Source organism: Oceanimonas aquatica (assembly GCF_030732065.1).
Taxonomy (GTDB): domain Bacteria; phylum Pseudomonadota; class Gammaproteobacteria; order Enterobacterales; family Aeromonadaceae; genus Oceanimonas.
Map to the genome: position 1 here is coordinate 1 of NZ_JAVBHX010000007.1, position 110,646 is coordinate 110,646.

115 protein-coding genes, 1 rRNA gene and 1 riboswitch are annotated in these 110,646 nt (G+C 60.9%); of the genes, 57 read left to right on the forward strand and 59 right to left on the reverse strand.

Features of this window, described 5'->3' with window-relative positions; translation table 11 throughout:
* Positions 1–304, reverse strand: a 16S ribosomal RNA gene (locus Q9290_RS10850); the annotation flags it as partial.
* Positions 305–871: 567 nt separating this feature from the next.
* On the opposite strand from Q9290_RS10850, the gene Q9290_RS10855 reads away from it, so the two are divergent.
* Entirely contained in the window at positions 872–1,336 is a 465-nt protein-coding gene (locus Q9290_RS10855) for an RNA recognition motif domain-containing protein (RefSeq protein ID WP_306079883.1), read from the forward strand.
* Positions 1,337–1,340: 4 nt separating this feature from the next.
* On the opposite strand, the gene murI is transcribed toward Q9290_RS10855, so the two are convergent.
* Positions 1,341–2,141 (reverse strand): glutamate racemase, encoded by an 801-nt coding sequence (gene murI, locus Q9290_RS10860; protein ID WP_306079672.1) that lies wholly within the window; start codon positions 2,139–2,141, stop codon positions 1,341–1,343.
* 98 nt (positions 2,142–2,239) lie between these two features.
* Positions 2,240–4,099: a TonB-dependent receptor domain-containing protein gene (locus Q9290_RS10865; protein WP_306079673.1), complete on the reverse strand. Its 1,860-nt coding sequence runs from the start codon at positions 4,097–4,099 to the stop codon at positions 2,240–2,242.
* 35 nt (positions 4,100–4,134) lie between these two features.
* A riboswitch (cobalamin riboswitch) is annotated at positions 4,135–4,332 on the reverse strand.
* Positions 4,333–4,512: 180 nt separating this feature from the next.
* Between Q9290_RS10865 and Q9290_RS10870 the strand changes: the two genes are divergently transcribed.
* From Q9290_RS10870 to Q9290_RS10880, 3 genes are all read left to right on the forward strand, one after another.
* Entirely contained in the window at positions 4,513–5,850 is a 1,338-nt protein-coding gene (locus tag Q9290_RS10870) for a sulfite oxidase (protein WP_306079674.1), read from the forward strand.
* A gap of 17 nt (positions 5,851–5,867) precedes the next feature.
* Positions 5,868–6,230, forward strand: coding sequence for a hypothetical protein (locus tag Q9290_RS10875; protein ID WP_306079675.1), 363 nt, complete (start codon positions 5,868–5,870; stop codon positions 6,228–6,230).
* Between the two features lie 194 nt (positions 6,231–6,424).
* Complete coding sequence (locus Q9290_RS10880) at positions 6,425–7,354, forward strand: hypothetical protein (protein ID WP_306079676.1); 930 nt, start codon at positions 6,425–6,427, stop codon at positions 7,352–7,354.
* A 1-nt stretch (position 7,355) separates the two neighbouring features.
* On the opposite strand, the gene Q9290_RS10885 is transcribed toward Q9290_RS10880, so the two are convergent.
* Positions 7,356–7,883 carry an ATP--cob(I)alamin adenosyltransferase gene (locus tag Q9290_RS10885; protein WP_306079677.1) on the reverse strand — a complete coding sequence of 176 codons (528 nt, stop codon included), beginning with the start codon at positions 7,881–7,883 and terminating at the stop codon, positions 7,356–7,358.
* A gap of 134 nt (positions 7,884–8,017) precedes the next feature.
* On the opposite strand from Q9290_RS10885, the gene trmA reads away from it, so the two are divergent.
* Positions 8,018–9,115 carry a tRNA (uridine(54)-C5)-methyltransferase TrmA gene (trmA, locus tag Q9290_RS10890; protein ID WP_306079678.1) on the forward strand — a complete coding sequence of 366 codons (1,098 nt, stop codon included), beginning with the start codon at positions 8,018–8,020 and terminating at the stop codon, positions 9,113–9,115.
* A 101-nt stretch (positions 9,116–9,216) separates the two neighbouring features.
* On the opposite strand, the gene Q9290_RS10895 is transcribed toward trmA, so the two are convergent.
* The 3 genes from Q9290_RS10895 to rpmE form a co-directional block, all read right to left on the reverse strand.
* Positions 9,217–10,461 (reverse strand): malic enzyme-like NAD(P)-binding protein, encoded by a 1,245-nt coding sequence (locus Q9290_RS10895; protein ID WP_306079679.1) that lies wholly within the window; start codon positions 10,459–10,461, stop codon positions 9,217–9,219.
* Positions 10,462–10,581: 120 nt separating this feature from the next.
* Positions 10,582–11,319: a thermonuclease family protein gene (locus Q9290_RS10900; RefSeq protein WP_306079680.1), complete on the reverse strand. Its 738-nt coding sequence runs from the start codon at positions 11,317–11,319 to the stop codon at positions 10,582–10,584.
* 116 nt (positions 11,320–11,435) lie between these two features.
* Positions 11,436–11,651: a 50S ribosomal protein L31 gene (gene rpmE / locus Q9290_RS10905; protein WP_306079681.1), complete on the reverse strand. Its 216-nt coding sequence runs from the start codon at positions 11,649–11,651 to the stop codon at positions 11,436–11,438.
* Positions 11,652–11,776: 125 nt separating this feature from the next.
* On the opposite strand from rpmE, the gene priA reads away from it, so the two are divergent.
* Complete coding sequence (priA, locus tag Q9290_RS10910; protein WP_306079682.1) at positions 11,777–13,987, forward strand: primosomal protein N'; 2,211 nt, start codon at positions 11,777–11,779, stop codon at positions 13,985–13,987.
* Between the two features lie 15 nt (positions 13,988–14,002).
* Here the strand turns inward: priA and Q9290_RS10915 are convergent, their stop codons facing one another.
* On the reverse strand, positions 14,003–14,593 hold the full coding sequence (locus tag Q9290_RS10915; RefSeq protein WP_306079683.1) for an LON peptidase substrate-binding domain-containing protein: 591 nt from the start codon (positions 14,591–14,593) through the stop codon (positions 14,003–14,005).
* Between the two features lie 240 nt (positions 14,594–14,833).
* Between Q9290_RS10915 and argS the strand changes: the two genes are divergently transcribed.
* The 5 genes from argS (at position 14,834) to rraA (ending at position 19,802) form a co-directional block, all read left to right on the forward strand.
* The gene (argS, locus tag Q9290_RS10920; RefSeq protein ID WP_306079684.1) at positions 14,834–16,588 is read left to right on the forward strand and encodes an arginine--tRNA ligase; all 1,755 of its coding nucleotides are present in this window, start codon (positions 14,834–14,836) and stop codon (positions 16,586–16,588) included.
* Positions 16,589–16,591: 3 nt separating this feature from the next.
* Positions 16,592–17,176 (forward strand): SPOR domain-containing protein, encoded by a 585-nt coding sequence (locus Q9290_RS10925; RefSeq protein ID WP_306079685.1) that lies wholly within the window; start codon positions 16,592–16,594, stop codon positions 17,174–17,176.
* 157 nt (positions 17,177–17,333) lie between these two features.
* A complete protein-coding gene (gene hslV, locus Q9290_RS10930; protein WP_306079686.1) occupies positions 17,334–17,864 on the forward strand; it encodes an ATP-dependent protease subunit HslV in 531 nt (176 codons plus the stop codon).
* 27 nt (positions 17,865–17,891) lie between these two features.
* Positions 17,892–19,220, forward strand: a complete 1,329-nt coding sequence (gene hslU / locus Q9290_RS10935; RefSeq protein WP_306079687.1) for an HslU--HslV peptidase ATPase subunit — start codon at positions 17,892–17,894, stop codon at positions 19,218–19,220.
* Between the two features lie 96 nt (positions 19,221–19,316).
* Positions 19,317–19,802, forward strand: coding sequence for a ribonuclease E activity regulator RraA (rraA, locus tag Q9290_RS10940; protein WP_306079688.1), 486 nt, complete (start codon positions 19,317–19,319; stop codon positions 19,800–19,802).
* 80 nt (positions 19,803–19,882) lie between these two features.
* Here rraA and Q9290_RS10945 read toward each other — a convergent pair whose 3' ends face one another.
* The 11 genes from Q9290_RS10945 to Q9290_RS10995 form a co-directional block, all read right to left on the reverse strand.
* Positions 19,883–20,092, reverse strand: a complete 210-nt coding sequence (locus tag Q9290_RS10945; RefSeq protein WP_306079689.1) for a cell division protein ZapB — start codon at positions 20,090–20,092, stop codon at positions 19,883–19,885.
* A 141-nt stretch (positions 20,093–20,233) separates the two neighbouring features.
* Positions 20,234–21,016 carry a serine O-acetyltransferase gene (cysE, locus tag Q9290_RS10950; protein WP_306079690.1) on the reverse strand — a complete coding sequence of 261 codons (783 nt, stop codon included), beginning with the start codon at positions 21,014–21,016 and terminating at the stop codon, positions 20,234–20,236.
* A gap of 16 nt (positions 21,017–21,032) precedes the next feature.
* On the reverse strand, positions 21,033–21,944 hold the full coding sequence (gene fieF / locus Q9290_RS10955; protein ID WP_306079691.1) for a cation efflux pump FieF: 912 nt from the start codon (positions 21,942–21,944) through the stop codon (positions 21,033–21,035).
* A gap of 86 nt (positions 21,945–22,030) precedes the next feature.
* A complete protein-coding gene (locus tag Q9290_RS10960) occupies positions 22,031–22,324 on the reverse strand; it encodes a hypothetical protein (RefSeq protein ID WP_306079692.1) in 294 nt (97 codons plus the stop codon).
* An 87-nt stretch (positions 22,325–22,411) separates the two neighbouring features.
* On the reverse strand, positions 22,412–22,882 hold the full coding sequence (locus Q9290_RS10965; RefSeq protein WP_306079693.1) for a tRNA (cytidine(34)-2'-O)-methyltransferase: 471 nt from the start codon (positions 22,880–22,882) through the stop codon (positions 22,412–22,414).
* A gap of 4 nt (positions 22,883–22,886) precedes the next feature.
* Positions 22,887–24,248 (reverse strand): MATE family efflux transporter DinF, encoded by a 1,362-nt coding sequence (gene dinF, locus Q9290_RS10970; RefSeq protein ID WP_306079694.1) that lies wholly within the window; start codon positions 24,246–24,248, stop codon positions 22,887–22,889.
* A gap of 31 nt (positions 24,249–24,279) precedes the next feature.
* On the reverse strand, positions 24,280–24,927 hold the full coding sequence (locus Q9290_RS10975; RefSeq protein WP_306079695.1) for an SCO family protein: 648 nt from the start codon (positions 24,925–24,927) through the stop codon (positions 24,280–24,282).
* Positions 24,920–25,816 carry a heme o synthase gene (gene cyoE, locus Q9290_RS10980; RefSeq protein WP_306079696.1) on the reverse strand — a complete coding sequence of 299 codons (897 nt, stop codon included), beginning with the start codon at positions 25,814–25,816 and terminating at the stop codon, positions 24,920–24,922. The genes Q9290_RS10975 and cyoE overlap by 8 nt, the downstream gene beginning before the upstream one ends.
* On the reverse strand, positions 25,753–26,784 hold the full coding sequence (locus Q9290_RS10985) for a COX15/CtaA family protein (RefSeq protein ID WP_306079697.1): 1,032 nt from the start codon (positions 26,782–26,784) through the stop codon (positions 25,753–25,755). Before Q9290_RS10985 ends, cyoE begins: the two co-directional genes overlap by 64 nt.
* A 10-nt stretch (positions 26,785–26,794) precedes the next feature.
* A complete protein-coding gene (locus tag Q9290_RS10990) occupies positions 26,795–27,226 on the reverse strand; it encodes a hypothetical protein (protein ID WP_306079698.1) in 432 nt (143 codons plus the stop codon).
* Positions 27,216–27,896, reverse strand: a complete 681-nt coding sequence (locus Q9290_RS10995) for an SURF1 family protein (protein ID WP_306079699.1) — start codon at positions 27,894–27,896, stop codon at positions 27,216–27,218. The genes Q9290_RS10990 and Q9290_RS10995 overlap by 11 nt, the downstream gene beginning before the upstream one ends.
* A 30-nt stretch (positions 27,897–27,926) precedes the next feature.
* Between Q9290_RS10995 and Q9290_RS11000 the strand changes: the two genes are divergently transcribed.
* Positions 27,927–28,133: a DUF2909 family protein gene (locus Q9290_RS11000; RefSeq protein ID WP_306079700.1), complete on the forward strand. Its 207-nt coding sequence runs from the start codon at positions 27,927–27,929 to the stop codon at positions 28,131–28,133.
* A gap of 15 nt (positions 28,134–28,148) precedes the next feature.
* Here the strand turns inward: Q9290_RS11000 and Q9290_RS11005 are convergent, their stop codons facing one another.
* The 7 genes from Q9290_RS11005 to Q9290_RS11035 form a co-directional block, all read right to left on the reverse strand.
* Positions 28,149–29,018, reverse strand: coding sequence for a cytochrome c oxidase subunit 3 (locus Q9290_RS11005; RefSeq protein WP_306079701.1), 870 nt, complete (start codon positions 29,016–29,018; stop codon positions 28,149–28,151).
* 13 nt (positions 29,019–29,031) lie between these two features.
* Positions 29,032–29,559 (reverse strand): cytochrome c oxidase assembly protein, encoded by a 528-nt coding sequence (locus Q9290_RS11010; protein ID WP_306079702.1) that lies wholly within the window; start codon positions 29,557–29,559, stop codon positions 29,032–29,034.
* Positions 29,559–31,154 carry a cytochrome c oxidase subunit I gene (gene ctaD / locus Q9290_RS11015; protein ID WP_306079884.1) on the reverse strand — a complete coding sequence of 532 codons (1,596 nt, stop codon included), beginning with the start codon at positions 31,152–31,154 and terminating at the stop codon, positions 29,559–29,561. The genes Q9290_RS11010 and ctaD overlap by 1 nt, the downstream gene beginning before the upstream one ends.
* 17 nt (positions 31,155–31,171) lie before the next feature.
* Positions 31,172–32,305, reverse strand: coding sequence for a cytochrome c oxidase subunit II (gene coxB / locus Q9290_RS11020; protein ID WP_306079703.1), 1,134 nt, complete (start codon positions 32,303–32,305; stop codon positions 31,172–31,174).
* A 248-nt stretch (positions 32,306–32,553) separates the two neighbouring features.
* Positions 32,554–33,168 carry a transcriptional repressor LexA gene (lexA, locus tag Q9290_RS11025; RefSeq protein ID WP_306079704.1) on the reverse strand — a complete coding sequence of 205 codons (615 nt, stop codon included), beginning with the start codon at positions 33,166–33,168 and terminating at the stop codon, positions 32,554–32,556.
* Positions 33,169–33,429: 261 nt separating this feature from the next.
* On the reverse strand, positions 33,430–34,302 hold the full coding sequence (gene ubiA / locus Q9290_RS11030) for a 4-hydroxybenzoate octaprenyltransferase (protein WP_306079705.1): 873 nt from the start codon (positions 34,300–34,302) through the stop codon (positions 33,430–33,432).
* Positions 34,302–34,850 carry a chorismate--pyruvate lyase family protein gene (locus Q9290_RS11035; protein ID WP_306079706.1) on the reverse strand — a complete coding sequence of 183 codons (549 nt, stop codon included), beginning with the start codon at positions 34,848–34,850 and terminating at the stop codon, positions 34,302–34,304. The genes ubiA and Q9290_RS11035 overlap by 1 nt, the downstream gene beginning before the upstream one ends.
* A gap of 165 nt (positions 34,851–35,015) precedes the next feature.
* On the opposite strand from Q9290_RS11035, the gene Q9290_RS11040 reads away from it, so the two are divergent.
* Positions 35,016–35,417, forward strand: coding sequence for a flagellar basal body-associated FliL family protein (locus Q9290_RS11040; RefSeq protein WP_306079707.1), 402 nt, complete (start codon positions 35,016–35,018; stop codon positions 35,415–35,417).
* Here Q9290_RS11040 and glpG read toward each other — a convergent pair.
* From glpG to Q9290_RS11090, 10 genes are all read right to left on the reverse strand, one after another.
* Entirely contained in the window at positions 35,395–36,246 is an 852-nt protein-coding gene (glpG, locus tag Q9290_RS11045; protein ID WP_306079708.1) for a rhomboid family intramembrane serine protease GlpG, read from the reverse strand. The genes Q9290_RS11040 and glpG overlap by 23 nt on opposite strands.
* The gene (gene glpE / locus Q9290_RS11050) at positions 36,243–36,563 is read right to left on the reverse strand and encodes a thiosulfate sulfurtransferase GlpE (protein WP_306079709.1); all 321 of its coding nucleotides are present in this window, start codon (positions 36,561–36,563) and stop codon (positions 36,243–36,245) included. Before glpE ends, glpG begins: the two co-directional genes overlap by 4 nt.
* A 44-nt stretch (positions 36,564–36,607) precedes the next feature.
* Positions 36,608–37,312 (reverse strand): ABC transporter ATP-binding protein, encoded by a 705-nt coding sequence (locus Q9290_RS11055; protein ID WP_306079710.1) that lies wholly within the window; start codon positions 37,310–37,312, stop codon positions 36,608–36,610.
* Complete coding sequence (gene livG / locus Q9290_RS11060) at positions 37,312–38,076, reverse strand: high-affinity branched-chain amino acid ABC transporter ATP-binding protein LivG (RefSeq protein WP_371930919.1); 765 nt, start codon at positions 38,074–38,076, stop codon at positions 37,312–37,314. Before livG ends, Q9290_RS11055 begins: the two co-directional genes overlap by 1 nt.
* Positions 38,073–39,314 carry a high-affinity branched-chain amino acid ABC transporter permease LivM gene (locus tag Q9290_RS11065; RefSeq protein WP_306079711.1) on the reverse strand — a complete coding sequence of 414 codons (1,242 nt, stop codon included), beginning with the start codon at positions 39,312–39,314 and terminating at the stop codon, positions 38,073–38,075. The genes livG and Q9290_RS11065 overlap by 4 nt, the downstream gene beginning before the upstream one ends.
* Entirely contained in the window at positions 39,311–40,234 is a 924-nt protein-coding gene (gene livH, locus Q9290_RS11070; protein WP_306079712.1) for a high-affinity branched-chain amino acid ABC transporter permease LivH, read from the reverse strand. The genes Q9290_RS11065 and livH overlap by 4 nt, the downstream gene beginning before the upstream one ends.
* An 84-nt stretch (positions 40,235–40,318) precedes the next feature.
* A complete protein-coding gene (locus tag Q9290_RS11075) occupies positions 40,319–41,434 on the reverse strand; it encodes a branched-chain amino acid ABC transporter substrate-binding protein (protein ID WP_306079713.1) in 1,116 nt (371 codons plus the stop codon).
* Between the two features lie 244 nt (positions 41,435–41,678).
* Positions 41,679–42,704, reverse strand: coding sequence for an L-threonine 3-dehydrogenase (gene tdh / locus Q9290_RS11080; protein WP_306079714.1), 1,026 nt, complete (start codon positions 42,702–42,704; stop codon positions 41,679–41,681).
* Positions 42,705–42,715: 11 nt separating this feature from the next.
* Positions 42,716–43,906, reverse strand: a complete 1,191-nt coding sequence (locus Q9290_RS11085) for a glycine C-acetyltransferase (protein WP_306079715.1) — start codon at positions 43,904–43,906, stop codon at positions 42,716–42,718.
* Between the two features lie 96 nt (positions 43,907–44,002).
* The gene (locus Q9290_RS11090) at positions 44,003–44,665 is read right to left on the reverse strand and encodes a TetR/AcrR family transcriptional regulator (RefSeq protein ID WP_306079716.1); all 663 of its coding nucleotides are present in this window, start codon (positions 44,663–44,665) and stop codon (positions 44,003–44,005) included.
* Positions 44,666–44,821: 156 nt separating this feature from the next.
* Between Q9290_RS11090 and rfaD the strand changes: the two genes are divergently transcribed.
* The 3 genes from rfaD to Q9290_RS11105 are packed head-to-tail and all read left to right on the forward strand — an operon-like array spanning position 44,822 to position 47,640.
* Positions 44,822–45,778 (forward strand): ADP-glyceromanno-heptose 6-epimerase, encoded by a 957-nt coding sequence (gene rfaD, locus Q9290_RS11095; RefSeq protein WP_306079717.1) that lies wholly within the window; start codon positions 44,822–44,824, stop codon positions 45,776–45,778.
* Positions 45,779–45,800: 22 nt separating this feature from the next.
* Entirely contained in the window at positions 45,801–46,544 is a 744-nt protein-coding gene (locus Q9290_RS11100) for a glycosyltransferase family 2 protein (RefSeq protein WP_306079718.1), read from the forward strand.
* The gene (locus Q9290_RS11105; RefSeq protein ID WP_306079719.1) at positions 46,534–47,640 is read left to right on the forward strand and encodes a glycosyltransferase family 4 protein; all 1,107 of its coding nucleotides are present in this window, start codon (positions 46,534–46,536) and stop codon (positions 47,638–47,640) included. The genes Q9290_RS11100 and Q9290_RS11105 overlap by 11 nt, the downstream gene beginning before the upstream one ends.
* A 14-nt stretch (positions 47,641–47,654) precedes the next feature.
* On the opposite strand, the gene Q9290_RS11110 is transcribed toward Q9290_RS11105, so the two are convergent.
* Together Q9290_RS11110 and Q9290_RS11115 are read right to left on the reverse strand one after the other, a co-directional pair.
* Positions 47,655–48,356: a lipopolysaccharide kinase InaA family protein gene (locus Q9290_RS11110; RefSeq protein WP_306079720.1), complete on the reverse strand. Its 702-nt coding sequence runs from the start codon at positions 48,354–48,356 to the stop codon at positions 47,655–47,657.
* Positions 48,357–48,366: 10 nt separating this feature from the next.
* Complete coding sequence (locus tag Q9290_RS11115; protein ID WP_306079721.1) at positions 48,367–49,437, reverse strand: glycosyltransferase; 1,071 nt, start codon at positions 49,435–49,437, stop codon at positions 48,367–48,369.
* Between the two features lie 306 nt (positions 49,438–49,743).
* On the opposite strand from Q9290_RS11115, the gene Q9290_RS11120 reads away from it, so the two are divergent.
* From Q9290_RS11120 to waaA, 6 genes are all read left to right on the forward strand, one after another.
* A complete protein-coding gene (locus Q9290_RS11120) occupies positions 49,744–50,307 on the forward strand; it encodes an LbetaH domain-containing protein (RefSeq protein WP_306079722.1) in 564 nt (187 codons plus the stop codon).
* 51 nt (positions 50,308–50,358) lie between these two features.
* Positions 50,359–51,450 carry a glycosyltransferase gene (locus Q9290_RS11125; protein ID WP_306079723.1) on the forward strand — a complete coding sequence of 364 codons (1,092 nt, stop codon included), beginning with the start codon at positions 50,359–50,361 and terminating at the stop codon, positions 51,448–51,450.
* Between the two features lie 65 nt (positions 51,451–51,515).
* Positions 51,516–52,868, forward strand: a complete 1,353-nt coding sequence (locus Q9290_RS11130) for a UDP-glucose dehydrogenase family protein (protein WP_306079724.1) — start codon at positions 51,516–51,518, stop codon at positions 52,866–52,868.
* 75 nt (positions 52,869–52,943) lie between these two features.
* Positions 52,944–53,966 carry an NAD-dependent epimerase gene (locus Q9290_RS11135; RefSeq protein WP_306079725.1) on the forward strand — a complete coding sequence of 341 codons (1,023 nt, stop codon included), beginning with the start codon at positions 52,944–52,946 and terminating at the stop codon, positions 53,964–53,966.
* 11 nt (positions 53,967–53,977) lie between these two features.
* Entirely contained in the window at positions 53,978–55,006 is a 1,029-nt protein-coding gene (waaF, locus tag Q9290_RS11140) for a lipopolysaccharide heptosyltransferase II (RefSeq protein WP_306079726.1), read from the forward strand.
* A gap of 5 nt (positions 55,007–55,011) precedes the next feature.
* Positions 55,012–56,277 carry a lipid IV(A) 3-deoxy-D-manno-octulosonic acid transferase gene (gene waaA / locus Q9290_RS11145; protein ID WP_306079727.1) on the forward strand — a complete coding sequence of 422 codons (1,266 nt, stop codon included), beginning with the start codon at positions 55,012–55,014 and terminating at the stop codon, positions 56,275–56,277.
* Here waaA and Q9290_RS11150 read toward each other — a convergent pair.
* Positions 56,262–56,972, reverse strand: a complete 711-nt coding sequence (locus Q9290_RS11150; protein ID WP_306079728.1) for a 3-deoxy-D-manno-octulosonic acid kinase — start codon at positions 56,970–56,972, stop codon at positions 56,262–56,264. The genes waaA and Q9290_RS11150 overlap by 16 nt on opposite strands.
* An 86-nt stretch (positions 56,973–57,058) precedes the next feature.
* On the opposite strand from Q9290_RS11150, the gene Q9290_RS11155 reads away from it, so the two are divergent.
* Entirely contained in the window at positions 57,059–58,129 is a 1,071-nt protein-coding gene (locus Q9290_RS11155) for a glycosyltransferase family 9 protein (RefSeq protein ID WP_306079729.1), read from the forward strand.
* Here the strand turns inward: Q9290_RS11155 and Q9290_RS11160 are convergent.
* Positions 58,084–59,136: a glycosyltransferase family 9 protein gene (locus Q9290_RS11160; RefSeq protein ID WP_306079730.1), complete on the reverse strand. Its 1,053-nt coding sequence runs from the start codon at positions 59,134–59,136 to the stop codon at positions 58,084–58,086. The two genes, Q9290_RS11155 and Q9290_RS11160, sit on opposite strands and share 46 nt — an antisense overlap.
* A 78-nt stretch (positions 59,137–59,214) precedes the next feature.
* Between Q9290_RS11160 and coaD the strand changes: the two genes are divergently transcribed.
* On the forward strand, positions 59,215–59,700 hold the full coding sequence (gene coaD / locus Q9290_RS11165; protein WP_306079731.1) for a pantetheine-phosphate adenylyltransferase: 486 nt from the start codon (positions 59,215–59,217) through the stop codon (positions 59,698–59,700).
* A 67-nt stretch (positions 59,701–59,767) separates the two neighbouring features.
* On the opposite strand, the gene mutM is transcribed toward coaD, so the two are convergent.
* The 4 genes from mutM to radC all read right to left on the reverse strand — a co-directional run bounded on the left by mutM (position 59,768) and on the right by radC (position 61,898).
* Entirely contained in the window at positions 59,768–60,580 is an 813-nt protein-coding gene (gene mutM / locus Q9290_RS11170) for a bifunctional DNA-formamidopyrimidine glycosylase/DNA-(apurinic or apyrimidinic site) lyase (protein WP_306079732.1), read from the reverse strand.
* Between the two features lie 95 nt (positions 60,581–60,675).
* Entirely contained in the window at positions 60,676–60,846 is a 171-nt protein-coding gene (gene rpmG, locus Q9290_RS11175; RefSeq protein ID WP_019934506.1) for a 50S ribosomal protein L33, read from the reverse strand.
* 11 nt (positions 60,847–60,857) lie between these two features.
* A complete protein-coding gene (gene rpmB, locus Q9290_RS11180) occupies positions 60,858–61,094 on the reverse strand; it encodes a 50S ribosomal protein L28 (RefSeq protein WP_014291125.1) in 237 nt (78 codons plus the stop codon).
* Between the two features lie 129 nt (positions 61,095–61,223).
* On the reverse strand, positions 61,224–61,898 hold the full coding sequence (radC, locus tag Q9290_RS11185) for a RadC family protein (protein WP_306079733.1): 675 nt from the start codon (positions 61,896–61,898) through the stop codon (positions 61,224–61,226).
* Positions 61,899–62,013: 115 nt separating this feature from the next.
* Between radC and coaBC the strand changes: the two genes are divergently transcribed.
* The 4 genes from coaBC to mscS are packed head-to-tail and all read left to right on the forward strand — an operon-like array spanning position 62,014 to position 65,180.
* Positions 62,014–63,222, forward strand: a complete 1,209-nt coding sequence (gene coaBC / locus Q9290_RS11190; RefSeq protein WP_306079734.1) for a bifunctional phosphopantothenoylcysteine decarboxylase/phosphopantothenate--cysteine ligase CoaBC — start codon at positions 62,014–62,016, stop codon at positions 63,220–63,222.
* Complete coding sequence (dut, locus tag Q9290_RS11195; protein WP_306079735.1) at positions 63,209–63,664, forward strand: dUTP diphosphatase; 456 nt, start codon at positions 63,209–63,211, stop codon at positions 63,662–63,664. The genes coaBC and dut overlap by 14 nt, the downstream gene beginning before the upstream one ends.
* A gap of 16 nt (positions 63,665–63,680) precedes the next feature.
* Positions 63,681–64,280 carry a nucleoid occlusion factor SlmA gene (slmA, locus tag Q9290_RS11200; protein ID WP_306079736.1) on the forward strand — a complete coding sequence of 200 codons (600 nt, stop codon included), beginning with the start codon at positions 63,681–63,683 and terminating at the stop codon, positions 64,278–64,280.
* A 45-nt stretch (positions 64,281–64,325) separates the two neighbouring features.
* Entirely contained in the window at positions 64,326–65,180 is an 855-nt protein-coding gene (gene mscS / locus Q9290_RS11205) for a small-conductance mechanosensitive channel MscS (protein ID WP_306079737.1), read from the forward strand.
* A 53-nt stretch (positions 65,181–65,233) separates the two neighbouring features.
* Here the strand turns inward: mscS and pyrE are convergent, their stop codons facing one another.
* Entirely contained in the window at positions 65,234–65,875 is a 642-nt protein-coding gene (gene pyrE / locus Q9290_RS11210; protein ID WP_306079738.1) for an orotate phosphoribosyltransferase, read from the reverse strand.
* Positions 65,876–65,926: 51 nt separating this feature from the next.
* Complete coding sequence (gene rph / locus Q9290_RS11215; protein WP_306079739.1) at positions 65,927–66,649, reverse strand: ribonuclease PH; 723 nt, start codon at positions 66,647–66,649, stop codon at positions 65,927–65,929.
* A 153-nt stretch (positions 66,650–66,802) separates the two neighbouring features.
* Between rph and Q9290_RS11220 the strand changes: the two genes are divergently transcribed.
* A complete protein-coding gene (locus Q9290_RS11220; RefSeq protein ID WP_306079740.1) occupies positions 66,803–67,666 on the forward strand; it encodes a YicC/YloC family endoribonuclease in 864 nt (287 codons plus the stop codon).
* A gap of 123 nt (positions 67,667–67,789) precedes the next feature.
* Positions 67,790–68,578 (forward strand): glycosyltransferase family 32 protein, encoded by a 789-nt coding sequence (locus tag Q9290_RS11225; RefSeq protein ID WP_306079741.1) that lies wholly within the window; start codon positions 67,790–67,792, stop codon positions 68,576–68,578.
* Positions 68,579–68,581: 3 nt separating this feature from the next.
* Here the strand turns inward: Q9290_RS11225 and Q9290_RS11230 are convergent, their stop codons facing one another.
* Positions 68,582–68,890: a DUF6482 family protein gene (locus Q9290_RS11230; RefSeq protein ID WP_306079742.1), complete on the reverse strand. Its 309-nt coding sequence runs from the start codon at positions 68,888–68,890 to the stop codon at positions 68,582–68,584.
* A 315-nt stretch (positions 68,891–69,205) separates the two neighbouring features.
* On the opposite strand from Q9290_RS11230, the gene gmk reads away from it, so the two are divergent.
* The 5 genes from gmk to Q9290_RS11255 all read left to right on the forward strand — a co-directional run bounded on the left by gmk (position 69,206) and on the right by Q9290_RS11255 (position 74,334).
* The gene (gene gmk, locus Q9290_RS11235; protein WP_306079743.1) at positions 69,206–69,835 is read left to right on the forward strand and encodes a guanylate kinase; all 630 of its coding nucleotides are present in this window, start codon (positions 69,206–69,208) and stop codon (positions 69,833–69,835) included.
* Between the two features lie 49 nt (positions 69,836–69,884).
* A complete protein-coding gene (gene rpoZ / locus Q9290_RS11240; protein ID WP_019934519.1) occupies positions 69,885–70,160 on the forward strand; it encodes a DNA-directed RNA polymerase subunit omega in 276 nt (91 codons plus the stop codon).
* Between the two features lie 94 nt (positions 70,161–70,254).
* Positions 70,255–72,363 carry a bifunctional GTP diphosphokinase/guanosine-3',5'-bis pyrophosphate 3'-pyrophosphohydrolase gene (gene spoT, locus Q9290_RS11245; RefSeq protein ID WP_306079744.1) on the forward strand — a complete coding sequence of 703 codons (2,109 nt, stop codon included), beginning with the start codon at positions 70,255–70,257 and terminating at the stop codon, positions 72,361–72,363.
* A gap of 120 nt (positions 72,364–72,483) precedes the next feature.
* Positions 72,484–73,524, forward strand: a complete 1,041-nt coding sequence (locus Q9290_RS11250) for an alpha/beta fold hydrolase (RefSeq protein WP_306079745.1) — start codon at positions 72,484–72,486, stop codon at positions 73,522–73,524.
* A 15-nt stretch (positions 73,525–73,539) separates the two neighbouring features.
* Positions 73,540–74,334: a Cof-type HAD-IIB family hydrolase gene (locus Q9290_RS11255; RefSeq protein WP_306079746.1), complete on the forward strand. Its 795-nt coding sequence runs from the start codon at positions 73,540–73,542 to the stop codon at positions 74,332–74,334.
* Here the strand turns inward: Q9290_RS11255 and Q9290_RS11260 are convergent.
* Positions 74,331–74,783: an EVE domain-containing protein gene (locus Q9290_RS11260; RefSeq protein ID WP_306079747.1), complete on the reverse strand. Its 453-nt coding sequence runs from the start codon at positions 74,781–74,783 to the stop codon at positions 74,331–74,333. The two genes, Q9290_RS11255 and Q9290_RS11260, sit on opposite strands and share 4 nt — an antisense overlap.
* Before the next feature lie 101 nt (positions 74,784–74,884).
* Here Q9290_RS11260 and Q9290_RS11265 point away from each other — a divergent pair, with 101 nt between their 5' ends.
* The 3 genes from Q9290_RS11265 to murQ are packed head-to-tail and all read left to right on the forward strand — an operon-like array spanning position 74,885 to position 77,083.
* On the forward strand, positions 74,885–75,067 hold the full coding sequence (locus Q9290_RS11265) for a hypothetical protein (RefSeq protein WP_306079748.1): 183 nt from the start codon (positions 74,885–74,887) through the stop codon (positions 75,065–75,067).
* Positions 75,061–76,158: an anhydro-N-acetylmuramic acid kinase gene (locus Q9290_RS11270; protein ID WP_306079749.1), complete on the forward strand. Its 1,098-nt coding sequence runs from the start codon at positions 75,061–75,063 to the stop codon at positions 76,156–76,158. Before Q9290_RS11265 ends, Q9290_RS11270 begins: the two co-directional genes overlap by 7 nt.
* A gap of 10 nt (positions 76,159–76,168) precedes the next feature.
* Positions 76,169–77,083 carry an N-acetylmuramic acid 6-phosphate etherase gene (gene murQ / locus Q9290_RS11275; RefSeq protein WP_306079750.1) on the forward strand — a complete coding sequence of 305 codons (915 nt, stop codon included), beginning with the start codon at positions 76,169–76,171 and terminating at the stop codon, positions 77,081–77,083.
* Here the strand turns inward: murQ and Q9290_RS11280 are convergent.
* The 3 genes from Q9290_RS11280 to Q9290_RS11290 all read right to left on the reverse strand — a co-directional run bounded on the left by Q9290_RS11280 (position 77,078) and on the right by Q9290_RS11290 (position 81,207).
* Positions 77,078–79,663 carry a sensor domain-containing diguanylate cyclase gene (locus Q9290_RS11280; RefSeq protein ID WP_306079886.1) on the reverse strand — a complete coding sequence of 862 codons (2,586 nt, stop codon included), beginning with the start codon at positions 79,661–79,663 and terminating at the stop codon, positions 77,078–77,080. The genes murQ and Q9290_RS11280 overlap by 6 nt on opposite strands.
* Positions 79,663–80,715, reverse strand: coding sequence for a TRAP transporter substrate-binding protein DctP (gene dctP, locus Q9290_RS11285; protein ID WP_306079751.1), 1,053 nt, complete (start codon positions 80,713–80,715; stop codon positions 79,663–79,665). Before dctP ends, Q9290_RS11280 begins: the two co-directional genes overlap by 1 nt.
* Before the next feature lie 165 nt (positions 80,716–80,880).
* A complete protein-coding gene (locus Q9290_RS11290; RefSeq protein WP_306079752.1) occupies positions 80,881–81,207 on the reverse strand; it encodes a hypothetical protein in 327 nt (108 codons plus the stop codon).
* Positions 81,208–81,347: 140 nt separating this feature from the next.
* Between Q9290_RS11290 and Q9290_RS11295 the strand changes: the two genes are divergently transcribed.
* Positions 81,348–82,226, forward strand: coding sequence for an aldo/keto reductase (locus tag Q9290_RS11295; protein ID WP_306079753.1), 879 nt, complete (start codon positions 81,348–81,350; stop codon positions 82,224–82,226).
* A gap of 121 nt (positions 82,227–82,347) precedes the next feature.
* Positions 82,348–83,544 (forward strand): tryptophan synthase subunit beta, encoded by a 1,197-nt coding sequence (gene trpB, locus Q9290_RS11300; RefSeq protein ID WP_306079754.1) that lies wholly within the window; start codon positions 82,348–82,350, stop codon positions 83,542–83,544.
* Between the two features lie 13 nt (positions 83,545–83,557).
* Here trpB and Q9290_RS11305 read toward each other — a convergent pair whose 3' ends face one another.
* Positions 83,558–84,730, reverse strand: a complete 1,173-nt coding sequence (locus Q9290_RS11305) for a BaiN/RdsA family NAD(P)/FAD-dependent oxidoreductase (RefSeq protein ID WP_306079755.1) — start codon at positions 84,728–84,730, stop codon at positions 83,558–83,560.
* Positions 84,731–84,823: 93 nt separating this feature from the next.
* Here Q9290_RS11305 and Q9290_RS11310 point away from each other — a divergent pair, with 93 nt between their 5' ends.
* The 3 genes from Q9290_RS11310 (at position 84,824) to Q9290_RS11320 (ending at position 87,368) form a co-directional block, all read left to right on the forward strand.
* Positions 84,824–85,996 carry a methyltransferase gene (locus Q9290_RS11310; protein WP_306079756.1) on the forward strand — a complete coding sequence of 391 codons (1,173 nt, stop codon included), beginning with the start codon at positions 84,824–84,826 and terminating at the stop codon, positions 85,994–85,996.
* A gap of 20 nt (positions 85,997–86,016) precedes the next feature.
* Entirely contained in the window at positions 86,017–86,805 is a 789-nt protein-coding gene (locus Q9290_RS11315; protein ID WP_306079757.1) for an ion transporter, read from the forward strand.
* Positions 86,806–86,927: 122 nt separating this feature from the next.
* A complete protein-coding gene (locus tag Q9290_RS11320; protein WP_306079758.1) occupies positions 86,928–87,368 on the forward strand; it encodes a universal stress protein in 441 nt (146 codons plus the stop codon).
* Between the two features lie 20 nt (positions 87,369–87,388).
* On the opposite strand, the gene Q9290_RS11325 is transcribed toward Q9290_RS11320, so the two are convergent.
* On the reverse strand, positions 87,389–88,297 hold the full coding sequence (locus Q9290_RS11325) for a LysR family transcriptional regulator (RefSeq protein ID WP_306079759.1): 909 nt from the start codon (positions 88,295–88,297) through the stop codon (positions 87,389–87,391).
* 463 nt (positions 88,298–88,760) lie between these two features.
* Between Q9290_RS11325 and Q9290_RS11330 the strand changes: the two genes are divergently transcribed.
* The 4 genes from Q9290_RS11330 to Q9290_RS11345 all read left to right on the forward strand — a co-directional run bounded on the left by Q9290_RS11330 (position 88,761) and on the right by Q9290_RS11345 (position 93,789).
* Positions 88,761–89,627, forward strand: coding sequence for a carboxylate/amino acid/amine transporter (locus tag Q9290_RS11330; RefSeq protein WP_306079760.1), 867 nt, complete (start codon positions 88,761–88,763; stop codon positions 89,625–89,627).
* A gap of 103 nt (positions 89,628–89,730) precedes the next feature.
* The gene (gene acuI, locus Q9290_RS11335; protein WP_306079761.1) at positions 89,731–90,705 is read left to right on the forward strand and encodes an acrylyl-CoA reductase (NADPH); all 975 of its coding nucleotides are present in this window, start codon (positions 89,731–89,733) and stop codon (positions 90,703–90,705) included.
* Positions 90,706–90,819: 114 nt separating this feature from the next.
* Positions 90,820–91,818, forward strand: coding sequence for a CobW family GTP-binding protein (locus Q9290_RS11340; RefSeq protein WP_306079762.1), 999 nt, complete (start codon positions 90,820–90,822; stop codon positions 91,816–91,818).
* Between the two features lie 57 nt (positions 91,819–91,875).
* Positions 91,876–93,789, forward strand: coding sequence for a methyl-accepting chemotaxis protein (locus tag Q9290_RS11345; RefSeq protein ID WP_306079763.1), 1,914 nt, complete (start codon positions 91,876–91,878; stop codon positions 93,787–93,789).
* Here Q9290_RS11345 and Q9290_RS11350 read toward each other — a convergent pair.
* The 4 genes from Q9290_RS11350 to prlC all read right to left on the reverse strand — a co-directional run bounded on the left by Q9290_RS11350 (position 93,786) and on the right by prlC (position 100,022).
* Positions 93,786–94,652, reverse strand: coding sequence for an MBL fold metallo-hydrolase (locus tag Q9290_RS11350; RefSeq protein ID WP_306079764.1), 867 nt, complete (start codon positions 94,650–94,652; stop codon positions 93,786–93,788). The two genes, Q9290_RS11345 and Q9290_RS11350, sit on opposite strands and share 4 nt — an antisense overlap.
* Before the next feature lie 81 nt (positions 94,653–94,733).
* A complete protein-coding gene (locus Q9290_RS11355) occupies positions 94,734–95,492 on the reverse strand; it encodes a class I SAM-dependent methyltransferase (protein WP_306079765.1) in 759 nt (252 codons plus the stop codon).
* On the reverse strand, positions 95,461–97,863 hold the full coding sequence (locus Q9290_RS11360; protein WP_306079766.1) for a putative bifunctional diguanylate cyclase/phosphodiesterase: 2,403 nt from the start codon (positions 97,861–97,863) through the stop codon (positions 95,461–95,463). Before Q9290_RS11360 ends, Q9290_RS11355 begins: the two co-directional genes overlap by 32 nt.
* A gap of 116 nt (positions 97,864–97,979) precedes the next feature.
* Positions 97,980–100,022: an oligopeptidase A gene (gene prlC, locus Q9290_RS11365; protein ID WP_306079767.1), complete on the reverse strand. Its 2,043-nt coding sequence runs from the start codon at positions 100,020–100,022 to the stop codon at positions 97,980–97,982.
* Between the two features lie 217 nt (positions 100,023–100,239).
* Here prlC and gorA point away from each other — a divergent pair, with 217 nt between their 5' ends.
* The 10 genes from gorA (at position 100,240) to phaR (ending at position 109,252) form a co-directional block, all read left to right on the forward strand.
* Positions 100,240–101,592, forward strand: coding sequence for a glutathione-disulfide reductase (gorA, locus tag Q9290_RS11370; protein WP_306079768.1), 1,353 nt, complete (start codon positions 100,240–100,242; stop codon positions 101,590–101,592).
* A 125-nt stretch (positions 101,593–101,717) separates the two neighbouring features.
* On the forward strand, positions 101,718–102,173 hold the full coding sequence (locus tag Q9290_RS11375) for an aminoacyl-tRNA deacylase (protein ID WP_306079769.1): 456 nt from the start codon (positions 101,718–101,720) through the stop codon (positions 102,171–102,173).
* A 235-nt stretch (positions 102,174–102,408) separates the two neighbouring features.
* Positions 102,409–103,053 carry a thermostable hemolysin gene (locus Q9290_RS11380; RefSeq protein WP_306079770.1) on the forward strand — a complete coding sequence of 215 codons (645 nt, stop codon included), beginning with the start codon at positions 102,409–102,411 and terminating at the stop codon, positions 103,051–103,053.
* 17 nt (positions 103,054–103,070) lie between these two features.
* On the forward strand, positions 103,071–104,510 hold the full coding sequence (locus Q9290_RS11385) for an AMP-binding protein (protein WP_306079887.1): 1,440 nt from the start codon (positions 103,071–103,073) through the stop codon (positions 104,508–104,510).
* On the forward strand, positions 104,507–105,169 hold the full coding sequence (locus Q9290_RS11390; protein WP_306079771.1) for a TenA family transcriptional regulator: 663 nt from the start codon (positions 104,507–104,509) through the stop codon (positions 105,167–105,169). The genes Q9290_RS11385 and Q9290_RS11390 overlap by 4 nt, the downstream gene beginning before the upstream one ends.
* Positions 105,156–105,965: an SDR family oxidoreductase gene (locus Q9290_RS11395; protein ID WP_306079772.1), complete on the forward strand. Its 810-nt coding sequence runs from the start codon at positions 105,156–105,158 to the stop codon at positions 105,963–105,965. Before Q9290_RS11390 ends, Q9290_RS11395 begins: the two co-directional genes overlap by 14 nt.
* Positions 105,962–106,573 (forward strand): tetratricopeptide repeat protein, encoded by a 612-nt coding sequence (locus Q9290_RS11400; protein ID WP_371930920.1) that lies wholly within the window; start codon positions 105,962–105,964, stop codon positions 106,571–106,573. The genes Q9290_RS11395 and Q9290_RS11400 overlap by 4 nt, the downstream gene beginning before the upstream one ends.
* A 33-nt stretch (positions 106,574–106,606) precedes the next feature.
* Entirely contained in the window at positions 106,607–107,272 is a 666-nt protein-coding gene (locus Q9290_RS11405; RefSeq protein ID WP_306079773.1) for a response regulator, read from the forward strand.
* A complete protein-coding gene (locus Q9290_RS11410) occupies positions 107,272–108,666 on the forward strand; it encodes an ATP-binding protein (protein WP_306079774.1) in 1,395 nt (464 codons plus the stop codon). The genes Q9290_RS11405 and Q9290_RS11410 overlap by 1 nt, the downstream gene beginning before the upstream one ends.
* Positions 108,667–108,727: 61 nt before the next feature.
* Positions 108,728–109,252 (forward strand): polyhydroxyalkanoate synthesis repressor PhaR, encoded by a 525-nt coding sequence (gene phaR / locus Q9290_RS11415; RefSeq protein WP_306079775.1) that lies wholly within the window; start codon positions 108,728–108,730, stop codon positions 109,250–109,252.
* Positions 109,253–109,377: 125 nt separating this feature from the next.
* Here the strand turns inward: phaR and Q9290_RS11420 are convergent, their stop codons facing one another.
* Both Q9290_RS11420 and Q9290_RS11425 read right to left on the reverse strand, forming a co-directional pair.
* Positions 109,378–109,860, reverse strand: coding sequence for an FKBP-type peptidyl-prolyl cis-trans isomerase (locus Q9290_RS11420; protein ID WP_306079776.1), 483 nt, complete (start codon positions 109,858–109,860; stop codon positions 109,378–109,380).
* Positions 109,861–109,994: 134 nt separating this feature from the next.
* Entirely contained in the window at positions 109,995–110,633 is a 639-nt protein-coding gene (locus tag Q9290_RS11425; RefSeq protein ID WP_306079777.1) for a phasin family protein, read from the reverse strand.
* Positions 110,634–110,646: the final 13 nt, after the last annotated feature.

Sequence of the window (110,646 nt, forward strand, 5' to 3'; positions counted from 1 at the left end):
ATCCTCTCAGACCAGCTAGAGATCGTCGCCTTGGTGAGCCGTTACCTCACCAACAAGCTAATCTCACTTGGGTTCATCCAATCGCGCAAGGCCCGAAGGTCCCCTGCTTTCCCCCGTAGGGCGTATGCGGTATTAGCCGTCGTTTCCAACGGTTATCCCCCTCGACCGGGCAGATCCCCAAGCATTACTCACCCGTCCGCCGCTCGTCAGCAAAGTAGCAAGCTACCTTCTGTTACCGCTCGACTTGCATGTGTTAGGCCTGCCGCCAGCGTTCAATCTGAGCCATGATCAAACTCTTCAATTAAAGATTTGATGCTCAATGAATATCTGAATTGCTGCTATTTCTAGTGCACTTCACAAATCATTGAAAAACAATATTTTTTGTTTCTCAATCGACTGCGAGTGCCCACACAGTTTGCTTGATAAATTGTTAAAGAGCGTTGACCGCTTTCGCTGGTCAGGGCTGCGTATTCTACGCAATCCTTGGTGTTCGTCAAGCGTTGATTTGAACTTTGTTTGGTTCGCTTTCAACCCTTGTGACCGTTGGCGTGTTGCCCCGTGTCAGTGGAAGCGCATTATAGGGAGCCGCGATTTTTGCGCAAGGGCTTTTTTGACAAAAAGACGGCCTTTAACACCGAATGCTTATTAACCCAGCAAAAGCACAACTTAGCCACAGGGTTATGCACAGCTGACTGTTATTCCTCACGATGGCCGCTCACTTTTCACCCTGCACACTGGCATGAGTTGCTCGGGATCACGTTTACGAGACGGATTACCATGCGGGAAGAAGTCATGAAGCCCGATTGAAGCTATGCTGTTTACGGCATGCATTATTCTTTTTTCCGTTCATCCACTCGAGACGCAATCATCGATGAAGTTATTTCAGCACTCTCCTTTTATACAGTCCCTACTGCTAGCTTTGTTACTGGCCCTGGCAGGCGGCGGCCTGATCGCCATTTCAACGGCTTCCCTGTCTTTTGCACTGATGTTTACGCTTGGTGCGCTGGTGAGTGGTGTTGTTGTGCCACGTCTGATGCAGGCACCGCCTTCTGGGACGTTGGTAACGACGACCTTGTATGTGGGCAACCTGCCTTACCGGGCCAACGAAGCAGTGGTAAGAACCCTGTTTGAGAAGTTTGGCCAGGTGCTGTCGGTAAGGCTGATGAAAGACAGAAACACCGGCAAGCGACGCGGGTTCGGTTTTGTGGAAATGCCCAGCGACGCGGCCGACAAGGCCAGAAATGCGCTGAACGACACCGAGTTTCAACAGCGCACGCTCAAAGTGCGCGAAGCCAACGAACGGAAGGATGACGAAGAGGGCGACAGCCCGGCCTGATCTCTCAGGAAGTGAACTCTTCCAGCCGGCAAAATCCTTCGGCGGCAAAAGCCTCGTCCTGAATCCTGGCTTTTGCCGTTAACCGGGTGCAATAAAGCCGCCCGGCCGGCCCACGCTCCCCTCCGGCGTCGCTGGCAGGCTGTAACAACAGGCTGGCCACACGCCGGGCAATGGCTTCGCCGGAGTCGACCAATTGCGCCTGAGGCAGGCACTGACTTAACTCCTCTGCCAATAATGGAAAGTGGGTGCAGCCCAGCACCAGAGCATCGGGCCCGTCTTCACCCCGCCAGGGCGCCAGAATGCGGGAAAGCCGGGTCATGTCGACGGCCTGACCGGCCAGTTTGCTTTCTGCCATTTTTACCAGCTCGGTGGTACCCAGCATGGACACTTGCATATCGGCGGCAAAGCGTTGCACCAGTTCGGCGGTATAACTGCGGGATACGGTACCGGGTGTCGCCAGCAGACCAATATGATTCAGCTCGTGCAAACGGCAATACTCCGCCGCCGGCTTGATGGCCGGCACCACCCCCACCACCGGAATGTGCAGACGCTCGCGCAGGGCGGGCAGCACGTGGGTGCTGGCGGTGTTACAGGCAATGATAACGATGTCGATGTCGTGGCGAGGTACAAAGGTGGTCAGCAACTCCAGCACACGCTCCACCAGGCGCGCTTCGCCCAGCTCGCCATAGGGAAAGCAGGCGTTGTCGAACAGATAGAAGTACTGGTGTGTCGGCAAAGCGCGATGCACTTCCCGGTAGACGGAAAGGCCACCCATGCCGGAGTCGAAGATAAGAATGTTTGCCACTGACTGCCCTCGCTATGCAAGGGCGCCATGATAACGCCAACGGCCAAAAAAGAAAAAAGCCGGCGCTAAGGCCGGCTTGAGCAGAGTTACCTGATGGATCAGAACCGATAGTCGGCACCGACGTAAAACTCCATATCAGGCGCATCATAATCGAGCACTACTTGGTAGTCTTTGTCGAACAGATTGTTAACCTTACCGTTCAGAGTCAGGTTGTCAGTCAACGGATAACGAGCTCCGATATTCCAGATGGTGTAGGAAGGCAGCACCACCTTTCCTGTTGGCCAGGTGCTGAAATCACTGTCATTGCGCTCACCCACATACAGTACTTGAGCAAACAGGTTGGCACCGGCCACATCGATATCACCGGTCCAGCTGGCCTTGCGCTTGGCACGACGGATCAGCTGGCGACCATCGTTATTCAGATCATCAATATCGGTATGTTCAACGCTGGCAGTATGGTGCAACGGCCCCGTGTTCATTTTGACGGTCAGTTCCAGGCCTTTGATCACCACGTCAGTATTGCCAAACTTTCTCTCGCCCTGACGGCTAATCAGGTTTTGAATGTCATTGCGGTATAGGTTCAACTGCCAATCCAGCAAGGAGTAATCGCCAGACAGCATGAATTCCCAGCTTTCCGATTCCTCCGGTTCCAGGCTGGGCTTTTCATATGAAGGCCAATAGAGCTGGGTAAAACTGGGCGCCTTGAAGGCAGTACCATAGCTAAGGGTAGCCTTGTGCTGTTCCGGTAAATCCACCGACACTGCGGTTTGCCAGGTATCATGGGTGCCGAACTGCTCGTTGTCGTCTACCCGACCGGTCAGCTCGATGGACACAGGCGCCCATGAGTGAAGCACGGAGGCATAAATGCCAGTGTTATCCCGGTTGGGTGCGGAAAAACTGATGAGCCCTGGTGGAAAGGTATTCCAGTCCTGCGCTCTAGAACGGGACAGCAACCGCTCCCGTTGCCAATCCACGCCCGCCAGTACATAGCCAGTGTCGGCATAGTTGTACTGGGTCAGCCCCGCAACCTGAGTAACAGCTGTGCTGAGGTTGGTCTGGTACTGGCTATCTTTGCCTTCATTCTCATTCCAGGAAAGCAGCTCGGTCTCGCCGTAGCTCACGCTAAACTGACTGTTCAGTTGCTCTCCCTTGTAACGAATGCCGGTATCGGCCTGATAAGCAGTGGTCTGCGAGTAATCGCCGTTCCAAGGATTGATGAAATCGCTGTTGACGTCATAGGCCACCTCATCCCTCCAGGTGTTCAGATTGGCATCAAAGGTCCAATGCTGATCCAGCTGGTGCTCCACGCCTAAAGTCAGGTTTTTGCTTTCAAAGCCATCGCGATCCGGTTCCTTATTATTGCTCACCACATCATAACCCCGGGTTTCTCGGTAACCGGTCGCCACTTGCAGGCGGGTAGCATCGGTCACCCACTGGTTAATGGAGACGTCGGCGGCATAGTAGTCATTGCTACCGGTGGTCACACTTACCTGGGCCGTATTAACCTGAGAAGTAGTAATAATGTTGACCACACCACCAATGGCCTTGGAGCCATAAATGGCGGCACGGGGGCCTCGAATATACTCGATGCGCTCCACGTTATTGACCGGCAACTGACTGAAGTTCGCATCTCCGGAAACGGATCTGGCCATGGGCTTGCCATTGAGCAGCACCAACACGTGATCGGAGTTGGTCCCCCGAATAAAGAGACTGGAGTTTTGACCGATACCACCATTTTGGGTACCAAACTGCATGCCCGGCAGGGTCTCCAGCAGATCCACCAGGGAGCGGGGCTGGCGGCGTTCAATTTCGGCCTTGGTGATCACTTCCACCGGGGCCAGGGCACTGGTAAGGGGCTGCTCTACCCGGTTGTAGATGGTGATGGAGGTAGGATCGGTTGAATTCTGGGCAAAGGCGGCCCATGGCAGCAGGGTAGCCACCAACAGCTTTCTGGTCATGTTCTTCCCTAGTTCGCGTAGTGAGGCCCGCAGGCCCTGTGATTTCCTCTTTGGCAGGTATTCGGGCTTAAAGGCTCGGGCAGTTGCCCACCTACGGCGACGGCTTCCCACCTTGCGGCAGTGCCTGGAGTTGCTCCGTGTCGCTTTCGTTCCTTCTTACCGCTGCGCGCCAGCTCCGGATTTGCACCGGATTCCCGTTTACGCCTGTCGGCACCAAAGCGCGGGCATTATAGATAAAGGGTGACTGGGTGTATATGCATGATTTTTGAGAATAAACGCATTATTACGCGTGTTTTAAAAACATGAGCCGGCTCGCAACCACAAAAAATTTACATATATTTAACCTAGTACCTTTTGATAGCCTGCAACCTGGGTTATCAATAAATTCAAATGAGTACCGAGGAGAGAACATCATGGCCAGCAATTCCAACAAGCAGCCGCCGGAGCAGCGAGGGCTGCACGAGCTTTACGGGGAAGATCCCATCAAGGCCGATGAGCAGCTCTGGGGCCGGGAAACCGACCCCAACAGCCGTCGTGGCTTTTTAAGACGCAGCGGCCTGCTGGCCATGGCCACGGCGCTGGGAGCCAGCATTCCCTTTGCCAAAAACATGCCCGCCGGGCTGATCCCGGCGGCCTTTGCCCAGTCCGACGAGCCCTTTTCCCTGCCGGGCAAGGAAGGCCTGGTGGTGCTCAACGACAGGCCCATTAACGCCGAGACCCCGCCCCACCTGCTGGATGATGAAATCACCCCGGCCAAGCACATGTTTGTGCGCAACAACGGCCTGGTGCCCAATATCGAAACCCTTAACCCGGACAACTGGACCCTGGAGATAGGTGGCGAGTCCTGTGAAACTCCCCGCATCTTTACCATTGCCGATCTCAAGGCACAGTTTGAACACCACAGCTATCAGCTGACGGTGGAATGTGGCGGCAATGGCCGCAGTGAATACGTGCCGGCGGCCAGCGGTAACCAGTGGACCACCGGCGCCGTGGCCAGTCCCAAATTCACCGGCGTGCGGCTGCGGGACGTACTGGAAGCCTGCGGCATCAAGAAAGACGCCGTCTATATCGGCTATTACGGTGCCGACCTGCACCCCAGCGGTGACCCGAGCCGGGAGTCCATCTCCCGGGGCGTGCCCATGTCCAAGGCGCTGGAAGATGAAACCCTGATCGCCTGGGCCATGAACGATGAGGATCTGCCGGTGCTTAACGGTCATCCGCTGCGGCTGGTGTGCGGCGGCTGGCCCGCCTCCACCTCGGGCAAGTGGCTGAAGAAAATCGTGATCCGTAACCAGGTTCATGACGGTAACAAGATGGCGGCACCATCCTACAGCGTACCCAAATATCCGGTCGCGCCGGGCACTCAGGTACCGAATGAAGACATGGAAATCATTCAGTCCATGCCGGTCAAGTCGCTGATCACCTTTCCCAAAACCGGTATCAGCCATCAGCTGGGTCAGCCGCTGGCGGTGCGCGGCCATGCCTGGGCCGGCGATCTGTCTGTGAGCGAGCTGCATCTGTCCATCGACTTTGGCGCCACCTGGCACAAGGCCGACCTGCGTAAACCCGCCAACCGGCTGGCCTGGCAGCACTGGCAAAGCGAGCTGAGCTTTCCGGAAAAAGGCTATTACGAGATCTGGGCCAAGGCGGTCGACAGCAACGGCAAGGCCCAGCCCATGGTCGTGCCGGGCTGGAACCCCAAGGGCTATCTCAACAACGCCTGCCATCGCATTGCGGTGCAAGTCATTTAAACGTCCAGGAGGCAAGCATGATAATACGCACTGCTGTACTGGGATTGTTGCTGGGACTGGCCACCGCACCGGCGCTGGCCGCCGAGCAGGATCCGCAAACCGGTTTTATTATCGCTCCCGGCTGGGAGACGGTGCGCAACAACTGCACCGCCTGCCATTCCTCCAAACTGGTGACGCAAAACAGCGGCAGCCGGCAGCACTGGCTGTCGCTGATCCGCTGGATGCAGGAAAAACAGGGACTGTGGACCTTTGATGCCCAGACCGAAGAAACCATACTCGGCTACCTGAGCACCGCCTATGGCCCCAAGACCGGCGCCCGCCGGCCTCCGCTCACGGCCGACCAGCTGCCGGACAACCCTTACCGCCAGCCCAGCAACTAAACCCCGCCGCCGCGCTGATGCGCGGCGGCGGCTTTTTCACCCTTTCTTTTTTACTCAAGGACCCCTCATGCCCGGCCGTTACATACAGGTTGGCAACGGCTGTCGCGTCCGGCTGCGCCAACACGAGAGCAGGGTTTCCCTGTGGTTGTTGCACCGCTCACCCGGTGTGTCTTGCTGTAAAAAAGGAAGTGAACTTGTCAGTACCTCGTCTCGCCTACGCGCCCCTCGCCGGCCTGCTGCTGGCCACCCTGACCGGTTGTGCCAATCATCTGCCGGAAGAAACCGTTAATGCCATGGACATCGACCGGGAAACCCTGCACCAGCAGCGGCTGGTTCAGCCCCTGTCCGGTGACCCGCGCTTTATTCAGCAACCGGGCCCGGCCTTCAGTGCCACCGAAGAGCAAAGCTTTCGCGTCAGTACCTACTCGGTGAACAAGACCCTGGAGGTCTATACCCCCTATCAGCCTTTGCGCGAGATTTACGAGCTGCCGCTGGGGGTGGTGATGAGCGCAGGCGGCGTGGTGTTTTCCATCGTTGATGTCATTCCCTTCTTTGGCATGCTGCCCGATGTGATGACCAAGGACCTGCTGGCCCACGGCGTGGCCGGCATCAATCCCCTGATGAACATCGAAAGCCAGGCCCGCAGTGAAAAGCGCGTACTGGGGACGCCCGAGCGGGAGCTGATCGATGAAAAAACCAAGCAAAGCCGGCTACCACTGCGCGGGGTGCCCGTTATCGCCCGCCTGAATGGTCAGGCCACTACCCTGACCACCGATGAGCGGGGCCGCCTGAACGTTGACCTGCTGGCCCTGACCACAGCCACCACCGCCCCGGACGAACTCACCCTGAGCACCACTGGTGAGGACGGCGAGCCCATCCGGGCTGCCTTTCCCCTGACCCGTCAGTTGTCGGTAAGGCTGCAACAGGCCCGGAAATTGCTCGACAAGTATCAGGCCGATAACACACTGACCGATCCGGCCGAAGCGGTAAAAGATCTCACCAAGCTGAGTGGCTGGGGCTTTGAAAACGAAGTGCGTGACCTTGAACAACGCATTCGTGCCGGCCTGAACGCCAGCCAGCTGGCCGAGTTCGACCGCCAGCTGGTACAGGCCCTGGCGGGCTGAATCAGTAATTAATGCTGATGTAGGGCACTTCTTTCACGTTTTGTCGGGCCTTGATGGCCACGGTCAGCACAAAGAAGAAATTAGCCAACACATTGGCAAACCGGGGCAGGGTTTCGTCGAAGCGCCTGCCCTCTTGTTCCAGCCGTACCAGCATGCGCACGATTTTTTTGGCCGTGCAGCGGCACAAATGCAGTTGCGGTACCGGTGCCGGCCCGCGCGGCAGCACAAAGCCCGTTACCCGGCCCTCGGTTTGCTGCTGATAGTGGCTGTAGCGTGCTTTCAGCCACTCGATATCCTGCTCAAAAATCCCGTTTTTGCCCCGCACAGAGCCATTGAGGTTGTAGATCAGCGGCTGCAGCCGTTCGAGATCGGCACGAATGTCATCACAGCCCTCGGGCAGGCCCGACAGCACCACGCCAATATGACAGCAGAGCTCGTCGGTAAGAATTTCATAGTCACAGGTGAGGCGGGTTTCATAAATAAAGGGATAACACCACTCCCGCAGATCGTCCGGCTTGGGTCGCCGCATGGGCTTGCTCCTGATATGAAAATACTGGCCGCAGTCTGGCAAAAAGCCGTCATCGCCACCAGCACCGGCCGGCCAACTGGACAAATTCACTACAACCCGTAGAATTTGCGCTCCGTTTTAAAGTGAGGCACGTCATGAGCACCCAGGTCACCCCGCACAGCTACCAGACCCAACTGGACGAAAAGGCCGCCCGGCTGGAGCAGACCTTTGCTCCCTTTACTCCGCCCCGGCTGGAGGTATTTGCCTCCGAGCCCGAGCATTACCGCATGCGGGCCGAGTTCCGGGTGTGGCATGAAGGCGACGACCTCTACTACATCATGTTTGACCAGGCCACGCGGGAAAAATACCGGGTGGAGCAGTTCCCTGCCGCCTCACGACTGATTAACACCGCCATGCCGCTGCTGCTGGAGGCGCTCAGGCCCAATCCGGTGCTGCGGCGCAAGCTGTTTCAGGTGGACTTTTTGTCGTCGCTCAGCAACGAGCTGGTGATAAGCCTGCTCTACCATCGCCAGCTGGGTGACGACTGGCAGGCCGAGGTAGCGCCCCTGCGCGCCTGGCTGAAAGAAAGGGGCATCAGCGCCCATATCATTGGCCGCGCCAAAAAACAGAAGCTGGTGCACGACTGCGATTACGTAGTGGAAAGGCTGAACGTTGCCGGCCGCGAGCTGGTTTACCAGCAGGTGGAAAACAGCTTTACCCAACCCAACGGCCGCATGAACGAACACATGCTGAGCTGGGCCCTGGACGTGACCCAGGGTGCCAGTGGCGATCTGCTGGAGCTGTACTGCGGCAACGGCAATTTCTCCCTGGCGCTGGCACCAAACTTTCGCCGGGTACTGGCCACGGAAATTTCCAGCTCCTCGGTCAAATCGGCCCAGTACAATATCGCCGCCAACGCCATCGACAACGTCACCATACTGCGCATGTCGGCGGAAGAGTTTACCCAGGCCATGCGGGGCGTTCGCGAGTTCCGCCGGCTGAAAGGGGTGGATCTCAAGAGCTATGACTGCAACACCATACTGGTGGATCCGCCTCGTGCCGGGCTGGACGAAGAAACGGTAAGACTGGTGCAGGAGTACGACAATATCGTCTATATCTCCTGCAATCCGGACACACTGCAGCAGAACCTTGAGACGCTGAGCGAGACGCACAACATCAGCCGCTTTGCGCTGTTTGATCAGTTCCCCTACACCCATCATATGGAAGCCGGCGTGTACCTGACTCGCAAATAATCAGAAGAATCACAATACGAAACATCAGTGCGGTTTCGCCTGCAAAAAGAAAACAAAAAAAGGGGAGCCGAAGCTCCCCTTTTTCATGCATGGGCTGATACTCAGTCCTGCATGTAGTTTTCCGGCAGATCGATGCGGGCAACACCGGATTCCACGGCGGCCACGGCCACGGCACGGGCTACGCGGGGCAGCAGGCGCGGGTCCATCGGCTTCGGAATCACGTAGTCCTTGCCGAATTCCAGAGCCTCGTAACCGGAAGCAGTCAGCACTTCCTGCGGTACCGGCTCCTTGGCCAGAGAGCGGATGGCGTCAACGGCAGCCACTTTCATTTCGTCGTTGATCTGGGTGGCACGCACGTCCAGAGCACCGCGGAAGATGAAGGGGAAGCACAGTACGTTGTTCACCTGGTTGGGGTAGTCGGAACGACCGGTACCCATGACCAGATCGTCACGAGTGGCGTGAGCCAGCTCGGGCTTGATTTCCGGATCCGGGTTGGAGCAGGCGAAGATCACCGGGTTCGGTGCCATCAGCTTGACGGCGTCGGCCGGCAGTACGTCGGGGCCGGATACGCCCACGAATACGTCGGCGTCGGTGATCACGTCTTCCAGAGTGCGCTTGTCGGTGTTGTTGGCAAACAGCGCCTTGTACTCGTTCAGGTCGTCACGACGAGTATGGATCACACCGTTACGGTCCAGCATGTAGATGTTTTCACGCTGGGCGCCACACTTGATCAGCAGCTCCATACAGGCAACGGCGGCAGCACCGGCACCCATACATACGATGTGCGCGTCGGCAATGTCCTTGCCCTGTACTTCCAGCGAGTTGATAAGACCCGCTGCGGTTACAATGGCAGTGCCGTGCTGGTCATCGTGGAATACGGGCACGTTGCAGCGCTCGATCAGTTCACGTTCAATTTCAAAGCACTCGGGCGCCTTGATGTCTTCCAGGTTGATACCGCCAAAGGTGTCGGCAATGGACTCAACGGTCTGGATGAATTCTTCGGTGGTGCGGTGCTTGACTTCGATATCCACGGAGTCGAGGCCGGCGAAACGCTTGAACAGCAGCGCCTTGCCTTCCATTACCGGCTTGGAAGCCAGCGGGCCCAGGTTGCCCAGACCCAGGATGGCGGTACCGTTGGAGATAACCGCAACCAGGTTGCCCTTGGCAGTGTACTTATAGGCATTTTCCGGATCGGCGGCGATTTCGCGCACCGGCTCGGCTACGCCCGGGCTGTAGGCCAGGGCCAGATCCTTGGCGGTTTCCGCCGGCTTGCTGATTTCAACGGAGATTTTGCCCGGCTTGGGGAAAGCATGATAGTCGAGCGCTTTTTGACGGAAGTCGGTCATTTTGCGAGTACCCTGATGCGATTGTAGACATTTATTCGATTACACTGTGAACAAGTTTATCACAATGTTTATACAATGTGATACTAATCAACTTTTTTCACCTTGCCCAGTCTGATCCCGTTATTTTTCACGGTAAAACTGCCAGGGCTGGTTAAGCCAAAGCAGCCACCCGGAATCGGTTTTGCGTGCCCGCCCGCGGACAAACAACCGCTCGCCGGCTTGCAGCCGACCCAGTTCCCGGCGTGAGCCGGCAGGCAGTTGCCGCCCGGTGCGAACCTCGAGGCCACCCTCGGCCAGCAGCCTGATCTGGCCGCGGTGTGAGCGCAGGTCGCGTACCCTGATCACCAGGCGTTGCCAGCCGGGCCGTTCGGGAACGGCGGGCAGGTCGCGTGACCAGATGCCCAATCTCCGACGGTAAGCCCGCTGCTCGGCCTGCAACAGGCACTGCCAGTGACCGTGGTTGGGCGGGATCAGCATCAACTCACCCAGGCCCGCCGCCAGCATGGATATGACCAGCAGGCGACCATCATCGGTCAATGGATGAGCCAAAAGGCGTCCGTAATCATCACGCCTTTTACGCGCAAAAACCAGTTTCATTTGACCCCCTACTGATAATTTATTGTGCAGCCACCGCCGGGCCGCCCGCGCACCCGGTTCGGGAGCGAACTGACCGTTTTTGTATAATTCCGGCGCATTGATACCAATAAGGCGTATACGTCTGCCATCCATAAGATGAACAGTATCTCCATCTATTACTTTTTTAACATTTACGGTTTCGTACTGATGGTATTGCGGACAGGCAGAAAGGGCTTCAGGCGGAAATAAAATAAACAGAAAAAGCCAGACGCGAACAAACATGAGGGCACACCGGGGTGAGGCAGGCCTGATTAACCATGGAACAGAGGGAGGAACAACGCAAATTGCAGGCAACAAAAAAGCGCCCGCAGGCGCTTTTTCGAGACAAGTGCAGCAACTTACTTCTTGCTGCCCAGCATGCCGAAACGCTTGTTGAAGCGATCAACACGGCCGCCGGTGTCAAGGATCTTCTGCTTGCCGGTGAAGAAGGGGTGGCAAGCGGAGCAAACGTCCAGGTTCAGATCATGGCCCAGGGTGGAGCGGGTCTTGATCTCGTTACCGCAAGAACATTTGGCAACAATTTCTTTGTATTCCGGATGGATACCTTGTTTCATGGACAACCTCTGTCAATAGGCCGTGTCGCTATCTGATCCTGAGCCAGACACCACACGAGTGATACACGTTTTGTGAAGGGTGCGAATAATATAGGATCGCCTTTTTTCAGGCAAGGAAAATGCGGATGAAAAAACCAGCAACAACCCCACCGGCGCAACAGGCCCTGCTGCGGGTGGTGCTGCCCGTTCCGCTGCGCCGGGAGTTCGACTACCTGTGCCCACTGCCCCTGCCTGCGCCCGGCTGCCGGGTACGAGTCCCGTTCGGTAACCGGGCTCTGGTCGGACTGGTGCTGGCCCACCCCGATCAAACCGACGTTGACCTTGCCCGCATCAAGCCCGTCACCACTATTATCGACACCATTCCCGTCCTTGGCGAGGCCGAGCTGAAACTGCTGGCCTGGGCGGCCCGGTATTATCTGCACCCGCCGGGGGAAGTGTATTTTCAGGCCCTGCCTACCCTGTTGCGCAAGGGTGAGGACGCCGGCTACAAACCGGTGGAGGTCTGGCACGGGCTGGACGGGGACACCAGCACCCTGAGCCGGGCGGTCAAACAAAAACAGGCCTTTGAGCTGCTGGCGCCGAGCCCCATGACACCAGGGGAGCTGGCAGCCCGGGGCGTGCCTTCGGCCATTCTGAATGCCCTGGCCAAAAAAGGACTGGCAGAGAAAAAGGAACAACTGCCCGCCCGCAGCGACTGGCGCGGTGACATACGTATTAATGAAGACGGCAAACCACGCCTGACCACGGAGCAGGCACTGGCAGTCAGCCTGTTGCAGCAGGCCGGCGACTTCAGTCCCTTTCTGCTGGAAGGCATTACCGGCTCGGGCAAGACCGAAGTCTACCTTCAGGCCATGGAGCCGGTACTGAAAGCCGGCAAACAGGTGCTGGTGATGGTGCCGGAGATCGGCCTCACGCCTCAGACCATCGCCCGTTTTCAGCGCCGCTTTCCGCTGCCGGTGTGCACCCTGCACTCGGCCATGAACGAGCGCGAGCGCCTCGACGCCTGGCTGGCCTGCAGGGACGGCAGTGCCGCCATCGTGATCGGCACCCGCTCGGCCCTGCTCACTCCCTTTGAAAAACTCGGGCTGATTATCATCGACGAGGAGCACGACAGTTCGTTCAAGCAGCAGGACGGCTTTCGCTACCACGCCCGGGATCTGGCACTGCTGCGCGCTCAGCAGCTCAACATTCCCATCGTGCTGGGCTCGGCCACCCCTAGCTTTGAAAGCCTGTACAACGCCGCCAGTGGCAAGTATCGGTTACTGACCCTGAGCCAGCGGCCGGGCAGCGCTACCATGGCCGAACACCTGCTGCTCGACAGCCGGCACGTGCAGCTGGAAGCCGGGCTGTCGCCCCAGCTGCAACAGCTGATGGCGGAAGAGCTGGAAAAAGGCAATCAGGTCATGCTGTTTCTCAACCGCCGGGGCTATGCCCCCGTGCTGCTGTGCCACGACTGCGGCTGGCTGGCGGACTGCGAGCGCTGCGATGCCCACTATACCTGGCACAAGAGCGGCAACCGGCTGCACTGCCATCACTGCGATCATCAGCGTGCCCGACCGCCTCAATGTCCCCAGTGTGGCAGCAGCCAGCTGGTGGGCACCGGTTTGGGCACCGAGCAGGTGGAGCAGGCGCTGGCGGCGATGTTCCCTCAGTACAACGCCATTCGCATCGACCGGGACAACACTCGGCGCAAGGGCAGCTTTGAGCAGCATCTGGAAGGTATTCGCGCCGGCAAGTACCAAATTTTGATCGGCACCCAAATGCTGGCCAAGGGTCATCACTTTCCCGATGTGACCCTGGTGGCCATGCTGGATGTGGACGGCGCCCTGTTTGCCGGCGACTTTCGCGCCGCCGAGCGTCTGGCCCAGCTTTACATTCAGGTGGCCGGGCGGGCCGGCCGGGCCAGCAAGCCGGGCCGGGTGGTGTTGCAGACCCACCATCCGGATCACGCTCTGCTGCAGGATCTGGCCAATCAGGGCTATCGCCATTTCGCCCACACCGCCCTGGAAGAACGCCGTCAGGCCGGGCTGCCACCCTACAGCTATCAGGCGCTGTTTCGCTGTCAGGCCACCCAGGGCGAAGCCTGCCGGGAGTTTCTGGTGCCGCTGGCTCAACAACTGGCCCCTGCCCTGCCCGCGTCCGTGCTGTGCCTGGGGCCCTTCAGTGCCCGCATGGAGCGCAAGGCCGGGCAGTTCCGTTACCAGATGCTGTTGCAGGCCTGCAGCCGCCGGGATCTGGCCAGCGCCTGCCGGCGGGCACTGGCCATTGCCGACACCTTACCCGCAGCACGCCGGGTGAGGTGGTCACTGGATATTGATCCGCAGGAGTTGTGGTGAGGCGGTGAAACCGGCTCAGTGCCGCTGTCCGGGCTGAGGGTCGGGGGTAATCATCGACAGCAGAAAGGTCAGGGCCCGGCGGCAACTGGGCTCGCTCATCAGCAGCTGGGTATAGTCGTTCTTGATAGGCAACACTTCCAGCCAGCGCTGGGTGATCCAGGCGGCGTCCTGCCAGCGGGGATCCGGATGCAGCTCCGCCAGCTCCGGATATTCGGTAAAGACTTCCTGCAATTTGTCGGAAAGAATTTGCTCCACCGGCGACAGAGAGCAGGAACGCCAGTTGTCGAGCAACTCCACCTCGGCCTGCAACAGGCCATCGGCTTCCCGCTCCAGCTCGCGAATGCGAAAGCGCTCGGTGGCTTCCACGGTAATGCCGAGCAGGCCCCCCTCCAGGGTATAAAAGTCGACGATTTTCACCCGGGAGCCCAGCATGTAAAGATCGCCCTTGCCGCTGTCGTCGGGTTCTTCCAGCATGCCGATGCCAAAACCGCGCTCATTCTGACCGGCCTCGGCCACCATGCGCACGTATTTGGGCTCAAAAATGCGCAGTGGTACCCGGCCTTCCGGCAGCAGGTGCAGGGTGAGCGGTAACAGTGCCAGTTTCATGGGCGGCTCCTTCGTTGCTTCTCTCAGCATGAACGACGGCGGCAGACTTCGCCACCAGGGGTCTGTTTTGAAGCCATTGGCCATTTATGCCATTACATTCACAAAGACCCGTTTTCAATGCCCCCACTTTCAGGGCGGTCAGCCGGCGGCCTTGAACGGTAGTTTTTGACGCCCGTTATGAGTAGAATTTGGGCCCCTCAGGTTTTCTTCGACCTTGTCTCAAACTTTGGTGAACTGATAATGAAAGAACATATTCAAGCGCTGCTTGAGCAGACGGTCTCTACTCTCAAGCAACAGGGCCAACTGCCTGCCGAGCTGGAGCCCCGCATCCAGGTAGACCGCACCAAAGACAAGGCTCACGGCGATCTGGCCACCAACCTGGCGCTGCTGCTGGCCAAGCCGGCCAAACAAAACCCCCGCGCCCTGGCACAGCTGCTGGTGGACAACCTGCCCGCGTCCGAGCTGGTAGCCAAAACCGAGCTGGCCGGCCCCGGCTTTATCAACTTCTTTCTAGACAGCGCCTGGCTGGCCCGCCAGATCGATGCCATGGTGGCCGACGAGCGTGCCAACGTACCGGCAACCGAGCAGCCGCAAACCGTGGTGGTAGATTACTCCGCTCCCAACGTGGCCAAGGAAATGCACGTGGGTCACCTGCGCTCTACCATTATCGGCGACGCCGTGGTGCGCACTCTGGAATTTCTCGGCCACAAGGTGATTCGCGCCAACCACATCGGCGACTGGGGTACCCAGTTTGGCATGCTGATCGCCTACCTGGAAAAGCTGGAGCAGGAAAATCCGGACGTGCTGTCTTCCGGCCTGTCGGATCTGGAGCAGTTCTACCGCGAGTCCAAGCAGCAGTACGATGCCGACCCCGACTTTGCCGAGCGCGCCCGTAACTATGTGGTGAAACTGCAGGGCGGTGACGCCTACTGCCTGAACATGTGGCAGAAACTGGTGGACGTGACCCTGAAACACAATCAGGAAGTGTACGACCGCCTGGGCGTATCCCTGACCCCTGACAATGTCATGGGTGAAAGCATGTACAACCCCATGCTGAACGACATCGTCGCCGATCTGCAGCAGCAAGGGCTGGCGGTAGAAGACGAAGGCGCGCTGGTGGTGTACCTCGACGAATACAAGAACAAGGATGGCGACCCCATGGGCGTTATCGTGCGCAAGAAGGACGGCGGTTTCCTCTATACCACCACCGACATCGCCTGCGCCAAGTATCGTTACGAGCAGCTGGGTGCCGACCGGGCGCTGTATTTTATCGACTCCCGCCAGCACCAGCACCTGATGCAGGCCTGGACCATCGTCCGCAAGGCCGGTTACGTGCCCGAGTCCATGAGCCTGGAGCACCACGCCTTTGGCATGATGCTGGGCAAGGACGGTCGCCCGTTCAAAACCCGCTCCGGCGGCACCATTAAGCTGGTGGACCTGCTCGACGAAGCCCAAGAGCGCGCCGCCGCCCTGCTGGAGCAGAAAAAGACCGATCTCGGCGCCGACGAAAAGGCCCAGGTCGCCAAGCGGGTGGCCATGGCGGCGGTGAAATACGCCGATCTGTCCAAGAGCCGCACCACCGACTACATCTTTGACTGGGACAACATGCTGTCGTTCGAGGGCAACACCGCCCCCTACCTGCAGTATGCCTACACCCGCGTACAGTCCATCTTCCGCAAGGCCGGCGTCAGCGCCGAGGCCCTGGAAGGGGCCGTGGTCATTGAGGCGCCGGCAGAAGAAGCCCTGGCGCAGAAGCTGGTGCAGTTCAACGACACCGTCAAGTCGGTGGCCGACAAGGGCATGCCGCACCTGCTGTGTCTGTACCTGTACGAATTGTCCGGTGCCTTTATGAGCTTTTACGAAGCCTGCCCCATCAACAAGGAGGGTGTACCCGCCGAGGCCCGGGCCAGCCGCCTGCGCCTGTGTGCCGCCACCGCCAAGGTTCTGCAGCAGGGTCTGTCTCTGCTGGGCATAGATACCCTGGAGCGCATGTAAGCCATGGCCAGGGATTACGTTCGCCGCAGCCCGCCCAAAAAAAAGGGCGGCAATAAAAAGCGTTCTGCCGGTCGCGGCCGGGCGCCGGAGCGGCGTGTTCCCTGGCTGGCCATTCTGTTTGCGCTGCTGCTGTTTGGCGGCCTGGGCTACCTTATCCATCTGATCAAGGGTTCGGCCGGCGACCCTCCGTCCGCCGAGCCTGCCCGGGTGCAACAGCAGGCGCCGGCAAAAAAGGTCAATCCCATCGATCAAAAGCCGGTGGAGAAGTGGCGTTATATCGAGCAGCTGGAAAACAAGGAAGTGGTGGTGAGCGTGCCCACGCCCGCCAACGAACGTAAAAAGCCCGAGGCCGCGCCGGCCAAAATCTACTATATGCAGTGCGGCTCGTTCCGCTCCGCTTCTCAGGCGGAGCAGCTCAAGGCCCGCATCGCCTTTCAGGGCCTGAGCTCCGAAGTGAAGCGCAGCGAGGGCAGCAACGGCATCTGGTATCGGGTGGTCATGGGCCCCTACAACAGCAAGCGCAAGGCCGACCAGGCCAAGCACAAAATGAGCAGCATCAACACCGGCTGCATTCTGCTGCAGGGCTGAGGCTCAGCCCGCCGCCCGGCGGGCAATCCGCACCGACTGTCAAACAACCGACACTGCGTCGCAACTGCAGGGTTGAAGTTTTTCTCACCCGCCCCCATCTTCGTGAACATGACATTCTCGCCGGTTCGGCCGGCAACACCGTCAAGTGAGGTTCACAGTGACAACAATCGTTTCAGTTCGCCGTAACGGCAAAGTGGTTATCGGTGGCGATGGCCAGGTTTCCCTGGGCAATACCGTGATGAAAGGCAACGCCCGCAAGGTACACCGCCTGCACAACGGCAAGGTACTGGCCGGGTTTGCCGGTGGCACCGCCGACGCCTTTACCCTGCTGGAACGCTTTGAGGCCAAGCTGCAGGCCCACCAGGGCAACCTGGAACGCGCCGCCGTGGCGCTGGCCAAGGACTGGCGAACCGATAGGGCCCTGCGCCGGCTTGAAGCCCTGCTGGCGGTGGCCGATGAGAAGCACTCCTTTATCATTACCGGCAACGGCGATGTGGTGCAGCCCGAACAGGACCTGATCGCCATCGGCTCCGGCGGCCCCTTTGCCCAGTCCGCCGCCCGCGCCCTGCTGGAAAACACCGACATGGACGCCCGCGACATCGTGGAAAAGGCCCTCGCCATCGCCGGCGACATCTGCGTCTACACCAACGGCAACCAGACCGTCGAAGAACTCGATTACGGCCGCTAAGGCGGGCCGCTGCAACAGGATTACATTATGTCTGAAATGACCCCGAGAGAAATCGTCCACGAGCTGGACCGTCACATTGTTGGCCAGAGTGAAGCCAAACGCGCCGTGGCCATCGCCCTGCGTAACCGCTGGCGCCGTATGCAGCTCGAGCCCGAGCTGCGTCAGGAAGTGACCCCCAAGAACATTCTGATGATTGGTCCCACCGGCGTAGGCAAGACCGAAATCGCCCGCCGCCTGGCGAAGCTGGCCAACGCGCCCTTTATCAAGGTGGAAGCGACCAAGTTCACCGAAGTAGGGTACGTGGGCAAGGAGGTAGACTCCATCATTCGCGATCTCACCGACATCGCCATGAAGATGACCCGTGAGCAGCAGGTAGATAAATACCGCCACCTGGCCGAGGAAGCCGCAGAGGAACGGGTCCTCGACGCCCTGCTGCCCAACCCCCGCAACAGCTGGGGTGAGGAAGAAAAAGCCGACAACACCGGCAGCCGGCAGATCTTTCGCAAGAAGCTGCGCGAAGGCAAGCTGGACGACAAGGAAATCGAAATCAATGTCGCCGCGCCGCAAATGGGCGTGGAGATCATGGCCCCGCCGGGCATGGAAGAAATGACCAACCAGCTGCAGGGCATGTTCCAGAACCTGGCCGGCAACACCAGCAAGCAGCGCAAGATGAAGATAAAAGAAGCCTTCAAGCTGCTGGTGGAAGAAGAAGCCGCCAAGCTAGTAAACCCGGAAGAGCTGAAAGAGCAGGCCATTCACGCGGTGGAAAACCACGGCATCGTGTTTATCGATGAATTCGACAAGATCTGCAAACGCGGCGACAGTTCCGGCCCCGACGTATCCCGCGAAGGCGTACAGCGGGATCTGCTGCCGCTGATTGAAGGCAGCACCGTCAACACCAAGCACGGCATGGTGCGTACCGATCACATGCTGTTTATCGCGTCCGGTGCATTCCAGGTGGCCAGACCGTCCGACCTGATTCCGGAGCTGCAGGGCCGTCTGCCCATTCGGGTCGAGCTGAGTTCACTCAATACCGAAGACTTCGAGCGCATTCTTACCGAGCCCAGCGCTTCGCTCACCGAGCAGTACAAGGCGCTGCTGGCCACCGAGAACGTCTGTGTGGAGTTCACTGACGAGGGCATTCGCCGTCTGGCCGAAGCCGCCTGGCGAGTCAACGAAACCACCGAGAACATCGGTGCCCGCCGTCTGCACACCGTGATGGAGCGACTGCTGGACGAACTCTCTTTCGAGGCGTCCGACAAGTCCGGCGACACCATTACCGTGGATGCCGACTACGTGGATCGCTATCTCAAGAACCTGGTGGAAGACGAGGATCTGAGCCGCTTTATCCTCTGATTCATATGATTCCGGGAGCGGTCACATCATTGTGATTGAAAACCGCTCCCGCCCCCTTATACTGGAAGTTACCTTGTCTCAGGCGCGGCTGACTCCATGGAATACAATACTTCTGAACTGTGCGATACCTACATTGACATGGTCGACGTTGTCGAACCCATGTTCTCCACTTTTGGCGGACGCAGCTCTTTTGGCGGCGTAGTCACCACCATTAAATGCTTTGAGTCCAACGGGCTGATCCTTGAGGCGGTAAAGCAAAGCGGCGTGGGCCGGGTATTGCTGATCGACGGTGGCGGCTCGTTGCGCCGGGCACTGATCGATGCCGAGATTGCCGAAACAGCGGCAGAAAACGGTTGGGAAGGTATTGTCTGCTATGGTTGCGTGCGCGAGGTCGACGCCCTGGAAGACACCGATATCGGCATTCAGGCGCTGGCCTCCATTCCGGTGAGTGCCGACGACAGCGACATCGGCGAGATGGACGTACCGGTAAATTTCGGCGGCGTCACCTTCCTGCCGGAAGATCATCTCTACGCCGACACCACCGGCATTATTCTTTCCCCGGAAGCTCTGGATATCGAATAAGTATTGAATAACTATCGAATAACAAAAACGCCGGCTTTTAGCCGGCGTTTTTTATGAAAGCTTGCGTCGCGTGAACGAAATCAGGCGCTCTCTTCTACCTGGTCAATCTTGCCCAGCAACGCCTGCAGGCGCTCCTGCCAGGCCTGGTGCTGCTGACGCAGCTGCTGGTTTTCGTCGCCCAGCTTGCCGTTCTGCTCTTTCAGCTCGTCCACTTCCATTTGCAGCAGAGAAATGGTGTCCACCGCGGTCTGGATTTTGGCTTCCAGCTTCTCCAGTACATCAAAAGACATGTGCTAACCCCTGTAATTCACGTTTCCGGCCATCCGGCCCCTCAGCCCCGAGCATACCTTGGGCCCGCGCGGACAACAAGATGCCACACAGGGCGGAAGGCCGTTTGCCGTAAAATTATGCCGGACGCGCCAACAGCCGTCTCAGATATTCTGACTCATATCGAGCGACGGCTTCTCGGAGCCCGGCCGGCCCACCACCCGGGCCGGTACGCCGGCCACGGTCGTGTGAGCCGGAACCGGCTCCAGCACCACGCTGCCGGCACCGATCTTGGCTCCGGTACCCACTTCGATGTTGCCGAGAATCTTGGCGCCGGCGCCAATCATCACACCCTCACGGATCTTGGGATGACGATCGCCGCATTCCTTGCCGGTGCCGCCCAGGGTCACGCCCTGCAAAATGGAGACATCATCCTCGATCACCGCGGTTTCCCCCACCACAATGCCGGTGGCGTGGTCAAACATGATGCCCTTGCCGATACGCGCCGCCGGGTGCACATCCACACCGAACACCACCGAAATCTGGTTTTGCAGATAGGTGGCCAGGGCGCGCCGGCCGTGACGCCACAACCAGTTGGCAATACGATAGCCCTGCAGGGCGTGAAATCCCTTGAGGTAAAGCAGGGGGGTGGAAAACAGCTCAACCGCCGGATCCCGCTCCTGCACGGCGCAGATATCGGTGGCGACCATGTCCAGAATGGCGGGCTCCTCATCCAGCGCCACCTCGATAATTTCACGCAGGGAAATGGCTGGCATCACCAGGCTTTCCAGCTTGTTGGAGAGAATAAAGCTCAGGGCGCACTTGAGGGTGTCGTGATTGAGAATGGTCGAGTAAAAAAAGCTGCCCAGCATGGGCTCTTCCGCAATCATTCGCTGGGCTTCTTCGCGAATACTCAGCCAGGTTCTGGATTGAATACCGTCTTCCATGGGTAAAACCTTGTTTTTAAAATGTATGTTCACTCGTTTTCGAGTCTATCTCGACAGGCACAGCCGACACAGGATCCATATGGATGATAATGTCCGCTTCGGGAAACAGCAGGCGCAGCTCCCGCTCGGCCTCCTCGGCGATGCCGTGGGCACGGACCAGGGGCTGATGATCATCAAGCTCCAGGTGAAGCTGAATAAATCGGGTCCGGCCCGACCGCCGGGTGCGCAGATCATGCAGCCCATGCACCCCTTTCACCGCCAGACAGCCTTCAATAATGCGCTTTTGCTCTTCATCGGGCAACCGTCTGTCGAGCAACATTTGGGCGGAGTCGTAGCCGATTTTAAGGGCCCCGTGCAGAATATGGCCGCCGATCAGCACCGCAAACAGGCCGTCGGCCCAGTGCCAGCCATACCAGGACAGCACAATGGCCAGCAATACGGCGAGGTTAAGCAAAATGTCACCCCGGTAGTGCAGCTGGTCGGCCTTGATGGCCAGCGACTGGGTACGGCGAATAACGTATTGCTGAAAGGCAATCAGGCCGCCGGTAAGCACCAGCGAAAACACCATGACCCAGATGCCGGCTTCGGGCCGGCTGACCTGCTCGGCATTGAGCAGCCGCGAAATGCCGTTGATCACCAGAAATACCGCCGAACCGCTGATAAAGGCCGACTGGGCCAGGCCGGCCAGGGATTCGGCCTTGCCGTGACCAAAGCGATGATCCTCATCGGGAGGCACCAGGGCATAGCGAATGGCCATCAGGTTGATCAGTGAGGCGCTGATATCAAGCAGGGAGTCGGTGAGCGAAGCCAGCATGCTGGCAGAGCCGGTATAAAACCAGGCAAACAGTTTGGCGATGATCAGCAGCCCGGCCACCACGGCGGCGGAGATGGCCGCCGTGGTCACCAGGCGCGAATAGTGTTGGGTCATGAAACGGCCGGTGGAAAAATTTGGGTCATTATAACCCCTCGTCACCGGTCGTCAGTGTTTGCAGCCAAAATTCAAGGCTGCAAGGATCAGAGATCACTCATCAGCTCTTCCAGCTCTTCACGGCGGTCTTCCATCAGATGGTAGAGTTCAAAGGCATCCTGGGCCAACAGCGACAGGCAAATGGGCACACCAGCCTGCTCTTCACAGACCAGTTCCATGCAGCATTCACCACGACGAAACAGCACCTCATCGAGCGGAACTGAAAAATGCTGCTGCCGCTCGGCAATCTCCACCTCCAGCTCACCATCCGGATGCAACACTATCTGTGCCCTGGGGTGTTCGGCATCCACCAAGGTACAGTTAAATCGTCTGTTCAGCATGGCACTTATCCTCCTGGTTGACGGCATTCCGACCCCAAGTGTAGGCCAGGCTGCTCAATAAACAACCAGAACGAAAAAGTGTCATGTCTAGGCCGGCCGGGCACCGGCAAAGCCCTGCTGACGCCAGGCTTCATAACTGATCACCGCCACCGCATTGGAGAGGTTGAGGCTGCGGCTGTCGGGCTGCATGGGAATGCGAATGCGGCAGCCGGGCTCGATGCTTGCCAGCACCTCATCGGGAAGGCCCCGGGTCTCGGGGCCGAACAGCAGAACGTCACCGGGCTGATAACTCGCCTCGTGATGATGGCGACTGCCCTTGGTGGTACAGGCAAAGATGCGTCGCCCGGCCATGGCCTTCACAAAGGCGGTGTAGCTGGCATGGACGGTGATGCGACCGTAATCGGCGTAATCCAGCCCGGCCCGGCGCAGGCGTTTTTCATCCAGGCTGAAGCCCAGCGGCTCGATCAGGTGCAGCCGGCAGCCATTGTTGCGCACCAGCCGCATGATGTTGCCGGTGTTGGGGGCGATTTCCGGCTCATAAAGCGCAATTTCAAACATTGAATTATTTCTCCGCAGGCAGGGCGTCGGGAACAAACAGACGGCGGCCATCAAGCTGCCACCAGGCCCAGCCCAACGTCAGGCCCCGGGCCGCCATAAAGCACAGCATGGCCAGCCAGAGGGCGTGGTTGCCAAGTCCCTGGGTCAGCCACCACACCGGAAAGAACACCCCAAGAGTGGACACCAGCATCATGTTGCGCATGGCTCTGCCCTGAGTGGCACCGATAAAAATACCGTCCAGCACAAAGCACCAGCACGACACCAGGGGCATGGCCACCAGCCAGGGCAAAAAGCGGTAGGCCTGTTCGCGAACTTCAGCCAGAGTGGTGATTTGGCGCACCAGCTCGTCGCCGGCCAGCGCAAATACCAGGGTAAAGCCCACCGCCACCAGTGCGCCCCAGAACAGATTAAGAGCACAGGCCAGCCGAAAGCGCGCCCGGCAGCCCCGGCCGATGGCCTTGCCCACCATGGCTTCAGCGGCGTAGGCAAAGCCGTCCATGCCATAGGAGATAAACATCAGAAAGTTCATCAGCACCGCATTGGCGGCCACTATGGTGTCTCCCAGCCGGGCGGCCTGGAAGGTCATGAACACAAAAGCGAGCTGAAGGCACAGCGCCCGAATGAAAATATCCCGGTTCAGCCCCAGCAGGCGGCGAAAGGCGCTGCCGCTGAGCGTGTTCTGCCAGAAGCCGGGGGCCGGACGCAGTCCACGTCGTTTAAGGGTGCGCCATACCAGCCAGGCACCGAGCGCTGTGGCGGCATAGTCGGCCAGCACCGATGCCGCTGCCGCGCCCTTTACCTGCCAGCCCAGCCCCACCACAAACCAGATATCGAGCACAATGTTGGCACCATTGCCGAGGATCAGCAGCGCCATGGGTGCTCTGGCATTCTGATTGCCCAGCAGCCAGCCCAGCAATACCAGATTGGTAAGCGCCGCCGGCGCGCTCCAGATGCGCACACTCACATACTGCCGGCCATATTGCTCCACCTCGGCACTGGCCCCGGCCAGGCTGAAGGCCAGCTCGATAATGGGGGTCTGCAGCAGCACCAACGCCAGTGCCAGCCCCCAGGCCAGCAGCAGTGCCCGGGCCAGTACGCTCAGCAGTCGTTGCTCGTCCCTTGCGCCAAAGGCCTGGGCGCTAAGCCCGGTGGTGGACATGCGCAGAAAGCCCAGCAAAAAGAACAGCAGGCTGATGATGGTAGCACCCACCGCCACCCCGCCCAGGTAATAGGCCTGCTCCAGGTGACCGATCACCATGGTGTCGACCAGTCCCAGCAGCGGCACGGTAATGTTGGACAGCACCATGGGCAGCGCCAGGGCAAACACCCGGCGATGCCGGTCGGCATTAAAAAAGGAAGTTTTCAAGAATGACTCGAACAGCTAAAGATGAGGGAAATCAGCCGCGCCAGCGGGCGATGATGCGTTCCAGATCCTGCAGCAGCAGCTGGCCGTCCACCAGAGGAATGCCGCTGCCCTCGTCAAATACCGGGCGGAATGAGGCATGCAGCTGAGCGTCGGGATTGATCAGCGCAATGGAGGCCGAATGGTCCACCAGATAGTCCTGCTCACCGCGCTCATGCACACCGTAAATCAGCCCCAGTTGCTGTACCGCCGGCATCAGCTGGGCATGCTCGGCGGTGGCGGCGATAAAGTCCGGATTGAAGTGTGCGGTGTAGGCCTTGAGCCGCTCGGGCGTATCCCGGCCGGGATCGGCGGAAACAAATACCACCTGCGTCTTGTCGCTCAGCCGGGTCAGCTCGGGATAAATCCGGGCCAGATCCGATAGTGTGGTGGGGCAGATGTCCGGGCAGTAGGTATAGCCCACAAACACCAGGCTCCAGTGATCCTGAAAGCGCTGCTCGGTAAAGGGCTGGCCTTCGGCGTCGGTCAGCGCCATGGCCTTCAGGGGCCTTGGCTCGGGGTAGACCACCACCGCTTTGGTCAGGGTATTGGCCCGATTGTTGTACCAGGCAATACCACTCAGGGTCCCCGCCACCAGCAGGGTCAGCGCCAGTAACCAAATCAGCTTGCTCGTGTTAGCCATAGTCTATCCAGTGATCCGCCAGAATAAGGACAAACAGCCACATCAGGTGACTGATTGAAAAGCGGAAACATTGTAATGCGGTTTGTGGCCCGGGTCTAAATTTGAGCCGCCAGGCCCACTGCACAAAGCGCAGGTTGAGCGCCAGCGAGCCCAGCAGATAGGCCGGCCCCGACATGCCCACTACCCAGGGCAGCAGACATACCAGAGTCAGCAGCAGGGTATAGAGCAACAAACAGGTCTTGGTGAATGCGATGCCATGGGTCACCGGCAGCATGGGGATCTCGGCCCTGGCGTAATCGTCCCGCCGGTGAATGGCCAGCGCCCAGAAGTGGGGCGGCGTCCAGGTAAAGATGATCATCACCAGCAGCAGGGCATGGCCGTGAAACTCGCCGCTGACCGCGGTCCACCCCAGCAGGGGGGGCATGGCCCCGGCCAGCCCGCCAATCACGATATTTTGCGGCGTGGCCCGCTTCAGCCAGACGGTATACACCACGGCGTAGCCCAGCAACGACGCCAGGGTCAGCCAGGCGGTGAGGGCGTTGACCAGCAGCAGCAACACCGCCAGCCCCGAGGCCGACAACGCCAGGGCAAAGGCCAGTGCCGGCGCGGTAGCCACACGCCCCTGGGCCACCGGCCTGTGATGGGTGCGCGCCATTTTGAGGTCGATGCGCCGGTCCAGTACATGATTGATGGCCGCCGCCCCCCCGGCCATCAGGCCAATGCCCAGGGTGGCCGCCACCACCGTCGCGGGTGACGGCAGTACCTCGGTCAGAAACATGCCGACCACGGCGGTGAGCAAAATCAGTGCCACCACCTTGGGCTTGGTCAGCGCAAAATAGTCCCGCCAGACTCGTGCTCCCGTCGCGGATATTGCCAGGCTCCGTGCCATATTGCCTCCCTGTGGCGCTCCAGGCGCTCTCCCGTTCCCGTTACTATCAGCAGCAACACAGCGGCGCCGCCGTTATGGGCCACCGCCACCCACAGCGGCAGGTGCAGTACCACATTGGCCACCCCCAGCGCCAGCTGCAGCAACACCATGGCCCCCATCGCCAGTCCCCACCCCCGCAGCCCGGGCCGGCGGGCCAGCCGCCAGGCCAGGGCCAGCAGCAACACCGCCGTCACCATGGCCCACAAGCGATGGGCCGCGTGTATGGTGGTCCGCTCCGCCTGGCTCAACACGCCATACTGATAGGTCTCCGCCGGCATGCCATGAGGGTGAAAGGCGCTCCATTGCCACTGGCCGGCCCAGTCATCCTGGCACACCGGCAGCTCGGTACAGGCCATGGCCGCATAGTTGGCGGCGGTCCAGCCACCCAGCGCAATTTGTAGTACCAGGGCCACCAGTGCCAGCCGAAACAGCCCGCTCAGGCCGCCTACGTCGGGCCGCGGGCCGGTGTTCGCCCTGCCCCGGCACAGCATCCAGAACAACAGCGACAATATGGTAAACCCGCCCAGCAGATGCCCCATGACCACAAAGGGCAGCAGGTTAAGGGTAACGGTGAGCATGCCCAGAGTGGCCTGGCCCATCACCAGTGCCAGCAGAACAAAGGCCGGCAACCGGTAGCGACGGTGCGCCGGCCTGAGCGAGCCCAGCGCCATCAGCAATATGGTCAGCCCGAGGGTGCCGGCGGCGTAGCGGTGGATCATTTCATTGCGTGCCTTGGTTACTTCCAGGGGCGCATCGGGAAAGCGCTCGGCGGCCAGGGCGTGCTCACCGGCGGTGGCGGGTACATAATGAAAACCGTAACAACCGGGCCAGTCCGGGCAGCCCAGGCCGGCATCGGTGAGCCGGGTATAGGCTCCCAGCACCACCACAACCAGGGTCAGTACAAAGGCGAATGCGCAGAGCTTTTGCATGGCCCCCTCCCTACCCGGCTCGGGAAAACTTGAGCAGGCGGCGCAGATCCTGCAATAACAGCCGGCCGGTGCCGAGGTCCTGCTGCTCGTTCCCCACCAGGGGGTAGCGCATGATCAGCATGCCCGGCGGATCGGCAATATACACAAAGCCGGCTTCCAGCATGTCACTGGCGGGCTGCTGTACCACTGTCACTCTTTCTGCGTCCCGGCCCAGCGCCAGATCCAGGTTGTTGAGCAGCTGGCCGGCGGATTCGCAGTAGTCACAGTCATTTGGGGTGGTCAGCACCAGCCGCCACTGTGTTGCCTCGTCGATGTGCCCCTGCACCCATTCACCCTGCCCCCGGGTGCCGGCGGTAAACCAGCCCTGCTCCAGCACCAGCCAGGCCAGTGCCAGCGGCAACAGAAAAACCCCCAATAATGCCAGTACCGGTTTATGCTTCATGTCGCCTCCCATTCCACCACCAGGCCGCCAGCCAGATGGCGATGGTCATGGCAAACCATTGCACCGCATAGCCCAGGTGCTTTTCCGGCCCCATCACCACCGGCTGCCAGCTGCCGGCATCAATATCGGTTTTCAGTACCATGGGCAGTACCGGCTGACCCCAGCGACTTGCCAGCGCCTCGGTATCCAGACTGGCGATGCGCCGGAACTGACTATCCCCACCGGTGCTGCCCAGCTCAAGGGGCGGCTGCCAGGGTCGCACCAACACCCCTTCTACCAGCACGACCGCATCATCAAAGGCGTCTACCTGCGGCAGCTGGCGGCGATCCGCATCGGCCGGCAGCCAGCCCCAGTCCACCGCCAGCAGTCCCTGGGGTGTCTGCAGCGGCCGGATCAGCCGGTAACCGGGACGGCCCTGCTCAATCTGGTTGTCGAGAAACAGCTCGCCCCCGGCCAGAAACACGCCACCGGCCCGCAGCCGGTAACCAAAGGGCTGTTGCATGGCCACTGCTTCCTTCAGCTCCAGCTCAACCTGGCTGCGCTGCTCCCACTCCTGCAGCAGCCGGCGTTTTTCATCGGCCCGGGACAGCTGCCACACGCCCATGAACACCATCAGCCCTGTCATGGCTGCCGTCAGTACCAGTAATCCACCGCGCTTTCCTATACTCAAGGCGTCCGTCCTTTGTCCTGAGTGTCATCCATGTTATTGAAACTGCTGGTTTTACTCTTGTTGCTGCTGATGATTGGCAATCTGATGCTGGGCTTGCGCGCCATGCTGCACCGGCGGGATCCGGCGCTGATGGCCCGCTATATCGGCCGCCGTCTCTGGCTGGCCGCCATCATTCTGGCCCTGCTGATCCTTGCCCTGGCGAGCGGCCTGCTGGTCCCCAACCCCACGCCTTACTGAGCACCAAACGAACCCTTACAAAATATAGACAAACACAAACAGGCACAGCCAGACCACGTCCACAAAATGCCAGTACCAGCTGCTGGCCTGAAAGCCAAAATGCTGGGCCGGGGTAAAGTGCCCCTTGCTGACCCGAAGCCACATGATGAACAGCATCAGGGTGCCGAGGGTGACGTGGGCGCCGTGAAAGCCGGTAAGCAGAAAAAAGGTGTTGCCGTAAATACCGGAGTCGAGGCGCAGTCCCAGATCCTGATAGGCATGCACGTATTCCCAGATCTGCAGCGACAGGAACAGGCCCCCCAGCAGTACGGTGGCCCCCAGCCATTGCTTCAGCCGGCTGCGCTGCTCCTGCAACAGGGCCAGGTGGGCGGCATGAACCGTGACCGACGAGGTCAGCAGTATGATGGTATTGACCAGCGGCAGCCCCAGCCACCCCATGGCGGAGGTCTCAGTGCCCCCCGGCGTGGTCAGCAGGGGCCAGACCGCATCGAACTCGGGCCACAGCACCTCGTGGGTCATGGCGTTGTTACCGGCGCCCCCCAGCCAGGGCACCGCCAGTATGCGGGCATAGAAGAGGGCCCCGAAAAAGGCACCAAAGAACATCACTTCCGAAAAAATGAACCAGGTCATGCCCTGACGAAAGGAGCGATCCATCTGATCGCTGTACAGGCCCTGATGAGACTCGCTGATGACGTTGGAAAACCAGCCAAACAGCATAATGGTCATCACCAGGGTGCCGGCGCAAAACACCACGGGTCCGGCGATGCCGGCGATGCCCGCGGCCCACATGCCCGCCCCCGAGGCCAGCAGAAACAGCCCCAGCGCCCCCACCACTGGCCAGGGGCTTTGCGCCGGCACATAATATTTTTCCGTTTTGACCGCCATGCTCGCCTCCTTGTCAGCCTTGCCCGGCCGCCTGCTCGCTGATGTCGTAAAGGGTGTAGGACAGGGTGAACACCTCAATATCGTCAGGCAGAGCCTCGTCCACATAGAAACTCATGGGCATCACCGCTTGCGCCCGGCCATCCAGAGGTTGCTCCTCAAAACAGAAACACTCGGTCTTGCGCAAATAGCCCGCCGCCCGCCCCGGCGATACCGAGGGAATGGCCCTCAATACCCGACTGTCCACCCTCGGGTTGGTCACGGTAAAGTCGACTCTGTGCATCTCCCCCGGGTGCACCTGCAGCCGCTGCACCGAGGGCGAAAACTCGCCGCTCAGGCCGGTGTGCTGGTAGGTGATGAACTCCACCGTCACCAGCCGCGCCGCGTCCACATGCCGGGCGGCCACCGCCGCCGTGTCGTCGGTTTTGCCGTTGAGCCCGGTAATGTCGCAGAAGACGTCATACAGGGGCACCAGCGCGAAGCCAAAGCCGAACATGGCGACGGCCACCAGTCCCAGGCGCCGGGCCTTTCTGACCGTATTCATCAGTCCACCTTCGGCGGGTTTTCAAAGGTGTGATAGGGAGCCGGCGACGGCACCGTCCATTCCAGCCCTTCGGCGCCGTCCCAGGGCCTGGCCTCGGCCTTGACGCCACCACGAATGCATTTAACCAGCACCACCACAAAAATCAGCTGAGACAGGCCAAAAGCGAAACCGCCAATGCTGACCAAGGCATTGATATCGGCAAACTGCAGTGAATAGTCGGGAATTCGCCGAGGCATGCCGCCCAGCCCCAGAAAGTGCATGGGGAAAAACAGAATGTTCACCGACACCACCGAGCACCAGAAATGCCATTTGGCCAGGCGCTCGTCAAACATGTGGCCGGTCCACTTGGGCAGCCAGTAGTAGGCCGCCGCCATGATGGAGAACACGGCCCCGGATACCAGCACATAGTGGAAGTGCGCCACCACAAAGTAGGTGTCGTGATACTGGAAGTCGGCCGGGGTAATGGCCAGCATCAGGCCGCTGAAGCCACCGATGGTAAACAGCACGATAAAGGCCAGGGCAAACAGCATGGGCACTTCAAAGCTGATGGAGCCCCGCCACATGGTGGCTACCCAGTTGAACACCTTGACCCCGGTGGGCACCGAGATCAGCATGGTGCAGTACATAAAGAACAGCTCCGCCGCCACCGGCATGCCCACGGTAAACATGTGGTGGGCCCACACCAGAAAGCTGAGCCCGGCAATGGAGGCGGTGGCATACACCATGGAGGCATAACCGAACAGCCGCTTGCGGCTGAACGCCGGCACGATGGCCGAGATAATGCCGAAGCTCGGCAATATCATGATGTACACCTCGGGGTGGCCAAAGAACCAAAAGATATGCTGAAACAGCACCGGGTCCCCGCCCCCTGCCGCCTCAAAGAAGCTGGTGCCGAAATACTTGTCGGTCAACACCATGGTCACGGCACCGGCCAACACCGGCATCACGGCGATCAGCAAAAAGGCAGTGATCAGCCAGGTCCAGCAGAACAGTGGCAGCTTCATCCAGGTCATGCCCGGCGCCCGCAAGTTCCATATGGTAACAATTACGTTGATCGCCCCCATGATCGAGCTGATGCCCATAATGTGAATGGCGAACACGAACAGGGCGGTGCTGTCGGGGCCATAGGTGGTGGACAGCGGCGCGTAGAAGGTCCAGCCAAAGTTGGGGCCGCCCCCGGGCACGAACAGCGAGCTCAGCATCAGCACAAAGGCAAAGGGCAGTATCCAGAAGCTCCAGTTGTTCATGCGCGGCAGCGCCATGTCGGGCGCGCCAATCATCATGGGAATCATCCAGTTGGCCAGCCCCACAAAGGCGGGCATGACGGCACCGAACACCATAATCAGGCCATGCATGGTGGTCATCTGGTTAAAGAAGTTGGGCTCCACCAGCTGCAGCCCGGGCTGAAACAACTCGGCCCGGATCACCATGGCCATGGCCCCGCCCACCAGAAACATGGTGAGACTGAACAACAGATAGAGAGAGCCGATGTCCTTGTGGTTAGTGGTAAACAGCCAGCGACCAATGCCTTTGGCAGGACCGTGATGGTGCTCTTCGTCCATCAGGTGAATGTCCGCGGTTTCCGTGCGATCCATCTGTGCCATGCTGCCCCCTATTGTTCCTGTCTGGCCTGGTGAATGTCTTTGGGCTGCACCAGATCGCCGGTATCGTTACCCCAGGCATTGCGTTCATAGGTGATCACCGCCGCCAGCTCCTTGAGCGCCAGCTGCTTGTCAAAGCTCTGCATGGCGGTGCCCGCCTTGCCGTACAGCACGATGTCGATGTGACCGGCTCTGTCATTCAGCACCAGCTCGCTGCCCTTGAGCGCCGGAAAGGCACCGGGAATGCCTTCACCACCGGCCTGGTGACAGGCGGCGCAGGCCTTTTGATACACCTGCTCACCCAGACTCATCAGCTCGTCCCGGCTCATGTCCATGGCCAGCAACTCCTGCTCGGCAGCCTTGGCGGCGGCCTGCTCCACCTTGATCTGCGCCAGCCAGCCGTCAAATTCTTCCGGCGTGCGGGCATCCACTACTATGGGCATAAAGCCGTGATCCTTGCCGCACAGTTCGGCGCACTGGCCCCGGTACAGGCCGGGCTGATCGATACGAGTCCAGGCTTCGTTGATAAAGCCGGGAATGGCGTCTTTCTTGACTGCAAAGGCCGGCATCCACCAGGAATGGATCACGTCGTCCGAGGTGATCAGAAAGCGCACCTTGCGGTCGGTGGGCAGCACCAGGGGGTTATCCACCTCCAGCAGGTAATTTTCGCCCTTGCCCACCTGGCCGCTGATCTGTTGCGGCAGGGTCGCCAGCAGGCTGTAAAACTCCACGTTTTCATCAAAGTAGCGGTAGTGCCATTTCCACTGGGAGCCGGTGATCTGCACGGTAAGATCCGGCCTGGAGGTGTCTTCCATCGCCACCAGGGTTCTGGTGGCGGGAATGGCCATGGCAATCAGAATAAGAAAGGGAATGATGGTCCAGAGGATTTCGACTTTAGTGCTTTCGTGAAACTGGGCCGCCCGGGCCCCTTTGGACTTGCGATGGTGAATAATGGCCCAGAACATGGCCCCGAATACCAGCAGACCGATCACCGCGCAGATGGTGAGAATGGTCATGTGCAGGCCATACACTTTCTGGCTGATTTCGGTGACCCCTTCGGTCATGTTGAGACGGGCTTGCGCCCTCACGGGCAGGGTTGTCAGCAAGGACAACAGCAGCAAAATCGGCTTCACGTGCACCCCCATCGTTTCGTCCTTTAAACCGAGGTACCTGAATTCGGAATCGGTCTGGGCCGAACGACAGCATCCCTTCCATTCGGCTGACTCTAAGTAAAGCAGCAGTTAAGGAAATGTAAAATATAAAGAAATGAGGGATTGGGGATTGGGGATTGGGGATTGGGGATTGGGGATTGGGGATTGGGGATTGGGGATTGGGGATTGGGGATTGGCAGGTCAGCCTTGAAGGCGCCGACCTGCCAAGGCAAGCGCCTTCTTTAAAAATCGCCGTTGCGTATTACCCCCACGGCCAGGCCCTCAATGGTGAGCTCCTGAGTGCGCAGATCCACCTCGATGGGCGACAGCTCTTCGTTTTCGGGCAGCAGGCTGACCTTGCTGCCTTTGCGCTGAAAGCGCTTGACGGTCACTTCATCGTCGAGGCGGGCCACCACCACCTGGCCGTTGCGGGCTTCCTGAGTCTTGTGCACCGCCAACAGGTCACCGTCCATGATACCGATGTTCTTCATGCTCATGCCCTGTACCCGCAGCAAAAAGTCTGCCGAGGGATGGAACAGGCCGGGATCGAGCCGGTAGTGACTTTCGATATGCTGCTGGGCCAGTATCGGCTCGCCGGCGGCTACCCGGCCCACCAGCGGCAGGCCCTGCTCTTCTTCCGCCTCTTCGCCAGCCAGGCGAATACCCCGGGAGGTACCGGGCATGATTTCAATCACGCCCTTTTTGGCCAGCGCCTTGAGATGTTCTTCCGCCGCGTTGGCAGACTTGAACCCCAGCACCTTGGCAATTTCCACCCGGGTGGGTGGCATGCCGGTTTGCTGAATATGATCCTTGATAATGTCCAGCACCTGCGACTGGCGGGGAGTAAGGGCTTTCATGGTGAAACCTGTCTGTTTATACAGTTACCTGTCAGTATATCCAGTAATGAGTCCAGAGCAAGCCCCGCAGTGCGAAGCGGCAGTGCGGTTGCACTTCACGACACGCTACAAGTACCTCTATGTAACGCTCGGAAATGCATCTGACCGCCATGGATGGCGGGAATGCCGAAAATGCAGGAGCAACTTTTCGGCCATGGCATTTTATGATCGGCTACAGCAAGCCCCACTGCCTCTTCGAGCAAGATCAAAGCACGGCTTTATTTACCACAGCGCCAGCACCAGGCCGGCGAAGATGGCCATGCCGGCGTGGTTGTTGTTGAGAAAGGCACGAAAACAGGGCATGCGCTCCCGATCGCGGATTAACCGCTGCTGATACACAAACAGGCCGGCGGCCACCAGCAGGCCCCAGTAAAAGGGCGCGGCCAGTTCAAACACCCGGCCCGCCGCCACCAGCAGCAACAGGGTGGCCAGCTGCAGCAGACCCACGATCAGCTTGTCGCGCCGGCCAAACAGAATGGCGGTGGACTTGACCCCTATCTTGAGGTCATCGTCCCGGTCCACCATGGCATACATGGTGTCGTAGGCCACGGTCCAGGTCAGGTTGGCGGCAAACAGCAGCCAGAGCCCGGCGGGCAGGCTGTTGCTCTGGGCGGCAAAGGCCATGGGAATGGCCCAGGAAAAGGCGATGCCAAGAAACAACTGGGGCAGATGGGTGAAGCGCTTCATAAAGGGATAAAGTGCCGCCCAGAACAGGCCGGCAAAGGCCAGGCCGATGGTGAGGGCATTGGTGGTGAGCACCAGCACAAAGGAAATGCCCACCAGCAGGGCGAAAAAGCCCAGCGCCTGACGCTCGGTGAGCTCACCCGACGGCAGCGGCCGGGCATGGGTGCGCTTGACGTGACCGTCGATATGGCGGTCGGCGTAGTCGTTGATCACGCAGCCGGCGGAACGCATGGAGAACACCCCGGCCACAAACACCACCAGCAGCCAGAGCGAGGGCAGACCATTGGCGGCAATCCACAGCGCCCACAGGGTGGGCCACAACAGCAGCAGAGTACCAATGGGCTTGTCGAGCCGGGCCAGGGCCATGTAGGCGCGCCAGCGCGGCCGCGAAGGAGAGGTCAGGGTGGTCATTACACAATATCCCGGTAAGGCGCCGAGGCCGGCAGAAAGAGTTCGGTGACCAGCACGCGGGCAGCACCGGTGCTGAGGGCGGAGCGCCGCGCCCAGGGCGGCATATCGGGCGCAGTGGCATGCAGCCCGGTGCGGGCCAGCAACCGGCGGAACTCCGCCGGCGTGAGCTCCGCCAGTTCAAAGGGGGTGCGTTTCAGGTCCGTCGCTTCAAACATCAGCTCCCCCAGCGCTTTAGTGCCCAGCCCGGACAGCGCCGGCAACGCCGCCTGGGTGGCGGGCGAATAAAGCGAGGTGGCATACACCCAGGGCTCGCCGTCGCACAGCAACAGCACTTCCCGGCAGTAGCCCTGGTCGGCCTGCAGCCAGGCCGCCTGGTCGGGTGTGAGTGGGCGCAGTACCGAGTCGGCCAACACATGCACGTCAAAGGTGCTGCAGTGGCGGCGCAGCCGCCGGGTCAGTGAGCCCGACTCATACAGCCAGTCACACAAAGCGGGCGATATTGGCGCTGAATGACCCCAACGCCAGTCACTGTCGAGGCTGGGGGTCATGGTTGTTTGGTGAAGAGACAAAGACATAAAAACGCATTGGGTCCTGCTTCGGCGGCAACATCACCACCGCTTTATTAGGGCCATGATACAGAAAACGGCGGATGGACTTGACCGCACCGGCAAATATTTAAACAATGCCCGCTCTCTTATTGGTCGGAGACTCATATGTTTCGGTTACTTGCCTTCTGCCTGATGCTGGCGGCCTCGGGCACGCTCAGCGCACAGGAAGAAACGGCGGAGCCCGCCGGGCCCATATACTACACCATGACGCCGGACATTATTACCAACTACCAGAACTCCGGTCAGAACCTGGGCTATGTGCGGGTGGCGGTGGATCTGATGCTGGAGCGACCGGAGCAACTGCCGCTGGTGGAAAGCAACATGCCGCTGCTGCGGGATGCGCTCAACGATCTGCTGGCGGAAAAAAGCCGGCAGGAAATTCGTTCCATGCCGGCCCGCGCCGCCCTGGCCGACGAAGGCCGGCAGCGACTCAACGATTTGCTGTTGCAGGAAACCGGGCAAACCCCGGTACGCCGCCTGCTGTTTACCAGCTTCCTTTATCAGTAACCCGCCGGCGGTTATCGAGCCAGGCCTGCAGCAGGCCGATCAGGGCCCCGCCCAGGTGGGCCATGTTGGCCACCGGGGTGCCCAGCAGATCGGCAAAGCCCAGCACCAGCCACACCACCATAAACACCGCCATGCCGTCAGGCAGGCCAATGCCCCGGGCCGGGTTGAGCCGGCCGCTGAACCAGACGTAGGCCAGCAGGGCGTAGACCACTCCCGACAGACCGCCAAAGCGCGGGCCGCTGGCCCAGAATTGCAGCAGGTTGGGCAGCACCGCCGCCACCAGCAGCAACACCAGCAGCTTGCTACTGCCCAGCCGGCGCTCCACCATGCTGCCCAGATACCACCACCAGAACAGGTTAAACACCAGGTGCATCAAGGAAAAGTGCATCAGCGCCGGGGTAAAGGCACGCCAGAATTCCGTCCCCAGCAGCTCACCCGCAGCCGGCGGAAAGGACAACACCCCGAACATCGGCAGCCCCAGCCAGCTCAGGCCGTAGACCAGCAGGCATGCCAGCAGCACCATCAGATTCACCGGACCGGTCTGGTGCAGCAGGTCGCTGATCCAGCCGCTGCGCTGCGGATTACCGGAAAACTGGGCATGGCTGTCGCCCCGCTTCCAGGAGGCTTCCTGATAACGGGGATGAAAGGGCTCCGCCAGAAAGCGTTTTACTTCCCGGTGGGCTTCCTCAAAGCGGGCTTCGTCCACCAGCCAGATATGCACATTGCCGGTGTCGTCCTGGGTCAGCTCGCAGTGCAGGCCAAGCTCACCCAGGTAGTCCACAAAGGCCTGGGCCCGGCGCGGATCGTCGAGCACCAGCAGCGCCTTCACGACTGGCCGACCACCGCCTGACTGCGACGCCAGGCCTCAAAGCCGCCGTCCAGGCTGTAGACTTCCTCAAAGCCCTGGTTTACCAGGTACTGGGCCGCACCCTGGCTGCTGATGCCGTGGTAGCACATCACGATCACCGGGGTGTCGTAATCCACCTCGTTGGTAAAGGTCACCAGGCTGTCGTTGGTCAGGTGAAAGGCACCCTCGGCGTGAGCCTGCGCAAAGGACTGGGGGTCGCGAATATCCACCAGCCGGGCCCGGCCCTCGCTCAGCATGATGTGGGCGTCGTCCACCGAAATATGGGCAAACTGATCCATAAATTCCTCCTCATTAATGTGGCGCCAGTGTACCCAATTCGGCCTCAGCCGCCCAGATAGGCGTTACGCACCCGCTCATTGACCAGCAGGGCGCCGCCGGTATCGGCCAGCACCACCCGGCCGTTTTCCAGCACATAACCCCGGTCGGCCAGCTTCAGCGCCTGATTGGCGTTCTGCTCCACCAGAAAGATGGTCATGCCCTTTTCTTCCCGTAACTGCGCAATGGTGTCAAAAATCTGATTAATGATAATGGGCGCCAGCCCCAGCGACGGCTCATCCAGCAGCAGCAGCCGGGGCTTGCTCATCAGCGCCCGGCCAATGGCCAGCATCTGCTGCTCGCCCCCGGACATGGTGCCGGCGCGCTGATGGCGGCGCTCCTTGAGCCGGGGAAACATGGCAAACACCTCGGCCATCAGCCCGGCGTGTTCGCGCTTGTCCACGAAAAAAGCGCCCATGTGAAGGTTTTCTTCCACCGTCAGCCGGGCAAAGATGCGCCGACCTTCCGGCACAATGGCGATGTCCCGGCGCATGATGGCGGCGGTATCCAGCCCGGACAGATCCTGACCTTCATAGACCACCCGCCCCTGAGACGGCCGGGGATCGCCGCAGATGGACATCATCAGGGTGGTCTTGCCGGCGCCGTTGGCACCGATAAGGGTGACAATCTCTCCCTGCTCAATGTGCACGGTGACGTCTTCCAGGGCTCGAATCTTGCCGTAGTGGGCGCAGATATTGTCGACATGCAGCATCAGGCTTCTCCCAGATAGGCGTTGATCACGTCGGGATGGCTGCGCACTTCCTCGGGGCTGCCGTCGGCCAGGGGCCGGCCCTGATTGACCACATAGATATGATCGGAAATGTCCATCACCAGCTTCATGTCGTGCTCGATCAGCAGCACGCTGACCCCTTCGTTGTCCCGCAGATCCTGGATCAGCCGGTTCAGCTCCTGGGTCTCGTTCGGATTGAGCCCCGCCGCCGGCTCGTCCAGCATCAGTAAAGACGGCCGTGCCGCCATGCAGCGGGCGATCTCCAGCCGGCGCTGCTGGCCATAGGCCAGGTTACCGGCGGCGCGGTTGGCAAACTCGGTGAGGTTGACCTTTTCCAGCCAGTAATGGGCCCGTTCCAGCCCTTCCCGCTCGGCCCGGCGAAACCCCGGAGTTTTCAGCAGGCCGGCGAGAAAGTTGGTGTTGAGGTGAGCGTGCTGGGCCACCAGCAGGTTTTCCAGCACCGTCATTTCCCTGAACAGGCGCACATGCTGAAAGGTGCGCACCATCCCCAGCCGGGAAATCTTGTGGCCGGGCAGGCCGGCAATGGCCTGGCCGCGAAAGCGTACCGTGCCACCGCTGGGCCGGTAAAAACCCGACAGGCAATTGAACACGGTCGTTTTCCCGGCGCCGTTGGGACCGATAATGGAGACGATTTGCCGCTCATTCATGGTGAGCGCCACTCCGTCTACCGCCACCAGGCCGCCAAAGCGCATGGTTAGGCCGGATACCTTCAGCAGCTCGCTCATGATTTAAGCTCCATGTGGGGACGATGCATGGGCAGCAGGCCTTGAGGCCGCCAGATCATCATCAGCACCATCAGCAGGCCGAACAGCAGCATGCGGTACTCGTTAAATTCCCGGGTGAGCTCGGGCAATATGGTCATGATGATGGCCGCCAGCACCACGCCGATCTGCGAGCCCATGCCCCCCAGCACTACGATGGCCAGAATGATGGCCGACTCGATAAACACGAACGACTCGGGGCTGATAAAGCCCTGGCGGGCGGCAAAAAAACAGCCCGCAAAGCCGGCAAAGGCCGCCCCTATGGTAAAGGCGCTGAGCTTGATAAGCGTCGGGTTGAGCCCCAGCGAACGGCAGGCGATCTCGTCCTCGCGCAGCGCTTCCCAGGCCCGCCCCAACGGCATGCGCAGCAAGCGGTTGATGATAAAGATGGTCAGTACCACCAGCACCAGTGCCAGCAGATACAGGAAGATCACCTTGTGCCCCGAGTTGTAGGCGATGTCGAAAAAGGCATGAAAGGTGTTGTCGCCCCGGCGCTCGAATTCCAGTCCGAACAAAGTGGGCTTGGGAATGCCGGCAATGCCGTTGGGGCCGCCGGTGATCTCGGTCATGTTATTGAGCAATATACGAATGATCTCGCCAAACCCAAGCGTCACGATGGCCAGGTAGTCCCCCCTCAGCCGCAGCACCGGAAAGCCCAGCAAAAAGCCGAACAGTGCCGCCAGGCCGCCACCAAACAGCAGGCAGGTCCAGAAATCCAGCCCGAAATAGGCGTTGAGCAGGGCGTAGCTGTAGGCACCCACGGCATAAAAGGCCACGTAGCCGAGGTCAAGCAGACCAGCCAGGCCCACCACCACGTTGAGTCCCAGCCCCAGCATAACGTAGATCAGCGTGAGCGTGGCCAGATCCACGGCGCCGCGCGAGCCCATAAATGGCCACACCAGCAGGGCCGCCAGCACCAGCACGGTAATGATGCGAAACAGCCAGGGCTGCTCCTCGGGGGCCGGCAGGGCGAAGCTGCCCTTGCGATCCGCCAGATATCGAAAGGGTTTGCGCCAGTGCGCGGCAAACAGCTGGGCGAGGAACACCAGCGCCGCGCCCAGTGCCAGCCACTGCCAGCTGGCATCGAGGCGGTTGGAGACCACCAGCCGGGTGCCCTCGGTTTCCAGACGGAAACCTAGCAGCCAGCCCGCCAGCAGCAGAAACAGACCGGCGGCAATGAGGGAAGCTTTAAGTCGGCTCATACCTTTTCTACCTCCGGTTTGCCCAGAATGCCGGTGGGCATGAACAGCAGCACAAAGATCAGCAAGCCAAAGGACACCACGTCCTTGTATTCGGTACTGAAATAGGCGCCGGTCATGGCCTCGGTCACGCCCAGCAACAGGCCGCCGAGCACGGCGCCGGGAATGCTGCCAATGCCACCAAGCACGGCAGCGGTAAAGGCCTTGAGTCCGGCAATAAAGCCGATATAGGGGTTGATGACGCCATAGTAGGAGCCCAGCAGCACCCCGGCCACCGCCGCCAGGGCGGCACCAATCACAAAGGTCAGGGCGATGATGCCGTTGCTGTTGATGCCGAGCAGATTGGCCATCTTCAGATCCTCAGCACAGGCGCGGCAGGCCCGGCCCATGCGCGAGCGGGAAATAAACAACGACAGCAACGTCATGGCGATAAAGGTGACCACAAAGATGATCAGCTGCATGTAGGACAGGGTGGCCTGAAAGCCCTCGCCGCCAAAGCTCCAGCCACCGGGCAGCAGGGGCGGAATGGCGACATCCCGGGAGCCCTGGGCCAGGCGCATCATGTTCTGCAGAAAAATGGACATGCCGATGGCAGAAATCAGCGCAATCAGCCGTTTGCTGTGACGCAGCGGTCGGTAGGCCACCCGTTCGATGGAATAGCCATACACGCTGGTCAGAATAATACTCACCAGAAAGGCGGCGCACAGCAGCAGAGCTGTGCTGTCGATGCCCAGCATGGTGAGCGCCGTCATCACCATAAAGGCGGCGTAGGCCCCTATCATGTATACCTCGCCATGGGCGAAGTTGATCATGCCGATAATGCCGTACACCATGGTATAGCCGATGGCGATCAGCGCATAGGTGCTGCCGATGGTCAGACCGTTAAGCAACTGCTGAATAAAATAAAGAAGGGGCTCGGACATACAACCATTCCTTGTCGTTGCACAATGAGCGCTGTCTTGAATCAGGCGGGGTTGCCCCCGCCTGTAGCGATGAAATGACTCGGGTTACAGTTGAGTGGAGGAGCCGTCCTTGTGCCAGGCGAACACGCCAAACTCAAAGCCCTTGAGATCGCCCTTTTCATCCCAGGACAGCGGCCCCATGACGGTGTCGACCGGCTCGCCACGCAGGGCCGTGGCCACGGCTTCCGGATCGGCACCGGCACGCTTGATGCCTTCGGCAATGGCTTCTATTGCGGCATAGGTGGTCCACACAAAGGGCCCGGTGGGATCTTCGCCCCTGGCCTGAATGGCGGCCACGATATCGGCGTTGGCCGGGTCGAGGTCGTATTTCTTGGGCAGGGTGACCAGCAGGCCTTCAGACGCGTCCCCGGCGATGGAAGTGATGTCCTTGTGGCCCACGCCTTCCGGTCCCATGAAACGGGCGTCAAAGCCCTTCTCAGCAGACTGGCGCAGGATCAGCCCCAGCTCCGGGTGGTAGCCACCGTAATAAACGAAGTCCACCTGCTCCCGCTGCAGCTTGGCGATCAGCGCCGAGAAGTCCTTGTCACCGGAGGTGATGCCTTCATAGGCCACCACGTTGGCATTGGCCTCTTTCAGGGCATCGCGCACACTGGAGGCCAGACCTTCACCGTATTGTTTCTTGTCGTGAATAATGGCAATGCGCTCGGGCTTGACCTGTTCAACGATGTAGTGGGCGGCGGTGGGGCCCTGATCACTGTCGAGGCCGATGGTCCGCATCACGAACTCCAGGCCACGCTCGGTAATGGTGGGACTGGTGGCCGCCGGGGTCACCATGAGAATGCCTTCGTCGTCGTAGACATCGGACGCCGGCAGGGTGCTGTCGGAGCACAGGTGGCCGGCCACAAACTGAATGCCGTCGTTGACGATACGGTTGGCCACCGCAACCGCCTGCTTGGGGTCGCAGGCATCGTCGAATTCCACCGCTTCCAGGGTATGCTCGCCCAGTTTGCCCGACTTGTTGATAAGCTCCACCGCCATGCGGCCGCCGGTAAACTGCATATCGCCATACTGGGCCACCGGGCCGGTCACCGGGCCGGCAATGGCAATTTTGATGTTGTCGGCCTGAGCGGAAAACGCTGCGCCGTAACCCAGAGCCGCAAACACCGCCAGTGCGACCGCCTTTTTCTTCCTTGTCACCATACGAACATCCTCTATTCGAAATCGGATAGCCGGAACGGCTCCGGCCGTCTTCATTGTTCTAACCCTTGTACGAAATTAGCACAAGGGGAAAATGCTTCGAATGGGACCGGGGGCAGGTTGAGACTGGGGACTGGGGACTGGGGACTGGGGACTGGGGACTGGCAGTATGGTGCCTGGATCATAAAGGGCCTGCCGAAACAGACCCTTTAACCGATTTACTGTGGCAAGTCAGACAATAACGGGCTTATTGCCAGTCGAGGATAACCTTGCCGGACTGACCGGAGCGCATGACGTCAAAGCCCTGCTGGAAGTCATCCACCTTGAAGTGGTGAGTGATGATGGGGGTCAGATCCAGACCCGACTGGATCAGGCTGGCCATCTTGTACCAGGTCTCGAACATTTCCCGGCCGTAAATGCCCTTGAGCACCAGCCCCTTGAAGATCACCTGGTTCCAGTCAATGGCCATGGAAGACGGCGGAATACCCAGCATGGCCACCTTGCCGCCGTGGTTCAGCTTGGCCAGCATGTCCTGAAACGCCGCCGGCACGCCGGACATCTCCAGACCCACGTCAAAGCCCTCGGTCATTCCCAGCTCGGCCATGACGTCGTCCAGTTTCTCGGTGGCCACGTTCACCGCCCGGGTCACGCCCATCTTGCGGGCCAGCTCGAGACGGTAGTCATTGACGTCGGTAATCACCACATGGCGCGCACCCACATGGCGGGCCACGGCGGCGGCCATAATGCCGATGGGGCCGGCGCCGGTGATCAGCACGTCTTCGCCCACCAGATCGAACGACAGCGCGGTGTGCACGGCGTTGCCAAACGGGTCGAAGATGGACGCCAGATCGTCGGAAATCTCGTCGGGCAATTTAAAGGCATTAAAGGCCGGGATCACCAGGTATTCGGCAAAGGCCCCTTCCCGGTTGACGCCCACACCCACGGTATTGCGGCACAGATGAGTGCGCCCGGCCCGGCAGTTGCGGCAGTGGCCACAGGTAATGTGGCCTTCACCGGAGACCCGATCGCCAATGGCGAAACCGCGCACTTCCTGGCCGATGGCCACCACCTCGCCCACGTATTCGTGGCCCACCACCATGGGTACCGGAATGGTCTTTTGCGACCAGTCGTCCCAGTTGTAGATATGAATGTCGGTGCCGCAGATGGCAGTTTTGCGGATTTTAATCAGCAGATCGTTGTGACCCAGCTCGGGCTCGGGCACGTCGGTCATCCAGATGCCGGGTTCGGCTTTCAGTTTTGCCAGTGCTTTCATGGTCATTTCCCTCAGATTACGCCCAGTTCACGGCCGACTTCGGTAAAGGCCGCAATGGCCCGGTCCAGCTGCTCGCGACTGTGGGCTGCCGACATCTGGGTGCGAATGCGCGCCTGGCCCTTGGGGACCACCGGAAAGGAAAAGCCGATAACGTAAATGCCCTTTTCAAGCAGCTTGTCGGCCATTTGCGAGGCCAGCGCGGCATCGCCCAGCATCACCGGAATAATGGCGTGATCCTTGCCCGCCAGAGTAAAACCGGCGGCGGTCATTTGCTCTCTGAAATAATCGCTGTTTTCCCGCACTTTTTGTCGCAGATCGTCACCGTTTTTCAGCATTTCCAGTACCTTGATGGAAGCAGCGACGATCGCCGGGGCCACCGAGTTGGAGAACAGGTAGGGACGAGAGCGCTGGCGCAGCCAGTCGATCACTTCCTTTTTGCCCGAGGTGTAACCGCCCGAGGCACCGCCCAGGGCCTTGCCAAGCGTGCCGGTAATAATGTCGACTCTGTCCATCACCTGGCAGTATTCATGGGTGCCCCGGCCCTGTTCGCCGACAAAACCTACGGCGTGGGAGTCATCCACCATCACCAGCGCGTTGTACTGGTCGGCCAGATCGCAGATGGCGCTCAGGTTGGCAATCACGCCGTCCATGGAGAAGACGCCGTCGGTGGCGATCAGTTTGAAGCGGACACCGTCGGCCTCGGCCTGCTGCAGGCGGCTTTCCAGCTCGGCCATGTTGTTGTTGGCGTAGCGGTAGCGCTTGGCCTTGCACAGACGTACGCCGTCGATGATGGAGGCGTGGTTCAGCGCATCGGAAATGATGGCGTCTTCCGGGCCCAGCAGGGTTTCGAACAGGCCGGCATTGGCATCGAAACAGGAGGTATAGAGAATGGTGTCTTCCATACCGAGAAAGGACGACAACTCGCTTTCAAGCTGCTTGTGCAGATCCTGAGTGCCGCAGATAAAGCGTACCGAAGCCATACCGAACCCGTGGCTTTGCAGGCCCTGCTGCGCCGCCTCGACCAACGCAGGGTGGTTGGCCAGTCCCAGATAGTTGTTGGCGCAGAAATTGATCACTTCCTGCTCGCCCACGCGAATGGCTGCGCTCTGGGGCGAGCTGATCACCCGCTCCTTCTTAAAGAGCCCTTCCGCTTTGGTGTTTTCCAGCTGCTCGCTTAAATAAGCATAAAATGCCGACGACATAACAAACTCCCGTTTTCCATGTGGCTATCTGGGTTTAACTCAGGCCATTTTACTACCTCACTGCTCAATACTCATAACTTATTCCGCCAGTGCGCACTATTTGTGAAAGGGATCACCAGGTACGGCCGCCAGAGCCCGATAATGTGCCAGTATTTGGCTCAACTCGAGTCCTTTGCTCGAATGAAAGTAGGGTTTGAGCAAGGTGAGTACTCTGACAACTCCTTCGTAAAGTACCCCCTGGCTGATGCGGGGCTGCAACGACTGCACCTGCTGGTAGCTGACCCAGCACGACACCAGCAGCTTGAGGTTTTGCGCCAGGGAGGCAATGTCGTCATCGGGCACCTTCAGCACATGTTGGGCATTCAGCTCCCGCAACAGGGCCTGCAGGTTGCCCTCAAGCTCTTGCTGCAGCTCCAGATATTGCCGGTGCAGCTCCGGGTCCCGAAGCAGAATATCGTTGAGGTTGGCGTACAGAAACCGGAACTCCCACATCACGTAAAACACCGCATCCAGATAATGAAACCAGAGTGCCGGGCTGGCGCTGGCAGAGCCGGTAACGGGCGTGAAACTTTTGCGCAAATGAGCGCTGTACTTGGCAAAAATGCAGTGAATGATGTCGTTCTTGTTGCGAAAGTGATAGTAAAGGTTACCCGGGCTGATGCCCAGGTGGGCGGCGATATGATTGGTGGTGACCCTGGCTTCACCCTGCTCGTTGAACAGAGCGAGCGCGGCGGCCACGATGCGGTCCCTGGTTTTCATGGGGTTAACCCGGCCACGGTGGCATTTCACTGAGTGATAACTGAATAGTAACACAGGGTCGCAAGTTAGTTTTTCGCGGTGGAGGCGTGGTAAACTTGCGCCAATTTTTCTTCGAACAGCCGAACATTCGGTTCGGCCAGCAAGAGGCAGACTGCGATGATCATTGTAACTGGCGGTGCCGGCTTTATTGGCAGCAACCTGGTAAAAAACCTGAACGATCAAGGCCGTACCGATGTGGTGGTGATCGACGATCTGACCGACGGCACCAAGTTCGTCAACCTGGTCGATCTGACTATCGCCGACTATCTGGACAAGGACGAGTTCCTGCACCGCATTGTGTCCGGTGACGAGTTCGAGGAATGGGGCGGCATTGAGGTGATCTTCCACGAAGGCGCCTGCTCGGCCACCACCGAGTGGGACGGCAAATTCATGATGGAGAACAACTACGAGTACTCCAAGGATCTGCTGCACTACTGCCTGGAACGGGAAATTCCGTTCATTTACGCCTCTTCCGCCGCTACCTACGGCGGCCGCAATGACAACTTCATTGAAGAGCCGCAATACGAGCAGCCGCTCAACGTCTACGGCTACTCCAAACAACTGTTCGACCAGTATGTGCGCCGCCTGATGCCGGAGATCCGTTCCCAGGTAGTGGGCCTCAAGTACTTCAACGTCTACGGCCCCCGCGAGCAGCACAAGGGCAGCATGTCGAGCGTGGCTTTTCACCTCAACACCCAGCTGCACAAGGGCGAAAACCCCAAGCTGTTTGAAGGTTGCGACGGTTTCGGCAACGGCGGTCAGATGCGCGACTTCATCTACGTGGGCGATGTGTGCAAGGTCAACCTCTGGTTCTGGCAGAATCCGGAAGTCTCCGGCATTTTCAACTGCGGCACCGGCCGCGCCGAGCCCTTCCAGAATGTGGCCGAAGCGGTGATCCAGCATCATGGCAAGGGTGAAATTGAATACATCCCCTTCCCCGAGCACCTCAAGGGCCGCTACCAGAGCTTTACCGAGGCCGACCTCACCAAGCTGCGCGCCGCCGGTTACCCTCACGAGTTCAAGACCGTGGCCGAAGGTGTGGCCGAGTACATGAGCTGGCTGAACAAGGCCTGATGGGCATCACGAGGTCAATCCCTTGAACATTACCGCCAACATCATCACTCTCAATGAGGAAGACAACATCGCCGCCGTGATCGAATCGGTCAGGGCGGTGTGCGATGAAATCATCGTGGTCGACTCCCTCAGCACCGACCGGACCTGCGAGATTGCCGAATCCATGGGTGCCCGAGTGATCAAGCAGGCCTACCTGGGCGACGGCCCGCAGAAAGCCTTTGGGGTCCAATTCTCCAGCAACGACTGGATCCTGAGCCTGGATGCGGACGAGCGGCTGGACGACGATGCCATCGCCGCCATTCGCGGTCTTAACCTGGCCACCACGCCTCACGACGCCTTTTCGTTCTGCCGCAAGACCTTTGTGGGCAAAAACTTCATTCGTCTTTGGTACCCGGACCGGGTCACCCGCCTGTACGATCGTCGCAAGTGCGGCTTCTCGGCCAAGAAGGGACATGCCAAGGTGGAAGCCGGCAACATTTGCCAGCTCAACGCCAACCTGCTGCATTATTCCTACGACGATTACGCCCACATGGTGCGTACCACCGAGAAGTTCATCAAACGCGGCGCCGTGCTGGCGCTGGAAGACGGCAAGCGGGCCAAGGCCTGGGATCCCTTCACCCACGGCCTGGCCGCCCTGTTCAAGGCGCTGATCCTCAAGGGGGGATTGTTTCATGGCATCAATGGCTGGAACGTGGCTGTGATCTCTGCCTTCAGCTCTTACATGAAATACGCCGTCATGCTGGACATGCAGAAAGATGAGCAATAACAAAAAGGTGCTCGAGCTCTGCCTGTCGCCGGACCTGGGCGGGCTGGAGCTGTACATGCACCGCTGCAGCCTGGCCCTGGCCGAGCACCACAGTGTGGTGCCGGTGATCGCCGAGGGTGCCCGCCTGGTCGGGCGCTTTGCCGAGCAGGGCGGTGAGGAAAAGGTGCTGAAAACCGGCGGCCGTTTCTCCCTGCGCACCGCCTGGCGGCTGGCCCGGCTGATCGACGAACATCAGGTGGATCTGGTCCATTTTCACTGGACCAAGGACATGCCCATCGCCGTGCTGGCCAAACAGCTGTCCCGCCGCAAGCCGCTGCTGGTGCAGAGCCGCCACATGACCATGACCCGGTTCAAGGGCGATCCTTTCCATCGCTTTCTGTACCGCCACATCGACCACATGCTATGCGTCACCCAGGCCGTGGCCGACCAGATCCACACCTTCATTCCCGCCGACATTCGTCCGGGCACGACCGTGCTCTATCCGGGAGCGGATGAGGTCGAGCCCCTGACCGAGGCGGAACGACTGGCCCTGCGACGAGAGCTGGGTGGGGACGAGGCGTTTTTGATCGGCCTGGTAGGCCGTATCAATCAGGCCAAGGGCCAGCACCTGCTGATCGAGGCGATGGCGCAACTGGCGCCTCAGCACGCCGAGCTGCGCGCTCTGATCGTCGGCCACGCCATGCGCGAGGAGTATCTGGACAAGCTGAAACAAAGGGTGGCAGCGCTCGGGCTGAAGGATCGCATTCGCTTCCTCGGTTTTACCGACAGGCCCCATGCCCTGATGCAGGCCTGCGATCTGATGCTGACCACCTCCCGCAATGAGACCTTCGGTCTGGTCACGGTGGAGGCCATGCGCTGCGGCACCGCCGTGATCGGCGCCAACAGCGGCGGCCCGCTGGAGATCATTGAGGTCGGCGAGAACGGCCTGCTGTTTGAAAGCGGTAACGCCGAGGATCTGGCGAGCAAGATAGAGCGGTTGTTCTCGGATACAGCGCTGCGAGCCCGACTGGCCGCCGCCGGACGGGACAAGGCCGAACAACGGTTCGACAACGGCAAACACTTTCGAGAACTGGGTAGGCTGTTCGCCGAATGGTAATCACGGCGCCGGCTTCAGGCCGGCAGCTGTGCACGCAACAGCTGCTCGACAAAGACCCGGTAGGGCTCCCCCCTGAGCTTGTTCACCGTCAGTGAACGGCGAATGGCGTCCCACTGCCGATCCCGTTTTCGGGGCAAGCGGCGCACATGGGCGTCAATCCAGATAATCTCCCCTTGCGCATCCAGCAGCAGGTTGTTGTAGTGCAGGTCGCGATGCACATAACCGGCTCGAGCCAGTCGCGCCACTTCCTCACTGAACCGGGTCAGAAACGCCAGCCGTTTGGTCTCATCCATCTCCTCAAAGCAGTCACCGCCGGAGCGGGCATGCTGCCGGTGTTCCATCAGCAGCAAGGAGCCGCCGGCATTGTCCGGATGCAGCGACACGCCCCAGCCAAAGCAGCGGGGGGTGCGTAGGCCCGCCTTCTGCAAAATGCGCAGGCTGCGGTACTCCTTGGCCGCGTCCGTCTGCAACAGCAGTCGTTTTTCCAGGTAGTCGTGCAACAGCCACTTCAGCGGCTGCCGCCGGCGGGAGTACCGGTCGGTGGACACCTTGCCCAGAATCGCGCCGTCTTCGGACAGGTAGAAGCGACTGCTGCCCACCGCCTCAAACTCGTCGGTCAGCGTTGAAGACACCAGCCGCAGCGGCCCATTCAGGGACTCGGCGAACAACCAGTATGACCAAAGCTCGGCGCCGACCGGAATGTCGATACGTTTCATGGCGTGAACGTCAGAGCGCTTCGAACTGGGGCAGTACGGTTTCTTTCAGGAACTGCTGGTAATGGCGTGGCTCGATCACCACCGGCGCCTCGTCCATGCGGCGAATGGCCGCGGCCAGGCCCTCGGTATCGTCCCGGGACAGCAGAAAGTCCGCCAGTTCCTGAGTCAGTATCTCCTTGGGACCGCTGGGGCAATCCACACTGATCACCGGCGTGTGCAGCAGCAAGGCTTCGATCAGAACGCGCGGCAGACCTTCGGCATCGGAGGTCAGGATCATGGCTTTGGCCCGTGCGATCCAGGGATAGGGATTGTGGTGATAACCCACCATCTGCACCTTGTCCTGCAGACCCAGCTCATCTATCTGACGGCGAATAGCCGCCTCGTTCTCCGGCTTGCCCTTGCCCATGATCAGCAAGGGCGTTCTCACGCCGCTCGCCTTGTAGGCCTTGAGCAAACGGTCATGGCGCTTGCGCGGCTCCAGTGCCGCCACGCACAGAAAGAAGTCGTGCTCCGGCAGAGCGGTGGCTTCTTCGGCCGCCATCTCCACAAAGGGCTCACGCTCGTAGGGGTTGTAGATGGGAATAATGTGCCCGGCTTGCAGCCCGACCACCTGCTCCAGGTTCTCCTTCACCCCGTGAGACACGGCGATAACCTGGCGTCCCCGGTAGAAACGGCGCACCTTGGCAAAGGCCTTTTCTCGCTTGACCTCATCGCTGAACTTGGCGGATACGTCGGACTTTATCCAGAAATACAGGTTGGGCTGGTTCAGGTGACGGGTGATCTTGTCACAGGAACAGGAAATAGTGACATCAGGGCACCACTCCTTAAGAGCCTGGGCAATGCGCCGTGCCTGCCACTTTTCGGTCAGAGCCGTGCTGGTGGCCTTGGTAAAGCGGGTGACCACGCCCAAGTTTACCACTTCCAGCTCCTCGGGCACCCTGTGCTCAACCAGCTCCCGCAGGGTGAACACGATCACCGCATGACCGCGTTGGCGCAGCTGATCTGCCGTATAGATTAATGACTTCTGAGCCCCACCGCCGTAAAGATCTTCAATGACGAAGGCAAATCGCTTGTGGTTCAAGTCTTGTTCCTTGGCAATGGGGAAAATGGCTGGAAATGCTAACGCAAAGGTTAGAGGCAGGCAAGGCAGGGACATAGCCAGTAAGTTGAGGATTGAAATCGTGTTAGTATTTTCTCGCTTATTCCATCAAGGTCATGCAGCAACAGCTGCTTACGCGTTATGGCTGTATCTCCTTGCTGCATACTAGGAAAAATCAAACGCACCTATTAGCCAATGTAAAAGTAACATTGGAACAAGATGTAAAAATGCCACCCGACTGACGTAAATGCAAAGCCTGGCCAGCATTCAAAAATATGGATTAAATTTATGAATTTAAAAGAGTTTATCAGCCACTGCCATGTTGAAGTACTACGTTCACGCAATGGTTTGCTCTTGCTCAGACTGTTTAGATGCCTGTGGTCCCAAGACATGTCTCGCCAGGTCGCCCTGCGCATCCGCCTTGCTCAAATGTTGCGCCACTACGGATTCAAAAAGCTATCTCAGCGCCAACTTTTTAAACTAGCGACACGCTTTGGTGTTTACCTTGGAAATCGTACCCAGATTGGCCTTGGTGTCCGCTTCCCTCATCCCACTTCCGTCGTAGTTGGAGCAGGCCTACGCATTGGTTCAAAATGCCGTCTTTACCAACAAGTTACATTGGCGGCAGCACCTGAGCACTGGCAGGATTTGATGCCTCGGCTAGGAGACCATGTAACTGTTTATCCTGGAGCCAAATTTGTCGGAGAAGGTCGTGTTGGAAATAATGTCGTGGTGGGCGCCAACGCTGTCGTTAACAAAGTATTTGGCGATAATGTTGTGCTGGCTGGAGTACCTGCACGCATAGTTGGCTCAATCGAGCCCCTACCTATAGCCACCGAAGCAGATGAATAAAATGCGCCCCTCTCTTTCCACCCCTCTTTTTCCGATCTAAATGAGTTTTTCATGAAACCTCACGTTCTTTTTGTTACAGATCATCTCAATACCGGCGGTGCACCCATAGTTGTGCGTGACTTGTGCGTGGCGCTTGATCGTGCCGGCGCACGCATGACACTTATCGTATTGAGTGACAGGGTTGCCCATGAACTGCCGGACTCCGTCACTGTGCATCGCCTGCCATACACCGCGACTGGATGGTTACAGCGCCAACGTCGCTATCGCAACCACGCTCAAATGCTCGATGCGTTTCTTGACACTCATCTGCTCACCGATGCATCACTGGTTGTGGCGCATCTTCACCATGCCCATCAGGTAGTCAGCCGTAGCCAATTGAAAGATAACGCCTGGTATTGTTTACATGCTGATCCCACCATAGGCTTTCTGGGGAACAAGCGTGGTCTGGACCGACTGCGTAAACGCCGTCAGGTACGCAAGCTTTATCAGGGGCATCGCTTGATTGGCGTATCTCAAGGGATCCTGGACTCACTGGCCACGACCTTCCGTGTTCAGGGTAATCCCGGTGTCGCCTTGCATAATCCTCTGGATCTAGAAGCCATCGCGTTGCGCAGCCAGGAAACGGTGACTGACGTACCGGAAGATTACCTGCTTTACGTCGGTCGGTTGGAGCAGCGACAAAAGCGTTTTGACCGCTTACTGTGCGCCTATGCCGACAGCGGTGTGGGCATCCCCTTGGTGCTCATCGGTGAAGGTGGTGCCCGTCATTTTATTGAGACCGAAATTGAACGACTGGGTCTGCAGGGACGAGTACTCTTGCTCGGCAAGCGTGAGAATCCTTACGCCTATATGCGCAGAGCACATGCCTTGGTGCTGAGTTCAGACTATGAAGGTTTCCCCCTTGTTGCTGTAGAAGCACTCGCCTGCGGCACCCCCGTCGTTAGCACCGACTGCCCCACCGGCCCGTCTGAAATTTTGATCGGGGAGCTGGCCCGCTACCTGGTACCCTTGAACGAACCGGCCTCCTTCGCCAACACCCTCCGCGACGTGGTAGACAATCCAGTCCCTGTTTCTGCTACCACAGTTGCTCATTTAAACGCCGAGCAGGTAGCCCGGCGTTATCTGGCATTGGCGGGCAAATAGCGTAAAATCCCATTTCATTTATCTCTTGCCGCTCATCAGCGGCATGAAGCAAACGGTATCAATGTATGAAAGTAACCGTATTTGGCACCGGCTATGTCGGTCTGGTTCAAGGAGCCGTGCTGGCGGAAGCCGGTCACGATGTATTGTGCGTAGACGTGGATGAGCACAAGGTTGCGGCCCTAAAAAACGGCGTCATTCCTATTTATGAGCCCGGACTTGAGGCTTTGGTCAGGCAAAACCACGAGGCCGGCCGGCTCGACTTTACCGTGGACGCCGGCCGGGGCGTCACCCACGGCGACATTCAATTTATCGCCGTGGGCACACCGCCGGACGAGGACGGTTCTGCCGACCTGCAATACGTACTGGCAGTGGCCGATACCATCGCCACCCATATGCAGCGCCACACCATAGTGGTGGACAAGTCCACGGTACCGGTCGGCACCGCCGACAAGGTGGTGGACCAGATCGGCAAGCGCCTGAACAGCCTGGGCAAGTGTGAGCTGACCTTTGATGTCATTTCCAACCCCGAGTTTCTCAAGGAAGGTTCGGCGGTGGCCGACTGCATGCGGCCGGACCGCATCATCATCGGCACCAACAGCTCGAGCGCCGAAGAGGTGATGCGCGAGCTCTACGCCCCCTTCAACCGCAACCATGAAAAAATCATCGTCATGGACGTACGCAGCGCCGAGCTCACCAAGTACGCCGCTAACTGCATGCTGGCCACCAAGATCAGCTTCATGAACGAAATGGCCAATCTGGCCGAGCAGCTGGGCGCCGACATCGAGATGGTGCGCCAGGGCATCGGCAGCGATCCCCGCATCGGTTACCACTTCATCTATCCCGGGGCAGGCTATGGCGGCTCCTGCTTTCCCAAGGATGTGCAAGCGCTGATCCGTACCGCCGACGGAATCGGCTTTGACGCTCATGTGCTGAAGGCGGTGGAAGTCCGCAACCAGCAGCAGAAAACCACCCTGTTTGAGAAGATTCATCGTCATTTCGACGGCAAACTGGCCGGCAAACGCTTCGCCCTCTGGGGGCTCGCCTTCAAGCCGAACACCGACGACATGCGCGAGGCGCCGAGCCGGGTGCTGATGGAAGCCCTGTGGCAGGCCGGTGCTCACGTACAGGCCTTTGACCCAGAGGCGATGGAAGAAACCCAGCGCATCTACGGGGAGCAGACCCGCAATGGCCAGCTGACCCTGTGTGGCACCAAGGAAGCTACCCTTAACCAAGCCGATGCCCTGACCATCGTCACCGAGTGGCAGAGCTTCCGCGCACCGGATTTCGACCTGCTGCGCCAGCAGCTGAGTCAGCCGCTGATCTTTGACGGACGCAATCTGTTCGAGCCGGCGCGCATGCACAAAAAAGGCTTTGTCTACCATTCGGTCGGCCGTCAGACCAAGAGCGCCCAAGCCTAAACCTTCGACGCCCGGGACGCCGGGCGTGTCATTTCGGCCCTGCCTTAACACGGGCCCGCAAGAGAACACCGTGATATGAAAATACTTGTTACAGGCAGCGCCGGCTTCATCGGCTACCATGTTGCCACTGCCCTGCTGGAACGCGGCGACGAGGTAGTCGGCTTTGATAACGTCAACGATTACTACGATCCGGCGCTGAAGGAAGCCCGACTGGCGCAACTGGAAAAAACCGCCGCCCGCACCGGTGCCGGTTATCACTTCATTCGGGCCAACCTGGCAGACCAGGCCAAAGTGACCGAGTGCTTCAACGAGCATCATTTTGATCGCGTGATCCACCTGGCAGCCCAGGCCGGCGTGCGCTACTCGCTGGAAAACCCCCACAGCTATGTGGAAAGCAACCTGGTCGCCTTTACCAACATTCTGGAAGCCTGCCGTTATCATCAGGTGGCTCACCTAACCTACGCCAGCACCAGCAGCGTATACGGAGCCAACACCAGCATGCCGTTTCGGGAAGAGCACGGCGCCAATCATCCGCTGCAGTTCTACGCCGCCACCAAGCGCGCCAACGAACTGATGGCCCACAGCTACAGCCACCTGTTCGGTCTGCCGACCACGGGCCTGCGCTTTTTTACCGTGTACGGTCCCTGGGGTCGCCCGGACATGGCGCCCTTCAAGTTCACCAAGCGCATCGCCGAGGGCGATCCCATCCAGGTGTACAACCACGGCAATCACAGCCGGGATTTCACCTATATCGATGACATAGTGCAGGGCATACTGCTGGCCAGCGACCACATCGCCACCCCGGCGCCGGAGTGGGACAGCGCCGCACCCGCACCACATCAAAGCGCGGCCCCTTACCGCCTGTTCAACATCGGCAACAACGACCCGGTGCATCTGGGCAACTTTATTGAATCCATCGAAAATGCCCTCGGCATCAAGGCGATAAAGGAGTACCTGCCCCTGCAGCCCGGTGATGTGCCCGACACCTTTGCGGACAGCTCTGAACTTCACCGATTGGTGGGATACCAGCCGAGCATTTCCGTCAGCGAAGGCGTCAAACGCTTCGTTAAGTGGTACCAAAGCTTTTACCAATCTTAAAACGACCCATGATGAAAATTCTGGTTATAGGCCCGTCCTGGGTCGGAGACATGGTGATGTCCCAGAGTCTCTACATCACCATAAAGAAACTACACCCGAATGCCGAGCTACATGTCATGGCGCCGGCGTGGTGCTGCGCTCTGCTGGAGCGCATGCCACAGGTGGACAAGGCCATTGTCATGCCGCTTGGGCACGGTGACTTCAAACTGGCCGAACGCTTTCGGCTGGGCCGGCAGCTGGCAACAACATGCTACGACTGGGCCATTATTCAACCCAATTCGCTCAAATCGGCGCTGATCCCGCTGTTTGCCGGCATCAAAAAACGCACGGGCTGGAAGGGTGAGTCACGTTACGGTCTGCTCAATGATCTGCGCAGCAACAAGCACGACTTTCCGCTGATGGTGGAGCGTTACAACGCCCTTGCCTACCCCAAGACGCAAATGAAAAGCCATCAGGACATTCCCGAACTGCCCTGGCCGGCACTGAGCGTGAACGTTGATAACCAGCACTCCGCACTTGCCGAGCTGAATCTGCCCACCACTATGCCGGTGCTGAGCCTTTGTCCCGGCGCCGAGTTTGGCCCCGCCAAGCGCTGGCCCGAGCAATATTATGCCGAGGTGGCCCGGCACCAGATTGAGCAAGGCCAGCAAGTATGGATTTTTGGCTCCGCCAAGGATATTCCGGTTGCGGAGAGTATCAGGCATCATTTACCCAGCAACCTGCAGCAACATTGCCATGTGCTGGCTGGCAGAACCTCGCTACATCAGGCCATTGACCTGATGGCACTGAGTACCGCCGTGGTATCCAACGATTCCGGACTGATGCACATAGCCGCAGCTCTGCAGCGCCCTTTGGTGGGAGTGTATGGCTCAACTTCGCCTCAATATACGCCGCCCTTGGCGGAGAAAGTTGCCGTGGTGCACACCGATATCGAATGTCGCCCCTGCTTCAAGCGGGAATGTCCGTTGGGTCACCTCAAGTGCTTGAAAGAGCTGCCTCCTAAGCGGGTAATTGACGCCCTGGCTCAACTGGCAGACTGATAATCATGTTTTATCGACTGGTTTATAACCTGCTTATCCACCTGTTCAGCCCGCTGTTACTGGCGTTGTTGTACTGGCCCAAGAAAGGCAAGCCCGGCTTTGGCAAGCGCTGGCCGGAGCACCTGGGGCTGGTTACTTCCACCACCGGCGAACAGCCGGTGTGGCTGCATGCGGTCAGTGTGGGGGAAATGATCGCGGCCACGCCGTTAATCAAACAGCTGAAAGCCGAATACCCGGAGTTGCCGATACTGGTCACCACCACCACCCGCACCGGTGCCGACCAGGCCGCCAAGCTGGGTGATCTGGTTGAACACCGCTATGCTCCGCTGGACTTTCCTTGGGCGGTCGCCCTGTTCCTGCGGCGTGTTCGGCCCCGGGCGCTGCTGATAATGGAAACCGAACTCTGGCCCAACTGGCTGGCCGCCTGCGGCAAACGCATGCTGCCGGTGATGGTGCTCAATGCTCGTCTCTCTGCGCGCTCTGCCGACAGATACCGGAAATTTCACCGCATTTTCTGCCTGTTATCCCAAAATATTACGCATATTGCCTGCCAGTACCAAGACGATGCCGACCGCTTTGCCGACCTGGGGCTGCCTCAAGGGCGGCTGAGTGTCACCGGCTCCATCAAGTTTGATATCGACTACGACGATGCAGTGCGAGAGCAGGGGCAAGTACTGCGAGCGCAACTGGGTACTGAACGCCCGGTATGGATTGCCGCCTCCACCCACGAAGGGGAAGATGAACAGCTGCTGGCTACCCACCTGAACCTGCTGGAAAGTCATCCGAACGCCCTGCTGATACTGGTGCCGCGTCATCCCCAGCGTTTCGATCAGGTGGCGGCTCTGGTGCAAAAACACAGGCTCAGTCTGCATCGCCGCACTCAGGATGAGCCTGTGGCGACTCCTCAGGTGTATCTGGGAGATACCATGGGTGAGCTGCCAATTATGCTTGCTGCGGCAGACATCGCCTTTATCGGCGGCAGCCTGATTGAGCGGGGCGGCCACAACCTGCTGGAGCCGGCCGCCCTGGGCAAGCCCGTGCTGACCGGTCCCTCGACCTTTAACTTCAACGACATTCGCCGCGAACTGCAACAGGCCAAGGGAGCCGGCGTGGTAACCAGCAGCCAGATGCTTGCGCAAACACTGATGCAGCTGTTCGCGGATGAACCACAACGCAACGCCATGGGAGCTGCAGCCTTGAGCGTCGTCAAGGCCAATCAAGGTGCTCTCTCCCGCACCCTGACAGCCATTGGCAATCAGCTGCCCTTGTAATACCCCTTCAGCAGGGCTTTCCAGTCCTGCTCTTCCCAGTGGAACTCCTGGTGGAGGCCTTGCTCCTTGCGGAATGAGCGCAGCAGACGCTCCATGTTTTCCCTGGCCCAGCTGCCGGGCTGGCGGAAATGGCACTTGTCGAAGTCGATGAGCCAGCTTTTGCCGTTATCGTCCAGCAGTATGTTGTGACTGTTGAGATCGGCATGATAAAGGCCGGCATTATGAAAGCTGCGAATGGTCTGGCCAATGCTTTGCCACTGCTCTGCGTCCAGCTCGCGCTCTTTAAGAATGGCCACCAGATCCCGTGCTCCCTCGATACGGGTAAGGATAATATCGGCACGATAAACAAAGTTGGAACGGATCATGCGTGCAGCACAGGGGCGCGGCACCGGCAGGCCCTTTCGGTACAGCTTGGCCAGCACGGTAAACTCGGCCATGGCCCGGCTTTTGGACTCGGCCACATGCAGAAAGGTATCTTCCATTACCCGGCCGATCATGCCACCCCGGTAGTAGTGACGCAGTACCTTGTGGCCCACCTCGTCTTCCACGAACCAGGTGGTGTTGCGTCCCACCGACTTGCCGCGAATGGCGTCCTGCTCACGCCAGTAGTCGATTTCAAAGAAGTCCCGGTGAAAATCACCAAAGCATTCCGGGTCGTACCAGATAATTTCGGAGCCGTGCTCAATTCGTTCCATTGCCATCCCCCCAGCGAAAAGCCGAATTTTACATGGCCGAAAAGGCTTTGCATAATGCCGGACTCCAATTCCACAAGAGTTTCCTTATGGCAGTGTTCACCTCGGCTCCCGAGTCCCTGTGTTTGCTGCGCCTGTCCGCTATTGGCGACTGCTGCCATGCGGTAGCGCTGGTGCAGGCCATACAACGTCAGTGGCCCGAGACCCGCATCACCTGGGTCACCGGTAAAATAGAAGCCCAGCTGCTGCGTCAGCTGCCCGGCGTCGAGATCCTGGTGTTCGACAAGAGCGCCGGCTGGGGCGCATACCGTCAGCTGTGGCAGCAACTGCGCGGCCGCCGGTTCGATGCCCTGCTGCACATGCAGGCGGCCATTCGTGCCAGCATCGCCAGCCTGGGTATTCGCGCCAAATACCGGCTCGGATTTGAGCGGGAGCGTGCCAAGGACGGCCAGTGGCTGTTTACCAACCTCAAGGTAACAGCGAGCGGCGAGCACGTGGCAGACGGCTTTATGAGTTTTGGCAAGGCACTGGGACTAATGGAAATCACCCCGCGCTGGAACTGGCCTATTTCTGCCGAAGCGCAGAGCCAGGCCGCTCACTACCTGGACAACCGCCCACTGTTGCTGATCTGCCCCGCTGCCAGCAAGGCCTACAAGAACTGGACCGCCGAAGGCTACGCCGCCCTCGCCGACCACGCCCATGTACGAGGCATGAAGGTGATGCTGATCGGCAGCCCGGCAAAGATGGAGCGGGATCTGGCGGCGAACATTCAGCAGCTCACCGCGAATATCGACGAAAACCTGGTTGGCCAGACCAGCCTGCCCGAGCTGATGGCACTGATCAGCACCGCCAGTCTGGTGGTGGCACCCGATACCGGACCGGCACACATGGCCACCCTTACCAATACCCCCGTGCTGGGACTGTATGCCCATCACAATCCGGCCCGTACCGGCCCCTATCACTGCCGGGACTATGTGGTCAGCGCCTACGAAGAAGCCCTACTGGCGGAAACCGGCAACACCCCGGACCAACTGCCCTGGCGTACCCGGGTCAAGGATGCTCACGCCATGGAACGCATCACCATTGAACAGGTGAAACAGCAGTTCGACCGCATTTATACCGACTTGGTGCAATTAAAAACGGTACACGCTGACAAGTAATCACCCGCCCAGGGGGTGACCTTGCCGGCCACGGCGGCGACGTCCACGCTGCTCATGTCTTCGGCCTCGGCCCCTGTCGGCGGATGAAATGCCAGATGGCGGCCCTCACTGTTGAGCGGGCGCCAGCGCAGCGGCGTGGCCGAGCGGCGCAGGGGAAAGAAACCTACGGTGGGCACATCCAGGGCGGCGGCAATATGCAGCGGCCCGGTGCTGCCGGCCACGAACAGCTGACCACAGGCCAGCAACCGGCAAAAGTCCGGCAGCGGCAGTCCGCTGGCCACCACGGCATGGTTGCCGGCCTGGTTCGCCACCTCCTGCGCCAGCGCGTCTTCGCCCGGCCCGGCGGTCAGCACCGGCTGTGCGGCGGGAAAGTCCGCTGCCAGCCGGGCAATCAGCGCGGCGTACTGCTCCGCACTCAGGTTGTTGGCCGAGCCGCCGCTGCCGGCGTGCACCAGCAGCCAGGGCCGGGCAGCATCAATGCCAAGCCGCCCGGCCTGTTGCTCACGAAACGCCGCCAGCTCGGCGGGTTCAAAGCTCAGGTAAGGCGAGGAAGGCTCCACCGGACGAATGCCGTTTTTGGCAAGAAAGGCGCGCACCAGATCCAGGTTGTATTCAAATTCCGGTTTGGCGGACTCGGAGCGGCGCTGTTTTACCCTGTGGTTATACAACACCTGGGCCAGCTTGGTGGCGGGCGCCCAGCGCTGGGGAATGTCCGCCTGCCACATCAGTTTGGCGTTACGAAAGTTTGAGAAAAGACAGATAACAGCGTCGAAATTACCGGCTTTCAGCTGTTTCAGCAGGGCCTTTTGCGCCGCACCCTCACCCTGTTTTCCCGGGTCGGACAGCACGGCGTCAATGCCGGGGCACAGCTCGGCCAACGACTGAGTATAACCGGGTACCAGGGCGGTAATATGGCAGTCGAGCGACGCCTTCAGCATGGCAAAAGCCGGCCAGGCCAGCATAAAATCGCCGATCTTGTCGTTGCGTACCACCAGTATTCGCTTCATTCCGCTCTCCCGCTTGCTCACATGCTGCGGTATTCTACCTTAAAGTCTTTGCCTGTCTTTTGTTTATAAGGAATCGTCATGAGCATCAGGGTCATCTACCCCGGCACCTTCGACCCCATCACCAATGGCCATCTGGATCTGATAGAGCGCGCCTCCAAGCTGTTTGATGAGGTGATCGTGGGCGTGGCCTTTAGTCCCAGCAAGCGCCCCATGTTCGGGCTGGAAGAACGCGTCTCGCTGGTAAAGGAAGTGGTGCAACGCGAACAGCTGAGTAACGTCACCGTGGTGGGCTTCTCCGGCCTGCTGGTGGACTTTGCCAAAGAATACAACGCCACCGTACTGGTGCGGGGTCTGCGGGCAGTCTCGGACTTTGAGTATGAATTTCAGCTGGCCAACATGAATCGCCGGCTCATGCCCACCCTTGAAAGCGTGTTTCTCACCCCGGCCGAAGAAAATTCCTTTATCTCGTCCACCCTGGTGAAGGAAGTGGCCATTCATGGCGGCGATATCGGCCAGTTCGTGCCTGATGCCGTAGGTAAAGCCATTGCACAGAAGCTGGCGTGATTAGGCCTGTGAGGTGAGGGGTCACGATTGTACTCCTCACTCCTTTCGCCTCATTTCTCACACGCGCTCACCGCTGGCAGCGGCTGCAGTACACGGTGCTGCGGCCGTTCATGCGGATTTCCTTCAGCAAACCGCCACAGCGCGCACAGGGTTGCTCGGCCCGGCCGTATACCTGCAGTTCCTGCACGAAATACCCGGGCTTGCCATCGCTGCCGGTAAAGTCTTTCAGGGTGGTGCCGCCCTGGCCAATGGCCCGGGCCAGCACCGCCTTGATCTCGTCGGCCAGTTTCAGATAACGGGCACGGCTGATGCTGCCCGCTTCCCGCTTAGGGTGAATACTTGCCGCAAACAGCGACTCGTTGGCGTAGATGTTGCCCACTCCCACCACGGTATGGTTATCCATAATGAACTGCTTCACGGCGGTCTTACGGCCCCGGCTGCGCTTGAACAGAAGGTCGCCGTCAAAATCATCGGTGAGCGGCTCTGGCCCCAGGCTGGCAAGCAGCGGATGCTCTTCAACGGGGTCACGGGTCCACAGCAGGCAGCCAAAGCGGCGAGGGTCGTTCAACCGCAGCAGCTTGCCGTTGGCGAATTCGATGTCGACATGATCGTGCTTGCCGGCCGGGGTGCCATGTGGCAGCACCCGCAAGTTGCCGGACATGCCCAGATGCAGAATGGCGGTGCCCCAGTCGGTTTCCAGCAGCAGATACTTGGCCCGGCGGCGAATGCCGGTCACGGTCAGCCCGGTCAGCTCCTGGAGCTCTGCCGGCACCGGCCAGCGCAGGCTGGCGTTGCGCACCACCACCCGCATGACCGACTCCCCCAGCAAATGCGGGGTAATGCCCAGGCGGCTTACTTCCACTTCCGGCAATTCCGGCATCACAGTCTCCTTTACGCTATGGCGGCAGCAGTATAGCCGGAGCTGCGAGCATAAAAAAACCCGGCCGAAGCCGGGTTTTTTAAGAGGGCAAAATCTTACTTGATTTTGCCTTCCTTGTAGATCACATGCTGACGAACAACGGGATCAAACTTTTTGATTTCCATTTTTTCGGGCATGTTGCGCTTGTTCTTGGTAGTGGTGTAAAAGTGACCAGTACCGGCGCTGGAGTTCAGGCGGATCTTCTCGCGAATACCTTTAGCAGCCATGGGTTATCTCCTTAGACCTTTTCGCCACGGGCACGCAGGTCAGCCAGGACACTGTCGATACCTTTCTTGTCAATAATACGCATACCCTTGGTGGTGATGCGCAGTTTTACAAAACGCTTTTCGCTCTCAACCCAGAAACGGTGAGTTTGCAGGTTGGGCAGGAAGCGACGCTTGGTGGCGTTGTTCGCGTGAGAGCGGTTGTTACCAACAGCTGGCCGCTTACCAGTTACTTGGCATACTTTAGACATGTCAGTCTTCTCCAAAACTTACTTTTGCTCGAGCAATGATACCCCGTTGGCCGTCTTTCGGGGCAAAATAAGGCGGCAATTTATACAGCAAATTCAGCTCGAGATCAACAACAAGCCAAACGCCCGGCATCAAAGCCAGCCACGTTCGGCAAAGGATACGGTTTCGCCATCGCCTACGACCAAATGGTCCAGTACGCGAATATCCAGCAGCCCCAGGGCGGCCTGTATACGCTCGGTGATCATGCGATCCGCCCGGCTGGGCTCGGCCACTCCGGACGGATGATTATGCACCAAAATCACGGCGGCGGCACCCTGCTTCAATGCCAAGGCGACGATTTCCCTCGGATACACCGCCGCCGCATCCAAAGTGCCAAAAAACAGCTCATGAAATTCAATCACTCTGTGCTGATTGTCGAGCAGCAACAAGGCAAACACCTCCCGCGGCTGATCCCTGAGCCGCAACTGCAAAAACTCCCTGGTCAACGCCGGGCTGGTAAGGGCATGTTCCCGCTTTAACCGTTCGTCGAGGTAGCGGCGCATCAGCTCCATACAGGCCTGCAACTGCACGAACTTTGCCGGCCCCAGGCCAGGACCTTCGCAAAACTGGCGTAAATCCGCCTGCATCAGGCCGCGCAGCGAACCGAACTGTTCAAGCAACAACCGCGCCAGGGTCACTGCGTCCATGCCGCGGGCGCCAATGCGCAGAAAAATGGCCAGCAGCTCGGCGTCCGACAGGCTGGCAGCCCCCCGGCTCAGCAGTTTTTCCCGTGGGCGTTGATCTGCCGGCCAGTCCTTGATGCTCATGGCAATGTCTCCTTGACCAAGCACGATTGAGTCTGGAAGGTTAAGCCTAGTCCAAAGCGCACAGCCGCAGGGGATTGTGATAATCTTGCCGCCTGAACTCGAGGAGAACAAAGCCATGTCCGTTGCAGGAAAACGCATTGTTATCGGCATCACCGGCGGCATTGCCGCCTACAAGATTGCCGAGCTGGTGCGCCGACTCAAGGAGCGGGGCGCCGAGGTGCGCGTGATCATGACCGCGTCCGCCCAGGAATTCATTACTCCGCTGACCCTGCAGGCGGTGTCGGGCGAGCCCGTCTCTCATGCCCTGCTCGACCCGGCTGCCGAGGCCGGCATGGGCCATATTGAGCTGGCCAAATGGGCCGATCTGCTGCTGATCGCCCCTGCCAGCGCCAATACCCTTGCCCGGCTGGCCAATGGCCTTGCCGACGATCTGCTCACCACGGTGGCGCTGGCCACGGCGGCGCCACTCGCGGTGGCCCCGGCCATGAACCAGCAGATGTACCGCCACCCGGCCACGCAAGCCAACCTGGCCACCCTGCAGGCCCGTGGCGCTCACATTTGGGGGCCAGCCCAGGGAGAGCAGGCCTGTGGCGACGTGGGCCCCGGCCGCATGCTGGAAGCCATGGAGCTGGTAACGCTGGCAGAGCAGCATTTTGCGCCGGCGCCACAGCCCCTGGCCGGACTGAAACTCATGCTTACCGCCGGCCCCACTCGTGAACCGCTGGATCCGGTGCGTTACATCTCCAACCACAGCTCAGGCAAGATGGGCTTTGCCCTGGCCGCCGCCTCACGGGCACTGGGCGCCGAGGTAACCCTGGTGAGTGGCCCAGTGAACCTGGCCACTCCGGCCGGGGTGCAGCGGGTGAATGTGGAAAGCGCGCAAAACATGCATGACGCCGTGATGGCCGGCATTGGCGAGCAAGACATCTTCATCGCCTGCGCCGCCGTGGCCGACTATGCGCCAAAAGTGGTGGCATCGCACAAGATCAAGAAGACGCGTGCCGATAATATGGTGGTGGAGCTGATTAAAAACCCCGATATCGTCGCCTCGGTCGCGGCCCTGCCACACAAGCCCTTTACCGTGGGGTTTGCCGCCGAAACGCGGGATGTGGAAAAATACGCCCTCGACAAACTCGAGCGCAAAAATCTCGATATGATCGCCGCCAATGACGTTTCCGGCAGCGATCGTGGTTTTAACAGCGACCAAAACGCCCTGAGCGTGTTCTGGCCTGGCGGCCAGCACCATTTACCCCTGGCCGGCAAAACCGAGCTGGGCGAACAGTTACTGACATTGATTGCGAAGCGATACCATGACACCCATTGAGCTGAAAATTCTCGACCCCCGGGTCGGCACCGAGTTTCCCCTGCCCGCCTACGCCACCCCCGGCTCCGCCGGCCTGGATCTGCGCGCCTGCCTGGACGAGCCCATCACCCTGGCTCCGGGTGATACGCAATTGCTGCCCACCGGTCTGGCCATTCACATTCAGGATCCCGGCCTGTGCGCCACCATACTGCCCCGCTCCGGTCTGGGCCATAAGCACGGCATTGTACTGGGCAACTTGGTGGGGCTAATCGACTCTGACTATCAGGGTCAGCTGATGGTATCCTGCTGGAACCGTGGTAAAGACAGCTTCACCATTCAGCCTGGCGAGCGTATTGCCCAGCTGGTGATCCTGCCGGTGGTGCAGGCCCAGTTCACCCTGGTGGATGAATTTGATCAAAGCGAGCGGGGAGAAGGCGGGTTCGGCTCTTCCGGTCGCCACTAACCAACCGGACATTTTCATGGCCAATAATAATCAGAACAGGAAAAACCGCCGGGAGCAGATCCTGCAGGCGCTGGCCCACATGCTGGAAACCAGCCCGGGGCAGCGCATTACCACCGCCAAGCTGGCCGCGGCGGTGGGCGTGTCGGAAGCCGCCCTTTACCGACATTTTCCCAGCAAAGCGCGCATGTTTGAGGGATTGATCGACTTTATCGAGGAATCCCTGTTTTCCCGTATCAACCTCATTCTGCAGGACGAAAAGGACAGCAGCCTGCGCCTGCGCTATGTGTTGCAGCTGGTACTGGGCTTTTGCGAACGCAACCCGGGCATTACCCGACTGCTGAACGGCGACGCCCTGCAGGGCGAGCACGAACGGCTGCTGGCCCGTATCAATCAGCTGTTTGACCGCCTGGAAACCCAGCTCAAGCAGATCATGCGCGAGCGCCGCCTGTACGAGGGCGACGGCTTTGCCGAGAACGAAACCGTGCTGGCCAACCTGCTGCTGGCCTACGTGGAAGGCCGCATCAACCAGTATGTGCGCAGCCAGTTCAAACAAAAGCCCACCCACAACTTTGACAGCCACTGGCAACTGCTGCACCGGCAGCTGGCAGCGGTGTAGGGTTGCTACCTCTTAAATTTCCAATAACAACAGAGGCACGAGAGAATGGACACTGAACTCCTTAATACCGGCTTTTTACAGGAAGCCCAGAGCTGGGTCGTGAACAATCAGGAGCTGATTATTCGCTACGCGGTCAACATCGCCGCCGCCCTGCTGACCCTGGTGATCGGCTTTATTGCCGTGGGCATGCTCACCGGCGGGCTGAACAAGGTACTCAAGGCGCGCAAGGTCGACAGCACCATTTCCGACTTTGTAACCAGCCTGCTCAAATACGGCCTGCTGGCCTTTGTGATCATCGCCGCCCTGGGCCGGGTGGGGGTACAAACCGCCTCCTTCGTGGCCGTAGTGGGTGCCGCCGGTCTGGCCATTGGCCTGGCACTGCAAGGCTCCCTGTCCAACTTCGCCGCCGGTGTGCTCTTGATCGGCTTTCGCTTCTTCAAGGCCGGTGACTACATTGAGGCGGGCGGCACCGCCGGTACCGTGCACTCGGTGCAGATTTTCACCACCATTCTGATGACCCCGGACAACCGCATGATAGTGGTGCCCAACTCCAAGATCCTCAACGACAGCATCGTCAACTACTCCAGGGAGAGTACCCGTCGTCTCGATCTGGTAATTGGCGTGGCTTACAACGCCGACCTTCAGCTCACCCGGGACGTATTGACCCGTATTCTCGACGAAGAGCCCCGCATACTGAAAGAGCCCGCCTACCGCATTGCCGTCAGCAATCTGGGGGCTTCGTCCGTGGACTTTATCGTCCGCCCCTGGGTAAAAGCAGAAGACTACTGGAACCTGAAGTTCGATCTGCTGGAGAAAATAAAAACCGAGCTGGACGCCAACAATATCGGCATTCCCTTTCCACAGATGGATGTGCACCTGCACCGGCAGAAAAGCAGCTGATCGCCGCATTTGCCCACAAAAAAGCCGCTTCTCAGCGGCTTTTTTATTATGCGTTAAATACCGTACTGCTCCCGGTAGGCCCGCACCCGCTCCAGGTGCTCGGCCATGTCCGGCTGCTCGCTCAGGTATTCAATCAGATCGCCAAGGGTGATGATGGCGGTAACCTGGGCGTTGTAGTCGCGCTCCACTTCCTGAATGGCGGACAACTCACCCTTGCCCTTTTCCTGCCGGTCCAGGGCGATCAACACACCCGCCAGCTCGGCGCCGTTGGCCTGAATAATGTCCATGGACTCACGAATGGCGGTGCCGGCGGTAATCACGTCGTCCACCAGCATGATGCGACCGGCAAGCGGGCTTCCCACCAGGTTGCCGCCTTCACCGTGATCCTTGGCTTCCTTGCGGTTAAAGCAGTAGGGCACGTCCTGATCGTGCACTTCCGCCAGCTGCACCGCGGTGGCGCTGGCGATGGGAATGCCCTTGTAGGCCGGACCGAACAGCACGTCGTACTGCACACCCGCATCCACCAGAGCGGCGGCATAGAAACGGCCCAGGCGGGCCAGATCGCGGCCGCTGTTAAACAGGCCGGCATTAAAGAAATAGGGGCTCTTGCGCCCGGACTTCAGAGTGAACTCGCCAAATTTCAGCACCTGTTTGGCCATGGCAAATTCAATAAACTCGCGCTGATACGCTTTCATGCTGCTCTCCGCAATATCATTCGTTCAATAAGTTAACGGGATGTGCCGTGATCAGCCGGCAATCACTCGGCGCTGATGTTCCACCAGATCGTTCACCGCCTTGCGGGCCAGGGCCAGCATGGCCAGCAGCTCGTCGTGGCTGAAAGGCGCGGCCTCGGCGGTGCCCTGCACTTCAATCATCTTGCCTTCAGCGGTCATCACCACGTTCATGTCGGTTTCCGCCGCCGAGTCTTCGGTGTATTCCAGATCCGCCACCGGCTGGCCATCCACAATGCCCACGGAAATGGCCGCCACCAGGGTCTTGAGCGGGTTGTGCACGATCATGCCCTCGGCCTTCATCCAGTTCAGGGCATGAGCCAGAGCCACACAGGCACCGGTAATGGCGGCGGTGCGGGTGCCACCGTCGGCCTGGATCACGTCACAGTCCACGGTAATGGTGTATTCACCCAGCTTTTCCAGATCCATGGCGGCGCGCAGTGAGCGGCCGATCAGCCGCTGAATTTCCATGGTGCGGCCGCCCTGCTTGCCCCGGGCCGCTTCCCGGGCCATGCGGCTGTGAGTGGAGCGCGGCAGCATGCCGTATTCGGCGGTGACCCAGCCCTGCCCCTGACCGCGCAGAAAACGCGGTACGCCTTTTTCTACCGAGGCGGTGCACAACACCTTGGTGTGGCCAAATTCCACCAGCACGGAGCCTTCCGCATGACGGGTATAGTTCGGGGTAATGGTTACGGGGCGAATTTCGTCCGCCGCGCGTCCTGAAGCTCGTTCGGTCATGGTGTTCTCCTGTAGGTCAAAAAGGCGCTGCCCGGCGGGCAAACCGAGGCATTATAAAGAAAGCGCCGGCCCAATGCATGCCGCCCAACATTGGCGCCTGAGCCCGGCTGTGTCACACTTCGTGATTACTCTTTGACAGACAGCAGGAATCACATGATCCACAGCATGACCGCTTTTGCCCGGCAGGAATTCAAACAGGACTGGGGCACCGCCGTATGGGAGTTGCGCTCGGTCAACCAGCGCTACCTGGAGACCTATACCCGGTTGCCCGAGCAGTTTCGTGGCCTGGAGCCCATGGTGCGAGAAAAACTGCGTGCCCGGCTGCAACGGGGCAAGGTGGAATGCGCCCTGCGCTTTGAAAGCAACCAGGCCAGTCAGGGCGAGCTGCACATCAACAAGGTGCTGGCCGAGCAGCTGATTGAAGGCGCCACCTGGGTGATGGAAAAAGCCGGTCAGGGCACCCTGAACCCGGTCGACATTCTGCGCTGGCCCGGCGTGATGGAAGCCCAGGCCCAGGACATGGATGCCATCGGCAAGGCCCTGCTGGAAGGCCTGGATACGGTGATCAACGACTTCCTCGCCGCCCGGGCCAGCGAAGGCGACAAACTCAAGGCGCTGATCGAGCAACGACTGACCGGCATTGAGCAGGAAGTGGCCAAGGTGTCGGCGTACATGCCGGCCATCATGGAGTGGCAGCGCCAGCGCCTGCGCGATCGCTTTGAAGAAGCCAAAATTGAACTGGATGCCCAGCGGGTAGAGCAGGAAATGGTGCTGCTGGCCCAGAAGGTGGACGTGGCCGAAGAGCTGGACCGGCTCACTGCCCACATTGCCGAGACCCGCAAAATCCTCAAAAAAGGCGGCCCCTGCGGACGGCGCCTGGACTTTATGATGCAGGAATTCAACCGAGAGTCTAACACCCTTGGCTCCAAGTCCATCAATGCCGACATCACCGCCAGCGCCGTGGAGCTGAAGGTGCTCATCGAGCAGATGCGCGAACAAATTCAGAACATCGAATAAACCAGCCTTACTTCTCCGCCGGTGTAGTGCCGGCGGAGATCTCAGCCCCGTCAGCCTCTGACGCAGCCTCCTCACCGTGTTAACATACGAAGATAATTACTGTTCCACTCGCCAGGAGTCCCCGTGAAGGCGCATATCGTTCTTGCCAGCCGGTTGATCAAGCTTGTTGCCAATATCACCAAGGTGCTGAGCTACGTTTTTCACTACTTTCTGCCCAACAAGCGCTTTACCCTGCCGGCCCGCTCCGGGGCACTGATCAAGGGGGCCGACAGGCCCATTCCGCGTATCATCTGGCAGACCAACTACACCGATAAGGCCACCCTGCCGGTGTACCTGAACTATTTGTTCAACCGCATCATGTCGCCCACCTTTGAGTACCGCTTCATGATCACCGAGGCCCGGGCCGAGTTTATTCAGGCCAACTATTCGCCGGAGATTTTCGAGGCCTACTCCCGGCTGCAGATCGGTGCATCCCAGGCGGATTTCTGGCGGATCCTGGTGCTGCAAAAATACGGCGGCGTGTATCTGGATATCGACGCGCACGCGGTGTGGCCGCTGGGTTACACCATTCGTCCGGAGCACGAAGAGCTTTACATCATTCGCCAGAATAACGAGCTCACCAATTACTTTATTGCCAGCAAACCCGACAACCCCAACCTGACCAGGCTGATTGATCAGGTGCTCACCAATATTCGGGAAAACACCATTCAGGGCGTGTACGACATGACCGGGCCCGGCGTGTTCAACAGCGTGCTGGATTACCAACAGGTGCCCACCACCTGGTATCGCCATACCTGCAGCCAGGGCAGCTTTACCAACGAGTACTTTCAGTACATCGACAAGCCCCAGGGCAAGTGGACCAAGGAGCAGCACAAGGTCGATGTGGTGCGCCGGGATCCCCCCGAAAGCTGAGCGTCAGGCCCCGGCCTGCCAGCCGGGCCAGCTCAGCTCCAGCTCCATGGGCGGCGCCGTTTGCGCCGCCTGGCCCACCATTTCCTGGTAGGGCGAATACTGCACCAGCACACAGCGACTGACCTTCAGGGCGGCCAGCCGCTCCCGTACGTGCTCAATGCTGCGAAATTTAAGCACCTTGCCGCCCTCGGCCAATGGCCGGTGCTCGTCGCCCACCTCCGCTTCCACCGTGTACAGGCTCATGTCATGAGAATGAATCAACAGGGTGTCGATGATCGTGTGTTGCTGCAGCAGGGTCTGGGTTTCCCACATGGCGTTGCTCCTTGTTCAGCGTATTTCCTTGCCAGCAACCCGGACCGGTCCCCGGTCAAAAAGCTTGCGAAAGCCCCTGCAACGCCAAAATAACTCGGAATTTACGAGGTTTTCGGCAGGAAAAAACTGATAGAGCCGAACCAAGGTGCTGATCATAATGAAATCTGCGTGGAGGGCACTTCCGCAGCAAGCTATAGTTACTTTTTGATTGGCCGTCGCACTCGCAACGGCCATTTTTTTATTCCCGGCTTTCTGGTAGGATTGGCCGCCCCTGATCCCAGCCGGCCTGGGACGCATCACGAACGGGCAAACACTATGGCGCACATCGGTACCCTATTCATTATTTCCTCTCCCAGCGGCGCGGGTAAATCCAGCCTGATCAAGGCCCTGCTCGACCGCCCCAGTGCCGATGGCCGGCTGCAGGTCTCCGTGTCTCACACCACCCGCAATGCCCGTCCGGGAGAGGAAAATGGCACCCACTACCACTTTACCGACAAGGCCGAGTTCGAGCGCCTGATAGACAGAGGTGCCTTTTACGAGTGGGCCGAGGTCTTCGGCAACTATTACGGCACGTCACGGGAATGGATCGATCAGCAGCTGGCCGAGGGCATCGACATTCTGCTCGACATCGACTGGCAGGGCGCCCGCCAGATCCGTGAACAGTCCCCAAGCGCCAAGTCCATCTTTATTCTGCCGCCGAGCCGGGAAGAGCTGGAACGCCGGCTCAATGCCCGCCAGCAGGACAGTGCCGAAGTCATTCAGGGCCGCATGGCCAAGGCGGTGTCGGAAATGTCTCACTACGACGAGTACGACTACCTGCTGGTCAACGACACCTTTGACCATGCCCTTGATCAGCTCAGTGCCATTATCGAGGCAGAGCGTGCCAACACCGGCAAGCAGGCGGTTCGCTATCACGACTTGCTTTCCCGGCTACTGGCGGAATAAGCTAATATCCATTAGAATTTTGCACCTTTTTTAATCATTGGAGTCTGTTATGGCCCGCGTTACTGTTGAAGATGCCGTAGAACAGGTTGGCAACCGTTTTGATCTGGTGCTGGTTGCAGCCCGCCGCGCCCGCCAGCTGGCCACCCAGGGCAAAGATGCCCTGGTAGAAGAAGAGAACGACAAGCCGACCGTTATCGCCCTGCGCGAAATCGAGGAAGGCCTGGTCAATCATGCCGTGATGGACGCTCAGGATCGCCAGGAGCAGCAGGAAATGGAAGCCGCCGAGCTGGCCGCCGTGGCCGCTATTACCGAAGGTCGCGGCTGACCCCGAGCCTTAAGCACTGCCGGCGGGCCCGTGACATCACGGGCCCATTGCTCTTCAATCGCGTGTTAACGGCATTGATTGTCGGGGTAATCTCTTGTATCTGTTTGAACCGCTGAAAGAAATCGCCGTCACCTATCTGCCGTCCGAGCAGATGGAACAACTCAAAGCCGCCTACATCGTCGCCCGCGACGCCCATCAGGGACAAACCCGCTCCAGCGGCGAACCCTATATTACCCATCCGGTGGCTGTAGCCCGCATTTTGTGTGAAATGCGCCTCGACCAGGAAACCCTGATGGCGGCGCTGCTGCACGACACCATTGAAGACACGCCCGTTACCCGGGAAATGCTCGAGGAGCAGTTCGGCGCCGCCGTGGCCGAGCTGGTGGAAGGGGTGTCCAAACTCGACAAGCTGAAGTTCCGCAACCGCAAGGAAGCCCAGACCGAGAACTTCCGCAAGATGGTGCTGGCCATGACCCAGGATATTCGGGTCATTCTGATCAAACTGGCCGACCGCACCCACAACATGCGCACCCTGGGCGCCCTGCGCCCGGACAAGCGCCGGCGCATCGCCCGGGAAACCCTGGAAATCTACGCTCCCATCGCCAACCGCCTCGGCATACACAGCATCAAGAACGAGCTGGAGGAGCTGGGGCTGGAAGCCCTCTACCCCATGCGAACCCGCGTGCTGCGGGAGTCGGTACGCCGGGCCCGGGGCAACCGGCGCGAGATCATCGAGTCCATTCTGGCCGAGATCAAGGGCCGGCTGGACGACGCCAGCATAGAAGCGCTGGTCAAGGGCAGGGAGAAGAACCTGTTCTCCATCTATAACAAGATGGTGAAAAAGGAGCTGCAGTTCCACGAGGTGATGGACATCTACGCCTTTCGCGTGATCGTCAAGGACATCGACACCTGCTACCGGGTACTGGGTCAGATGCACACCCTGTTCAAGCCTCGCCCAGGCCGGTTCAAGGACTATATCGCCATTCCCAAGACCAACGGCTACCAGTCGCTGCATACCTCGCTGGTGGGCCCCCACGGGGTGCCGGTGGAAGTGCAGATCCGTACCGAATACATGGATCAGATGGCCGACAAGGGCGTGGCCGCCCACTGGGCCTACAAGCAGGACGGCGAAGCCTCCGGCACCACCGCTCAGGTGCGGGCCCAGCGCTGGATGCAGAGCCTGCTGGAACTGCAACAAAGCGCCGGCTCGTCCTTTGAATTCATCGAAGGGGTCAAAACCGACCTGTTCCCCGATGAAATCTACATTTTCACCCCCGAAGGTCGCATTCTGGAACTGCCCAGCGGTGCCACCGCCGTCGACTTCGCCTATGCCGTGCACACCGACATCGGCCACGCCTGCGTGGGTGCCCGGGTGGATCGCCAGCCTTACCCGCTCAGCCAGCCGCTGCACTCGGGCCAGACCGTGGAGATCATCACGGCGCCCAGCGCCCGGCCCAATGCCGCCTGGCTCAACTTTGTGGTCACCTCACGGGCCCGCACCAAGATTCGGCAGTTTCTCAAGAACCTGCGCACCGAAGAATCGGTGCTGCTGGGCAAACGGCTGCTCAACCACGCGCTGGGCGCCCAAAACCTGGAAGACATTCCGGTGGAGAGGGTGGAGCAGGTGCTGAAAGACACCAAGCACGGCTCCATTCACAACCTGCTGGCCGACATTGGTCTGGGCAATGCCATGAGCGTGGTGGTGGCCCGCCGGCTGCTGGACGACACCCCCAGCGAGCGCTCCAAGGCGGTGAAAAAAATGCCGATCCGCGGCGCCGACGACATGCTGCTCAATTTTGCCAACTGCTGCCGGCCCATTCCCGGCGATCCCATCGTGGCCCATATCAGTCCCGGCAAGGGCCTGGTGGTACACCTGGAGTCGTGCAAGAACATTCGCGGCTACAACAAGGAGCCCGACAAGTACCTGGCGGTGCAGTGGGACATGGAGCAGGATTTCGATTACGAGTTCAAAACCGAAATCGGTATCGAGATCATCAACCATCAGGGCGCACTGGCAGAGCTGGCCAATGTGATCGCTGCCACCGGCGCCAATATTCACAGCATTGCCACCGAGGAAAAGGACGGTCGGGTCTATGTGGTGGACCTGCTGATCACCACGCGCAGCCGTATTCATCTGGCCGACATCATGCGCAAGATTCGGGTTACTCCCAACGTGCTCAAGGTCCATCGCCAGCGCAAGTGATCCTGTGAGGGGCGCAAAGCCCCTCACTCCTCCCTTCTCACGGGCGATGATGCACTCGCCGGCCCTTTCGGGCTAAACTGGCGACATGCCATTCACCCATGAACCGACCGGAGCCATACCATGCTCGCCCGCCTGTTCCTGCTCGGGATCTGCCTTGTCATGAACACCGCCGTCGCTCAAACACCGCGTCTGACCACCGAAGCCGAGCTGGCCGAGCTGGGCCGCGAAGGCCTGCAGCAATACTGGCAGGCCCATGCCGTGGAAAGTCGTTTTACCGGCCACGATGGAATGACACTGCCCTGGGCCGCCCTGCGCAATCCCGAGCACGGCAGCACCCTGGTGATCGTCAACGGGCGCACCGAGTCCTACCTCAAGTACCAGGAGCTGGCACGGGATCTGTTTGAAAACGGATACAACGTCTACCTCTACGATCACCGGGGCCAGGGCCTGGCACCCCGGCTGACCGACGACCCGCTGTTGGGACACGTGGCGAACTTTGACGACTATGTGCAGGACCTGGAGCAGTTCATGCAACAAGTGGTGCTGCCCGCCGGGCCGCAGCCGGTCTACCTGCTGGCTCATTCCATGGGCGGCACCATCTCGGCATTGTGGCTGAGCCAGACCAAGGTGCGGGTGCAGGCGGCAGCATTGTCTTCCCCCATGATGGGCATCTACCTGGGCCCCATGCCACGCTGGCTGGCCGACGGCCTGGTCAGCGTACTGGGCACCGGCTGCCGCTGGCTGGGCCATGACGCCTGCTATGCCCCTGGCCAGGGCGGCTATGAGGAAACCCCCTTTGCCGACAACGAACTCACTCACAGCGAACTGCGTTACCGGCTGTTTCGCGAGCTGTACCGGGAACGCCCGGAGCTGCAGCTGGGCGGCGTCAGTCTGCAATGGCTGGGCGAAAGCCTGGCCGCCGGCGACCGCACCATAGAACGGGCAAGGTTGATCACCACGCCGCTGCTGGTGCTGCAGGCCAGCCAGGACGTGGTGGTGGACAACAACGCCCAGAACGCCTTTTGCCAGGCCCTCGGCCACTGCGCCGGCGGCGGCCCGCTGGTCATAAAAGGCGCGTCTCACGAGTTGTTTGTGGAGCAGGATCCGCGCCGGCGGCGAGCGCTGAACGCCGTATTCGACTTCTTTGAACAGCATCCCTGATGCAGGAGCCTCGCCATGTATGACGTGATCGTCTCCGATCTGGACGGCACCCTGCTCAACAGCCAGCACCGTATTTCCGGCTATACCCGCGAAGTGCTGCACGAGCTCACTCGCCGGGGGGTGGAATTGATCGTGGCCACCGGCCGCCACCACGTGGACGTACGTGCCATTCGCGAGCAGCTCGGGCTGAACGTCAGTCTTATTACCAGCAACGGTGCCCGCATTCACGACGCCAATGATCAATTGCTCCACAATCGCAGCATTCCGCCGGAGATGGTGGAAGATCTGCTGTTTCGCTTTCGCCTGCCGGAGGTGCACCTCAACCTCTATCAGGGCGACTACTGGCTGGTGGAAGAGCCCCTGCCCGCCCTGCTCGACTTCTGCCCCGACAGCCCGTTTCGCTACCGGGTCACCGATCTCAGGCAACTGCCCGCCGAGGGTGTGGACAAGGTGTTTTACGCAGGGGATCATGCCCAGCTGGAAAAAGTGGAAGACATGCTGCTGGCCCACTTCGGCGACAAGCTCAACATCACCTTTTCACTGCCCATCTGCCTGGAAGTGATGCATGGCAGCGTCAACAAGGGCTCGGCGGTAGCCTCATTGGCGAGCCTGAGAAACACCCCGCTGGAGCGGGTGATCGCCTTTGGCGACGGCATGAACGACTTTGAAATGCTGCGCCAAGTCGGTACCGGCGTGGTGATGGCCAACGCCCACACCCGGCTGCAGGACGCCCTGCCCCACCATGAGCGCACCCACAGCGCCGACGACGACGGCGTGGCCCGCTACCTGGCCCGAGTGTTTGAGCTCTAGCCCGGCACCATGTCCAGAATGGCCTGCCGTTCGGCCTCGGTGACCGGCATCACCGACAGCCGGTTGCCCTTTTTCACCAGGGGCATGTCAGCGAGGGCCGGATTGGCCTTGAGCGCCGCCAGGGGCAGCAGCGGCAGTTTACGCTCAAAGGTCAGCTCCACCGCGTACCAGCGCGGCTTGTCCGGGTCGGACTTGGGGTCGAAATAGGGGCTGGCCGGATCAAAAGCATACGGGTCGGGAAAGCCGGCGCGCACCACCCGGGCCAGGCCGGCAATGCCCACCCGGCTGCAACTGGAGTGGTAGATAAACACCTCATCGCCTTCCTTGACCTCATCCCTGAGAAAATTACGTGCCTGGTAATTGCGCACCCCCTCCCACAGGGTATTGGCGCGGGCCAGGTCATCGATGGAAAAGGTATCGGGCTCGGTTTTGAACAGCCAGCAGGCCATGGCGTTTCCTCAGCTTTTGTTGCGCCGCCCGCTGGCGGCATGCGTTGCCCTGTGGCAACCTTGAATGGTCGCCATACTGACCCGACCCGGAGAAATTCGCAATGCGTAACCCCCTGTGGCTGCTGCCGGCCCTGCTGCTGGCGGCCTGTGGTACCACTCCACCCCCTGTGCCGAAGCCCGAGCCCGAGGTAGCAACCGAGCAGCCCGCCGAGCCCCAGCCGTTTGAAAACGAGGTGATCAGCGTACCGGTCAGCCCGGTGCGGGAGCTGCCTCGAGAATGGTAATGGAGCATTATATCGGCATCATGTCCGGCACCAGTCTGGACGGCATCGACGCCGTGCTGGTGGCTACCGACGGCCGCCGCATTGAGCTGAAAGGCAGCGCCAGCGCCCCCATTGCCTCGGCCCTGCGCGAACGGCTGCTGGCCCTCGCCGGCGGCGATGCCATCACCGCCAAAGAATGGGGTGAGCTCGATGTTGCCCTGGGCCAGGCCTATGCCGAGGTGACACTGCAACTGCTGGCCAGCACCGGCATGAGTGCAGAACAGGTGCGCGCCATCGGTTGCCACGGCCAGACGGTGTGGCACCAGCCCGACGCCGAACTGCCGTTTTCATTGCAGCTGGGCGATGGTAACCGCCTGGCCGCCCTCTCCGGCATCACCACGGTCACCGATTTTCGCCGCAAGGACATGGCCCTGGGGGGTCAGGGAGCGCCACTGGTGCCCGCCTTTCATCAGTGCGTGCTGAGCCACCCCGAACGGCTGCGCATCTTGGTCAATATCGGTGGCATCGCCAACATCTCGGTGCTGGAGCCGGGCCGGCCGGTGCAGGGCTACGACGTGGGCCCGGGCAACATGCTGATGGACGCCTGGTGCCGGCGCCATACCGGCGCAACGTTCGATAAAGACGCCGCTCTTGGCCGCCAGGGCCGAGTGCTGCCCGAATTGTTGTCACGGCTGCTGAGTGAGCCCTGGCTGGGGCTGCCGGCCCCCAAAAGCACCGGCCGGGAGCTGTTTAATGCCGCCTGGCTCGATGCCCGCCTCAACGGCGATGAAGCCATGGCCGACGTACAGGCCACCTTGGCCGAATTTACCGCCAGCGCCATCGCCCAACAGGCACAAGGCTTTGCTGCCGGCGAGCTGTTGGTGTGCGGCGGCGGTGGCCACAACCCCTTGTTGATGGCCCGGCTCCATGCCCTGCTGCCCGGCTGGCGGGTCGCCACCACCAGTGCCGCCGGGGTCGACATGGATGCCATGGAAGCCATGGCTTTTGCCTGGCTGGCGCACCAGACCCTGCACCATCTGCCCGGCAACCTGCCCGAGGCCACCGGCGCCCGCCGCCCCGCCGTGCTCGGCGCCATTCACTTTCCCGACTAACGAGACGCTCATGCCCATCAACCCGCTGCTTCAGGATCTGGCCCGACTCACCTCGGAAGGCCGCAACCCGGCCACCCTCGACATCGACACCCAAAGCGCACTGGAGATAGTCACCACCATCAACGCCCAGGACAAGCAGGTGCCGGCGGCGGTGGAACAGGTGCTGCCCGCCATTGCCGCCGCCGTGGAGCGAATTGAACACGCCCTGCGCCGGGGCGGCCGGCTGGTCTACACCGGCGCCGGCACCAGTGGCCGGCTGGGGGTGCTGGATGCCTCGGAATGCCCGCCTACCTTCAGCGTGCCCCAGGGCCTGGTGGTGGGGCTGATCGCCGGCGGCGAGGCGGCCATGTTCAAGGCCCGGGAAGGGGCAGAAGACAACGAGCAACAGGGCGAACAGGATCTGCGCGATATCGGACTGACGGCAAATGATGTGGTGGTGGGCATTGCCGCTTCGGGGCGCACTCCCTATGTGATTGGCGGGCTGCGCTATGCACGCGGACTCGGCGCCGGCACGGTGGCGCTGGCCTGCAATGCCGGCTCGGCCATCGGCCGGGAAGCGGACATCGCCATTGAGCCCGAGGTGGGCCCAGAGGTGATCACCGGCTCCACCCGGCTCAAGGCCGGCACCGCCCAGAAGCTGGTGCTCAACATGCTCAGCACCGCTGCCATGGTGCGCCTGGGCAAGGTCTACCAGAACCTGATGGTGGATCTGAACGCCAGCAACCTAAAGCTGGAGGCCCGGGCCATTCGCATCGTGATGCAGGCCACCGGCGAGGACGAACACACCGCCGCCGAGGCATTGGCGGCAGCCGATAACGAAGTGAAGCTGGCCATATTGATGCTGCTATCGGGGCTGGACAAGACCGAGGCCCGTGCTCGCCTGGCTCAGGGTCAGGGCGTACTGCGCCGGGCGTTGACCCTATAGAGCGCCAGCCTCACTCGTTTCCACCCGGTTACGGCCGCCACTCTTGGCCCGGTACAGTGCCTCATCGGCCCGGGTGAGCATTTCCCGGGCCTGGTCGCCGGGGCCGATGGCGGTCACGCCAAAACTGCAGGTGCGCCGGCCAATCACCGGAAAGGCTTCCTGCTCAATGCGCCGGCGCAATGCCTCCGCCAGCCGGTAGGCGCCTTCCACATCGGTGTTGGGACAGAGGATCAGAAACTCCTCGCCGCCCCAGCGTCCCGGACAGTCACTGCGCCGGGTGTGCTCCCGCATCAGCGCCGCCAGCCGGCGCAGCACCTGATCCCCCACCGCATGGCCACAGCTGTCGTTGACCTGCTTGAAGTGATCCACATCCAGCATCACCACCGCAAAACCGGTACCGTAGCGCTGATAGCGGTGGATCTCCCGGGCCAGCAACTGCTCCATATGGCCCCGATTGGCCAGTCCGGTGAGGGCATCCGTGGTGGACACCCGCTCCAGCTCGCGGTTTTTGCGCTCCAGAATGTCCTGATGTTCCATTTGTTCGGTAATGTCCATGGCCATGCCAATGTAACGGGCATCGGCGGCATCGACATCGCCGTAACGGCGGGCGGCGAAACGAAACCAGCGCACGGCGCCCTCCGCACTCACAAAACGGCCTTCGCTGTGCCATTCCCGGCGCTGCCCGGCAATGGCGTCGTTCCAGCTGGCCACCACTCGTTCCCGGTCTTCCGGGTGCAGCGCCTCGATCCAGCCGGCGCCGAGCAGGGTGTCGGTGTCACGACCGAGCAAATCGCTGTAATAGCGGTTGGAGTAAATATTGTGGCCGCTGGCATCGGCCTCAAATACGCCCATGGGCGAGAACTCCGACAGCGCCCTGAAGCGCTGTTCACTGGTGCGCAGGGCTTCTTCCGACTGCTTGCGCTCGGTGAGATCGGCAATATTGATGGCAATGCTCTCGATATCACCCTGCTCTCCGGCCACAGGATGGCCGCTCATGCGGCAAAAGCGCCGACCCGCGCCGCTGAAATTCATCCAGGTTTCGAAGACAAAGGCGGTGCCCTTGAGAGCCGCATCAAAACGCGGCTTCATCTGCGCTTTGAACAGCACTTCACCATACAGCTCCCACAGGGCATGACCTTCTATCTCGTCCCGCTCCCGCTGGTGGTATTCCAGGTAACGGCGGTTCACCTGCTGGTAACGGTAGTTGGCCCCCACCAGCGCCATCAGCTCGTCGGCGGCGTTGACGATCTCCCGGTAGCGCACCAGCCGGGTCTGAAACTCGTGCTTTTCGGTCACGTCCTGACTGATGGCGAAGTAACTGGCAACCCGGCCGTCCATGTCGCGAACCGGGGTGATCATCACCTTTTCGATACACTCGTTACCGGCACGGGTGCGGTTGATAAACTCTCCCTCCCAGGACCGCTCCTTCCTGAGTTCACGCCACAGGGCGCGGTAGGTGGCCGCCGGCGTGCGCCCCGATGACAGCATTCCGGGTTTTCGGCCGAGCACTTCGTCCGGAGTGAAACCGGAATGAGCCAGAAAGGCGCGGTTCACATAAATAATGCGTCGGTCGAGATCGGTGATCATCACCGATGACGGCATCTGCTCAATGGCCTGGTAAAGGTGGGCCAGATCGTTCACCACCCGGCGCTCACGCAGGCTGCTGCTGTGCCAGTGACGAAGAAACGCCAGCGACAATAACCACATCAGACCCAGGCCACCGCAGCCAAGGAGCGCGCGCAGGCGCCAGCCCGCCAGCACCCGTTCCCGCTCAATGGCGGCAAAGGCCCGAATCGGCTGCTGGCCCAGCTGGCGAAGGGCAAACAGGTACTGCTCCCCCATCACCAGCCGGGTGCCGTAGGCGTCAAACTCATTGGCCGCCAGTTGCCGCTCCAGCCGTTGCAGCAGGAGCGGCAGATAGGTATCGTCCCCCGCCACCAGCAGTGGCTGGCCGAGGTTATCGAGCAGCATCAGGTGCTGGCCACCAAAGCCGTCACCGCTTTCCAGCTCGGCCTCAATCCGCACTGTGTCCAGCGTGGCCAGCAGCACGCCGGCCTGGCCGTCCGTCGTTCCGGTCACCAGCATGGCCACGCCCAGCCGGCCATGCTCAATGCCGGTAAAGGACGCCTTGCCGGCCCTCAGCCCTTCCATCACCCAGTCCGGCGCCGAAGGCCGGTTGCCGGCGCCCTCGCCGGCACTGGCGGCGACCCGGCCATCGTCATCAAACAGGGTCAGGCTGCTCAGGGAAGGAGCCGCGGTGAGGTTCATCAGCAGCCGGCGGCGCAGTGTTGCGGGCGATGCAAGGGCCCGGGCGTGACTTTCCAGATCATGGCGGGTGTCGTGCAACACGTGATCCGCCGACACCAGCGCAATATCCACAGCGCTGCCAAAGGCGCGCAACTGGGTTTGCAGACGCTCACCGGCGCTTTGCAGGCTGGTGCGGTGATCCTGATACAGCCCCCAGGCCAGCATGGCGGTGATCAGCAACAGCAATGCCAGCACGCCGGCCACTATGGTACGGATCAACCGGTTGTCGAGCGGTTTGTCCGACTCGGAGAGATGAAACGGCCGGGACTGCATCACTCGAGCACCACCCGTTGGGCCTGCTGCACCAGCTCGGGATCCAGCCCCATTTCCCGCACCAGTGCCGGCTCCAGCCGCCGAGCGATACCCCGCCAGCGGGCCAGGCTGGCCTCGCTGGGGGTGGCGATATCGACGCCGTGCTCCTGCAGCACCCGACGAGCCCGGTGCTGAGCCTCGGCGGCGGCACTGCGCTGGGCATCGACCACCGGCTCCCAGCTGTCACGCACCAGCCGGCGCAATTCCTCGGGCAGCGACTGCCAGAAGCGGGCACTGATCATGGGCACATACTGGGCAAAATATTCCCTGTCTTCAAAGCCAAAGCGCACGCCCTGGTTCCACAGCTCGGCGCTGCGTACCGTTTCGTGGGTGGACAGCAGCCCCTGAACCCGGCCCTGCTCCAGGGCATCGGGCAGATCGGGCCAGGGGATCAATACCGGACCGGCCTCAAAGGCTTCCAGCCGGCCCCGGTTGGCGGCGCCGCCGGGAATGCGAATGCGCAGCCCGGCCAGATCGGCATGACGCCCCACTCGAGTGTCGGTGAAATACAGATGAGCATAGCCGAGATCCAGCCAGCGCCCCGGCACCACCACTCCCAGATCCCGCTCGATGCGCGCGCTCACCCGGCGACCGATATCACCGTCGCGCACCCGGTAATGCTGCACCGCCGGCAGGCCATAGAACATCGGTAGCATGTACAGGCCCACGTCGGGCACATAACGGTCCAGCTGCCACATGCCCGGCACCGCCATTTCCACCTTGCCGCCGGCGAGCGCCGCAATCACGTCCCGATCCCGAAACAGCCGGGCGCTGTGGTGAAACTGCACTTTCAGCCGGCCCTCACTGGCCCGCTCCAGCCGTTCGGCAAAGCGGGCAATGGCCCGGGTTTGCACATGATCGGCGGTGTTCTCGGTGGAGATCCGCAACACCCGGGCCGACGGTGTGGGTGCTTCGTTTAACGGCGCCCCGGCCCAGGCCGGCCCCAGGCCGCCGAGCAGAGTCAGGATCGCGCCCAGCACACAGTGCCGGCTGTTCCTGAATGTTTCCCTCATGGATATTCCTTTCGCTGATGATGGTGAACGCAGAAACCGGCAGCACAATGCCCGGACCGCCGTTTTCCGTCAGCGTAACCGGAGCATTGTCGCAAATCATTGATATGGATTGTATTTAAGAGCGTTTTAGCTGGCTATTGGCCATTGGAACAATGAGTGACCGGCTCACGAGGAGGCGTCGTCCTCTTCCCGGGCCAGGCGGGCGCGCAGCTTTTCTTCGCGCTTGCGGTACCAGTGGGCCTTGAACGCCGTCCACCAGTCGTCGGAGAGTTCGCCGCCATAGGCTTCAAGCAAGGCGATCACTCTGTCCAGGGTCAGCAGGGCGGCGTCGTAGTCGATGTCCAGCCAGTGCTTGCGCACCACCACCTTGACCACCCCCGGCTCGGCGTCAAACACCCGCGCCAGCTTTTCTATCTGCAGCTGGTTCATGTGATCCAGCTTGAGATGACGCCGCACCAGCGCCCGGTCGTCGGCGCCCGAATCTGCTGTCATGTGCCGCTCCTTCGCGTAACAATGAATTCAGACCGAGTTAAGAGCAAAGCCCGGCCAAAGGCAAGCTCACCTTGTTGCAATGGCGGGCCGGCTGTTTCACCATATCGTGGAAACCGTTTTCAAATTTGTAAGAGGCACGCATGGACACCACCGTCACACTCAAGGCCACCGCCGGCCTGCCCGCCGTAGCACTGCCGGCCATTGGTCAGGGCACCTGGTATATGGGCGAAGGGCTCAACCCCCGTCAGGCCGAGGTCAGGGCCCTGCAACAGGGGCTGGATTTGGGACTCAAGCTTATCGACACCGCCGAAATGTACGGGGACGGCGGCGCCGAGGAAGTGGTGGGCGAAGCCCTGAAAGGCCGTCGCGACCAAGCGTTTCTGGTGTCCAAGGTCTACCCCTGGAACGCCGGCCGCCGCAGCGCCATTGCCGCCTGTGAGGCCAGCCTTCGGCGCCTGGGCACCGACCACCTGGATCTCTACCTGCTGCACTGGCCGGGCAGCATTCCGCTGGAAGAAACCCTGGCAGCCTTTGAACAACTGCAGGCGGACGGCAAAATAAAACGCTTTGGCGTGTCCAACTGCGACCTGGGCGAGATGCAGGAACTGGCCTGGACCGACGGCGGCGACCAGTGTGCGGTGAACCAGGTGCTCTATCACCTGGGCTCCCGGGGCATTGAACACTCGCTGCTGCCCTGGCAGCGGGAACAGGGCCTGCCCACCATGGCCTATTGCCCATTGGCCCAGGGTGGCCGGCTGCGCCGGGAGCTGTTCGGTCACGCCGAGCTGCAGACCATTGCCGGCGATCTCGGCGTGACCGTGGCCCAGCTGCTGCTGGCCTGGGCCATTCGCCCGGTGAACGGCAAGCGCGACGTCATCGCCATTCCCAAGGCGGTTCAGCCCGAGCACGTGCAGCAAAATGCCGACGCCCTCACGCTTGACCTCAGCGACGAAATACTCGCCCGCCTCGATGCCGCCTTTCCGGCGCCCAACCGCAAGATTCCGCTGGACATCGTCTGATTCACCCACGCCCCGGCCAGCGCCGGGGCGGCTTTTCCAACCGACTTGTGGCTAATTGAATCCACTCCTTCGCCACTGCTATGCTGCCTCTCTTTCTCCGTTGACCGCATAAGGAAGCAGTGTGGACTACCAGCAAAACATGCCCAATGCCGAGGGCTATTTCGGCGAATTTGGCGGCTCCGAGATCCCGCCTGCGCTCAAGCAGGCCATGGACGACATTACCCAGGCCTACCACGAAATCTGCCAGCGCGAGGATTTTCAGCAGGAACTGCAGCGCCTGCTGACCCACTTTGTGGGCCGGCCCAGCCCGGTGTATCACTGCGAGCGCCTGAGCGAACAGCTGGGCGGCGCGCAAATCTACCTGAAGCGGGAAGATCTCAACCACACCGGCGCCCACAAGATCAATCACTGCCTGGGCGAAGCCCTGCTGGCCCGCTTTATGGGCAAGAAAAAGGTGATCGCCGAAACCGGCGCCGGCCAGCACGGCGTGGCCCTGGCCACCGCCTGTGCCCTGGTGGGCATCCCCTGCGAAATTCATATGGGCCAGGTGGACATCGAGAAAGAGCATCCCAACGTGATGCGCATGAAGATCCTCGGCTGCACCCTGGTGCCGGTCACCCGCGGCACCGCCACCCTGAAGGATGCGGTCGACAGTGCCTTTGAGGAGTATCTGAAAAACCCCACCGATTACATCTACGCCATCGGCTCTGTGGTGGGCCCGCATCCCTTTCCCATGATGGTGCGGGATTTTCAGAAGGTGATCGGCCGTGAGGCCCGGGCTCAGGTACAAGAGCTGACCGGCGAGCTGCCGGACGTGATCCTGGCCTGCGTGGGCGGCGGCTCCAATGCCATGGGGCTGTTTGACGCCTTCCTCAACGACGAGTCGGTACGCATTCTGGGCGTGGAGCCCGGTGGCAAAGGCCTCGATACCCCGGATCACGCCGCCACCATGAGCCTGGGTACTCCCGGGGTGATCCACGGTTTTCGCTGCCACGTGCTGCAGGATGAGAGCGGCGAGCCGCTGCCGGTGCATTCCATCGCCTCGGGCCTGGATTACCCGGGCGTGGGACCCCAGCACAGCTACCTGAAGGAAATGGGCCGGGTGGAATACACCAGCATCACCGACGAGGAATGTCTGGAGGCCTTTATGACCCTGTCACGCACCGAGGGCATTATTCCGGCACTGGAAAGCGCCCACGCCGTGGCTCAGGCCATCAAGCTGGCGCCGACCCTGAGCCAGGACAAGGTCATTCTGGTCAACCTCAGCGGCCGGGGCGACAAGGATCTGGACTTCGTCTGCCGTAAACTGGGGCTGTAATCACCCAGGCCGGTCAGACCACCTGGCCGGCCACCCAGCCGGAACTCCAGGCCCACTGAAAGTTATAGCCTCCGAGCCAGCCGGTCACGTCCATCACCTCGCCGATGAAGTAGAGGTTGGGCACCTTTTTCGCTTCCATGGTCTTGGACGACAGTTCGTCGGTATCCACCCCGCCCAGGGTCACCTCCGCGGTGCGGTAGCCTTCGGTGCCGCCCGGTTGCAACGACCAGGCCGCCAGGTTTTGCTCCATGGCCGCCAGCTCTTTCGGGGTATACTGCTTGAGAGGTTTGCTGACCAGCTCGCCCCGGGCCAGCAGGGCGTCCACCAGCCGTTTGGGCAAATGCCGCGCCAGCCAGGTTTTCAGCTCCTGATTGGGGCTTTCCGCCACCGCCCGCGCCAGGCTGCCTTCCGGCAGCAGTTCAAAGTTCACCCGCTCGCCGGGTTGCCAGTAGGACGAGATCTGCAATACCGCCGGGCCGGACACGCCTCTGTGGGTAAACAGCAAATTCTCGGCAAAACGGGTGCCGTCCTCGCTTTCGGCCACCACCGGCAGACTGACCCCGGCCAGGGCTTCAAGGGTCTGCTTGTCTTCAGGCTGCAGGGTAAAGGGCACCAGACCGGCGCGGGTAGGCAGTACGCTGAGGCCAAATTGCTCCGCCAGCCGGTAGCCAAAGGGGGAGGCGCCGATTTTGGGCATCGACAGCCCCCCGGTGGCCACCACCAGCGACTGGCAGCTGTACTCCTCGCCCGCCGTGGCCACAGCAAAGCCCTCACCCAGCCGGTCCACATTCAGCACCTCGGACCGCAACCGTATGGTCACCCCGGCGGCGTCACACTCTGTGACCAGCAGGTCGACGATGTTCTGCGCCGAATCATCGCAAAACAGCTGCCCCAGGGTCTTTTCGTGATAAGGGATGCCGTGCTTGTCGACCAGAGCGATAAAATCCCACTGGGTGTAGCGGGCCAGGGCCGATTTCACAAAGTGGGGGTTGGTGCACAGGTAAGCCCCCGGCTCCACATGGTAGTTGGTGAAGTTGCAGCGGCCGCCCCCCGACATCAGGATCTTGCGGCCAATGCGCTTGCCGTGATCCAGCACCAGCACCCGGCGGCCCCGCTTGCCGGCCTCGGCGGCACACATCAGGCCGGCAGCGCCGGCACCGATCACGATTACATCCCAGGCCTGCATGGCATATCCTCAATCATGACAAAAGGCGCATTTTACCTGCCACGCCGCCGTCCCGCTATGTTGGCCAGGTTGGCTGTGGGTATAATTGCTTCCATGAGCGACTTAGCCACCCACTTCAATCGATTAAGCACCCTGCTGGCACGCCACCGTGGCGACTGGCAGCGACTGCCCTTTGCCTGCCGTACCCTGCCCTGGCCCGAGCTGACGCCGGTACTGGAAACTCTTTCAGAAGCCAAGCTCGACGCACTGGAGGCCGACCCCAAGTCAGCCCTGGCGCTACTGGCCCCCCACCGCCCCGAGATGGTGGCCGTGCAGCACTGGCCGGTGCCCGAGCTGCACAGAGCCCATGATTACGCCACGCCCCGCTGGAGCAGCGGCATTCCCGGCCGAAAATGGGCACAGATACGGGATTTTGCCGCCAATATCAGCGCCACTCATCCCATTCTGGAGTGGTGCGCCGGCAAAGGGCACCTGGGCCGCCTGCTGTCACTGGAGCAACAACAAGCGGTGACCAGCCTGGAGTGGAGCGCCGCACTGTGCCAGCAGGGGGAGGCCCTCGCCGGCAAGCTCGGCCTGGACCATCGCTTTCACTGCGGCGATGCCCTGGCCCCCGAGGCCGCCGGGCTGTTTAAACGGCAGCAACAGGCGGTGGCGCTGCATGCCTGCGGCGAGCTGCACCTGCGCTTTCTGCGCCACGGCGCCGCCGCCGGCACGCAGGCACTGGCGCTGTCGCCCTGCTGTTACCACCTGATCGACGGCGAGCACTACGCACCGCTGTCGGCGGCCGGACAACAGGCCGGCCTGCGCTTAAGTCGCCACGATCTGCGCCTGCCCTTGCAACAGCAGGTCACCGGCGGCGAGCGGGTACGGCGGCTGCGCCATACCGAGCTGACCTGGCGACTGGCCTTTGACGAGCTGCAACGAGAGCTGACCGGCGAGAACAGTTACCTGCCGCTGCCGGCCTTTCCCAAACAGCTGCTGAGCGGCGACTTTGCGGCCTTTGCCCGCTGGGCCTGCGAGAAAAAGGGGCTGGCCCGGCCCGCTTCCCTTAACAGCGAACACTGGCTCGCCCTGGCCGATGCCCGCCGGCTGCTGGTCAAGCGCATCGAACTGGTGCGCCATCTCTACCGCCAGCCACTGGAGCTGTGGCTGCTGCTCGACCGGGCGCTGTATCTGGAAGAACAGGGCTACCGGGTCACGCTCGGCACTTTTACCGAGCAGGCCAACACGCCCCGCCGCTACCTTATTCAGGCTCATCGCCCCTGACACCAAGGACAGGAGATCCCATGCAAACCCCAGTACGCTTTCTTCCCCCCACCGCCTTTGAGCTGTTGATGATGGTGCTGTCCATCGTCTCGCTGGTGGCCATAGTGCTGCACCAGTTTGGCCCCTTTAACGCCGCCGAAAAAGAGCTGCTGCTCTATCTCGACACCAGCATCTGCGTGATCCTGCTCAGCCACTTTTTCTACGGTCTGTTCACCGCCCACGACAAGAAGCGCTTTCTCAAGGTGCACTGGATCGACTTTATCGCCTCCATTCCGGCCATTGATGTGCTGCGCTATGGCCGGATTTTCCAGGTATTGCGGGTGCTGCGCATGCTGCGGGTGGCCAATCAGGTGATTCGCCACCTGCTGAGAAACAGCGGCAGTACCATGATGGCCACCATGCTGCTGATCCTGGTGGTGGTGATCAGCGGCAGTGCCATCGCCATCCTGATGACCGAGGCCGGCAATCCCGACTCCAATATCGAAACCGCCGAAGACGCTCTGTGGTGGGCGCTGGTCACCATTTCCACCGTGGGCTATGGCGACTATTATCCGGTGACCACCGCCGGGCGCGTTATCTCATCGGTGGTGATCTTTGCCGGTGTCAGCCTGTTCGCCGGTATTTCCGGCCTGGTGGCCTCGGCGGTGCTGAGCCCCAAGGCCGAAGAGCAGCAAGAAGCAGTGGAGCACGCGGTGGAAACCGAAGAGCAGGAAGTGAATCAGCAGCTGAATGCCCTGCGGGCAGAAGTGGCCTCACTGCGGGAAGAAATTATCTCCCTTAAAACCGTGCTTGGCGAAAACAGGCTATAGACTTAATGATACTTGTACCCATGCGGCGCTTCGGCCTATGCTGGCGGTGTTGCAAAACTTTCGTGCAGCTCACGGTTTGTTAGCTAACGGATTGATAGAGTTGATAAAAAAGGAGATTTGTCATGACTGAGCCGTATCAGTACAAACACATCCTTGCGGCGGTCGACATGACCGAAAAAAACCGCAAGGTCATCGCCAAGGCGGTGGATCGGGCCCGCGCCAATAACGCCAAGTTGTCGGTTATTCACGTGGACGTCGACCTCAAGGATCTCTACACCGAGATGATCGACATCGACATCGACAACATTCAGGATCAGGTGGTGGCCGATGCCAAACAGCGTCTGGAAGATTACCTGGCCGGCGTTGACTACCCGGTAGAGAAAAAGCTGGTGATCTGCGGCGATCTCACGCTGAAAGTGAACGAAGCGGTAGAGCAGCACGGTGTCGACCTGCTGATCTGCGGCCATGAGCAAAGCTTCTGGAGCCTGCTCACTTCCTCTGCCCGCCAGCTGATGAATACCGTGCCCTGCGATCTGCTGGTTGTGCCCCTGCCCAAGAACTGATTATTCAAATGGGTGGCCGGTTACTGACCACCCACTTCCTCAAGCAAGCCCCTGAACCACACCAGCGCCGGATCGAATTCGGTCAGCGGATGCTGAGCCAGCACATAGGTGCTGTGCAACGACTCGCTCAGGTTATGCGCCCGCAACGGATAGTAGTAACAGAGATCCCGGCCAATCAGTTCCGGCACCACCGCCAGGTAACGGCCGGTGGCCAGCAGTCGTGGCAGCGCCTCAAAACTGGGTACCCAGACACCAATGTGCCGCGCCAGCCCCTTTTCACTCAGCCAGCCTTCCACCAGGGTCTGGTTATGACCCCAGTTGGAAGTAGACACATGACTCCAGCTCACCAGTTGCGCCGGCTCGATGACCTCGGGCAGATCACTGTCTTTGGCCGACAGACACACCATGGGGTTCTGAAACCAGGTGTCGGTCAGCAACCGTTCCGACAGATGGTCGGCGCCGGCAAAGCTCACCACCAGATCCAGCTCGGCCCGTGCCAGGGCGTCTTCGTAATCGGAGTTGACCAGCTCGCTCACCGCCAGCCGGCAGCCTGGCGCCTTGCGGTGCAGTAGCTCCACCAGTTGCGGCACCACGCCGTGCTCAATGGACGAGGGCACCGCCAGCCGAAAGGTGCGCCGAGAGCGCCCCGGCTCAAAGCCCGCCGACTGCCGCACCCCCTGCTCCAGCAGGGCCAGGGCCTGGCGCACCGGGGTCGCCAGGGCCTGGGCTCTGTGGGTAGGGCGCATTTCCTTGCGGGTCATCACAAACAGCGGGTCGTCCAGGGTCTGGCGCAGCCGGCCAAGGGCATGGCTGACCGTGGACTGGGACAGGTTGAGCCGCTCCGCCGCCCGGGTGACATTACGGCTTTGCATCAGCACATCGAACACTCTGAGCAGGTTCAGATCCAGCCGTTGAAACAAGTTATCCATCGATATTTACCATACCTTTATGATGACAATTCATTTTTACCATAAGCACGCCGGCCATAGAATGCCGGCCATCGAGTTTATCGTCGGCGTGGTGATTAAGCGTCTTGATGGCGGTTCGGTCGAACAGTGTTTGGGCATGGTGGCATCATGGGGGGTACTGCCTGTCTCGGGTCGCGCAAGCGGCACGAAAAACGAACGGTTCATGATCGGGCAATCCTGTTTGCCACGCTGACAACCTCTTCGGGCCCTGTCTTTCGACAGCGAGCCCAACAAGTTCTGCGTGTGGTGTTGAACCACTTTTGTTTGGGGACGTCATTCTCTCCTTTATGACAAACCTGCTATTGGTCCCGGGCCGGCGCATTGCGCCGGCTTTTTTTATGCCCGGCCTTGCCCCTCGCTGGATCACCCTGTCGCTTTACGCCATCATGGCGCCCATTCGTTTACCAATGGTTATCATTTACCCATGTCTTATCTGGTTTTTGTCACCCTGCTGTGGGCCTTTTCCTTCAGCCTGATTGGCGTGTATCTGGCTGGCGCCGTGGACAGCTATTTCTCGGTGCTCACCCGCATTGCCCTGGCCGCTCTGCTGTTTGCGCCGTTTTTGCGCTGGCGCCAGCCGCCCCGGCTGGCCGCCGGCCTGATGCTGTGCGGTGCCCTGCAGCTGGGCATCATGTATCTCTTCTATTACCAGTCGTTTTTGTTGCTGACGGTGCCGGAAGTACTGATCTTCACCGTGCTCACGCCGGTGTACGTGACCCTGGTGTACGACCTGCTGCACAAGCGCTTTCGCCCCGGTTATCTGTTTACCGCCCTGCTGGCGGTACTGGGGGCGCTGGTGATCCGTTTTGACGGTCTGACCGACGACTACCTGCTCGGCTTTGCCGTGGTGCAGGGCGCCAACCTCTGTTTTGCCCTGGGCCAGGTAGGCTACAAGGTGCTGCTGGAGCGCTACCCGTCCACCGAGCCCCAGCACCATCGTTTTGGCTACTTCTACCTGGGTGCCCTGCTGGTGGTGACCCCGGCCTGGTGGTTGCTGGGCGGCGACACGTATCCCGCCACCCCGCTGCAATGGGGCATTTTGTTGTGGCTGGGGCTGGGCGCCTCGGGGCTGGGTTATTTTCTGTGGAACAAGGGCGCTACCCTGGTCAACGCCGGGGCCCTGGCGATCATGAACAACGCCCTGGTGCCTGCCGGCCTGCTGGTAAACCTGCTGATCTGGAACCGGGATGCCGATCTGCCCCGTCTGGCTCTGGGCGGGGCCATAATCCTGGCATCACTGTGGCTCAATGAGGCCTGGATCAAGGTTTCAAGACCGGCGCTGAGCGGGTAAGGCTCCCGGTCACAAAATCGGCATTTGCCGCTCTTTGAAGCATGGCTTTTGGCAACAGGCTCTTTACACTGAATGGCATAAAAAACGTGCGAGGAGAGCCATCATGTTCAAGGGCATATTACTGGAAGAATCCGGCAAACAGACTCACGCCAGCCTGCAGCGCCTTAATGAGCACCAGCTCACCACCGGCGATGTGCTGGTGAAGGTGGATTACTCCACCCTTAACTACAAGGACGCCCTGGCCATTACCGGCAAGGGCAAGATCGTACGCAACTGGCCCATGGTGCCCGGCATCGACTTTGCCGGCACCGTGCTGTCATCGGACAATCCCGCCTACCGCATTGGTGACGAAGTGCTGCTCACCGGCTGGGGCGTGGGCGAGCAGAGCTGGGGCGGCCTGGCGGAAAAAGCCAGCGTCAAGGGTGACTGGCTAATCCCCCTGCCCGCGGGCATGAGCGCCAAGCGCGCCATGGCCATCGGCACCGCCGGCTTTACCGCCATGCTGGGAGTGATGGCGCTGGAGCAGGCCGGTGTCAAGCCGGGCCAGGGCCCGGTGCTGGTGACCGGCGCCACCGGCGGCGTGGGCTCCATCGCGGTGCGGCTGCTGGCCAAGGCCGGCTTTGAAGTGCATGCCTCCACCGGTCGCCCCGAGCACGCCGACTGGCTGAAAAGCCTGGGCGCTCACACCATCATCGACCGCATTCAGCTCGATCAGGAGCCGGCGGCGCTGGAGTCTCAGCACTGGGCCGGCGCCATCGACGCCGTGGGCGGCCGCACCCTGGCCCGCATTCTCAGCCAGACCAAAATGTACGGGGCCGTGGCCGCCTGCGGCCTGACCGGCGGCGTGGCCCTCAATACCACCGTCATGCCCTTTATTCTGCGCGGCGTGCAACTGCTCGGCATCAACTCGGTGCATATTCCGAAGGAAAAACGCATTGAAGCCTGGCAGCGGGTTCACCAAAGCCTGCCGGTCAATTACGAGAATGACGTCAAAGAGCTGACCCTGGAGCAAACCATTGAGGCCGCCCACGACATGGTGGCCGGCAAACCGGTCGGCCGGGTGGTGATCCAGCCCTGAGTGGCATTGACCAGCTATGATGACAAAGAGCCCGCGAGGGCTCTTTTTTATGGCCATACTCAAGACCGGTAAAAAGTGTTATAAAGTAACAAATACCTTTGCTTTCGATCCCTTATGAACACCGCCATTCCCACTCATCTCATCATGGGCTTTCTCGGTACCGGCAAGACCACCCTGCTGCGTCACCTGCTGGCCCATAAACCGGAGCACGAGCGCTGGGCCATTCTGGTCAACGAGTTTGGCGAAGTGGGCATCGACGGCGCCCTGCTGACCGATCAGGGCGCCCTTATCAAGGAAATTCCCGGCGGCTGCCTGTGCTGCGTGGCCGGGCTGCCGTTTCAGATTGGCCTCAATGCCCTGCTGCACAAGGCCCGGCCCGACCGGCTGCTGATCGAGCCTACCGGCCTGGGCCACCCCAGCCGGGTGATGGACATTCTCACCAACGAACATTACCGGGACGTACTGAGCCTGGGCGCCGCCTTTTGCCTGATCGATCCGCGCCAGTGGAGCGACGCTCGCTACCGGGAGCATGAAACCTATCAGGATCAGCTGGCCCTGGCCGATGTGGTGGTGGCCAACAAGACCGACCTGTGCAGCGAGGTCGAACTGGCCCGGCTGCGTGACGACATCGCTCAGGGACCCGAGCCGAAGCAGGCGCTGGTGGAAACCGAGCAGGGCCGGCTGAGCCCGAACTGGCTGCAACAGCCCCACACACCGGAACGCCGGGCCGCCCATCCCCAGGCCCACGCCGGCAAGGCCGGGCGGCCAGTGGTGGCCGCTCCCGAGCCCAAACTCAGCCGGGGCCAGCCCTGGCGGCGCTATGCCAATCATGGCGACGATCACTTTTCCCTGGGCTGGCGCTTTCTTGACGAGGTGGTGTTCGATCTGGCCGCCGTGCGCGCCTTTTGTGAGGTGCAAAAAGTGGCCCGGCTCAAGGCGGTGCTGCACACCGAAGACGGCTGGTGGGCCTTTAACCAGACCGACCGGCTCAGTGTGTACCGCCTGGCACCACAAAAAGAGAGCCGCATAGAGCTGATTGATGCCTCGCCTCTGGCTATGCTACCTCTGCATGAGCAGCTGATGAAAACGGTCACTTCTTTGCCCGCTTCATAAAACTGTCACTCCAGTGTCTTAATCTGCCGGCCTTTGTCAGGGTGAAGGGTTGGCCGCATGAAGGTATCGCTGTTTTCGTTGTTGTCGTCGCTGGGGCTGATGCTGCTGGCGTTGTTGCTGGCCGGTGCCTTCTATTTGGGAGACCGGCAGCTCAAGCAGGGGGAACACAGCCGGGCCGAACTGGAGCAGTTGCGTCGCCACGCCAACATTGATCTGTACCGCACCATTTCCGCCTATCTCGCCGAGGGTGATGCCAGCCTGCTGACCGAGGCCGGCCGGCAACTGACCGCCATGGCCGAGGCGCTCACGCACATTGAGGGTGGCGAGCCGGCCCGCAACGCGGTAACCACCCTGCACCGGCAACTGACCCACGACTTTCGCGAGGCGGGCAAGCTCTCGGGCAACAGCCAGCAACTGCTACAACACGCCGAACAGGAGCTGGCCGACCAATTACGCGCCCTGGCCCGCTATGCCGACACCGAACACAGCCTGGCCGGCCGCTATCAGACCCTGGTGGCGGAAATGCTGGCATCCCTGCCCCGCCTGGTGCACCTGCGCCAGGACTACATGAACGAGGGCGACAACAAGCTCAGGCAAAGCCTCGACTTTCAGCTCGCCGAATTGAACAAGCTCGGCAACCAGTTGAAGGCCCTGCCCCTGCTCGGCATCTACCAGACCCCGGAGGTGGACGAGTTCGCCCTGCGCCAGCCCAAGCCGGTGGAAGTGGGAGATGCGCCCAAGCGGGAGCTGCAAAGCCTGTTGCGCCGTTACCCCAAGGAGCTGGCCAATACTCAGGCGGGGCTGGAGCAGCGCACGCGGGCCGCCGCCGCCCTCAGCGCCGGCCTCGGCGAGATAGAAAGCCGCCTCGACACCCTGGTGGCCAGCCGCGAGGCCGCGCGCCAGCATACCTATCACCGGCTCAGTCTGGTGCTGCTGGGGCTGTGCTCGGCGCTGCTGCTGTTCGCCCTGCTCAGCTATCTGTTCCAGCGCGGCCTGGTGGTGCGCCGGCTCGACCAGCTGCGCAACGCCTTTGGCCAGCTGCTGCACGAGGGCGAACTCACCCCCCTGGCGGTGACTCATCCCAACAGCGAGCTGGGCCAGATTGCCAACAGCTTCAATGGCCTGCTGGAGCGGCTGCAGCGCCAGCAAGGGGAGCGGGCCGCCCAGCTACAGCAGGTGTCGGCGGCCCTGCAAGGCATGATCGAGGAAGTACAGGACATTCAGCAGCACACCCAGAACAACGACGGCACCCTGCAGACCAGCCTGACCATGGTGGAGGAGCTGAACCGGCTCACCGAGCAGATGCGTCGGGCCAGCGACGACATCGCCCATACCGCCCGGGACAACCTGCAGGCCATGGACATCAGCCGCAAGCAGGTGGAGCAGCTGGCCCACAGCGCCGGCGACAGCCGCCGGGCGGCCCTTACCGGCCGGGAATCCCTGGCCAGCCTGGGCCGCTCGGTGGACGATGCCGCCGCCATTATCGGGGTCATTCGCCAGATTGCCGAACAGACCAACCTGCTGGCACTCAATGCCGCCATTGAGGCGGCCCGGGCCGGGGAACATGGCCGGGGCTTTGCAGTGGTGGCCGACGAGGTACGCAAACTGTCGGGCCACACCCAGGGGTCGCTGGAGGAAATTGCCGACATCATGGATCGGCTGCGGCTGTCGAGCGACGAGCTGGGGGGCACCATCGACCGCATGATGCAGGCGGCGGAAGATCAGCACACCCAGGCCCAGACCCTGCTGGAGGTCACCGAGCAGGTGAGCGAAACGTCACGGGCCACCACCTCGGTGGCGGAGCGGGGCGCCGGTCATGCCGACAGTCAGGCCGGCGAGCTGGGCCGCTTTATGGCACTGATGGACGAGCTGAAAACCCGCTCGGCCGAGGTCTCGGACCGGGCCGGCCAGGTCACCGGCCATATTCGCCATCAGGCCGGTGCCATTACTCAATTGCTGGGCCCGACTTAAAGCGAGTCCAGTGGCACCTTGAGGTAACGGCGGCCTTGCTCGTCCGGGTCGGGCAAGCGGCCGGCACGAATATTGACCTGAATGGACGGCAAAATCAGCCGGGGCACCGCCAGGGTGGCATCGCGCTCGGTGCGCATGGTCACAAAGGCGGCCTGGCCGACCCCGTCACGCACATGAATATTGCCCTGTTTCTGTTCCGCCACCGTGGTACGGCAGGCATGCTCCCGGCCCTTGGGCGGATAGTCGTGACAGACATAGATGTCGGTGCTTTCCGGCAGCGCCAGCAGGCGCTGCACGGACTGATACAGCCGCTCGGCGCTGCCACCGGGAAAGTCACAGCGGGCGGTACCCAGATCCGGCATAAACAGGGTATCGCCCACAAACACAGTACGCTCGTTGACCACATAGGCGATGTCCGCCGGGGTATGACCGGGCACATGCATGACCCGCGCGCTCAGCTCGCCCACCGCAAACTGCTCGCCATCGGCAAACAAATGGTCAAACTGGCTGCCATCGGACAACAGCTCCTTTTCCAGCCCAAACACTTTCTGAAAGATGCCCTGCACCTCGCGAATATGCTCGCCAATGGCGATGCGCCCGCCCAGTTGCTGCTGAATAAAGGGTGCCGCCGACAGGTGATCGGCATGGGCATGGGTTTCCAGTATCCAGTCCAGGGTCAGCCGCTGCTCACCGATAAAGTCCACCAGCCGCTGCGCGGTGGCGGTGCCGGTACGGCCCGAGTGATAGTTGAAGTCCAGCACCGGATCGATCACCGCCGCCCGACCACCGGGCTGGTCGTAGAGCACGTAGCTGAAGGTTTCGCTGTCCTGATCCAGAAAGGCTCGAACACAAGGCTGGTTCATGGCTGTCTCCCGCAAGCACCAAAACATTAGATTAAACTAATATATAGCATTCACGCGGGCCGCTGGCCAGTTTTTACCCGTTTACAGGGCCTGCTTTACATAGAGGTCGAAGCGATTGTTCTTGCTGGCGATGTGCGCCGAGGGTTTGACCTCGTCAAGAAAGCCGGCGTAGTCGGGGCGCTTGACCACTACCCGGGCCCGGGCCAGTTCCAGCGCCGGCGCCAGCAGGCTGTCGGCGTCGAGGTCGGCACCCACCAGAGAATGAAACACCCGCATTTCCTTTTTCACCAGCGCCGCCTTTTTCTTGTGGGGAAACATGGGGTCGAGATAGACCACGTCCGGCTGCTGTTGAATGTCACTCAGGCCTTGCCCAAAGGGCAGCAGGTGCAGCCGTTCACGCACCCAGGGGCCTATGTCCCCGTCGGCGGCGGCCCGGCGCAGGCCGTCTTCCAGCAGGGCATGCACCACCGGGTGACGCTCGCACAGGGTCACGGTGCAGCCCAGTGAGGCCAGCACAAAGGCGTCCCGCCCCAGGCCGGCGGTGCCGTCCACCACACTGGGGTTGTGACCATGCTTGAGCCCCACCGCTTTGGCGATGGTCTGGCCCCGGCCGCCGCCAAACTTGCGCCGGTGCGCCGCGGCGCCGGCCACAAAGTCCACAAACACGGCCCCCAGTCTGGGCTCGTCCAGCTTGTGCAACTCCAGCCGGCCCTCGGTGAATACCAGGGCAAAGGGCGCGGCGGCGGCCACGCCGCTCAGGCGCACGCAAAGGCGCTCGGCCTCGGCGGCCAGGGCAGGATCCTGCAGCTCAATCTGCAGCGGGTACGGTGTGTCCGGCATAGGACTCCAGGAAAATCAGCAGTTCACGAAGGGGCATGGGTTTGGCGATCAGATATCCCTGCAAAAAATGGCAGGGCTGAGTCGAGAGGTAGGCGGCCTGGGCCTGGGTTTCCATGCCTTCGATCACCACCTTCATGCCAAGATCGCCGATAATGCGCAAAATCCCTTCCAGCAGCAAGCCGTCTTTTTGATTGCCGGGCAGATGGTCGATAAAGCTTTTGTCGATCTTGACCATGTCGATGGGAAAGGCGCGCAAATAGTTGAGTGCCGAGAAGCCGGTGCCGAAGTCGTCAATGGCAATGTGGCAGCCGGCCCGGCGCAGGGCACCAATGCGCTCCAGATGGTGCTCGTTGCCCTGCATAAACAGGGATTCGGTGATCTCGAAAATAATCTGGCTGGGTGACAGCTGATGGCGCTCGATGATCGACAGCCATTCGTCGCCGTCCAGCCCCAGGCTCTGAAACTCCAGACTGGAGCGGTTGATGGCCATGTGCAGTGTATGGCCGGCCTGCTGCAGCCGGCGCAGATCGGCACAAGCCCGGTTCAGCACCCAGTCGCCCAGGGCCTGCACCATGCCGCTTTCTTCCGCTACCGGCACAAACTCCATGGGAGAAATGGCACCCAGCTCCGGATGTTGCCAGCGCACCAGGGCTTCCAGCTTGCTCACCCGGCCGGTGGCGGTGTCGACGATGGGCTGGTAATGCAGGCGCAGCCCCCCCTGGCGAATGGCCTCGGTCAGATCGTGCTGCAGGCGCATGCGCCGGCTCTGGCTGCGGTTCAGACGGTCGTCGTACAGGGCCAGTGACTCCTTCTTTTGCTTGGCGCCGAACAGCGCCTGCTCGGCATGCTGCAGCAGGCTTTCGGCGTCTGTTTCATCCATACCGGGCCAGAGGGCGCCGCCCAGCGTGGCGTCCACATACAGTTGCTGATCGGCCATCAGCAGCGGCCGGGCCAGGGCGCTGAGCACATGCCGGCCGAAAATACGCGCCTGACGGTGATGCACTATGCCCGGCACCAGCAGGGCAAATTCGTCACTACCGATGCGCGCCAGGTAATCGCCGCTGCGCAGCCGGCCGCGCAGCCGGGCGGCCACCTCCTGCAACACCCTGTCCCCCACCCTGTGATTCATGGCGTTGTTAAACAGGCGAAAGTTGTTGATATCGAGGATCATCAGCGCAAAGGGCTCGCTCAGCCGGCAATGGCGGGTCAGCCGCTGCTGAAAACTGGCCCGGTTGGCCAGGCCGGTAAGGCAGTCTTTTTCTTCCGGGGGCGCGCCCTGTTCAACCGTGTCGGGCTGGCCCATGTCGCTGAATACCGCCACATAACGCACACTGCCGCCCGGCCCGACCAGCGAGCTGATGCGTAACCGCTCCGGATACACCTGGCCATTGCTGCGCCGGTTCCACACCTCCCCCTGCCAGCGGCCCTGCTCGCTCAGATCCCGGTTCATGTGCCGGTAGAACTCCCGGCTGTGCAGGCCCGAGCGCAGCAGCGACGGATAACTGCCCCGCACTTCGGCTTCATGGTAGCCGGTGACCCGCTCAAAGGCCGGGCTGACCTGCTCGATACGGCTGTTGCCGTCGCAGATCATCACCCCTTCCGGCTGCTCCAGCGCCGGAATAAAGCGCAGGCTCAGCCCCTGAGGCGTCGTGGCCCGGGGGCGCAGGCTGGCCAGGGTGCCCATCAGGCACAAGGGGGCGCCCTGCGCGTCCCGCACCAGGGTCAGCTGGGTTTCGCCCAGCAGCAAGTGACCGTTGGCGTGCAGGTAATGCTTTTCCATCACCGCAATGCCCAGCTCCGGCTCGTCCGCCAGCCGGCGGTACAGGCGCCGGGTTTCCGGCCAGTCTTCACCCAGGCTGAATTCGCGCAGGGAATGGCCGCGCATGCTGTCGCCATCCTGCCCGGTAATGCGTTGCACCGCCCGGTTGGTCCACTCCACCACACCATCGGGAGTGGCGCGCACCAGGGGCAACGGAAAGTACTCAAACAGCGGCAGCAACGACACCGCTTGTTGCGCCCGGTCGGGATGGGTAAAAACAGAGGCGAAAAAGCCCAGCCAGGCTCCTCTCAGCTGACGGGCATGGCGCTGATGCCGAAACAGCAGCAGGGCGTGGTCCGGATAGAGGGCGGACAGCGACAGAAACTGACCGGAGCCCATGTTCAGGGGGCGGCACAAGGGGTAAGTAAGACGCTGATAGGGGCGGTCGCCCAGACCGGAAAGGGGCTCGTCGGGCAGGGCCATGCCGGCTGCCAGCAACGGCTGCCACTGTGTGCCCTGCCGGCGGCACAGCAGCACGCCGTCGGCCAGACGCTGCTCCACCAGCTGACTGACGCACCAGAGGTTAAACCAGGACGATACCCCGTGATCCATTGTTGCATCTCATTCGTAAATACCTTCCCCATTGTGCCTGCATAACCGCGGCGGCTCTACCCTGTGCTGGGGATCAAAAAAGGTGGCCATAGCCACCTTTGTCGGGTTGATCACATTCAGGCGGCAATGCCCGAGTGACGCAGCAGCGCATCTATGCTCGGCTCGCGGCCGCGGAACTGCTTGAACAACTCCATCGGCTCTTTGGAGCCACCCTGCTCCAGTACCGCATGCAGGAAATCGCGGCCGGTTTTGGGTGAGAATACCCCTTCTTCCTCAAAACGGGAGAAGGCATCACTCGACAGCACCTCGGCCCACTTATAGCTGTAATAGCCAGCCGCGTAGCCACCGGCGAAGATGTGGGAGAAACCGTGCTGAAAACGGTTAAAGGCCGGCGGGGTCAGCACCGCCACCTGGCTGCGCACCTCGTCGAGAATGGCCTGTACCCGGCCCGGCTCGGCGCATTTGTCGTCCATGTGCAGACGGAAGTCGAACAGGGCAAACTCCAGCTGGCGCAGCATCATCAGCGCCGAATGGTAGTTGCGCGCCGCCAGCATGCGCTCCAGCAGATCCGCCGGCAGCGGCTCGCCGGTTTCATAATGGCCGGAGATGAAGGCCAGCGCCTCGGGCTGCCAGCACCAGTTTTCCAGAAACTGGCTGGGCAGCTCTACCGCATCCCAGGCCACGCCGTTGATGCCGGCCACCCCGGCCACATCGACCTTGGTGAGCATGTGGTGAATGCCGTGACCGAATTCATGGAACAGGGTCAGCACTTCGTTGTGGGTAAAGAGCGCCGGCTTGTCGCCCACCGGGCCGTTGAAGTTGCAGGTGAGGTAGGCCACCGGCTTTTGCAGGCTGCCGTCTTCCCGGTAGCGCCGGCCGATGCAATCGTCCATCCAGGCGCCGCCGCGCTTGTTGGCGCGGGCATAGAGATCCAGGTAGAAACTGCCACGCAGCTCGCCGGTTTCATCGAAAATATCGAAAAAGCGCACGTCCGGGTGCCACTCTTCCACGCCGAAACGCTCCACCACCTTGATACCGAACAGCCGCTTCACGGTTTCAAACAGGCCATGCACCACCTTGTGTTCGGGAAAATAGGGGCGCAGCTCCTCGTCGGAGATGGTGTACTTGTGCTGCTTGAGCTTTTCGCCGTAATAGCTCAGATCCCAGGCATTGAGCTCGGTCACGCCGTGCTGATCCCTGGCGAAGTCGCGCAGCTCGGCCAGCTCGGCCTTGCCCTGAGGGTGGCTGCGGTCGGCCAGTTGCTCGAGAAAGTCCAGCACCTGCTGCTCGCTGTCCGCCATCTTGGTGGCCAGCGACACCTGGGCGTAGTTGTCATAGCCCAGCAGCCCGGCCAGTTCCTGTTTGAGCGCCAGGGTTTCCTCGATGATGGCGGTGTTGTCAAACTCGCCGGCATTGGGGCCCTGATCCGAGGCGCGGGTGGTAAAGGCGTAATACATTTCCTCGCGCAGGGCGGCGCTGTCGGCGTACATCATCACCGGCAGGTAAGAGGGAATATCGAGGGTGAATACCCAGCCGTCCAGCTCCCGGGCCTTGGCCTGGGCTTCGGCGGCGGCCAGCGCCGATTCGGGCAGACCGGCCAGTTCGGACTGGTCGGTCACCTGCTTGTGCCAGGCCTGGGTGGCGTCGAGCACCCGGTTGGCAAAGGTGGACGACAGCTCCGACAGCCGCGCCTGAATTTCACCAAAGCGACGCTTCTGCTCCGCTTCCAGGGCAATGCCCGACAGGCGAAAGTCGCGCAATGTGTTGGCCACTTCCTTTTGCTGAGCCAGGCTCAGCTTTTTGAAATCGTCCCGGTCGGCCAGGCCTTGATAGGCTTCAAACAGTCCCTGATGCTGACCCATCCAGGTGTGGTATTCCGACAACAGCGGCAGGCAGGACTCATAGGCCTGGCGCAGCTCGTCGCTGTTCATCACGCTGTTGAGGTGGCTCACCGGTGACCAGATGCGGCTAAGGTGATCGTTCACTTCTTCCAGCGGCGCCACCAGGTTGTCCCAGGTGAACTCCTCATGGCGGGCCAGCACGGTTTCCACCCGCTTTTTACAATCCGCAATGGCGTGCTCCACGGCCGGCTTTACGTGTTCCGGCTTGATCTGACTGAACGGCGGCAGGCCGTCCATGGTGAGAAGCGGATTTGTCATGGTCCTTTACCTCTTGTTGTTTTGGCCATCGCGCTGCGCCCGGCAGCCGAGGGAATACCCCCTAACATGGTGATAATGGCGATAATGTTCAAGCCTTTACTGCCCCTGCCTTGCACTTGACCGGCGAACTGATGATTTGTTGACCAGCCTTGCCGGCACCACTTGAGGTACAATCGGCCCACAGCTTTGAATGAACCTTCATCCACGGAGCAAACTTATGGCACAGCATTTCGACTATATCGCCATTGGCGGCGGCAGCGGCGGCATCGCCTCCGCCAACCGGGCGGCCATGTACGGCAAGAAAGTAGCCCTGATCGAGGCCAAGGATCTGGGCGGTACCTGCGTCAATGTGGGCTGCGTGCCCAAGAAGGTGATGTGGCACGGCGCCCAGGTGGCCGAGGCCATCAAGCTCTACGCCGCCGACTACGGCTTTGACGTGGAGCTCAAGGGCCACGACTGGAACACCCTGGTGGAAAGCCGCCAGGCCTATATCGGCCGCATTCACCAGTCCTACGACCGGGTGCTGGGCAACAACAAGGTCACGGTGATCAAGGGCTTTGCCCGCTTCAAGGATGCCCACACCGTGGAAGTGAACGGCGAGGAAATTACCGCCGACCACATTCTCATCGCCACCGGCGGCGAGCCCATTATTCCGCGCATTCCCGGTGCCGAGCACGGCATCGACTCCAACGGCTTCTTTGAGCTGACCGAGCAACCGAAGCGGGTAGCGGTGGTTGGCGCCGGCTACATTGCCGTGGAGCTGGCCGGGGTGCTGCACGGCCTGGGTTCCGAGACCCACCTGCTGGTACGCAAGCATGCGCCATTGCGCAACTTCGACCCCCTGCTCACCGACACCCTGGTGGAAGTGATGGCCGCCGAGGGCCCCACCCTGCACACCCACTCCATTCCCCAGAGTGTGGAAAAACATGCCGACGGCAGCCTGACCCTCCACCTGGAGAACGGCGAGTCACTCACCGTGGACTGCCTGATCTGGGCCATCGGCCGCAGCCCGATGACTCAACAACTCAACCTTGAGGCCGCCGGCGTCGAGCTGGATCACAAGGGCTACATCAAGGTCGACGAGTACCAGAACACCTCGGCCGAAGGCGTGTACGCCGTGGGCGACAACATCGGCTATGTGGAGCTGACCCCGGTGGCGGTGAAGGCCGGCCGCCAGCTGTCGGAGCGGCTGTTCAACAACAAGCCCGACGCCAAAATGGACTACGAGCTGGTGCCCACCGTGGTGTTCAGCCACCCGCCCATCGGCACCATGGGCCTGACCGAGCCCGAGGCCCGGGAGCGCTATGGCGATGACAACGTCAAGGTGTACACCTCGTCATTTACCGCCATGTACACCGCCGTCACTCAGCACCGCCAGCCCTGCAAAATGAAGCTGGTATGCGCCGGAGAAAACGAAAAGGTGGTGGGCATTCACGGCATCGGCTTTGGCATGGACGAGATCCTGCAAGGCTTTGCGGTGGCGGTGAAAATGGGCGCCACCAAGGCCGACTTCGACGCCTGCGTGGCCATACATCCCACCGCGGCGGAAGAATTCGTCACCATGCGTTAATTGGTTGATATATAAACAAAAAGGCCGGGCATGCCCCCGGCCTTTTTTGATCCTGTCCGCCACCTGCCTTCCTCCCCTGACCTATACTTCAACCAGGCTCAGTCTCTGTCGAGGAGGATCACATTATGCCGGCCCAACGATTGCAGCAATATCTGGATCAACAGGGAGTCAAATATCGGGTCATCAGCCACTCACCGGCGTTTACCGCTCAGGAGGTGGCAGAAGCGGCCCATATACCGGGTAGGATGATGGCCAAGGTAGTGATCATGACGCTGGATGGCCAAATGGCCATGGTGGCCGTGCCCGCTCCCAAAATCATCCATCCTCGCAACCTGGCCCGGTCCCTGTCGGTGCAGCAAGCCACCTTGTTGCATGAAAACGACTTTCGGGAGCAGTTTCCCGACTGTGAAGCAGGTGCCCTGCCTCCCTTTGGCAACCTGTATGAAATGCCGGTGTATATCGACAGCGAACTCGCCCGGCAACAAGAAATCGTCTTCAGTGCCGGCAGTTACCGCGAGCTGTTCAGCCTGCCCATGAAAGATTATCTGAGACTGGTCCAGCCTCAGGAAATTACCCACTAGTCAGGACCTGCGCCGGCACCTGCCTGTGAGCTGTGCGCGGTACCGGATATCTGTTTATATGATGCAAGGGGCTTCGGCCCCTTTTGCGTGGCAATAAAAAAGAATGATCGTTCCGCTTATGCAAATGCTGCAGTGGCACCGAAAAAACACTGGATAAATACCCGTTTTTTACCTCCTTAAGCCTGGCTTAAGTTTCGCCCTTTAGGCTTGCTGATAATGTCCACAGGAGGCCATTATGAGTCAGCCCCTCAACCCACCCTACCAGTTGCGGCCCGCCGTCGACGCGCAAGAACAGCGCCGGTTGCAGGACTTTATTCAGGCCGCCTACCAGCGCGCCTTTGATGCCCGCATTCCCCATTTTCTGCCGCTGCTAGCCGGCCTGTACCGGGCCGACGGCGAGCTGGTGGCCGCCTGCGGATTGCAGCTTGCAGGCCCCCGGCCGCTCTATCTGGAGCAGTACCTGGACCAGCCCATAGAAGGACTGCTGACCGAGCAGCGGGGCCGCCCGGTATCCCGCGCCAGCCTGGTGGAAATAGGTAACCTGGCCACCAGCGCCCCCGGCAACGGCCGGCTCATGTTTGCCGCCGTGTGCCAACAGCTATACCGGCAAGGGCAGCACTGGGTGGTGTTCACCGCCACGCAGACCCTGCTCAACAGCTTTCACCGCCTGCATCTGTCGCCGCTGGAGCTGGCTCACGCCGACCCGGCCAGGGTGGGCGGCGATGCGGCCCACTGGGGCCGTTATTACCAGCACCAGCCTCGCGTGATGGCCGGTGAGCTGGCCGAGGGCCACCGCATTCTGGCCGGTAACAGCCTGCTGCTGTCACTGCTGGCACCGGGACCGGTGCTGTTTTCACCTTCCCGGGAGGCGCGCCTGTGACCGATCTTTTTCGCCGCATGGCCGAACACGCACAACGCAAGGGTGACGCCATCGCCCTGCAGAACACCAGCAGTGCCATTTGCTACCGGGAGCTGCTGCCGCGCATCCGCGCCCTGGCCGCCGAGCTGGTGCGGGCTGGCACTCAGCGGCTGGCGCTGCAGCTGGACAACGACATCGACTGGGCCCTGTGCGATCTGGCCTGTGCCCATGCCGGCCTGGTGGTGATACCGGTGCCCGGTTTTTTCAGCGCCGAACAACGCCAGTGGCTGCTCGACGGCAGCGGCGCCGACACCCTGATAGGCCCACCGGCCCACGGCTGGCAGCCGCTGGAGCTGGCGCCCGGCCTTAGCGGCTGGCGCCGCAAGGTGGCCGCCCCGGTGGCCCTGCCCACGGACACCGCCAAAATCACCTATACCTCGGGCACCACCGGCCGGCCCAAGGGCGTGTGCCTGAGCCAGGCCCAGCAAATGGTGACGGTGCGCGCCCTGGCCGAACGACTGGCGAAGGTGCAGGTGGAACGCCACCTGACCCTGTTGCCGCTGAGCACCCTGCTGGAAAACCTGGCCGGGCTCTACCTGCCATTATGGCTGGGGGCCACCGCCACCCTGCCTGGTCTCGCCGAGGTGGGCTTTACCGGCTCCAGCCGGCTCGACGCCAACCGGCTCGCCACCGCCCTGGCTCACTGGCAACCCCACAGCCTGGTGCTGGTGCCCGAGTTGCTGCGCCTGCTGACCGGCCTGTGCCTGCAACAACCGGAGCTGGCCAGGCCGTTGCGGCTGGTGGCGGTAGGCGGTGCCAGAGTGGCTCCGGGCCTGCTGCACCGGGCGCAAGCGGCGGGCATTCCCGCCGTGGAAGGCTATGGCCTGTCGGAATGCGGCTCCGTGGTGGCACTGAACTGCCCCGAGCACTCTCGCCCCGAATACCATCGTCCCGGCAGCGTGGGCCGGCCGCTCGATCACCTTGCCGTGCGCATTGATGAACAGGGTGAAATTCATGTGCGCGGCGGCGCCATGCTCGGCTACCTGGGCGAGCCGGCGGCGCCGGCAGAGATCGCCACCGGCGATCTGGGCCGGCTCGATGACGACGGTTTTCTTCATATCACCGGGCGCCGCAAAAACGTGCAGATCACCGCCTTTGGCCGCAATTTCTCGCCCGAGTGGGTGGAGGCCGAGGCCCAGAGGTGCCCGGCCATCGCTCACCTGGTGATCATCGGCGACGGCCTGCCCGCCAACCTGGCGCTGGTGCAGCCGCTGCCGGGCCAGGAACACGCCCTGCCCGGCCAGATTGCCGCCCTCAACGCCCAATTGCCCGATTACGCCCGCATTCATCACTGGCTGGTGCCCAGCCCCGGCCTGGCCGAGGCCGGCCTGCTCACCGCCAACGGCCGGCCCCGCCGCGATGCCATTCGCCGGGCCTATGCCGATCACATTCAACACCTCACCGGAGTATGCCCATGAGCTTTTACCACCGCCTGCAACAGGACACCGCCGCCGAACGGGAATACCTGCTGAGTGCCCCCATCATTGCCGCCTGTCAGCGCGGTGAGATCTCGCTGGCGCAGTACATCGCCTTTCTCACTCAGGCCTACCACCATGTGCGCCATACGGTGCCGCTGCTGATGGCCGCCGGTACCCGCCTGCCCGACAGCCATGAATGGGTGCGCGGCGCCCTGGCCGAATACATCGACGAGGAATACGGCCATCAGGAGTGGATTCTGAACGACATTCGCGCCTGTGGCGGTGATGCCGAGGCGGTCCGCCACGGCCAGCCGGGCCGGAACATCGAGCTGATGGTGGCCTTTCTCTACCACCAGATCGATCGCCACAACCCCATGGCGCTATTTGGCATGGTGCAGGTACTGGAAGGCACCAGCGTGGCCATCGCCCTGACCGTGGCCGAGCAACTGCAACAGGGGTTGCGGCTGCCCGAGCAGGCCATGAGCTATCTGAGCTCCCATGGTGCCCTGGATCAGCAGCATCTGCGCTTTTTTGAAGGACTGATGGACAAGGTCGCCGAACCGGCAGATCAGAGCGCCATTTTGCACGCGGCCAAAGTGGTGTATCGCCTGTACGGCGACATGCTGCGCGGCCTGGAGGGCAATGATGGAGCTGAATAACAAAACCGTGCTGCTCACCGGCGCCAGCGGCGGCATCGGCGCGGCCCTGGCGCACCGGCTGGCACTGGCCGGCGCCCATCTGCTGCTGCAGGGCCGGGACCGCCAACGGCTAAACCGGCTGCTGGCCGAGCTGCCGCACATCAAGCGCCATCGCGTGCTGGTGGCGGATCTGCTCAACCCCGACGACCGCCGGGCGCTGGTGCAACAGGTACGGCAGCAGGGCGGCCTGGATGTGCTGATCAACAACGCCGGCACCAGCCAGTTTGCCTGGCTGAGTGACCAGGCCCCGACCGCCGTGGCCGAGCAGCTGACCCTCAACCTGACGGTACCTGTGCTGCTGACCCGCGAGCTGCTCTCGGTGCTGCATCGTCCGGGCCTGATCATGAACATGGGCTCGGCCTTTGGCGCCATTGGCTACCCGGGCTACAGCGTGTACTGCGCCGGCAAGGCCGGGTTACGCGGCTTCAGCGAGGCCCTGGGCCGGGAGCTGGCCGGCAGTGGTCTGGCGGTGCTGTATTTCGCCCCCCGGGCCACCCGCACCGAGTTCAACAGCCCGGCCACGGTGGCGCTGAATGCCGCCCTCGGCAACCACACTGACAGCCCGGAATGGGTCGCCGAGCAGGCGTTCATCGCCCTGCAACGCCGGCAAAAACGCCGCTGGCTGGGCTGGCCCGAGTGCCTGCTGGTTCGCCTTAATGCCCTGTTCCCCGGCCTGCTGGACCGCGCCCTGGCCCGCCAGCAGGCCACCATTGCCCGTTTTGCCGGGCATTCCCATGACAAGGAGATGCCGTCATGAACAAAGCCATGCTGCTGATTGCCCTGTTCACCCTGCCCCTGGCCCACGCCGCAAACCGGCTGGAGTCCATTCAGACCCAGTGGGCCGAATGCCAGTACCGGGTGGCCGACTCGGAACGCGAAGACTGCCTGAAAACCCTCAGCATCAAGGCGGATCTGGCAAGTGGAGCCAATCCCGACCGCACCGATCTGCTGATCTGGTCGGCCATCGTCAAGAGCACCTGGGCCGGCGCCAGGGGCGGACTGGGAGCGCTGCCGCTGGTGAAGGACGCCCGCAGCCGGCTGGAAAAGGCGCTGACCATGGACGACCGTGCCCTCGACGGCTCCGCCTACACCAGCCTGGGCTCGCTCTACTACCAGGTGCCGGGCTGGCCGGTGGGCTTTGGCGACGACGACAAGGCCGAGCAACTGCTGCGCCGGGCGCTGACCATCAACCCAGACGGCATCGATTCCAACTTCTTCTACGGTGACTTTATGCTGGATCAGGGCCACAGGGCCGAGGCCCGCCGCTACCTGGAAAAGGCACTGCAGGCGCCGGCCCGACCGGGCCGTGAACTGGCGGACGCCGGCCGGCGCAAAGAGATTGAAGCGCGGCTCGGCAGGCTTTAACTTGGAGTGATTGCCAAACAAGGAAGCGGGTACATGCGAATTTTGCTGGTGGAAGACGACCTGATGCTGGGTGACGGCCTGGTGGATGCCCTGCGCGCTGCCGGTTACACGGTGGACTGGCTGACCAGCGGGCTGCCGGCGCTGGAGGCCTTGCGCAGCGAGGAGTTCGCCGCCCTGGTGCTGGATCTGAATCTGCCCGACATCGACGGCCAGCAGTTGCTGCAGCGGCTGCGCCGGGCCGGCCACGGCCTGCCGGTGCTGATACTGACCGCCCGCGACGCTCTCGACGACCGGGTGCGCGGGCTGGATGGCGGCGCCGACGACTACCTGGTCAAGCCGTTTGCATTGCAGGAGCTGAACGCCCGGCTGCGCGCCCTCACCCGCCGCCGCCAGGGCCAGGCCCATACCGTGGTGCGTCACGGCGAGCTGGAACTGTTCCCCGATGCCCGTGAAGCCCAGTGGCACGGCGAGCCGGTGCGGCTCACGCCCCACGAATACAAGCTGCTGCAGGAGCTGGTGCTCGGCGCCGGCCGGGTGTTCAGCAAGGAGCAACTGGAGCAGCGCCTCTATGGCTGGGAGCCGGGCGCCGCCAGCAACGCCGTGGAGGTACACATTCATCACCTACGCAAAAAGATAGATTCAGGGCTTATCCGCACCATTCGCGGCGTCGGCTATATCGTTGAGCGGGCCGGCAACTGATGCGCTCCATTCGCCGCTTTTTGCTCGCCGGGGTGCTGCTGGTGGTTACCACCGTGCTCGCCGCCGGCACCCTGGTGGGCTACCTGGACGCCAGCCACGAGCTGGAAGAGCTGTTCGATGCCCGTCTGGCCCAGTCGGCGCGCATTACCCAGCGGCTGCTGAACGACTATCTGCAACAGGGCGACCCCCTGCCTGCCGGCGGCGCCGTTTACGCCGACTGGCACGGCAACCTGCCCGCCGGGAAGCCTGGGCCCGAAAACGACGAAGCCACGCCCCTTGGCCACGAATACGAGGGCAAGCTCTATTTTCAGCTGTTTGACGACGACGGCCGCTTGCTGCTGCGCTCACCGGACGCGCCGCCGAGCCAGCTGGTGGCGCTGCAACCCGGCTTTGCCGGCGGCCGTGACCAAGACCACGACTGGCGCACCTTTACCCTGCAGGACGCCCGAACGTCACGCTGGCTGGTGGTGGCGGAGCGCGATGACGTGCGTGGCGAGCTGGCCAGCAAGCTGGCGCTGCGTGGTCTGCTGCCTCCACTGGTGGCGCTGCCCTTGCTGCTGCTGTTGCTGTGGTGGCTGGTGCGTCGGGGCTTGCGCCCGCTGCGCCGGCTGACGCAGGACATCAGCCGCCGCCATCCCGCCAATCTGAGCCCCTTGCCCGGTTCTGAAGTGGAAGAGCTGAGCCCCCTGACCCGGGAGCTGAACCGGCTGATGCGGGCTCTGGCCGAAGCCCTGGAGCGGGAGCAACAGTTCACCAACGAGGCCGCCCACGAGCTGAAAACGCCGCTGGCGGTGCTGCGTATTCATGTGGAAAACGCCCTGCACGCCAGCGATGCCGCTCATCGGGAGCAGTCTTTGCACAAGGCCCTGCTGGCGCTGACCCGCAGCGACCGCCTGGTGCAGCAGCTGCTGACCCAGGCCCGGCTGGACAACCAGCAGGACATTGAACGCACCCCCCTGCGCCTCGAGCGGCTGCTGCGCGACATCGTGGCCGGACTGGCGCCACTGGCACTGGAAAAGGGCCAGACCCTGAGTCTCAACGCCGATGTCGAGGCCCCCTTTAACGGTCAGCCGGTGCTGCTCGGCCTGCTGTTTGGCAACCTGCTCGACAACGCCATTCGCTATACCCCGGTGAGCGGCACCATTGAGGTTACCCTGGGCTGCGACGACCATGACTATCTGGTCTGCATTCGCGACAACGGCCCCGGCATTGCCCCCGAGCAACTGCCCCGGTTGTGGGAACGCTTTTACCGGGGCAATCCGCAACAAGGGGACGGCGCCGGACTGGGGCTGGCCATCGTGCGCCGGGCTGCCGGCCTGCACCGGGCCGAGGTGCGGCTGCACAATACGCCCGAAGGCGGGCTGGAGGCCCGGGTGCGGCTGCCTCGCCGCTAAATTGAGCGGCCTGCGCGATTGGGATACACTGGCGGTTATTCTTTTTCAGGGCCAGTGTCGCATGTCAAAATCCCAGGACAGTATTCGCACCATCAAGAAATACCCCAACCGCCGCCTGTATGACAGCCACACCAGCAGCCATGTGACCCTGGCCGACATTCGCCGGCTGGTGCAGGAAGAAGAGCCCTTTCAGGTGGTGGACGCCAAGACCGGCGAAGACATTACCCGCAGCATTTTGCTGCAGATCATTCAGGAAGCCGAAAGCGGCGGCGATCCCATTTTCTCCAGCGATATGCTGAAGAACATCATTCGTTTCTACGGCCCCTTTCAGGGGGTGCTGGGCAGCTACCTGGACGAAAGCATTCAATCCATGATCGAGGTGCAGACCCAGGCCGGCATGCAGTCCACCAAGGCCTGGAGCGACTTCATGCAGGGCCAGGTGCCCATGATGCAGGACATGATGCGCCAGTACGTGGAGCAGTCCCGCCAGCTCTACCTCAACACCCAGAACATGTTCGGCCTGTTCGGCGGCCTGGGCGGCAGCCCGGAGCAGAACGACAAGGACAAAAAAGACGGCGAGGAATAATCTCCCGCCGTCTTCAGGCTTGCATGGAGCGCAGGCTGCCAGCCTGCATCAGCACCCAAAGGGCGCTTTATTATTGCCGCTCAGCGGCAAGTTGCGGGCAAGCTGCCCGCGCTCCATAAACCAGCTCAGTGCTGATGACCGCCTTCGCCGTGGGCGTGACCGTGCTCCAGCTCTTCTGCGGTGGCGGCACGCACCGACACCACGTCCAGATCAAAGGTCAGGGTACGACCGGCCAGCAGGTGGTTGAGATCCACATCCGCCATAAAACGACCCACCTTCACCACCACCACCTGGCGCGGACCGTTCTCGGTGTGCACCATGGCCACCATGCCCGGCTCCCAGCGCTTGGCGCCCTGCAGGTGACGAATGGACACCCGCTGGGTCAGGGATTCGTCGCGTTCGCCATAGGCCTCGGCCGGCGCCAGGGTCACACTGAAGCTGTCGCCTTCGTTCTTGCCGTCCAGCGCCTTTTCCAGCCCTTCCAGCATGTTGTCGTGACCGTGCAGGTAGGCCAGCGGGGCCTTACCCTCGTTGGTGTCCATCACCTCACCCTGCTCGTCCTTCAGGGTGTAGTTGAACTGCACCACGGTATCGTTTGTGATTTGCATTGGTTGTCCTGTTAATCGTGACTAAAAACGCACACATCATACCAGATGCGCTCTACAGGCTCACAAACACAAAAAGACGGCAGGGTTTCCCCTGCCGCCCAAACGAGATGACAGCTCTGTTATTGGTATAAGTCTCAGTTTGCCTTGGCGGCACCGCGGCCGTTGCTCTTGGCAGCCGGGTTGTTGGCGGCAGCGGCGGCCACGGCACTGATGCCCTTTTCGGTGGCTTCGGCGACCTGACGGGCGGCCTTTTCGGACTGCTCGGTGGCCTGCTTGATCACCTTGTCGGCGATATCGGCGGCGTCCTTGGCGGCCTTCTGGGCGCCTTCACGGGCTTCGTTGGCCTGGCTGACCGCCTGCTTGAGGGCGCTCACGGCGGGCTCGGAGCCGGCCGGGGCGTGAGAAGCAAACTGCTCCACCCACTCGTCCACCTGCTTGCTGCCGGCGGCCCACTGTTGCTCGCCGTAGTTACCGAGCTGCTGCTGAGCGTCGGCCAGCAGGGCGAACAGATCGCGGTTAAAGCCGAGCTGGCGCTCCAGCAGGGCGCTGGGACCGAACGCGGCATGGTTCAGTTCGGCCAGGGCCTTGGGGTCACGCACGGCCAGCAGCTTGCCGGTGTAGTCGAACTGGGCGGCACTGAGGTCGGTCAGTGCCTTCAGTTGCAGCTGGCCCAGCTTTTCCGCACCGGCCAGCAGGCTGGTGCCGAGGCCCTGAACCAGGGCGAGGTTGTCCTGTTGCGCTTTTTGCAGTTTTGCAATATCAAACCATGACATAGTTGGCGTCTCC

What these genes read in the sequence shown, in the direction of transcription:
- Q9290_RS11150 (WP_306079728.1), bottom strand. Translation starts at nt 56,972, where the DNA reads ATGGAACGAATTGAGCACGGCTCCGAAATTATCTGGTACGACCCGGAA.
- Q9290_RS11305 (WP_306079755.1), bottom strand. Translation starts at nt 84,730, where the DNA reads ATGCAGGCCTGGGATGTAATCGTGATCGGTGCCGGCGCTGCCGGCCTG.
- Q9290_RS11155 (WP_306079729.1), top strand. Translation starts at nt 57,059, where the DNA reads ATGGCAGTGTTCACCTCGGCTCCCGAGTCCCTGTGTTTGCTGCGCCTG.
- Q9290_RS11135 (WP_306079725.1), top strand. Translation starts at nt 52,944, where the DNA reads ATGAAAATACTTGTTACAGGCAGCGCCGGCTTCATCGGCTACCATGTT.
- fieF (WP_306079691.1), bottom strand. Translation starts at nt 21,944, where the DNA reads ATGACCCAACACTATTCGCGCCTGGTGACCACGGCGGCCATCTCCGCC.
- Q9290_RS11375 (WP_306079769.1), top strand. Translation starts at nt 101,718, where the DNA reads ATGCCGGCCCAACGATTGCAGCAATATCTGGATCAACAGGGAGTCAAA.
- rph (WP_306079739.1), bottom strand. Translation starts at nt 66,649, where the DNA reads ATGACCGAACGAGCTTCAGGACGCGCGGCGGACGAAATTCGCCCCGTA.
- waaF (WP_306079726.1), top strand. Translation starts at nt 53,978, where the DNA reads ATGAAAATTCTGGTTATAGGCCCGTCCTGGGTCGGAGACATGGTGATG.
- hslU (WP_306079687.1), top strand. Translation starts at nt 17,892, where the DNA reads ATGTCTGAAATGACCCCGAGAGAAATCGTCCACGAGCTGGACCGTCAC.
- waaA (WP_306079727.1), top strand. Translation starts at nt 55,012, where the DNA reads ATGTTTTATCGACTGGTTTATAACCTGCTTATCCACCTGTTCAGCCCG.
- Q9290_RS11040 (WP_306079707.1), top strand. Translation starts at nt 35,016, where the DNA reads ATGTTTCGGTTACTTGCCTTCTGCCTGATGCTGGCGGCCTCGGGCACG.
- rfaD (WP_306079717.1), top strand. Translation starts at nt 44,822, where the DNA reads ATGATCATTGTAACTGGCGGTGCCGGCTTTATTGGCAGCAACCTGGTA.
- acuI (WP_306079761.1), top strand. Translation starts at nt 89,731, where the DNA reads ATGTTCAAGGGCATATTACTGGAAGAATCCGGCAAACAGACTCACGCC.
- Q9290_RS11220 (WP_306079740.1), top strand. Translation starts at nt 66,803, where the DNA reads ATGATCCACAGCATGACCGCTTTTGCCCGGCAGGAATTCAAACAGGAC.
- Q9290_RS11420 (WP_306079776.1), bottom strand. Translation starts at nt 109,860, where the DNA reads ATGCAAATCACAAACGATACCGTGGTGCAGTTCAACTACACCCTGAAG.
- gmk (WP_306079743.1), top strand. Translation starts at nt 69,206, where the DNA reads ATGGCGCACATCGGTACCCTATTCATTATTTCCTCTCCCAGCGGCGCG.
- Q9290_RS11320 (WP_306079758.1), top strand. Translation starts at nt 86,928, where the DNA reads ATGACTGAGCCGTATCAGTACAAACACATCCTTGCGGCGGTCGACATG.
- Q9290_RS10965 (WP_306079693.1), bottom strand. Translation starts at nt 22,882, where the DNA reads ATGTTTGAAATTGCGCTTTATGAGCCGGAAATCGCCCCCAACACCGGC.
- Q9290_RS11340 (WP_306079762.1), top strand. Translation starts at nt 90,820, where the DNA reads ATGAACACCGCCATTCCCACTCATCTCATCATGGGCTTTCTCGGTACC.
- mscS (WP_306079737.1), top strand. Translation starts at nt 64,326, where the DNA reads ATGGACACTGAACTCCTTAATACCGGCTTTTTACAGGAAGCCCAGAGC.
- dut (WP_306079735.1), top strand. Translation starts at nt 63,209, where the DNA reads ATGACACCCATTGAGCTGAAAATTCTCGACCCCCGGGTCGGCACCGAG.
- Q9290_RS11255 (WP_306079746.1), top strand. Translation starts at nt 73,540, where the DNA reads ATGTATGACGTGATCGTCTCCGATCTGGACGGCACCCTGCTCAACAGC.
- Q9290_RS11355 (WP_306079765.1), bottom strand. Translation starts at nt 95,492, where the DNA reads ATGCCGGACACACCGTACCCGCTGCAGATTGAGCTGCAGGATCCTGCC.
- Q9290_RS11395 (WP_306079772.1), top strand. Translation starts at nt 105,156, where the DNA reads ATGGAGCTGAATAACAAAACCGTGCTGCTCACCGGCGCCAGCGGCGGC.
- livG (WP_371930919.1), bottom strand. Translation starts at nt 38,076, where the DNA reads ATGAGCGAGCTGCTGAAGGTATCCGGCCTAACCATGCGCTTTGGCGGC.
- dctP (WP_306079751.1), bottom strand. Translation starts at nt 80,715, where the DNA reads ATGAGGGAAACATTCAGGAACAGCCGGCACTGTGTGCTGGGCGCGATC.
- Q9290_RS10985 (WP_306079697.1), bottom strand. Translation starts at nt 26,784, where the DNA reads ATGCAAAAGCTCTGCGCATTCGCCTTTGTACTGACCCTGGTTGTGGTG.
- phaR (WP_306079775.1), top strand. Translation starts at nt 108,728, where the DNA reads ATGTCAAAATCCCAGGACAGTATTCGCACCATCAAGAAATACCCCAAC.
- Q9290_RS10855 (WP_306079883.1), top strand. Translation starts at nt 872, where the DNA reads ATGAAGTTATTTCAGCACTCTCCTTTTATACAGTCCCTACTGCTAGCT.
- Q9290_RS11310 (WP_306079756.1), top strand. Translation starts at nt 84,824, where the DNA reads ATGAGCGACTTAGCCACCCACTTCAATCGATTAAGCACCCTGCTGGCA.
- Q9290_RS11105 (WP_306079719.1), top strand. Translation starts at nt 46,534, where the DNA reads ATGAGCAATAACAAAAAGGTGCTCGAGCTCTGCCTGTCGCCGGACCTG.
- Q9290_RS11400 (WP_371930920.1), top strand. Translation starts at nt 105,962, where the DNA reads ATGAACAAAGCCATGCTGCTGATTGCCCTGTTCACCCTGCCCCTGGCC.
- Q9290_RS11110 (WP_306079720.1), bottom strand. Translation starts at nt 48,356, where the DNA reads ATGAAACGTATCGACATTCCGGTCGGCGCCGAGCTTTGGTCATACTGG.
- Q9290_RS11130 (WP_306079724.1), top strand. Translation starts at nt 51,516, where the DNA reads ATGAAAGTAACCGTATTTGGCACCGGCTATGTCGGTCTGGTTCAAGGA.
- Q9290_RS11265 (WP_306079748.1), top strand. Translation starts at nt 74,885, where the DNA reads ATGCGTAACCCCCTGTGGCTGCTGCCGGCCCTGCTGCTGGCGGCCTGT.
- cysE (WP_306079690.1), bottom strand. Translation starts at nt 21,016, where the DNA reads ATGGAAGACGGTATTCAATCCAGAACCTGGCTGAGTATTCGCGAAGAA.
- rpmB (WP_014291125.1), bottom strand. Translation starts at nt 61,094, where the DNA reads ATGTCTAAAGTATGCCAAGTAACTGGTAAGCGGCCAGCTGTTGGTAAC.
- Q9290_RS11390 (WP_306079771.1), top strand. Translation starts at nt 104,507, where the DNA reads ATGAGCTTTTACCACCGCCTGCAACAGGACACCGCCGCCGAACGGGAA.
- Q9290_RS11085 (WP_306079715.1), bottom strand. Translation starts at nt 43,906, where the DNA reads ATGTCGTCGGCATTTTATGCTTATTTAAGCGAGCAGCTGGAAAACACC.
- rpmG (WP_019934506.1), bottom strand. Translation starts at nt 60,846, where the DNA reads ATGGCTGCTAAAGGTATTCGCGAGAAGATCCGCCTGAACTCCAGCGCC.
- Q9290_RS11385 (WP_306079887.1), top strand. Translation starts at nt 103,071, where the DNA reads ATGGCCGAACACGCACAACGCAAGGGTGACGCCATCGCCCTGCAGAAC.
- coaD (WP_306079731.1), top strand. Translation starts at nt 59,215, where the DNA reads ATGAGCATCAGGGTCATCTACCCCGGCACCTTCGACCCCATCACCAAT.
- Q9290_RS11065 (WP_306079711.1), bottom strand. Translation starts at nt 39,314, where the DNA reads ATGAGCCGACTTAAAGCTTCCCTCATTGCCGCCGGTCTGTTTCTGCTG.
- lexA (WP_306079704.1), bottom strand. Translation starts at nt 33,168, where the DNA reads ATGAAAGCCCTTACTCCCCGCCAGTCGCAGGTGCTGGACATTATCAAG.
- Q9290_RS10975 (WP_306079695.1), bottom strand. Translation starts at nt 24,927, where the DNA reads ATGGCTAACACGAGCAAGCTGATTTGGTTACTGGCGCTGACCCTGCTG.
- Q9290_RS11125 (WP_306079723.1), top strand. Translation starts at nt 50,359, where the DNA reads ATGAAACCTCACGTTCTTTTTGTTACAGATCATCTCAATACCGGCGGT.
- cyoE (WP_306079696.1), bottom strand. Translation starts at nt 25,816, where the DNA reads ATGGCACGGAGCCTGGCAATATCCGCGACGGGAGCACGAGTCTGGCGG.
- Q9290_RS10875 (WP_306079675.1), top strand. Translation starts at nt 5,868, where the DNA reads ATGATAATACGCACTGCTGTACTGGGATTGTTGCTGGGACTGGCCACC.
- Q9290_RS11405 (WP_306079773.1), top strand. Translation starts at nt 106,607, where the DNA reads ATGCGAATTTTGCTGGTGGAAGACGACCTGATGCTGGGTGACGGCCTG.
- Q9290_RS11270 (WP_306079749.1), top strand. Translation starts at nt 75,061, where the DNA reads ATGGTAATGGAGCATTATATCGGCATCATGTCCGGCACCAGTCTGGAC.
- Q9290_RS11120 (WP_306079722.1), top strand. Translation starts at nt 49,744, where the DNA reads ATGAATTTAAAAGAGTTTATCAGCCACTGCCATGTTGAAGTACTACGT.
- ubiA (WP_306079705.1), bottom strand. Translation starts at nt 34,302, where the DNA reads ATGACCACCCTGACCTCTCCTTCGCGGCCGCGCTGGCGCGCCTACATG.
- coaBC (WP_306079734.1), top strand. Translation starts at nt 62,014, where the DNA reads ATGTCCGTTGCAGGAAAACGCATTGTTATCGGCATCACCGGCGGCATT.
- radC (WP_306079733.1), bottom strand. Translation starts at nt 61,898, where the DNA reads ATGAGCATCAAGGACTGGCCGGCAGATCAACGCCCACGGGAAAAACTG.
- Q9290_RS11010 (WP_306079702.1), bottom strand. Translation starts at nt 29,559, where the DNA reads ATGAATACGGTCAGAAAGGCCCGGCGCCTGGGACTGGTGGCCGTCGCC.
- Q9290_RS10885 (WP_306079677.1), bottom strand. Translation starts at nt 7,883, where the DNA reads ATGCGGCGACCCAAGCCGGACGATCTGCGGGAGTGGTGTTATCCCTTT.
- rpmE (WP_306079681.1), bottom strand. Translation starts at nt 11,651, where the DNA reads ATGAAACAAGGTATCCATCCGGAATACAAAGAAATTGTTGCCAAATGT.
- Q9290_RS11260 (WP_306079747.1), bottom strand. Translation starts at nt 74,783, where the DNA reads ATGGCCTGCTGGCTGTTCAAAACCGAGCCCGATACCTTTTCCATCGAT.
- glpE (WP_306079709.1), bottom strand. Translation starts at nt 36,563, where the DNA reads ATGGATCAGTTTGCCCATATTTCGGTGGACGACGCCCACATCATGCTG.
- Q9290_RS11345 (WP_306079763.1), top strand. Translation starts at nt 91,876, where the DNA reads ATGAAGGTATCGCTGTTTTCGTTGTTGTCGTCGCTGGGGCTGATGCTG.
- livH (WP_306079712.1), bottom strand. Translation starts at nt 40,234, where the DNA reads ATGTCCGAGCCCCTTCTTTATTTTATTCAGCAGTTGCTTAACGGTCTG.
- Q9290_RS10900 (WP_306079680.1), bottom strand. Translation starts at nt 11,319, where the DNA reads ATGTTTGTTCGCGTCTGGCTTTTTCTGTTTATTTTATTTCCGCCTGAA.
- Q9290_RS11425 (WP_306079777.1), bottom strand. Translation starts at nt 110,633, where the DNA reads ATGTCATGGTTTGATATTGCAAAACTGCAAAAAGCGCAACAGGACAAC.
- Q9290_RS10960 (WP_306079692.1), bottom strand. Translation starts at nt 22,324, where the DNA reads ATGCTGAACAGACGATTTAACTGTACCTTGGTGGATGCCGAACACCCC.
- Q9290_RS11295 (WP_306079753.1), top strand. Translation starts at nt 81,348, where the DNA reads ATGGACACCACCGTCACACTCAAGGCCACCGCCGGCCTGCCCGCCGTA.
- Q9290_RS10915 (WP_306079683.1), bottom strand. Translation starts at nt 14,593, where the DNA reads ATGAAACTGGCACTGTTACCGCTCACCCTGCACCTGCTGCCGGAAGGC.
- Q9290_RS11290 (WP_306079752.1), bottom strand. Translation starts at nt 81,207, where the DNA reads ATGACAGCAGATTCGGGCGCCGACGACCGGGCGCTGGTGCGGCGTCAT.
- mutM (WP_306079732.1), bottom strand. Translation starts at nt 60,580, where the DNA reads ATGCCGGAATTGCCGGAAGTGGAAGTAAGCCGCCTGGGCATTACCCCG.
- ctaD (WP_306079884.1), bottom strand. Translation starts at nt 31,154, where the DNA reads ATGGATCGCACGGAAACCGCGGACATTCACCTGATGGACGAAGAGCAC.
- prlC (WP_306079767.1), bottom strand. Translation starts at nt 100,022, where the DNA reads ATGACAAATCCGCTTCTCACCATGGACGGCCTGCCGCCGTTCAGTCAG.
- Q9290_RS10895 (WP_306079679.1), bottom strand. Translation starts at nt 10,461, where the DNA reads ATGACCGACTTCCGTCAAAAAGCGCTCGACTATCATGCTTTCCCCAAG.
- argS (WP_306079684.1), top strand. Translation starts at nt 14,834, where the DNA reads ATGAAAGAACATATTCAAGCGCTGCTTGAGCAGACGGTCTCTACTCTC.
- Q9290_RS10945 (WP_306079689.1), bottom strand. Translation starts at nt 20,092, where the DNA reads ATGTCTTTTGATGTACTGGAGAAGCTGGAAGCCAAAATCCAGACCGCG.
- Q9290_RS11350 (WP_306079764.1), bottom strand. Translation starts at nt 94,652, where the DNA reads ATGAACCAGCCTTGTGTTCGAGCCTTTCTGGATCAGGACAGCGAAACC.
- Q9290_RS11075 (WP_306079713.1), bottom strand. Translation starts at nt 41,434, where the DNA reads ATGGTGACAAGGAAGAAAAAGGCGGTCGCACTGGCGGTGTTTGCGGCT.
- Q9290_RS11325 (WP_306079759.1), bottom strand. Translation starts at nt 88,297, where the DNA reads ATGGATAACTTGTTTCAACGGCTGGATCTGAACCTGCTCAGAGTGTTC.
- tdh (WP_306079714.1), bottom strand. Translation starts at nt 42,704, where the DNA reads ATGAAAGCACTGGCAAAACTGAAAGCCGAACCCGGCATCTGGATGACC.
- Q9290_RS11250 (WP_306079745.1), top strand. Translation starts at nt 72,484, where the DNA reads ATGCTCGCCCGCCTGTTCCTGCTCGGGATCTGCCTTGTCATGAACACC.
- Q9290_RS11360 (WP_306079766.1), bottom strand. Translation starts at nt 97,863, where the DNA reads ATGGATCACGGGGTATCGTCCTGGTTTAACCTCTGGTGCGTCAGTCAG.
- Q9290_RS11035 (WP_306079706.1), bottom strand. Translation starts at nt 34,850, where the DNA reads ATGACCCCCAGCCTCGACAGTGACTGGCGTTGGGGTCATTCAGCGCCA.
- Q9290_RS10870 (WP_306079674.1), top strand. Translation starts at nt 4,513, where the DNA reads ATGGCCAGCAATTCCAACAAGCAGCCGCCGGAGCAGCGAGGGCTGCAC.
- priA (WP_306079682.1), top strand. Translation starts at nt 11,777, where the DNA reads ATGAAAAAACCAGCAACAACCCCACCGGCGCAACAGGCCCTGCTGCGG.
- rpoZ (WP_019934519.1), top strand. Translation starts at nt 69,885, where the DNA reads ATGGCCCGCGTTACTGTTGAAGATGCCGTAGAACAGGTTGGCAACCGT.
- coxB (WP_306079703.1), bottom strand. Translation starts at nt 32,305, where the DNA reads ATGGGGGTGCACGTGAAGCCGATTTTGCTGCTGTTGTCCTTGCTGACA.
- Q9290_RS11090 (WP_306079716.1), bottom strand. Translation starts at nt 44,665, where the DNA reads ATGAAAACCAGGGACCGCATCGTGGCCGCCGCGCTCGCTCTGTTCAAC.
- rraA (WP_306079688.1), top strand. Translation starts at nt 19,317, where the DNA reads ATGGAATACAATACTTCTGAACTGTGCGATACCTACATTGACATGGTC.
- Q9290_RS11410 (WP_306079774.1), top strand. Translation starts at nt 107,272, where the DNA reads ATGCGCTCCATTCGCCGCTTTTTGCTCGCCGGGGTGCTGCTGGTGGTT.
- pyrE (WP_306079738.1), bottom strand. Translation starts at nt 65,875, where the DNA reads ATGAAAGCGTATCAGCGCGAGTTTATTGAATTTGCCATGGCCAAACAG.
- Q9290_RS10990 (WP_306079698.1), bottom strand. Translation starts at nt 27,226, where the DNA reads ATGAAGCATAAACCGGTACTGGCATTATTGGGGGTTTTTCTGTTGCCG.
- Q9290_RS11230 (WP_306079742.1), bottom strand. Translation starts at nt 68,890, where the DNA reads ATGTGGGAAACCCAGACCCTGCTGCAGCAACACACGATCATCGACACC.
- Q9290_RS11160 (WP_306079730.1), bottom strand. Translation starts at nt 59,136, where the DNA reads ATGAAGCGAATACTGGTGGTACGCAACGACAAGATCGGCGATTTTATG.
- murQ (WP_306079750.1), top strand. Translation starts at nt 76,169, where the DNA reads ATGCCCATCAACCCGCTGCTTCAGGATCTGGCCCGACTCACCTCGGAA.
- Q9290_RS10925 (WP_306079685.1), top strand. Translation starts at nt 16,592, where the DNA reads ATGGCCAGGGATTACGTTCGCCGCAGCCCGCCCAAAAAAAAGGGCGGC.
- gorA (WP_306079768.1), top strand. Translation starts at nt 100,240, where the DNA reads ATGGCACAGCATTTCGACTATATCGCCATTGGCGGCGGCAGCGGCGGC.
- trmA (WP_306079678.1), top strand. Translation starts at nt 8,018, where the DNA reads ATGAGCACCCAGGTCACCCCGCACAGCTACCAGACCCAACTGGACGAA.
- Q9290_RS11055 (WP_306079710.1), bottom strand. Translation starts at nt 37,312, where the DNA reads ATGCTGCATGTCGACAATATCTGCGCCCACTACGGCAAGATTCGAGCC.
- Q9290_RS11005 (WP_306079701.1), bottom strand. Translation starts at nt 29,018, where the DNA reads ATGGCGGTCAAAACGGAAAAATATTATGTGCCGGCGCAAAGCCCCTGG.
- Q9290_RS11380 (WP_306079770.1), top strand. Translation starts at nt 102,409, where the DNA reads ATGAGTCAGCCCCTCAACCCACCCTACCAGTTGCGGCCCGCCGTCGAC.
- Q9290_RS10865 (WP_306079673.1), bottom strand. Translation starts at nt 4,099, where the DNA reads ATGACCAGAAAGCTGTTGGTGGCTACCCTGCTGCCATGGGCCGCCTTT.
- Q9290_RS11330 (WP_306079760.1), top strand. Translation starts at nt 88,761, where the DNA reads ATGTCTTATCTGGTTTTTGTCACCCTGCTGTGGGCCTTTTCCTTCAGC.
- slmA (WP_306079736.1), top strand. Translation starts at nt 63,681, where the DNA reads ATGGCCAATAATAATCAGAACAGGAAAAACCGCCGGGAGCAGATCCTG.
- Q9290_RS11280 (WP_306079886.1), bottom strand. Translation starts at nt 79,663, where the DNA reads ATGCAGTCCCGGCCGTTTCATCTCTCCGAGTCGGACAAACCGCTCGAC.
- Q9290_RS11315 (WP_306079757.1), top strand. Translation starts at nt 86,017, where the DNA reads ATGCAAACCCCAGTACGCTTTCTTCCCCCCACCGCCTTTGAGCTGTTG.
- Q9290_RS11000 (WP_306079700.1), top strand. Translation starts at nt 27,927, where the DNA reads ATGTTATTGAAACTGCTGGTTTTACTCTTGTTGCTGCTGATGATTGGC.